The sequence below is a fragment of the Janibacter limosus genome, from assembly GCF_004295485.1.
GTDB lineage: Bacteria > Actinomycetota > Actinomycetes > Actinomycetales > Dermatophilaceae > Janibacter > Janibacter limosus_A.
The window spans coordinates 1075074-1190416 of record NZ_CP036164.1 but is presented as its reverse complement, the minus strand read 5'-3'; the positions used below and the strand labels follow the sequence as shown (position 1 = coordinate 1190416).

104 protein-coding genes, 3 rRNA genes and 1 riboswitch (1 of these 108 only partly in view) are annotated in these 115343 nt (G+C 70.2%); of the genes, 22 read left to right on the top strand and 85 right to left on the bottom strand.

What is annotated here, in order from left to right:
* Positions 1–68 precede the first annotated feature (68 nt).
* Positions 69–857 carry an imidazole glycerol phosphate synthase subunit HisF gene (gene hisF, locus EXU32_RS05745; RefSeq protein WP_130629032.1) on the bottom strand — a complete coding sequence of 263 codons (789 nt, stop codon included), beginning with the start codon at positions 855–857 and terminating at the stop codon, positions 69–71.
* Positions 858–897: 40 nt separating this feature from the next.
* On the opposite strand from hisF, the gene EXU32_RS05740 reads away from it, so the two are divergent.
* Positions 898–1461 (top strand): hypothetical protein, encoded by a 564-nt coding sequence (locus EXU32_RS05740; protein WP_242612899.1) that lies wholly within the window; start codon positions 898–900, stop codon positions 1459–1461.
* Here EXU32_RS05740 and EXU32_RS05735 read toward each other — a convergent pair.
* The 4 genes from EXU32_RS05735 to pnuC form a co-directional block, all read right to left on the bottom strand.
* Positions 1448–1882, bottom strand: coding sequence for a PH domain-containing protein (locus EXU32_RS05735; RefSeq protein ID WP_130629031.1), 435 nt, complete (start codon positions 1880–1882; stop codon positions 1448–1450). The genes EXU32_RS05740 and EXU32_RS05735 overlap by 14 nt on opposite strands.
* A complete protein-coding gene (gene hisG / locus EXU32_RS05730) occupies positions 1870–2658 on the bottom strand; it encodes an ATP phosphoribosyltransferase (protein ID WP_242612961.1) in 789 nt (262 codons plus the stop codon). Before hisG ends, EXU32_RS05735 begins: the two co-directional genes overlap by 13 nt.
* Before the next feature lie 61 nt (positions 2659–2719).
* Positions 2720–2983, bottom strand: a complete 264-nt coding sequence (locus tag EXU32_RS05725) for a phosphoribosyl-ATP diphosphatase (RefSeq protein WP_055995812.1) — start codon at positions 2981–2983, stop codon at positions 2720–2722.
* A gap of 11 nt (positions 2984–2994) precedes the next feature.
* Positions 2995–3708 (bottom strand): nicotinamide riboside transporter PnuC, encoded by a 714-nt coding sequence (pnuC, locus tag EXU32_RS05720; protein WP_130629029.1) that lies wholly within the window; start codon positions 3706–3708, stop codon positions 2995–2997.
* 16 nt (positions 3709–3724) lie between these two features.
* Positions 3725–3855: riboswitch (FMN riboswitch) on the bottom strand.
* Between the two features lie 500 nt (positions 3856–4355).
* Here pnuC and EXU32_RS05715 point away from each other — a divergent pair.
* Both EXU32_RS05715 and EXU32_RS05710 read left to right on the top strand, forming a co-directional pair.
* Positions 4356–5564, top strand: coding sequence for an IS110 family transposase (locus EXU32_RS05715; RefSeq protein WP_130629028.1), 1209 nt, complete (start codon positions 4356–4358; stop codon positions 5562–5564).
* 297 nt (positions 5565–5861) lie between these two features.
* The gene (locus EXU32_RS05710; protein ID WP_130629027.1) at positions 5862–6218 is read left to right on the top strand and encodes a cupin domain-containing protein; all 357 of its coding nucleotides are present in this window, start codon (positions 5862–5864) and stop codon (positions 6216–6218) included.
* A 21-nt stretch (positions 6219–6239) separates the two neighbouring features.
* On the opposite strand, the gene rpe is transcribed toward EXU32_RS05710, so the two are convergent.
* From rpe to EXU32_RS05615, 19 genes are all read right to left on the bottom strand, one after another.
* Positions 6240–6896, bottom strand: a complete 657-nt coding sequence (gene rpe / locus EXU32_RS05705) for a ribulose-phosphate 3-epimerase (protein ID WP_130629026.1) — start codon at positions 6894–6896, stop codon at positions 6240–6242.
* 25 nt (positions 6897–6921) lie between these two features.
* Positions 6922–7305: a VOC family protein gene (locus tag EXU32_RS05700; RefSeq protein ID WP_130629025.1), complete on the bottom strand. Its 384-nt coding sequence runs from the start codon at positions 7303–7305 to the stop codon at positions 6922–6924.
* Position 7306: 1 nt separating this feature from the next.
* The gene (locus tag EXU32_RS05695; RefSeq protein ID WP_130629024.1) at positions 7307–8791 is read right to left on the bottom strand and encodes an RsmB/NOP family class I SAM-dependent RNA methyltransferase; all 1485 of its coding nucleotides are present in this window, start codon (positions 8789–8791) and stop codon (positions 7307–7309) included.
* The gene (gene fmt / locus EXU32_RS05690) at positions 8788–9720 is read right to left on the bottom strand and encodes a methionyl-tRNA formyltransferase (protein WP_130629023.1); all 933 of its coding nucleotides are present in this window, start codon (positions 9718–9720) and stop codon (positions 8788–8790) included. The genes EXU32_RS05695 and fmt overlap by 4 nt, the downstream gene beginning before the upstream one ends.
* A gap of 115 nt (positions 9721–9835) precedes the next feature.
* Positions 9836–11827 carry a primosomal protein N' gene (locus EXU32_RS05685; protein WP_130629022.1) on the bottom strand — a complete coding sequence of 664 codons (1992 nt, stop codon included), beginning with the start codon at positions 11825–11827 and terminating at the stop codon, positions 9836–9838.
* A 59-nt stretch (positions 11828–11886) separates the two neighbouring features.
* Positions 11887–13110: a methionine adenosyltransferase gene (metK, locus tag EXU32_RS05680; protein ID WP_130629021.1), complete on the bottom strand. Its 1224-nt coding sequence runs from the start codon at positions 13108–13110 to the stop codon at positions 11887–11889.
* Between the two features lie 74 nt (positions 13111–13184).
* The gene (gene coaBC / locus EXU32_RS05675; protein ID WP_130629020.1) at positions 13185–14426 is read right to left on the bottom strand and encodes a bifunctional phosphopantothenoylcysteine decarboxylase/phosphopantothenate--cysteine ligase CoaBC; all 1242 of its coding nucleotides are present in this window, start codon (positions 14424–14426) and stop codon (positions 13185–13187) included.
* Positions 14427–14439: 13 nt separating this feature from the next.
* Entirely contained in the window at positions 14440–14751 is a 312-nt protein-coding gene (gene rpoZ, locus EXU32_RS05670) for a DNA-directed RNA polymerase subunit omega (RefSeq protein WP_130629019.1), read from the bottom strand.
* A gap of 25 nt (positions 14752–14776) precedes the next feature.
* Positions 14777–15334 carry a guanylate kinase gene (gmk, locus tag EXU32_RS05665; protein WP_130629018.1) on the bottom strand — a complete coding sequence of 186 codons (558 nt, stop codon included), beginning with the start codon at positions 15332–15334 and terminating at the stop codon, positions 14777–14779.
* Positions 15331–15654: an integration host factor, actinobacterial type gene (mihF, locus tag EXU32_RS05660; protein ID WP_242612898.1), complete on the bottom strand. Its 324-nt coding sequence runs from the start codon at positions 15652–15654 to the stop codon at positions 15331–15333. Before mihF ends, gmk begins: the two co-directional genes overlap by 4 nt.
* Positions 15655–15696: 42 nt before the next feature.
* Complete coding sequence (gene pyrF / locus EXU32_RS05655) at positions 15697–16563, bottom strand: orotidine-5'-phosphate decarboxylase (protein WP_130629017.1); 867 nt, start codon at positions 16561–16563, stop codon at positions 15697–15699.
* Entirely contained in the window at positions 16560–17540 is a 981-nt protein-coding gene (locus EXU32_RS05650) for a dihydroorotate dehydrogenase (RefSeq protein ID WP_130629016.1), read from the bottom strand. Before EXU32_RS05650 ends, pyrF begins: the two co-directional genes overlap by 4 nt.
* On the bottom strand, positions 17540–18439 hold the full coding sequence (locus EXU32_RS05645; protein WP_207233882.1) for a dihydroorotate dehydrogenase electron transfer subunit: 900 nt from the start codon (positions 18437–18439) through the stop codon (positions 17540–17542). The genes EXU32_RS05650 and EXU32_RS05645 overlap by 1 nt, the downstream gene beginning before the upstream one ends.
* Complete coding sequence (gene carB, locus EXU32_RS05640; RefSeq protein WP_130629015.1) at positions 18436–21786, bottom strand: carbamoyl-phosphate synthase large subunit; 3351 nt, start codon at positions 21784–21786, stop codon at positions 18436–18438. The genes EXU32_RS05645 and carB overlap by 4 nt, the downstream gene beginning before the upstream one ends.
* Entirely contained in the window at positions 21786–22958 is a 1173-nt protein-coding gene (gene carA / locus EXU32_RS05635) for a glutamine-hydrolyzing carbamoyl-phosphate synthase small subunit (RefSeq protein ID WP_130629014.1), read from the bottom strand. Before carA ends, carB begins: the two co-directional genes overlap by 1 nt.
* Positions 22955–24256: a dihydroorotase gene (locus EXU32_RS05630; RefSeq protein ID WP_130629013.1), complete on the bottom strand. Its 1302-nt coding sequence runs from the start codon at positions 24254–24256 to the stop codon at positions 22955–22957. Before EXU32_RS05630 ends, carA begins: the two co-directional genes overlap by 4 nt.
* A complete protein-coding gene (locus EXU32_RS05625) occupies positions 24253–25263 on the bottom strand; it encodes an aspartate carbamoyltransferase catalytic subunit (RefSeq protein WP_130629012.1) in 1011 nt (336 codons plus the stop codon). Before EXU32_RS05625 ends, EXU32_RS05630 begins: the two co-directional genes overlap by 4 nt.
* Positions 25260–25787 (bottom strand): bifunctional pyr operon transcriptional regulator/uracil phosphoribosyltransferase PyrR, encoded by a 528-nt coding sequence (pyrR, locus tag EXU32_RS05620; RefSeq protein ID WP_242612897.1) that lies wholly within the window; start codon positions 25785–25787, stop codon positions 25260–25262. The genes EXU32_RS05625 and pyrR overlap by 4 nt, the downstream gene beginning before the upstream one ends.
* 322 nt (positions 25788–26109) lie before the next feature.
* Complete coding sequence (locus EXU32_RS05615; protein WP_242612896.1) at positions 26110–27090, bottom strand: cytochrome c oxidase assembly protein; 981 nt, start codon at positions 27088–27090, stop codon at positions 26110–26112.
* A gap of 869 nt (positions 27091–27959) precedes the next feature.
* Here EXU32_RS05615 and EXU32_RS05610 point away from each other — a divergent pair.
* The 3 genes from EXU32_RS05610 (at position 27960) to EXU32_RS05600 (ending at position 30582) form a co-directional block, all read left to right on the top strand.
* Positions 27960–28973, top strand: coding sequence for a methionine ABC transporter ATP-binding protein (locus EXU32_RS05610; RefSeq protein ID WP_130629010.1), 1014 nt, complete (start codon positions 27960–27962; stop codon positions 28971–28973).
* The gene (locus EXU32_RS05605; RefSeq protein ID WP_130629009.1) at positions 28970–29665 is read left to right on the top strand and encodes a methionine ABC transporter permease; all 696 of its coding nucleotides are present in this window, start codon (positions 28970–28972) and stop codon (positions 29663–29665) included. The genes EXU32_RS05610 and EXU32_RS05605 overlap by 4 nt, the downstream gene beginning before the upstream one ends.
* A gap of 68 nt (positions 29666–29733) precedes the next feature.
* Positions 29734–30582, top strand: a complete 849-nt coding sequence (locus EXU32_RS05600) for a MetQ/NlpA family ABC transporter substrate-binding protein (RefSeq protein WP_130629008.1) — start codon at positions 29734–29736, stop codon at positions 30580–30582.
* 176 nt (positions 30583–30758) lie between these two features.
* Here EXU32_RS05600 and EXU32_RS05595 read toward each other — a convergent pair whose 3' ends face one another.
* From EXU32_RS05595 to EXU32_RS05575, 5 genes are all read right to left on the bottom strand, one after another.
* Complete coding sequence (locus tag EXU32_RS05595; RefSeq protein ID WP_165399587.1) at positions 30759–31403, bottom strand: NUDIX hydrolase; 645 nt, start codon at positions 31401–31403, stop codon at positions 30759–30761.
* The gene (locus EXU32_RS05590; protein WP_242612895.1) at positions 31400–32620 is read right to left on the bottom strand and encodes an AI-2E family transporter; all 1221 of its coding nucleotides are present in this window, start codon (positions 32618–32620) and stop codon (positions 31400–31402) included. Before EXU32_RS05590 ends, EXU32_RS05595 begins: the two co-directional genes overlap by 4 nt.
* 10 nt (positions 32621–32630) lie before the next feature.
* On the bottom strand, positions 32631–33044 hold the full coding sequence (nusB, locus tag EXU32_RS05585; protein WP_130629007.1) for a transcription antitermination factor NusB: 414 nt from the start codon (positions 33042–33044) through the stop codon (positions 32631–32633).
* Positions 33045–33605, bottom strand: a complete 561-nt coding sequence (efp, locus tag EXU32_RS05580; RefSeq protein WP_130629006.1) for an elongation factor P — start codon at positions 33603–33605, stop codon at positions 33045–33047.
* 86 nt (positions 33606–33691) lie between these two features.
* Positions 33692–34957: a lipase family protein gene (locus EXU32_RS05575; RefSeq protein WP_130629005.1), complete on the bottom strand. Its 1266-nt coding sequence runs from the start codon at positions 34955–34957 to the stop codon at positions 33692–33694.
* Positions 34958–35004: 47 nt separating this feature from the next.
* Between EXU32_RS05575 and EXU32_RS05570 the strand changes: the two genes are divergently transcribed.
* Positions 35005–36567: an FMN-binding glutamate synthase family protein gene (locus tag EXU32_RS05570; RefSeq protein ID WP_130629004.1), complete on the top strand. Its 1563-nt coding sequence runs from the start codon at positions 35005–35007 to the stop codon at positions 36565–36567.
* On the opposite strand, the gene EXU32_RS05565 is transcribed toward EXU32_RS05570, so the two are convergent.
* Both EXU32_RS05565 and EXU32_RS05560 read right to left on the bottom strand, forming a co-directional pair.
* The gene (locus EXU32_RS05565) at positions 36560–37363 is read right to left on the bottom strand and encodes an ABC transporter permease (protein ID WP_130629003.1); all 804 of its coding nucleotides are present in this window, start codon (positions 37361–37363) and stop codon (positions 36560–36562) included. The genes EXU32_RS05570 and EXU32_RS05565 overlap by 8 nt on opposite strands.
* A complete protein-coding gene (locus EXU32_RS05560) occupies positions 37360–38256 on the bottom strand; it encodes an ABC transporter ATP-binding protein (protein WP_130629002.1) in 897 nt (298 codons plus the stop codon). Before EXU32_RS05560 ends, EXU32_RS05565 begins: the two co-directional genes overlap by 4 nt.
* Before the next feature lie 143 nt (positions 38257–38399).
* Here EXU32_RS05560 and EXU32_RS05555 point away from each other — a divergent pair, with 143 nt between their 5' ends.
* Both EXU32_RS05555 and EXU32_RS05550 read left to right on the top strand, forming a co-directional pair.
* Positions 38400–39608, top strand: coding sequence for a sensor histidine kinase (locus tag EXU32_RS05555; RefSeq protein WP_130629001.1), 1209 nt, complete (start codon positions 38400–38402; stop codon positions 39606–39608).
* Complete coding sequence (locus EXU32_RS05550) at positions 39605–40294, top strand: response regulator (RefSeq protein ID WP_130629000.1); 690 nt, start codon at positions 39605–39607, stop codon at positions 40292–40294. Before EXU32_RS05555 ends, EXU32_RS05550 begins: the two co-directional genes overlap by 4 nt.
* 6 nt (positions 40295–40300) lie before the next feature.
* Here EXU32_RS05550 and aroB read toward each other — a convergent pair whose 3' ends face one another.
* The 8 genes from aroB to EXU32_RS05510 all read right to left on the bottom strand — a co-directional run bounded on the left by aroB (position 40301) and on the right by EXU32_RS05510 (position 49955).
* Positions 40301–41371, bottom strand: a complete 1071-nt coding sequence (gene aroB, locus EXU32_RS05545) for a 3-dehydroquinate synthase (RefSeq protein ID WP_130628999.1) — start codon at positions 41369–41371, stop codon at positions 40301–40303.
* The gene (locus EXU32_RS05540; RefSeq protein ID WP_130628998.1) at positions 41368–41880 is read right to left on the bottom strand and encodes a shikimate kinase; all 513 of its coding nucleotides are present in this window, start codon (positions 41878–41880) and stop codon (positions 41368–41370) included. The genes aroB and EXU32_RS05540 overlap by 4 nt, the downstream gene beginning before the upstream one ends.
* Entirely contained in the window at positions 41877–43106 is a 1230-nt protein-coding gene (aroC, locus tag EXU32_RS05535) for a chorismate synthase (RefSeq protein ID WP_130628997.1), read from the bottom strand. The genes EXU32_RS05540 and aroC overlap by 4 nt, the downstream gene beginning before the upstream one ends.
* A gap of 35 nt (positions 43107–43141) precedes the next feature.
* Positions 43142–43972, bottom strand: coding sequence for a shikimate dehydrogenase (locus EXU32_RS05530; RefSeq protein WP_130628996.1), 831 nt, complete (start codon positions 43970–43972; stop codon positions 43142–43144).
* Positions 43966–45117: an endolytic transglycosylase MltG gene (gene mltG / locus EXU32_RS05525; RefSeq protein WP_130628995.1), complete on the bottom strand. Its 1152-nt coding sequence runs from the start codon at positions 45115–45117 to the stop codon at positions 43966–43968. Before mltG ends, EXU32_RS05530 begins: the two co-directional genes overlap by 7 nt.
* On the bottom strand, positions 45114–45644 hold the full coding sequence (gene ruvX / locus EXU32_RS05520) for a Holliday junction resolvase RuvX (RefSeq protein WP_130628994.1): 531 nt from the start codon (positions 45642–45644) through the stop codon (positions 45114–45116). The genes mltG and ruvX overlap by 4 nt, the downstream gene beginning before the upstream one ends.
* Positions 45637–48318, bottom strand: a complete 2682-nt coding sequence (gene alaS, locus EXU32_RS05515) for an alanine--tRNA ligase (protein ID WP_130628993.1) — start codon at positions 48316–48318, stop codon at positions 45637–45639. Before alaS ends, ruvX begins: the two co-directional genes overlap by 8 nt.
* A gap of 221 nt (positions 48319–48539) precedes the next feature.
* Positions 48540–49955 carry a replication-associated recombination protein A gene (locus EXU32_RS05510; RefSeq protein ID WP_130628992.1) on the bottom strand — a complete coding sequence of 472 codons (1416 nt, stop codon included), beginning with the start codon at positions 49953–49955 and terminating at the stop codon, positions 48540–48542.
* Between the two features lie 18 nt (positions 49956–49973).
* Between EXU32_RS05510 and EXU32_RS05505 the strand changes: the two genes are divergently transcribed.
* From EXU32_RS05505 to EXU32_RS05490, 4 genes are read left to right on the top strand one after another with little or no spacing between them, the layout of a single operon-like run.
* The gene (locus tag EXU32_RS05505) at positions 49974–52187 is read left to right on the top strand and encodes an MMPL family transporter (protein WP_242612894.1); all 2214 of its coding nucleotides are present in this window, start codon (positions 49974–49976) and stop codon (positions 52185–52187) included.
* Positions 52188–52242: 55 nt separating this feature from the next.
* Entirely contained in the window at positions 52243–52941 is a 699-nt protein-coding gene (locus tag EXU32_RS05500) for a GNAT family N-acetyltransferase (protein ID WP_130628991.1), read from the top strand.
* Positions 52941–54650, top strand: coding sequence for an FUSC family protein (locus EXU32_RS05495; RefSeq protein ID WP_130628990.1), 1710 nt, complete (start codon positions 52941–52943; stop codon positions 54648–54650). Before EXU32_RS05500 ends, EXU32_RS05495 begins: the two co-directional genes overlap by 1 nt.
* 4 nt (positions 54651–54654) lie before the next feature.
* On the top strand, positions 54655–55116 hold the full coding sequence (locus EXU32_RS05490) for an NUDIX domain-containing protein (RefSeq protein ID WP_207233881.1): 462 nt from the start codon (positions 54655–54657) through the stop codon (positions 55114–55116).
* Positions 55117–55205: 89 nt separating this feature from the next.
* On the opposite strand, the gene EXU32_RS05485 is transcribed toward EXU32_RS05490, so the two are convergent.
* From EXU32_RS05485 to EXU32_RS05475, 3 genes are all read right to left on the bottom strand, one after another.
* The gene (locus EXU32_RS05485) at positions 55206–55844 is read right to left on the bottom strand and encodes an HAD family hydrolase (RefSeq protein WP_130628989.1); all 639 of its coding nucleotides are present in this window, start codon (positions 55842–55844) and stop codon (positions 55206–55208) included.
* Positions 55845–55848: 4 nt separating this feature from the next.
* The gene (gene aspS / locus EXU32_RS05480; RefSeq protein WP_130628988.1) at positions 55849–57666 is read right to left on the bottom strand and encodes an aspartate--tRNA ligase; all 1818 of its coding nucleotides are present in this window, start codon (positions 57664–57666) and stop codon (positions 55849–55851) included.
* Positions 57667–57807: 141 nt separating this feature from the next.
* Entirely contained in the window at positions 57808–58455 is a 648-nt protein-coding gene (locus EXU32_RS05475) for an NUDIX domain-containing protein (RefSeq protein ID WP_130628987.1), read from the bottom strand.
* Between the two features lie 107 nt (positions 58456–58562).
* On the opposite strand from EXU32_RS05475, the gene EXU32_RS05470 reads away from it, so the two are divergent.
* Positions 58563–60053: a hypothetical protein gene (locus EXU32_RS05470; protein ID WP_130628986.1), complete on the top strand. Its 1491-nt coding sequence runs from the start codon at positions 58563–58565 to the stop codon at positions 60051–60053.
* Between the two features lie 36 nt (positions 60054–60089).
* Here EXU32_RS05470 and EXU32_RS05465 read toward each other — a convergent pair whose 3' ends face one another.
* The 17 genes from EXU32_RS05465 to tyrS form a co-directional block, all read right to left on the bottom strand.
* Positions 60090–61811: a CTP synthase gene (locus EXU32_RS05465; protein ID WP_130628985.1), complete on the bottom strand. Its 1722-nt coding sequence runs from the start codon at positions 61809–61811 to the stop codon at positions 60090–60092.
* Between the two features lie 16 nt (positions 61812–61827).
* Positions 61828–62877 (bottom strand): glycosyltransferase family 4 protein, encoded by a 1050-nt coding sequence (locus EXU32_RS05460; RefSeq protein WP_130628984.1) that lies wholly within the window; start codon positions 62875–62877, stop codon positions 61828–61830.
* 4 nt (positions 62878–62881) lie between these two features.
* Complete coding sequence (gene murJ / locus EXU32_RS05455; protein ID WP_165399586.1) at positions 62882–64495, bottom strand: murein biosynthesis integral membrane protein MurJ; 1614 nt, start codon at positions 64493–64495, stop codon at positions 62882–62884.
* Entirely contained in the window at positions 64492–65313 is an 822-nt protein-coding gene (locus EXU32_RS05450; RefSeq protein ID WP_130628982.1) for a hypothetical protein, read from the bottom strand. Before EXU32_RS05450 ends, murJ begins: the two co-directional genes overlap by 4 nt.
* Positions 65314–65318: 5 nt before the next feature.
* The gene (locus EXU32_RS05445; RefSeq protein ID WP_165399585.1) at positions 65319–66299 is read right to left on the bottom strand and encodes a copper transporter; all 981 of its coding nucleotides are present in this window, start codon (positions 66297–66299) and stop codon (positions 65319–65321) included.
* On the bottom strand, positions 66296–67480 hold the full coding sequence (gene steA / locus EXU32_RS05440) for a putative cytokinetic ring protein SteA (RefSeq protein WP_130628980.1): 1185 nt from the start codon (positions 67478–67480) through the stop codon (positions 66296–66298). The genes EXU32_RS05445 and steA overlap by 4 nt, the downstream gene beginning before the upstream one ends.
* Positions 67481–67511: 31 nt before the next feature.
* Positions 67512–69245 carry a DNA repair protein RecN gene (gene recN / locus EXU32_RS05435; RefSeq protein WP_130628979.1) on the bottom strand — a complete coding sequence of 578 codons (1734 nt, stop codon included), beginning with the start codon at positions 69243–69245 and terminating at the stop codon, positions 67512–67514.
* Between the two features lies 1 nt (position 69246).
* Positions 69247–70161, bottom strand: a complete 915-nt coding sequence (locus tag EXU32_RS05430; protein WP_055995961.1) for an NAD kinase — start codon at positions 70159–70161, stop codon at positions 69247–69249.
* The gene (locus EXU32_RS05425) at positions 70158–70964 is read right to left on the bottom strand and encodes a TlyA family RNA methyltransferase (RefSeq protein WP_130628978.1); all 807 of its coding nucleotides are present in this window, start codon (positions 70962–70964) and stop codon (positions 70158–70160) included. The genes EXU32_RS05430 and EXU32_RS05425 overlap by 4 nt, the downstream gene beginning before the upstream one ends.
* Positions 70965–70968: 4 nt before the next feature.
* Positions 70969–71244, bottom strand: coding sequence for a hypothetical protein (locus EXU32_RS05420; protein WP_130628977.1), 276 nt, complete (start codon positions 71242–71244; stop codon positions 70969–70971).
* Positions 71237–71767, bottom strand: a complete 531-nt coding sequence (locus tag EXU32_RS17315) for a hypothetical protein (protein ID WP_207233880.1) — start codon at positions 71765–71767, stop codon at positions 71237–71239. Before EXU32_RS17315 ends, EXU32_RS05420 begins: the two co-directional genes overlap by 8 nt.
* Positions 71768–71796: 29 nt before the next feature.
* Positions 71797–72783: an HAD-IIA family hydrolase gene (locus EXU32_RS05410; protein WP_130628976.1), complete on the bottom strand. Its 987-nt coding sequence runs from the start codon at positions 72781–72783 to the stop codon at positions 71797–71799.
* Positions 72780–73532, bottom strand: coding sequence for a tetratricopeptide repeat protein (locus EXU32_RS05405; RefSeq protein ID WP_130628975.1), 753 nt, complete (start codon positions 73530–73532; stop codon positions 72780–72782). Before EXU32_RS05405 ends, EXU32_RS05410 begins: the two co-directional genes overlap by 4 nt.
* 410 nt (positions 73533–73942) lie before the next feature.
* Positions 73943–74059: ribosomal RNA gene (gene rrf / locus EXU32_RS05400) — 5S ribosomal RNA — on the bottom strand.
* 92 nt (positions 74060–74151) lie between these two features.
* Positions 74152–77266, bottom strand: a 23S ribosomal RNA gene (locus EXU32_RS05395).
* Positions 77267–77611: 345 nt separating this feature from the next.
* Positions 77612–79134, bottom strand: a 16S ribosomal RNA gene (locus tag EXU32_RS05390).
* Together the 16S, 23S and 5S rRNA genes form the textbook arrangement of a ribosomal RNA operon.
* Before the next feature lie 649 nt (positions 79135–79783).
* Complete coding sequence (gene tyrS, locus EXU32_RS05385) at positions 79784–81043, bottom strand: tyrosine--tRNA ligase (protein ID WP_130631064.1); 1260 nt, start codon at positions 81041–81043, stop codon at positions 79784–79786.
* A 168-nt stretch (positions 81044–81211) separates the two neighbouring features.
* On the opposite strand from tyrS, the gene EXU32_RS05380 reads away from it, so the two are divergent.
* Complete coding sequence (locus tag EXU32_RS05380; protein WP_347400291.1) at positions 81212–81448, top strand: (2Fe-2S)-binding protein; 237 nt, start codon at positions 81212–81214, stop codon at positions 81446–81448.
* A complete protein-coding gene (bfr, locus tag EXU32_RS05375; protein WP_055994348.1) occupies positions 81435–81923 on the top strand; it encodes a bacterioferritin in 489 nt (162 codons plus the stop codon). Before EXU32_RS05380 ends, bfr begins: the two co-directional genes overlap by 14 nt.
* Here the strand turns inward: bfr and EXU32_RS05370 are convergent.
* The 11 genes from EXU32_RS05370 to EXU32_RS05320 form a co-directional block, all read right to left on the bottom strand.
* Complete coding sequence (locus EXU32_RS05370; RefSeq protein ID WP_130628974.1) at positions 81910–82533, bottom strand: DNA-3-methyladenine glycosylase; 624 nt, start codon at positions 82531–82533, stop codon at positions 81910–81912. The two genes, bfr and EXU32_RS05370, sit on opposite strands and share 14 nt — an antisense overlap.
* Positions 82534–82535: 2 nt before the next feature.
* Complete coding sequence (argH, locus tag EXU32_RS05365; RefSeq protein WP_130628973.1) at positions 82536–83981, bottom strand: argininosuccinate lyase; 1446 nt, start codon at positions 83979–83981, stop codon at positions 82536–82538.
* Positions 83978–84490 carry an arginine repressor gene (locus tag EXU32_RS05360; protein WP_055994339.1) on the bottom strand — a complete coding sequence of 171 codons (513 nt, stop codon included), beginning with the start codon at positions 84488–84490 and terminating at the stop codon, positions 83978–83980. Before EXU32_RS05360 ends, argH begins: the two co-directional genes overlap by 4 nt.
* Positions 84487–85425 carry an ornithine carbamoyltransferase gene (argF, locus tag EXU32_RS05355; protein WP_130628972.1) on the bottom strand — a complete coding sequence of 313 codons (939 nt, stop codon included), beginning with the start codon at positions 85423–85425 and terminating at the stop codon, positions 84487–84489. The genes EXU32_RS05360 and argF overlap by 4 nt, the downstream gene beginning before the upstream one ends.
* Positions 85422–86630 carry an acetylornithine transaminase gene (locus EXU32_RS05350; protein ID WP_130628971.1) on the bottom strand — a complete coding sequence of 403 codons (1209 nt, stop codon included), beginning with the start codon at positions 86628–86630 and terminating at the stop codon, positions 85422–85424. The genes argF and EXU32_RS05350 overlap by 4 nt, the downstream gene beginning before the upstream one ends.
* Positions 86627–87586: an acetylglutamate kinase gene (gene argB / locus EXU32_RS05345; protein ID WP_130628970.1), complete on the bottom strand. Its 960-nt coding sequence runs from the start codon at positions 87584–87586 to the stop codon at positions 86627–86629. The genes EXU32_RS05350 and argB overlap by 4 nt, the downstream gene beginning before the upstream one ends.
* Before the next feature lie 9 nt (positions 87587–87595).
* Entirely contained in the window at positions 87596–88747 is a 1152-nt protein-coding gene (gene argJ, locus EXU32_RS05340) for a bifunctional glutamate N-acetyltransferase/amino-acid acetyltransferase ArgJ (protein WP_130628969.1), read from the bottom strand.
* A complete protein-coding gene (gene argC, locus EXU32_RS05335; RefSeq protein ID WP_207233879.1) occupies positions 88744–89787 on the bottom strand; it encodes an N-acetyl-gamma-glutamyl-phosphate reductase in 1044 nt (347 codons plus the stop codon). Before argC ends, argJ begins: the two co-directional genes overlap by 4 nt.
* 156 nt (positions 89788–89943) lie before the next feature.
* On the bottom strand, positions 89944–92463 hold the full coding sequence (gene pheT / locus EXU32_RS05330; protein ID WP_130628968.1) for a phenylalanine--tRNA ligase subunit beta: 2520 nt from the start codon (positions 92461–92463) through the stop codon (positions 89944–89946).
* A complete protein-coding gene (gene pheS / locus EXU32_RS05325; protein WP_130628967.1) occupies positions 92463–93557 on the bottom strand; it encodes a phenylalanine--tRNA ligase subunit alpha in 1095 nt (364 codons plus the stop codon). Before pheS ends, pheT begins: the two co-directional genes overlap by 1 nt.
* 52 nt (positions 93558–93609) lie before the next feature.
* Positions 93610–94926 carry a hypothetical protein gene (locus EXU32_RS05320; protein ID WP_130628966.1) on the bottom strand — a complete coding sequence of 439 codons (1317 nt, stop codon included), beginning with the start codon at positions 94924–94926 and terminating at the stop codon, positions 93610–93612.
* Between the two features lie 173 nt (positions 94927–95099).
* On the opposite strand from EXU32_RS05320, the gene EXU32_RS05315 reads away from it, so the two are divergent.
* Both EXU32_RS05315 and EXU32_RS05310 read left to right on the top strand, forming a co-directional pair.
* Positions 95100–95549, top strand: coding sequence for a Fur family transcriptional regulator (locus EXU32_RS05315; RefSeq protein ID WP_130628965.1), 450 nt, complete (start codon positions 95100–95102; stop codon positions 95547–95549).
* A 40-nt stretch (positions 95550–95589) separates the two neighbouring features.
* Entirely contained in the window at positions 95590–97149 is a 1560-nt protein-coding gene (locus EXU32_RS05310; protein ID WP_207233878.1) for a catalase, read from the top strand.
* A gap of 70 nt (positions 97150–97219) precedes the next feature.
* Here EXU32_RS05310 and EXU32_RS05305 read toward each other — a convergent pair whose 3' ends face one another.
* From EXU32_RS05305 to EXU32_RS05245, 14 genes are all read right to left on the bottom strand, one after another.
* Entirely contained in the window at positions 97220–97984 is a 765-nt protein-coding gene (locus EXU32_RS05305; protein WP_130628964.1) for a TrmH family RNA methyltransferase, read from the bottom strand.
* Positions 97985–98040: 56 nt separating this feature from the next.
* Positions 98041–98424: a 50S ribosomal protein L20 gene (gene rplT / locus EXU32_RS05300; protein ID WP_055994304.1), complete on the bottom strand. Its 384-nt coding sequence runs from the start codon at positions 98422–98424 to the stop codon at positions 98041–98043.
* Between the two features lie 40 nt (positions 98425–98464).
* Complete coding sequence (rpmI, locus tag EXU32_RS05295; RefSeq protein ID WP_068259459.1) at positions 98465–98659, bottom strand: 50S ribosomal protein L35; 195 nt, start codon at positions 98657–98659, stop codon at positions 98465–98467.
* 42 nt (positions 98660–98701) lie between these two features.
* Positions 98702–99346: a translation initiation factor IF-3 gene (infC, locus tag EXU32_RS05290; RefSeq protein WP_130631061.1), complete on the bottom strand. Its 645-nt coding sequence runs from the start codon at positions 99344–99346 to the stop codon at positions 98702–98704.
* Positions 99347–99625: 279 nt separating this feature from the next.
* Positions 99626–100348, bottom strand: a complete 723-nt coding sequence (locus EXU32_RS05285; RefSeq protein ID WP_130628963.1) for an SseB family protein — start codon at positions 100346–100348, stop codon at positions 99626–99628.
* On the bottom strand, positions 100345–101088 hold the full coding sequence (gene priA / locus EXU32_RS17430; RefSeq protein ID WP_242612893.1) for a bifunctional 1-(5-phosphoribosyl)-5-((5-phosphoribosylamino)methylideneamino)imidazole-4-carboxamide isomerase/phosphoribosylanthranilate isomerase PriA: 744 nt from the start codon (positions 101086–101088) through the stop codon (positions 100345–100347). Before priA ends, EXU32_RS05285 begins: the two co-directional genes overlap by 4 nt.
* Positions 101085–101735 (bottom strand): imidazole glycerol phosphate synthase subunit HisH, encoded by a 651-nt coding sequence (gene hisH, locus EXU32_RS17425; RefSeq protein ID WP_242612892.1) that lies wholly within the window; start codon positions 101733–101735, stop codon positions 101085–101087. The genes priA and hisH overlap by 4 nt, the downstream gene beginning before the upstream one ends.
* Positions 101732–102325, bottom strand: a complete 594-nt coding sequence (locus EXU32_RS05275; protein ID WP_130628962.1) for a hypothetical protein — start codon at positions 102323–102325, stop codon at positions 101732–101734. The genes hisH and EXU32_RS05275 overlap by 4 nt, the downstream gene beginning before the upstream one ends.
* Before the next feature lie 3 nt (positions 102326–102328).
* Complete coding sequence (gene hisB / locus EXU32_RS05270; protein WP_130628961.1) at positions 102329–102940, bottom strand: imidazoleglycerol-phosphate dehydratase HisB; 612 nt, start codon at positions 102938–102940, stop codon at positions 102329–102331.
* On the bottom strand, positions 102937–104055 hold the full coding sequence (locus tag EXU32_RS05265) for a histidinol-phosphate transaminase (protein WP_130628959.1): 1119 nt from the start codon (positions 104053–104055) through the stop codon (positions 102937–102939). The genes hisB and EXU32_RS05265 overlap by 4 nt, the downstream gene beginning before the upstream one ends.
* Positions 104052–105398 carry a histidinol dehydrogenase gene (gene hisD / locus EXU32_RS05260; protein ID WP_130628958.1) on the bottom strand — a complete coding sequence of 449 codons (1347 nt, stop codon included), beginning with the start codon at positions 105396–105398 and terminating at the stop codon, positions 104052–104054. The genes EXU32_RS05265 and hisD overlap by 4 nt, the downstream gene beginning before the upstream one ends.
* A gap of 61 nt (positions 105399–105459) precedes the next feature.
* Positions 105460–108423, bottom strand: a complete 2964-nt coding sequence (locus EXU32_RS05255) for a bifunctional [glutamine synthetase] adenylyltransferase/[glutamine synthetase]-adenylyl-L-tyrosine phosphorylase (RefSeq protein WP_130628957.1) — start codon at positions 108421–108423, stop codon at positions 105460–105462.
* Between the two features lie 7 nt (positions 108424–108430).
* Positions 108431–109768 (bottom strand): glutamine synthetase family protein, encoded by a 1338-nt coding sequence (locus EXU32_RS05250; RefSeq protein WP_130628955.1) that lies wholly within the window; start codon positions 109766–109768, stop codon positions 108431–108433.
* Between the two features lie 101 nt (positions 109769–109869).
* Complete coding sequence (locus EXU32_RS05245) at positions 109870–112128, bottom strand: immune inhibitor A domain-containing protein (protein ID WP_347400296.1); 2259 nt, start codon at positions 112126–112128, stop codon at positions 109870–109872.
* A 253-nt stretch (positions 112129–112381) separates the two neighbouring features.
* Here EXU32_RS05245 and panB point away from each other — a divergent pair, with 253 nt between their 5' ends.
* Together panB and EXU32_RS05235 are read left to right on the top strand one after the other, a co-directional pair.
* Entirely contained in the window at positions 112382–113284 is a 903-nt protein-coding gene (gene panB, locus EXU32_RS05240; protein WP_130628952.1) for a 3-methyl-2-oxobutanoate hydroxymethyltransferase, read from the top strand.
* A 5-nt stretch (positions 113285–113289) separates the two neighbouring features.
* Positions 113290–113916 (top strand): class I SAM-dependent methyltransferase, encoded by a 627-nt coding sequence (locus EXU32_RS05235; RefSeq protein ID WP_130628951.1) that lies wholly within the window; start codon positions 113290–113292, stop codon positions 113914–113916.
* A 5-nt stretch (positions 113917–113921) separates the two neighbouring features.
* On the opposite strand, the gene EXU32_RS05230 is transcribed toward EXU32_RS05235, so the two are convergent.
* Entirely contained in the window at positions 113922–114119 is a 198-nt protein-coding gene (locus EXU32_RS05230; RefSeq protein ID WP_130628950.1) for a methionine aminopeptidase, read from the bottom strand.
* An 80-nt stretch (positions 114120–114199) separates the two neighbouring features.
* On the opposite strand from EXU32_RS05230, the gene map reads away from it, so the two are divergent.
* On the top strand, positions 114200–115063 hold the full coding sequence (map, locus tag EXU32_RS05225; protein WP_130628949.1) for a type I methionyl aminopeptidase: 864 nt from the start codon (positions 114200–114202) through the stop codon (positions 115061–115063).
* A gap of 12 nt (positions 115064–115075) precedes the next feature.
* A protein-coding gene (gene ppgK, locus EXU32_RS05220) for a polyphosphate--glucose phosphotransferase (RefSeq protein ID WP_130628948.1) crosses the window boundary here: on the top strand, positions 115076–115343 show its 5' portion. 488 nt of this gene lie beyond the right edge of the window; the window shows 268 of its 756 coding nt (coding positions 1–268); its start codon is at positions 115076–115078; its stop codon lies off the right edge, out of view.

The following is a 115343-nucleotide window of genomic DNA, read 5'->3' as shown; positions in this document are numbered from 1 at the left end:
CGCACTCTCACGGCTCAGATCCGCATCTCCTTGAGGTCGTGCAGCTGGACGGCCGGATGAACGGGCGGTCAGGTGGCGCGGCCGCGGCGGACGGGGTGTCCCGCGACGCCGAGCGCGTCCTTGACCTCACCGATCGAGACCTCGCCGAAGTGGAAGATGCTCGCCGCGAGGACCGCGTCGGCGCCGGCCTCGACGGCCGGCGGCATGTGCGCGGCGGACCCTGCTCCCCCGCTGGCGATGACCGGGACGCTCACCTCTGCGCGCACGGCGCGGATGAGCTCGAGGTCGAAGCCTGCCTTGGTCCCGTCGGCGTCCATCGAGTTGAGCAGGATCTCCCCTGCACCGAGCTCCGCCGCCCGGGCGCACCACTCGATCGCGTCGATGCCCGTGCGCGTGCGGCCGCCGTGGGTGGTGACCTCGAACCCGCCTGCGAGAGAGCCGTCCTCGTGGGTACGACGGCGCACGTCGGCCGAGAGCACGAGGACCTGGGCACCGAAACGATCGGCGACCTCGCTGATCAGCTCGGGTCGGGTGATCGCGGCAGTGTTGACGCCGACCTTGTCCGCGCCGCAGCGCAGCAGCCGGTCGACGTCGTCGACGGTGCGCACGCCCCCACCCACCGTCAGGGGGATGAAGACCTCCTCGGCGGTGCGGGTGACGACGTCATAGGTCGTGGCCCGGTCCGAGCTGCTCGCGGTGACGTCGAGGAAGGTCAGCTCGTCGGCCCCCTCGCGCCCGTAGCGGCGGGCGAGCTCGACCGGGTCACCGGCATCGCGCAGATTTTCGAAGTTGACGCCCTTGACGACCCGTCCGGCGTCGACGTCGAGGCAGGGGATGACACGCACGGCGAGGGACACGGGGGCAGCCTACCGAGCGGGGCGGATACGCTTCGCCCCGATGTCGCCCCTCGAGCAGGTCCTGGCCCATGCCGCCACCGCACCCCCGTCGTGCGGGGACGTGCGTGTCATCGCGCTCGACGGACGCAGCGGCTCGGGCAAGACCTCGTTGGCCGGCGCGATCGCCCGGGAGTGGGACGCCCCCGTGGTGTCGATGGACTCGGTCTACCCGGGCTGGTCCGGTCTGGCCGCAGCGAGCCACATGCTCGTCGCGCACGTCCTGCGCCCGCTCGCCCGCGGCGAGCAGCCTGTGGTCCCCACCTGGGACTGGCTCGCTGACCGACCCGGTCCGCTGCTGCCGATCACGGTGGGCCACCGCCTCGTCGTCGAGGGGTGCGGGTCGAGCGTCGGAGAGGCGTCCCCCCTCGAGGGCACCCGTGTCTGGCTCGACGGCCCCGCCGACCTGCGTCGCCGACGCGCCATCGACCGCGACGGACCGCTCTTCGAGGAGTACTGGGAGATGTGGGCGCAGCAGGAGGCCACTCTCTTCGCCGCCGACCACACCCGGGATCGCGCCCACATCATCCTCGAGATGGACCCCGAGGCTGGCCCTACCGACCGATGAGATCGGCGAGGCGCTGTGCCTCCTCGACCGACCGCGGACCGTCGGAGCGCTGGATGGCCATGACGGCCATGTCCATGCCGTCCGCCAGGTCGAGCCGGGGCCAGGGCATGCCCTCGGAGAAGCGCAGGGTCGTGATCTCCTCCCACAGGACGAGCTCGCCCGGGCCAAGGTTGCGCACCCACAAGCCCTCCGCGGTGGGGCGGGCGTGGATCGTGGCGTAGCGCGACATGAAGCCGGCGACCCCGACCCCGATCAAGGCGCAGGTGAAGCGGTCCATGACCCCGAAGCGCTCGGGCAGCGCGATGGCCAGCGCGATCGAGCCCACGAGGATGGCCACTCCGAGCGAGGTCGAGACGACTCGACCCCGCGTGGGGCGGAAGGCGGGGGCGCTCGCCCTGTCCGGCAAGGTCACAGTCGGCACGCGGAGATCTCGGTGACGAGGATGGCCCGCGCGCCCAGGTCGTAGAGCTCGTCCATGATCCGGTTGGTCCGACCCCGCGGGACCATCGAGCGCACGGCACACCAGCGCTCGTCGTGCAGGGTGCTCACGGTCGGCGACTCGAGGCCCGGAGTCAGCTGCACGGCCCGCTCCACGAGCTCCGCGGGGCAGTCGTAGTCGAGGAGCACGTACTCGCGCGCGGTGACGACGCCCTTGATGCGACGGTGGAGTACGTCGATGCCGGCCTCGCTGGCGTCGCTGCGGCGGATGAGCACGGCCTCGCTCCGCAGGATCGGCTCGCCGAAGACCTCCAGGCCCTGCTGGCGAAGGGTGGTTCCCGTCTCGACGACATCCGCGATGGCGTCGGCGACGCCGAGCGTGATGGCGGTCTCGACGGCTCCGTCCAGACGCACGACCTCCGCGGTGACCCCCTTCGCCGCCAGGTGGTCACGTACGAGGCCGGAGTACGAGGTCGCCACCCGGCGCCCGTCGAGGTCGGCGGCACTGCTCGCCTCACCGGGACGGCCCGCGAAGCGGAAGGTCGATCCGCCGAAGCCCAGGCCCATGACCTCGGTGGCAGCGGACCCGGAGTCGAGCAGCAGGTCGCGGCCGGTGATGCCGGCGTCGACCTGGCCCTTGCCGACGTAGAGGGCGACGTCACGGGGACGCAGGTAGAAGAACTCGACGTCGTTGTCGGGGTCGGCGACGATCAGCTCCTTGCTGTCGCGGCGGACGCGGTACCCCGACTCGCGGAGCATCTCGACGGCGGGTTCGGACAGGGAGCCCTTGTTGGGCACAGCGATGCGCACGGCGGTCCTCTCAGAGGTGGGTGTAGACGTCTTCGACGGTGAGGCCACCGTCGATCATCAACACCTGCAGGTGGTAGAGCAGCTGACTGATCTCCTCGGCCAGCTCCTCCTTGCTCTCGTACTCCGCCGCCATCCAGACCTCGGCGGCCTCCTCGACGATCTTCTTGCCGATGGCATGGGTCCCGGCGTCCAGCTGCGCCACGGTGCCCGATCCCTCCGGCCGTTCGGCGGCCTTGCGGGAGAGTTCGTCGAAGAGGGTCTCGAAGGTCTTCACGGGAGTCCAGCCTAGTTCGCCGGTGACAGTGCGCCGGCCGCGGGTTCACCGTCCGGACGCTCGGTGCGTGAGGCGCGCAGCCAGACGAAGAAGCCGTAGAGCACGAAGCCGGCGTAGATCGCGTACAGGACGGCGGTGGGCAGGTAGTCGCTGTGCCACAGCAGGGGCACGCCGACGAGGTCGACCCCGATCCAGATGAGCCAGAACTCGTTCCAGCCCCGCGCCATCGCGTAGGTCGCCAGCAGCGAGCCCATGAAGATCCAGGCGTCGGCCCAGAAGTACCAGCGGGGCGCGGGCCAGCCGGCACCGAGCATGGCGAAGACCTGCTGCACGACCACGATCCCGATGACCATGGTCACCGCGAGCCCCGCCCGCTCCGCCCAGGTCGCCCAGCGCGGGGTGATCGCGTGCGCTTGGCCCGAGTGGTTGGCCTGCCTGACCTGTCGCCAGCGCCACCAGCCGTAGAGCGAGGTGATGATGAAGAAGATCTGCCGGGCGGACTGCCCGAAGAGCGGCGCCTTGTCGTCGACGCCCATCGTGACGCCGATGTAGACGAAGAAGAGGATCGCGTTGCCGACGATCCCGATGGGCCAGGCCCATACCTTGCGCAGCATCCCGCCGACTGCCGAGGCCAGGCCGAAGGAGATCCCGATGACCTCCATGAGCGAGAGGCGGTAGCCGGCGATGTCGACGCCGGCCGAGTAGATCCATTCGATGATGGACATGCGTCGTCCTAGTCCGCGCGTGCCGCTCTCATCCGGACTTTGACCGTCGGCCCCGGGGTTCTGGACCGGAGTTCACCGCCTGCCGCAGCAGCCGGGTCGCGGGCTCTCACCGCCGGTTCGGATTTTCACCGAGTCACGTGGCACGTGCAGAGACATTGTGCGCGAAGGGAGCAGCCGCTCGGCAATCGGATGGCCCCGTGAGATGCGACACGCGGGACGTGATCCGAGACGGTTCCCCCTCCGCAGGGGGCAAGACCGTTCGCCCCCTCCACAGGGGGCAAGGCCGTTCGTCCCCACCCACGGGGACCAAGCCAAGTTCGCCCCCTCTGAAGGGGGCAAGATCGTTCGTCCCCACCCACGGGGACCAAGCCAAGTTCGCCCCCGCTGAAGGGGACCAAGACAGGTTCGCCCCGTTACCTTCTTGGTGTCCCCGATGATGGGGATGCTGGTCGCTGGGCTCGGCATGACTGACTGCCCCTGTCGTTTGGATGATCCGGGGGGTGTTGTCACCGGGCTTGGTGGCGTTGGTTGACCGCTGATAGGGACACGGCCCCCGGATGGGTGGTCTCTTCGTAACGTGGCTGCCGGCTGCTGACGCTCGACCGCGACCGGCAGTCCAGATTCGCTGCGGGGCAGGGAGGCCCATCATGGAAGAGCCATCATCAGGTCGCGGGTACGCGGTGTTCTTGGGGTTGGACGTCGGCAAGGGCGAGCATCACGCCACCGCCTTGGACCCTCAGGGCGCACGACTGCATGACAAGCCCCTGCCGCAGGACGAGCGGGCGTTGCGGGCCCTGTTCGAGCAGTTGGCCACGCGGGGGCCAGTGCTGGTGGTCGTCGATCAGCCCGCGTCGATCGGCGCGCTCCCGGTGGCCGTTGCCCGCGATGTGGGCGTCGAGGTCGCTTACTTGCCTGGGCTGGCGATGCGACGGATTGCGGACCTGCACCCGGGCAACGCCAAGACCGACGCACGCGACGCGTACGTGATCGCCGAGGCCGCCCGGACCCTGCCGCACGCCCTACGACGGGTCGATACCGGCGAGGAGGCCCTGGCCGACCTCGAAGTCATCGTGGGCTTTGACGATGACCTGGCCGCCGAGGTCACCCGCGTAACCAACCGCATCCACGGGCTGCTGACCCAGATCCACCCCGCACTGGAGCGAGCGATCGGATCGAGGCTGCACCACAAGGCGATCCTGGAGCTGCTCCACCGCTTCGGTGGACCGGCCGGGCTACGCCAGGCCGGCAAACGACGCATCGCTGCTGTGGTGCGTCCCCGAGCGCCGCGCTCCCACCACGGGATCGTCGAAGCGATCATGACCGCGCTCGATCAGCAGAGCGTGAGCGTGCCCGGCACCAAGGCTGCCGAACTGGTCCTGCCGCAGCTGGCCGACCAGCTCAGCGCCCTGCTGGCCCAACGCGAGCAGGCCGCCGTGCAGGTCGAGGAGATGCTCGATGCGCACCCTCTTTCCGCGGTCCTGACCTCGATGCCGGGCATCGGAGTCAGGACCGGAGCCAGGATCCTGCTCGAGGTCGGCGACGGGTCGACATTCCCCACTCCCGGACACCTCGCCGCCTACGCCGGCCTGGCGCCCGTCACCCGCAGATCGGGATCCTCCATCCGCGGGGAACATCCTTCCCGCAGCGGCAATAAGAACCTCAAACGCGCGATGTTCCTCGCCGCCTTCGCCGCCCTGCACGACCCCGCTTCCCGGGCCTACTACGACCGCAAGAGAGCCCAAGGCAAGAAGCACAACGCCGCCCTGATCTGCCTGGCCCGACGACGCTGCGACGTCATCTACGCCATGCTCCGAGACGGCGCTCCCTACCAACCCCGCCCAGCAACAGCTGCTTGACGAAACCCATAGGGACACCCCCCTTTGAAGGGGGCAAGATCGTTCGTCCCCACCCACGGGGACCAAGACAGGTTCGCCCCCTTTGAAGGGGGCAAGATCGTTCGTCCCCACCCACGGGGACCAAGACAGGTTCGCCCCTCTGAAGGGGGCAAGGGCAGTCCTCCCTTCGGGAGGCTGCTGGTCCGGTTGTGAGGTCGGCCGGGTCGCAACGCCAGATCTCACATTTTCGATCTCTCGAGCGTCATCTCAGTCATGACTCGATCACCGCAGACGAACAGGGCCCAACCCTTCTCGACCATGTGTGACGACATCGTCTGGGAGCAGACGAACCCTGATGGGACGCGCTCGGCCACGCTGGCTGGCACGCGCCATCCAGGAGTCACGTTCACGTACGCCTTCTTCATCCCGGCTGGCGTCTGGGACCAGCCGCACTCGCACCTCGCGGATGCCCACCTCGTGGTCGCCAAGGGCGAACTCCGCTTGGGCTACGGCAACCGACTGGACCGTGACGCGGCGACCCACCACCCACAGGGCAGCTTCCTGCACGTGCCGGGTGGCGCACAGCACTTCGACGGGGCGGAGGTCGACACGATCCTGATCGGCACCGCTGTCGGGCCATGGTCGACTGACTACGCCCCCGGTGAGCCTGCGTGACGCGAGTCGAACCAACTCGGGTCAGTGCGCGTGACGCGTGGCCAGCTCGCGCAGCTCGTCGATCGCCGCAGCAGCCGACTCGGCGCCGTAGACGGCCGACCCGGCGACGAAGACATCGGCGCCGGCCTCGGCGCACTGCTCGATGGTCTTGGCCGACACCCCGCCGTCGACCTGGATCCAGATCTCGCCGCCGTGCTTCTTCACGGCCTCGCGCACCTGCTCGACCTTGGGCATCTGGTCGGCCATGAAGGACTGCCCGCCGAAGCCTGGCTCGACGGTCATGACGAGGACCATGTCGAGCTCTGGCAGCAGCTCCTCGTAGGGAGCGAAGGGAGTCCCTGGCTTGATCGCCATGCTCGCCCGGGCGCCCTGGGCGCGGATGTCCCGGGCCAGGGTGACGGGGTTCTTCGCGGCCTCGATGTGGAAGGTGACCGACTTCGCCCCGGCCTCGGCGTAAGGCGGTGCCCAGCGGTCGGGGTCCTCGATCATCAGGTGGCAGTCGATCGGGATCGGGCTGACCCTGAGCAGCGACTCGACGATGGGCAGGCCGAGGGTGAGATTCGGCACGAAGTGCGCGTCCATGACGTCGACGTGCGCCCAGTCGGCGTTGCTGATCGCGTCCAGCTCGGACTGCAGGTTGGCGAAGTCGGCGGACAGGATGCTCGGGGAGATCTGCACGGGGTTCCTAGCGTGGTGGTGGCGGTCAGGCGGTGTGGATGGACAGGATGTTGCCGACGGTGTCGTCGACCTGGAAGTGCAGGCCGAGGACGTCCTGGGTCAGCTCCTCGCGGAAGATGATGTCGCCGCGCTCCTTGAGACGGCGGTACTCGAGCTCCGCGTCGGGCACACCCATCATCAGCGCCGAGTTGCCTTCGCGGTGCTCGCGCTCGCAGTGCGCACGTGTCACCGGGTCCGAGACGGGCTCGAGGATCACCTGGCAGCCCTGCTCCCAGCCGGTGCTCGGTCCCAGGATGTACAGGTCCTGCTCGGGCACGGTGACGACATCGCGCAGCCCCAGCACCTGGGAGTAGAACGCGTACGCCCGGTGCACGTCGGTGACGTGCACCGCGGTGACGAGGACCCTCACGTCAGGCGGTCTTGCGCAGCAGGGCCAGGAACATGCCGTCGGTGCCGTGCAGGTGCGGCCACAGCTGTGCGTGCGGGCCGTCACCGAGGCCGGTGAGCGTGGCGACCGCTGCGGCAGAGAGGTGCTCACGGGCGTCGAGCACCTCGACGTCGTCGCGCTTCTTGAGCACGTCGCGCACGACGAAGGTCGTCTCCGACAGGTGCGGGCTGCACGTGGCGTAGGCGATGACTCCGCCGGGGCGGGTGGCCTCGATGCCGGCGGCAAGCAGCTCGCGCTGCAGGGGGCCGAGACCGACGAGGTCGCTCGGCTGCCGACGCCAGCGCGCCTCGGGGCGGCGGCGCAGCGCGCCGAGCCCGGTGCACGGTGCGTCGACCAGCACTCGGTCATAGGTCTGCGGCTCGTCCTCGCCCACCACACGGCCGTCGCCGGTCCGCACGACGAGCTCGCGGCCGTGGTCCTTGGCCTTCGCCATCGCGGGGCGCAGGCTCTGCCGGACGAGCTCGGTGCGGTGCTCGCTCACCTCGTTGGCGACGAGGTCGGCACCCTGACGCAGGGCGAGCGCGGCCAGCAGGCCGGCCTTGCCCCCGGGCCCCGCACACAGGTCCAGCCAGCGCTCGGGCGCACCGTCGGCCCGCTCCGGCACCGGCACGCGGGCCAGCGCGAGAGCCAGCAGCTGGCTCCCTTCGTCCTGGACCGCGGCGCGGCCCTCGCGGACAGCGTCGATGCTGCCGGGGTCACCGCTCTCGAGCTCTGCGGCGAAGGGGGACCACCTCCCGGGCTGCGCACCGGCAGCGAGCAGCTCGTCCACCTCGCACAGGCCGGGACGGGCGACGAGCGAGACCTCGGCAGGGACGTTGTGGGCAGCGAGCAGCTGCTCCAGGACGTCGTCCGCGTCGTCCTTGGTCGCGAGGCCGTGCCCGATCAGCGCCTGGCGCAGTGCCTTGACGATCCATCCGGGGTGCGAGAGGGAGACGGCGAGGCGCTCGGTGACCGGCTCGGCCGGGGTCACCAGCTCGAGCCACTCCTCACGGCTGCGCTCACCGATACGTCGCATCACGGCATTGACGAGACCGGCGGCTCCCTGGCCCGCGGCAGAGCGCGCGAGGGCGACGGACTGGTCGGCAGCCGCGTGCTCGGGGACCCGCATGCCGAGGACCTGGTGGGCCCCCATGCGCAGGACGTCGAGCACTCCCCCGTCGAGTCGGGCGACGGGGCGCTGCGCGGCGTGGGCGATGACGGCGTCGTAGAGACCCTGCATGCGTAGGGTGCCGTAGGTCAGCTCCGTGGCGAAGGCGGCGTCACGGCCACCCAGGTGGGCCCGGCGCAGCGCCTTGGGCAGCTCGAGGTTGGCATAGGCGCCGTCCTGCGAGACGGCCCGCAGCACCTGCTGGGCCGTCGAGCGCGGCACGTCCGCGCGGCGGGCACGCGCCGAGGGCGCGGTCCGCGACTTCTGCCGCGGACCCCGGTGCTGGTTCTCGGACGTCATGACGTCTCCTCTCCGAGGTGGTCCCCGGGCTCGATGCGCACCCCGCGGGCCCAGTCGGCGGCCGCCATCGGCTTCTTGCCCACGGGAGTCACCTCGCCCAGGCGCACGGCCCGGTCGGCCGTGCCGACGAGGACCTCACGTTTGCGCGCATCGATGGTCCCGACGGGCAGCTGCTCGTCGGTGATGGTGATGGGGCCGACCTTGAGGCGCTCCCCGCGGAAGATCGTCCACGCGCCCGGCTCGGGCGTGCACCCGCGGATGCGCCGGTCGACGGCCAGGGCGGGGTGGGTCAGGTCGATGTGCGCGTCCTCGACGCTCAGCTTGGCCGCGTGGCTGATGCCCTCACTCGGCTGCGCCTGGGCCTCGAGGCCGCCCGTGGCGATCCCGTCCATCGTCGCCAGGAGCAGCGGAGCTCCTGCGCCGGCAAGGCGATCGAGCAGGGTGCCCGAGGTGTCGTCAGGACGGATCCGCTCGGTCATCGTGCCGAAGACCGGGCCGGTGTCGAGCCCTGCCTCGATGAGGAAGGTGCTCGCCCCGGTGATCTCGTCTCCGGACATCAGCGCTCGCTGAGCAGGCGCGGCACCGCGCCAGGCCGGCAGCAGCGAGAAGTGCAGGTTGACCCAGCCGTGCCGCGGGATGTCGAGGACCTCGGGTGGCAGCAGGGCGCCGTAGGCGACCACCGGGCAGCAGTCGGGCGCCAGCTCACGAAGCCGCGAGAGGAACTCCGGGTCCTTGGGGGTGCCCGGCGTCAGGACCTCGAGACCGCGCTCCTGGGCGACGACCTTGACCGGTGACGGCTCCAGACGCCGGCCGCGTCCGACCCTGGCGTCGGGTCGGGTGACGACAGCGACGACCTCGTGGTCGGAGTCGAGGAGGGCCAGCAGAGAGGGGACGGCGACCTGTGGGGTCCCGGCAAAGATCAGTCGCACGGGGGCGAGTCTAGGTGGCCCACCATGACGTGCGCGCCCCTGAGCCGACTCGGGTGGTCGACTCGGGCTGCGTCCTCGCTGGGGTCCGCGCACGACGTGACCAGCTGGGTCGGACTCAGCCGGTGGTGAGGTGACCGACCTTGACCGACGTCAGGTCGGCCGCCTTGCGCGCGCTCTCCCCTGCCCGCACGTCCTTGAGCGCGGCGGCGACCAGTGGTCCGTCGGCGAAGGGAGCGGTGACGACCAGCCGGCGGCGCTGGTCGAAGCCGGGCACCGGCAGCGGTCCGAGCAGCTGGGCCGCGGGCGCCACGGCCCGCACGCCGTGCTCGATCGCCTCGATCCGCTTGCGGTCGGTCTGCACCTCGGCGCTCCACGTCGTCGGGGGCAGGGACAGCTCCGCACGCTCCGCGAGCTCGCGCGCCGCGAACCACTGCGGGTCCCACCGCACGAGTGCCTCCACCGCAGGGATCGTCACGTGCGACGGCGCCCCGCAGAGCACGACCACTCCCCCGTCGCTCCAGGGGCGGGCCAACCCGGACGCGGCGAACCAGCGACGCACCGCCTCCTCCGAGGCCCTCAGGTCGGGCCGGTCCAGGCTCGCCCAGGCGTCGAGGAGCAGGACGGCCGCGTACCCGCCCTCGGCGACCGGCTCGGCCCCCGGGGTGGACACGACGATCGCCGGCTCGGCGTCGACGCTGACCTGGACATCGCCCGCTCCCGAGGTGATGACCCGGGTCCCTGGGAAGGACCGACCGATCTCCTCCGCGGTCCGTCGGGCGCCGATGATCCCAGCCCTCAGCCGGTCGCCATCGCAGTGGGGGCAGAGGAACCCGTGCGGCGAGCGTCCGCACCAACCGCACTCAGGGGCCCGGTCGGGTGCCGGCAGGGCCAACGGCCCCTGGCAGTGCGGGCAGCGTGCCGGGGCACGGCAGGTGGCGCACGACATCGCGGGCAGGTACCCGCGTCGGGGCACCTGGATGAGCACCGGACCCGACGTGAGTGCCGCAGCGGCCGCTCGGTGCGCCGAGGACGGGATGTGCGCCCGGGCGCCGGGCCCATCCCGCTCCTCGTCGACCCCCTCGCCCGCGATGAGGACTCGCGGCGCCTCACGTCGCGGCGTCGACCCTCCGACGAGATGCACCCGGCCCGCATCGACGAGCGCCGCGACATCGGTCGACATCGCCAGGCCACCGACGAGCAGGGCGCACCCCGCGACGTCGGCGCGGGCGGTCAGGACATCACGCACGTGCGTGTAGGGCGCACGGGGCTCCTGGTGCAGGTCGTCGCCGTCGTCCCACCACGCGACGAGGCCGAGATCGTGCACGGGTGCGTAGGCGGCGGCGCGGGTCCCGACGACGATGCGCACGTGCCCGCGCAGCACCTTGAGCCAGGCGGTGTAGCGGGCCTGCGGCCCCTGGTCAGCGGTCAGGCGCACGTGCTGGCCCACCCCCAGCACCTCGGTCAGCGCTGCGTCCACGCGGTCGAGGTCGCGCTGGTCGGGGACGACGATGACGCTCCCCCGTCCCGAGTACAGGGCACCGCAAGCGGCTTCGGCCAAGGCCATCGGCCAGTCCGTCTCCGGCGGGCGCGAGGGCCCGGCGATCCACGCTGCCCGCGGCGACTCGCCACCCGCGACACGGGACCACCAGGCCGAGCCCGCCCGGTAGCCGGCCCACACCTCTGGCACCGTCAGCGACGAAGGGGGGACCCCCCCTTCGTCCTCCGAGCCACCCGGCGTCTGGTCGAGGGGTGGCGGCTCGAGCGGCAGAGCCTTCTCCGCACGCGCGTGACGGGGCGGGATGGCCAGCCGCAGCACGTCCATGACGGTCCCGGCCTGGTGCCGGGAGAGGCGACGGGCGACCTCGAGGATCGCAGGCGTGAGGACCTGCTCGGGCGAGACGACGGTGCGCAGCGGCGCCAGCCGACCCGTGTGCTCGGCGACATCACTGCGCTCGACGACGTATCCGGCCAGGTCACGGCCGGCGAAGCGCGCCTTGACCCGCACACCCGGCTGCGCAGCCTCGTCGAGCTCCTCGGGCACGAGGTACTCGAAGGGCCGGTCCAGATGGACCAGCCCCGAGTCGATGAGTACCTGGGCGACGCGCACGGGGACAAACGTAACCGGGCGGTGTGTCAACGACACCCGCCCGGTCAGCTGGCTGTGGATCAGGCGCCGGCAGCGGCCCGCAGCGCCTCGACCTTGTTGGTCTGCTCCCACGGGAAGGCGTTGTCGTACCCGGCCGCCTCGGTGCGTCCGAAGTGGCCGTACGCGGCGGTCGGGGCGTAGATCGGACGGAGCAGGTCCAGCTCCTCGACGATGGCCAGGGGCCGCAGGTCGAAGACGCTGTCGACGGCGCCCTGGATCTTGTCGACCGCGACCTTCTCGGTGCCGAAGGTCTCGATGTACAGGCCCACGGGCTGCGCGGCGCCGATCGCGTACGCGACCTGGACCTCGCAGCGACCGGCGAGGCCGGCGGCGACGACGTTCTTGGCGACCCAGCGCATGGCGTAGGCAGCGGAGCGGTCGACCTTGGACGGGTCCTTGCCGGAGAAGGCACCGCCACCGTGACGGGCCATGCCGCCGTAGGTGTCGACGATGATCTTGCGGCCGGTCAGCCCGGCGTCGCCCATGGGCCCACCGATGACGAACTTGCCGGTGGGGTTGATCAGGCTGCGGTAGTCCGACGTGTCGAGCTCGACGCCCGAGTCCTTGAGCGCGGCCATGACCGGCTCGAAGACGTGCTTCTGGATGTCCTGGGGCAGCTGGCGCTCGTGGTCGATCTCGGCGGAGTGCTGGGTGGACAGCACGACGGTGTCGAGGCGCACGGCCCGGTCACCGTCGTAGTCGATCGTCACCTGCGTCTTGCCGTCGGGCCGCAGGTAGTCCAGCTCGCCGGACTTGCGGACCTCGGTCAGCCGCTGGGAGAGCCGGTGCGCCAGGAAGATCGGCAGCGGCATCAGCTCGGGGGTGTCCTCGCAGGCGTAGCCGAACATCAGGCCCTGGTCGCCCGCACCCTGCTTGTCCTTGGGGTCGACGCCACCCGTGCGGTTCTCGTAGGCGGTGTCGACGCCCTGGGCGATGTCGGGGCTCTGCTGGCCGATGGAGATCGAGACGCCGCAGGTGCGGCCGTCGAAGCCCTTGTCGGAGGAGTCGTAGCCGACGCCGTCGGCGATGACCTTGCGCACGAGCTTGGGGATCTCGACGTAGGACTCGGTCGTGACCTCGCCGGCGACGTGCACCAGACCGGTCGTCACCATGGTCTCGACGGCGACCCGGCTGCGCGGGTCCTGCTCGAGCATGGCGTCGAGGATCGAGTCGGAGATCTGATCGCAGATCTTGTCAGGGTGACCCTCGGTCACCGACTCGGAGGTGAAGAGACGTCCGGACACGCAGAGCTCCCAAGATCGTGGATGGACGATCCTGTGACCGTCCGGTAGGGCGGGCCCAGTCTAAGCACCCGTGGTCAGTCGACGGTGAGCGATCTCGCGACGACGTCCCAGATGCCGTGCGAGACCTCGGACTTGCTGGCCGGGCCGAGGTCGGTCACCGCCTCGCTGCCGCGGGTGAGCACGTGCACGGAGGTCTCGTCCAGGCCGAAGGTCTTGTCGACGCCCACCTCGTTGACCACGAGCAGGTCGCAGCCCTTGCGGGCCAGCTTGGCCCGGGCCAGGTCGAGGACCGACCCCGTCGCGTCGCCCGTCTCTGCCGCGAAGCCGACGATCAAGGGCGTCGTGGCCGCACCGCGGTCGGCGACGATGCCGGCGAGGATGTCCGGGTTGCGCACCAGCGTGATGGTGGGCGCGGCATCGGGGTCCCCCGGGTCGTGCGTCTTCTTGATCTTGCTGTCGGCGTACTCCGCGGGGCGGAAGTCGGCGACCGCGGCGACCATGACGACGACGTCGTGCTCGGCCGTCCGGGAGGTGATCTCCTGCTGCAGCTCGCGCGCGGTCCCGACGCGGACGACGTCGACGCCCTCGGGCATCGGCAGGTCGACATTGGCCGCGACGAGGGTCACGTGCGCGCCGCGCGCGACCGCGGTCTCGGCCAGGGCCACGCCCTGCTTGCCCGACGATCGGTTGCCCAGGTAGCGCACCGGGTCGAGCGGCTCGCGGGTGCCACCGGTGCTGATCAGCACGCGACGTCCGGCGAGGTCGGCAGGGACCTGCGCGACACCCGTGCTCGCCTCCAGCGCAGCCATGGCCGCGGCGTGGATCGCCTCGGGGTCGGGCAGGCGCCCCGGCCCGGTGTCGGCGCCGGTGAGGCGACCGGACTCGGGCTCGACGACGCTCACGCCTCGCCCGCGCAGCGTCGCGACATTGGCGACGGTGGCGGGGTGGTCCCACATCTCGGTGTGCATCGCCGGCGCCAGCACGACCGGGCAGCGTGCGGTCAGCAGCACATTGGTCAGCAGGTCGCCGGCCAGCCCGTGGGCCGCCTTGGCCAGCAGGTCAGCAGTCGTCGGCGCGACGACGACGAGATCTGCTTGCTGGCCGATGCGCACGTGCGGCACATCGGTGATGTTGCTCCAGACGTCGGTCTGGACGGGGTGGCCGGACAGGGCCTCCCACGTCGGGGCACCGACGAACTTCAGCGCGGCCTCGGTCGGGACGACCGTGACCTGGTGCCCGCCCTCGGTGAAGAGGCGCAGCAGGAGGGCTGCCTTGTAGGCGGCGATGCCGCCGCCGACACCGAGGACGATGCGCACGAAGGGAGCTCCGTCAGACCTCGTCGGCGGGGGCCGGTGCCGCGGGGGCAGCGGTGCCGTCGTCGGAGGCGCTGGCCTCCTTGGTCAGCAGACCCTCGTTGATCTCGCGAAGGGCGATCGACAGCGGCTTGTCGTGGACCTGGGCGTCGACCAGCGGGCCGATGTACTCGAGGAGGCCCTCCTGCAGCTGCGAGTAGTACGCGTTGATCTGACGGGCACGCTTGGCGCCGTAGATGACCAACGCGTACTTGCTGTCGGCCTTGGTCAGGAGGTCGTCGATCGGCGGGTTGGTGATGCCGATGGGGTTTGCCTTGGTGCCGGACACGTCGAGGTGGTCCTTGTCGTCGAGGTCAGTGGGATTTCATCAATGATACGAGTTCTTCGGCCGCACGACGAATGTCGTCGTTGACGACCACCCGGTCGAACTCGTTCTGGGCGGCCAGCTCGACCTTGGCGGTCTCGAGGCGCACGGCGCGCTCCTCCGCCGTCTCGGTGCCACGGCCCACCAGTCGGTCGACCAGCTCGTCCCACGAGGGAGGCGCCAGGAAGACGAAGCAGGCCTGCGGCATCGACGCGCGCACCTGACGGGCTCCCTGCAGGTCGATCTCGAGCAGGGGCAGCTTGCCGGCCGCCAGCGCCTCCTCGACCGGGCGGCGCGGGGTGCCGTAGGACGCGCGGCCGTGGACGACCGCCCACTCGAGCATCTCCCCCGAGGCGACCTTGTCGGCGAACTCGTCCCCGGACATGAAGTGGTAGTGGACTCCGTCCTCCTCGCCCGGGCGCGGCGGGCGCGTCGTCGCGGAGACGGAGAGCCAGACCTCCGGGTGGTTGTGGCGGATCCACGCGGCCACGGTGCCCTTGCCCACGGCGGTGGGACCGGCCAGCACGGTCAGTCGGGGTGAGCTCATACCCGGGTGAACCTCTCGAGGAGTGCGGTGCGTTGGTGCGGACCCAGTCCACGGATGCGACGCGATGCCGCGATCCCCAACTCTTGCATGATGCTTACTGCGGTCGCGGGGCCCACACCCGGCATCGACTCGAGCACCGTCACCACGCGCATCCGCGCGACGACGGGATCGGTGCGGCCGGCCTCCAGGACCTCCGGAAGTCCAAGGGCCCGACTCTTCAGTCGCTGCCGCAGGTCCGCCCGGACCGCTCGTGCCTGCGAGGCCCGGGTCAGCGCTGCCGCCCGCTGCTGCGGGCTGAGCGTCGGCACGGGCGTTGGCACGGGTCCTCCGGAGGAAAGCGCGGTGGGTATCCGCTCACCTTCTCACGAGGCCGTGATGGCAGCGACCTGCGTCGCCACCGCGCGCGCACGATCACGCAGGGCGGCGACGTCCGGCCCGGCCCGCAGGACGTCGCGGCTGCTGCTCGCCAGCACCTGCGGCAGCGCCCCGGCGAAGACCGAGCGCACGTCGTCAGCGGTCGCGCCCTGCGCACCCAGGCCCGGTGCGAGCACCGGACCGGCCATGCCGGGCAGGTCCACACCGAGGTCCCGGACCGCCGAGCCCACGGTCGCGCCGACGACGAGGCCGATGCTCCCGAGCTCACCGCGGCCGCGTGCCTCCGCGTTGTCCTCGCCTGCCTCGTCGGCGATCGCACCGGCGACGGAGCGGCCGTCGGCCAGCCGGGCGTGCTGGACCTGGGCACCCTCGGGGTTGGAGGTCAGGGCGAGGACGAAGGCGCCACGGCCGGTCGCGTGCGCGAGGTCGATGGCTGGGCGCAGCGAGCCGTAGCCCAGATACGGGCTGAGCGTGATCGCGTCGGCCGCAGCCGGCGCGTCCTTGCCGAGGAAGGCCTCGCCGTAGGCGTCGACCGTCGTCCCGATGTCACCGCGCTTGACGTCGAGGACCGTGAGGGTGCCCGCGTCACGCAGGTCGGTCAGGACCCGCTCTAGGAGGGCCACCCCCTTCGCCCCGAAGACCTCGAAGAAGGCCGACTGGGGCTTGACCGCGGCCACGCTCCCGCCGAAGGCCTCGACGCAGGTCATCGCGAAGCGCTCGACACCGGCCAGGTCGTAGGTCAGTCCCCACGACTCGACGAGCCCGCGGTGCGGGTCGATACCGGCACACAGCGGACCGTGCTGCGCCATGGCCGCCTGCAGCCGGGTGCCGAAGGGAGCGGTGTCGGTGCTCATGGGGTGAACCTCTCGTGGGCGATGCCGGTGACCTCGGACAGCCGGGTGAAGCCCCGCTCGGCGATGAGCGCCTCGAGCTCACGCCCGACCCGCTCGGGCGCCGTCGGGTCGTTGAAGGCGGCCGTCCCGACCTGGATCGCGCTGGCACCGGCGGCGACGAGCTCGAGGGCGTCCCGACCGGTGCGCACTCCCCCGGCGCCCACGATCGGCGCGGTCCTGATCCGCCCGGCGCGCATCGCGCCCGCGACCTGCCACACGGCCCGCACCGCTATGGGGCGGATCGCCGGGCCGGACAGGCCGCCCGTCGCGGCGATGAGGTGCGGCCGCAACCGGTCGACGTCGATGGCCACGCCCAGCGTCGTGTTGATCATCGTCAACCCGTGGGCACCGGCCTTGAGGACCGTGTCGGCGATCTCGACGATGTCGGTGACGTCGGGGCTGAGCTTGGCGAGCATCGGCAGTCCCCGCGGGACCTCCTCGCGCACCAGCGTCATGACCTTGTGCGAGCTGGCCGGGTCGCAGGCGAAGACGAGCCCGCGGTTGGCGACGTTGGGGCAGGAGATGTTGACCTCGATCGCCGCCACGGCGCTGGCATACCGGCTGCGCACGACCGCCCGCGCGACCCCGGCGAACTCCGAGGCGGTGCTGCCCGCGATGGACACGACGACGCGGGCACCGATCGAGTGCAGCCAGGCCAGGTCCTCCTCGACGAAGGCCTGCACCCCCGGGCCCTGCAGGCCGATGGAGTTGAGCATCCCGGAGGGCGTCTCGGCCATGCGGGGCGTGCCCCGGCCCGAGACCGGCTGGGCCTTGACCGACTTGGTGACGAAGGCCCCGAGCTGCGCGACGTCGATGAAGCGGTGCATCTCACGACCGTTGGCCGCGCACCCGCTCGCCGTCATCATCGGGTTGGGCAGGCGGACGCCGGCCAGGTCGACCGACATGTCCACGGACGAAGGGGGAGTCGCGGCCGTCATCAGCGCGCCTCCTTGGGGGCACCGACGGCGTCGGCGGGGACCCGGCACAGGCCGTCGTCGAAGGCCTCCCAGCGCACCCGGTCGCCCCGGAAGACCGGGCCCTCCAGGCAGCTGCGGACCATCTTGGTCGTGCCGTGCTGGTCAGCGACCGGCATGACGCAGGTCATGCAGATGCCGACACCGCAGGCCATGGCCTCCTCGACCGCGACCTGCGCGACGATGCCGTGGTCGGAGGCGATCGCGCTCATGGAGCGCAGCATGCCCATGGGGCCGCAGCCGTAGAGCACGCCGGCGCCGGTGCGCGCGATGAGGTCCGGCAGGACGTCGGAGACCCAGCCCCGGGTCCCCGCGGACCCGTCATCGGTGGTCACGGTGACCCCGTCGGCGACCCGTCGGGCCTCGACGACGCCGAAGAGCCGGTCGGCCGTGGCCGCGCCGAGCACGATCTCGACGGGGCAGCCACGCTCACGCAGCTGCTCGGCGAGCCAGAAGAGCGGCGCAGAGCCGTAGCCGCCGCCGACGAGGATGCACGGGACCGGCTGCGACGGGAGGGGGAAGCCCTTGCCGAGCGGCCCGATGACGCTGACGCTCGCACCCGCCTCGAGCCGGGTGAGCTCCTCGGTGCCCGGACCGGCGGCCGCCACGACGATCTCGGTCGTGGCGCCGTAGGTCCCGGCAGGGCTGACCCGGTGGATCGAGAAGCTGCGTCGCAGCAGCATCGAGCTCGTGCCGTCACCGACGGCGAGCGCGACGAACTGCCCGGGGCGGGCGATCTCGGCCAGGCCCGGGGTGACGAGGGTCAGGTGCCGGTAGGCGCCCACGGCGGAGTTGCCGAGCACCTCGGCATCGACCTGGACGACTCCAGCCCCCTCACGAGCTGCGATGGTGCGGGCGCTCACGCCTGGATCCCGTAGAGGTCGAGGTCACGGGCGTGCTCCTGGAGCGGCTTGACCCGCAGCTCGCCGTTGATGCGTGCCTCGATCGACTGCACGGCCGCACCGAGCTGCTGCACGGTCGTGACGATCGGCTTGTCCATGGCGGTCGTGGCCGCCCGGATGGCGTAGCCGTCGGCACGGGCGTGCTGCCCGGACGGGGTGTTGAAGACGACGTCGATCTCGCCGGCGAGGATCCGGTCGACGACGCTCGTCTCCCCTTCGCCCCGCTCGGAGTGCTTGATGGCGACGTCGCACTCGATCGCGTTGCGGCGCAGGACGTCTGCGGTCCCCTGGGTCGCGAGGATCGTGAAGCCCAGGTCGGCCAGGCGCTTGATCGGGAAGATCATCGCGCGCTTGTCCCGGTTGGCGACGGAGACGAAGACCGTGCCGGTCGTCGGCAGACCGCTGGAGAGCGACCCGAGCTGGCTCTTGGCGAAGGCCGCGCCGAAGTCGGCGTCGATCCCCATGACCTCACCCGTGGAGCGCATCTCGGGACCGAGCAGCGAGTCGACGACATCGCCCTCCTTGGTGCGGAAGCGCTTGAAGGGGAGCACCGCCTCCTTGACGGACATGGGTGCGTGTGCCGGCATCGAACCACCGTCGGCGTGACGCGGCAGCATGCCCTCGTCCTTGAGCTCGGCGATGCTCGTGCCGAGCATGACGCGGGCCGCGGCCTTGGCCAGCGGGACTCCTGTGGCCTTGGCGACGAAGGGGACGGTGCGCGAGGCACGCGGGTTGGCCTCGAGGACGTAGAGCACGTCCTGGGCGAGGGCGAACTGGACATTCATCAGGCCACGCACCCCGATGCCCTCGGCGAGGGCGAGCGTCGCCTCGCGCACCCGCTGCAGCTCGGAGGTGCCCAGGGTCGCCGGCGGCAGGGTGCAGCTCGAGTCGCCGGAGTGGATCCCGGCCTCCTCGATGTGCTCCATGATCCCGCCGAGGTACATCTCCGTGCCGTCGTACAGCGCGTCGACGTCGATCTCGATGGCGTCGTCGAGGAAGCGGTCGACGAGGATCGGGTGCTCCGGGCTGGCGATGGCCGCCCGGGTGACGTACTCGGAGAGGGTCGCGTCGTCGTAGACGATCTCCATGCCGCGTCCACCCAGGACGTAGGACGGACGCACGAGCACGGGGTAGCCGATCTCGCGGGCGATCTCGACGGCCTCCTCGGCGCTGAAGGCGGTGCCGTGCTTGGGGGCGTTGAGGCCCGCCTCGTGGAGCACCCGACCGAAGTGGCCCCGGTCCTCGGCGAGGTCGATGGCCTCGGGCGAGGTACCGACGATCGGCACCCCGGCTGCCTTGAGCGCAGCAGCGAGGCCGAGCGGGGTCTGCCCGCCGAGCTGGACGATGACGCCCGCGATGGGGCCGGCCAGCGTCTCGGCGTGGATGACCTCGAGGGTGTCCTCGAGGGTCAGCGGCTCGAAGTAGAGCCGGCTGCTCGTGTCGTAGTCCGTCGAGACCGTCTCGGGGTTGCAGTTGACCATCACGGTGTCGTAGCCCGCGTCGCGCAGGGCGAAGCTGGCGTGGACGCACGAGTAGTCGAACTCGACGCCCTGGCCGATCCGGTTGGGCCCCGAGCCGAGGATGATCACGGCCGGACGCTCGCGCGGCGCGACCTCGGTCTCCTCGTCGTAGGAGCTGTAGTGGTACGGCGTGCGGGCCGCGAACTCCGCTGCACAGGTGTCGACCGTCTTGTAGACCGGGCGCACCCCGAGGGCGTGGCGCACGCCGCGCACGACGGCCTCGTCCATCCGGCGCAGCCGGGCGATCTGGGCGTCGGAGAAGCCGTGCCGCTTGGCCAGGCGCAGCACCTGCGGGTTGAGCTCGTCGGCGTCGTGCACCTCCTGGGCGATGGAGTTGATGAGCGCCATCTGGTCGAGGTACCACGGGTCGATCTTGGTGGCCTCGAAGACCTCCTCGACCGTGACGCCGGCCCGCATGGCCTGCTGCACCTGCACGATGCGGCCGTCGGTGGGCGTGCGCGCTGCCTCGAGGAGCTGGCGGCCCTCCTCGAGCGTGGGCTGGTCGCCGTCCCAGTGGAAGGTCGCGTCCTTGCGCTCGGCGGAGCGCAGCGCCTTCTGCAGGGCCTCGGTGAAGTTGCGGCCGATGGCCATCGCCTCGCCGACGGACTTCATGGTCGTCGTGAGGGTCGGGTCGGCGGCGGGGAACTTCTCGAAGGCGAACCGGGGCACCTTGACGACGACGTAGTCCAGGCTCGGCTCGAAGGCGGCCGGCGTCTCCTGGGTGATGTCGTTGGGCACCTCGTCGAGGGTGTAGCCGATGGCCATCTTGGCGGCGATCTTGGCGATCGGGAAGCCGGTGGCCTTCGACGCCAGCGCCGAGGAGCGAGAGACGCGCGGGTTCATCTCGATGACGATCATCCGGCCGTCGGCGGGGTCGATGGCGAACTGGATGTTGCAGCCACCGGTCTCGACGCCGACCTCGCGGATGACGGCGATCCCGACGTCACGCATGCGCTGGTACTCGCGGTCGGTGAGGGTCAGCGCGGGCGCGACGGTGATCGAGTCACCGGTGTGCACGCCGACGGGGTCGAAGTTCTCGATCGAGCAGACGACCACGACGTTGTCGGCCGTGTCACGCATGACCTCGAGCTCGTACTCCTTCCACCCCAGGATCGACTCCTCGAGGAGCACCTCGGTCGTCGGGCTGGCCTGGAGGCCGGCGCCGGCCATGCGGCGCAGGTCGCTCTCGTCGTAGGCGAAGCCGGAGCCGAGACCACCCATGGTGAAGGAGGGGCGCACGACGACCGGGTAGCCGAGCTCCTGCGCCGCGGCGAGCGTCTTGTCCAGCGCGAAGCGGACCTGCTCGCCCGGCGTCGAGCCGGCGGGGGCGTCGTTGGCGTTGCAGATGATCGAGCGGGCCGACTCCGCGCCGCAGCGCTCGACGACGCCCTTGAAGCGCTGGCGGTCCTCACCGAGCTCGATCGCCTCGACGCTGGCGCCGATGAGCGGGCAGTTGTACTTCTCGAGGATCCCGGCCTCGTGCAGCGCGATGGCCGCGTTGAGCGCGGTCTGCCCACCGAGGGTGGCCAGCACCGCGTCGGGGCGCTCGCGCTCGATGATCTTCTCGATCACCTCGGGGGTGATCGGCTCGATGTAGGTGGCGTCGGCGAACTCGGGGTCGGTCATGATCGTCGCGGGGTTGGAGTTGACCAGGATGACCCGGATCCCCTCCTCGCGCAGGACGCGGCAGGCCTGGGTGCCGGAGTAGTCGAACTCGCAGGCCTGTCCGATGACGATCGGCCCGGAGCCGATGACGAGGACGCTGGTGATGTCGTCGCGCTTGGGCATCAGGCCTGGGTCTCGCTCTCGTTGGTGGCGGAGGTGCCGGCAGCTGCCAGCAGGTCGACGAATCGGTCGAAGAGGTAGGCGGCGTCGTGCGGACCGGCCGCCGCCTCCGGGTGGTACTGGACGGAGAAGGCCCGCAGGCGCCCTCCGTCGTCGTGGAGCTCCAGCCCCTCGACGACGTCGTCGTTGAGGCAGACGTGGCTCACGCTCGCGGTGCCGAAGGGGGTCTGCGTCGCCTCGTCGAGGGGGGCGTCCACGGCGAAGCCGTGGTTGTGCGCGGTGACCTCGACCTTGTCGGTCGTCCGGTCGAAGACCGGCTGGTTGATGCCGCGGTGGCCGTACTTCAGCTTGTAGGTGCCGAAGCCGAGCGCCCGGCCGAAGAGCTGGTTGCCGAAGCAGATGCCGAAGTAGGGCAGACCTGCCCGCAGGGCCTCCTGCAGGAGGGCCACCTGGTCGCCGGCGGTCGCCGGGTCGCCGGGTCCGTTGGAGAAGAAGAGACCGTCGGGCGAGACCGCCTGCACGTCGGCGAAGCTGGCGGTCGCGGGCAGGACGTGCACCTCGATGCCGCGCTCGGCGAGCCGGGTCGGCGTCATCGTCTTGATCCCGAGGTCGAGCGCGGCGACGGTGAAGCGCTTGGCCCCCTTCGCCTCGACGACGTAGGGCTCGGTGGTGCTCACCTGCGCGGCGAGGGCGGAACCGGCCATCTCGGGCGCGGCCTGCACCCGCTGCAGGAGCGTCGCCTCGTCGGCGACGGAGTCCCCGGAGAAGATCCCCACGCGCATCGCCCCGCGCTCACGCAGGTGGCGGGTGAGGGCGCGGGTGTCGACGCCGGCGATGCTGACGACGCCCTGCGCGGTCAGCTCCTCCTCGAGCGAGCGACGCGATCGCCAGTTGCTCGGGCGGATCGCGGGGTCACGCAGCACGTACCCGGCGACGTGGATGCGGCCGGACTCGTCGTCCTCGTCGTTCCACCCGGTGTTGCCGACGTGCGGGGCGGTCATGACGACGACCTGGCCACGGTAGCTGGGGTCGGTGAGCGTCTCCTGGTACCCGGTCATGCCGGTGGAGAAGACGGCCTCGCCGACGGTCTCGCCGACGGCGCCGTAGGCGGTGCCGGCGAAGGTCCGACCGTCCTCCAGGACGAGGACCGCTGGGGTGGTGCTGAGCTGGCTCAATTGATGACCTCTCCATCGGTGGCCGTGACGCGGCCGCGCAGGATCGTCGTCCGGACGGACCCGGTGAGGGTGTGCCCGGCGAAGGGGGTGTTGCGGGACAGGGACTGCGAGGCGGACGGGTCGACGGTGACCCGGGCGCTGGTGTCGACGAGCACGAGGTTGGCGGGAGCGCCGACCTCGATCGCCCGTCCGTGGTCGGCGAGCCCGGCAATGCGGGCCGGTGCGTGGGACATCCGCTCGGCGAGCGTTGCCAGGTCGATGCGTCCGGAGGTGACCATGACGTCGTGGACGACGGAGAAGGCGGTCTCCAGGCCGAGCATGCCGAAGGCCGCGTCGGGGAAGGCGTGCTCCTTGTCGTGCCGCGCGTGCGGCGCGTGGTCGGTCGCCACGGCGTCGATCGTGCCGTCGGCCAGGGCTGCCCGCAGCGCCTCGACGTCCTCGGCGGGACGCAGCGGTGGGTTGACCTTGTAGACCGGGTCGTAGCCGCTCAGCAGGTCGGTCGTCAGCACGAGGTGGTGCGGCGTGACCTCTGCGGTGACGCGGGCGCCGCGTCGCTTGGCCCACCGCACGGCCTCGACGCCCTCGGCGGTCGAGACGTGCGCGACGTGCACGCGTGACCCGGTGTGCAGGGCCAGCTCGGCGTCGCGGGCGATGATGCTCGACTCGGCGACCGCGGGCCAGCCGGTGAGCCCGAGACGGCCGCTCAGCTCACCCTCGTGGCAGCAGGCCGACGGTCCGGCGAGCGCCGGGTCCTGGCTGTGCTGGGAGATGACCCCGTCGAAGGCCCGCACGTACTCCAGTGCCCGGCGCATGACGCGCGCGTCGTGGACGCAGCGCCCGTCGTCGGAGAAGACATGCACCCGGGCCCGGGAGCGGTGCATCAGACCGAGCTCGGCGAGCTCGGCGCCCTCGAGCGACTTGGTCACCGAACCGATCGGCTGCACGTCGCAGTGGCCCGCTGCGACCCCGAGGTCGAGGACGCGCTCGGCGGCCTCAGCGGTGTCGGTGACCGGGCTGGTGTTGGCCATGGCCAAGACGGCGGTGAAGCCGCCGGCCGCTGCTGCGGCCGACCCGGTGCGCACCGTCTCGGCGTCCTCACGGCCCGGCTCACGCAGGTGCGTGTGCAGGTCGACCAGGCCCGGCAGCAGGACGAGCCCGTCGGCCGCGAGGCGCTCGACGTCCGCGCGGGCGTCGGTGGCTGCGTCGGGGCCGAGCGCGGCGATGACACCGTCGCGCACGAGCAGGTCGGTGGTCGCTCCACCCAGCGGCGAGGCGCCGGTGATCAGCAGGTCGCTCATGCGGCGCCCTCCTTCGTGGTTCGTTCCTCACGCCTCAGGACGGCGCCTTCGTCGGTCAGGCCGCTGGCCAGCAGGTGGTACAGGACACTCATCCGCACGGCGACACCGGCGCTCACCTGGTCCAGGACAAGGCTGCCGGCGGCATCGGCCGCGTCCGCGGCGATCTCCAGGCCGCGGTTCATCGGGCCGGGGTGGGCGATGACCGCCTCTGGGTTGGCCGCGGTGAGGGCGGCCAGACGGTCGCGGGTCAGCCCGTAGCCGACCGTGTACTCGCGGGCCGTGGGGAAGAAGCCCCCGGCCATCCGCTCGTGCTGGACCCGCAGCATCATCAGCGCGTCGACTCCCGAGTCGATGACCTCGTCGAGGTCGTTGCTCAGGGCGAAGCCGTCGGTCTCGGCCCAGTGCGCGGCACCGCTCGGCATGAGGGTCGGCGGCGCGACGACGGTGACCTCTGCGCCCAGGCGGGGCAGCGACAGGACATTGGAGCGGAAGACCCGGCTGTGCGTGACGTCCCCGACGATGGCGATCCGCTTGCCCTCGAGGGTGCCCAGGCGCCGCTGCAGCGTGTAGGCGTCCAGGAGTGCCTGCGTGGGGTGCTCGTGCGTGCCGTCACCCGCATTGATCACACTGGCGCGCACGCCCGACTCGTCGAACCACCGGGCGACCTGGTGGGCCGCCCCTGACGCCTGGTGGCGCATGACGATGGCGTCCACGCCCATGGCCGCGATGGTGCGCACGGTGTCACGGAGCGACTCTCCCTTCGACGTCGAGGAGCCCTTGCCGGTGATGTTGATCGTGTCCGCGCTCATCCACTTGCCCGCGATCTCGAAGGAGCTGCGGGTGCGGGTCGAGTCCTCGAAGAAGAGGTTGATGATCGTGCGGCCGCGCAGGGTCGGCAGCTTTTTGACCTCGCGGTGCTGCACGTCGTGCATCTCGGCAGCGGTGTCGAGGACGGCCCGCAGGTCGGCGTCGCCGAGGTCGGCGACGGAGAGCAGGTGGCGGTTCATCGGGGGTCACCACCCGAGATGGTCACGGAGTCGTCGACGCCGTCGTGACCCGTCAGGCGCACGGTGACCCGCTCGGCCTGGGAGGTCGGGAGGTTCTTGCCGACGTGGTCGGCGCGGATCGGCAGCTCGCGGTGGCCACGGTCGACGAGGACCGCCAGCCGCACGGCCCGGGGGCGGCCGTAGTCGGCCAGGGCGTCGAGGGCGGCTCGCACCGTGCGGCCGGAGTAGAGGACGTCGTCGACGAGGACGACGACCCGGTCGTCGACCCCCGAGGGCGGGAAGTGGGTCTGCTGCGGCGCGCGCATCGGGCGGTCGCGCAGGTCGTCGCGGTACATGGTCACGTCGAGGGACCCGACGGGCACCGACGCGCCCTCGATCTCGGTGACCAGGGTGGCGAGGCGCTGGGCGAGCTCGACGCCGCGACTGGGGATGCCGAGCAGGACGACGTCCTGGGCCCCCTTGTTGCGCTCGACGATCTCGTGGGCGATGCGGCGCAGGCCGCGCGCGACGTCAGAGGCGCTCATGACCTCGCGGGCGGGGGGTGGCTGGGGCGTTGCCGCAGCGGATGTCTCCGGACACATGAGTGTCTCAAGACCTCCTTCTCTGCCTCACAGGACAGCGGTTAAAGGATGTCGATCGGGTCGACTCTATCGTCCGGAGGGAGGGGGCCGCACTCCGGTCCGGGTCGCAAGGACCTCACAGTCCTGACCGTGCAGCCCAGGACCTCGGCAGGTGCCCACCCAGCACTGGTCGAGGACTGCCGTCACACCGGATGGTCATCGGTCGGCGTTCGGTCGGTGATCGTTTCGCGACAGACATCCCGCATGGGTTCCCCGACGGGCAGGCTCATGGGCGCTGGTACTTCTCCTCGTGCTGGCGCAGCCGCTCCAGATAGGCGTTGTAGGCGTCCAGTTGTGGGGTCGCCTGCTCGGCGTCGGTCAGGGCTGATTGCCGCGCCTCAGCACGCTGCCATCCCGCCATGATGAACAACAGGATCAGCAGGGACGGCAATTCTCCGTATGCCCAGGCCAAGCCCCCGGCGAGGTACTGGTCCCTGATCGGATCGATGTTCCAGCTGTCCGGTGCAGTCGCGAACAAATCCACCATCGGTGCCGGAGACATCATCACGATGACCCCGAAGAAGGCGTGCAACGGCATCTCGGAGAAGGCATCGATCACTCGCCAGCCGTGACTCTTCTTCACCGGCAGAGGGTCGGCCGAGATCAGTGGGACAGTGAAGAGGAGCCCCGAGACCAGGAACAGCAATTCCAAGCTCACGTGGCCGTACCAGTTCGGTAGCAGCAGATCACCGATGTCGCTGAAGTAGATCCCGTAGAAATTGAACAGAAACAGCGGAACCGTGAAGGCAGGATGGATCAAAAACCGTCCCAGCCGAGACCGCAAACCAAAGAATGCCAACCGCAACACCAGGCGGCCCGGTCCCCGATGTGGCGTAGCCCGTAGCAGCAGCGTCCCCGGACTGCCCAGAGCCAAGAATGCAGGGATGCCCAGCATCAAGGTGAGTTGCTGAAACATGAAGACGGAGAACATCCGTAACCCGTAGCCCTCGATCCCGGCGCCCATGATCACCATGATCGCGCCACACCCGAGGAGGAAGGACAGACACCGCCATACCGGCCACCGCCGGCCCGATGTCCAGAGCCGGACCGCCCCAGCCACGTAGAGCATGCCCATCAGCAGAGCTATGGCCGGAATGAGTGGCACAGGCTGCAGCGTGGGGGAGAGAAGAGTGTCCAAGCTCGGCGGGGCGGTCGGTACCCACGCCGGTCCGGTGATCACCGATTCATCGATCGAAGCGAGCAGCATGATCTCAGGCTGCGCTCTTGGCCGGTGCAGCCGCTTCGACGAGCGCCGGCTGTTCGGTGGGCGTGGCTGGGCCGACCGCCACCGTCGAGGAGGCCGGTGTCGTCGCGCCCTTGTCACCGCTCGATGGATGACCTCGAGTGACCTCCACCGCACCCACGGTGGTTCTCTCGGCCTTCGACGTCCTGTTGGGCGTGACTGTGTTGCACACGTTCGGTTGGTCCTGTCCTTCGTCAGTGGTGACGGATGGGTCTCGGCACTGCGGTGAGCAGCCGGTGCAGAAGTGGGAACATTCGATGGGCACAGAATGTCGAAGGCACACACCATTGCTGCATGTCGGTCGACCTGTACCACTGTATCGACCGCCCAGGAGCAGGTGGCCCTCCCACCAGCCCCAGCGCCGCACATGCTCCTCCAGCACGTGCCGGAGGAAGTGGGATCGCCGCCCTGCAGGCACGTCCCGGGGGTTGCACCGGCCACCGGGGAGGACCGCGCCTCGACCGGTGCCGCACCCACCAGCGTGCGGCCGACTCGCGCACATCCGGTTCGAGCGGACCGAGCAGGAACCCGGGTCCGGTCGCCGAGGGACTCGTCTTCTGCTGACCGGCAGCGGCTCGCGTCGCCAGGTACGACCGCTCGGCCCGCTCGGCCGCCCGTCGCCCCTCGTCGGTGTCCGTGTGCACGTCCTGCGGACGCACGGAGCCGGAGCGCAGGTTGGCCTTCTCGCTCAGGTAGCGCAGGACCACGGCGGTGACGGCTGCGACGGGGACGGCGAGGAAGGCACCGACGATCGGGATGAACCCACCCTCCCATCCGTGGGAGACGCAATAGACATATCAACGTTTTGCTTATGGGAGATATAACTTCCTATTATTCAACTCGTGACCGAGACACCACCACTTCTGCGCCTGAGCGGCCTGCGCAAGGAGTTCCCCTCCGCGCGCGGCCCCGTGGTCGCGCTCGAGGACATCACCCTGTCCATCGCGCGCGGCTCGATCCACGGCATCGTCGGTCGCTCCGGCGCCGGCAAGTCGACCCTGATCCGCTGCCTCACCGGCCTCGAGCAGCCGACCTCCGGGACGGTCGACCTCGACGGGACCAACATCCCGGCACTCACCGGCGACGAGCTGCGCGCGGTCCGCCGCCGCTTCGGCATGGTCTTCCAGCACGCCAACCTGCTCGACTCGCGGTCGGCAGCGGACAACATCGGCCTCCCGCTGGAGATCGCCGGCTGGTCGGCCGCCGAGCGACGCGCCCGGGTCGCGGAGCTGCTCGACCTCGTCGGCCTCACCGACCGCGCGGACAACCACCCCGGCCAGCTCTCCGGTGGCCAGCAGCAGCGCGTCGGCATCGCCCGCGCCCTCGCCACCCGCCCCGACATCCTGCTGTGCGACGAGCCGACCTCCGCGCTGGACGCCGGCACCACCCGCCAGATCCTGGGCCTCCTGCGCGACCTGCGCGAGCGCCTCGGGATCACCGTCGTCATCATCACGCACGAGCCGTCGGTCGTCCGCGAGGTGTGCGACACCGTCACCCTGCTGGCTGACGGGAGGGTCCTGGAGTCCGGCGCCATCGGCGACGTCGTCGCCGACGCGGCCGGCCAGCTCCACCGGGACCTCGTCCCCCTTCCTCCTCTGCCGCTGGAGCACGACGGCGGCTACATCGAGGTCGCCCTCGGCGATACCCGCTCGGGCACGACGAGCGTCGACGCGGTCCTGGCCCTCCTGCGCGAAGGGGGCGTGCCCGCCGAGGTCGCCGCGGCCACCCTCGAGACGATCGGCGGACGCCGGGTCGGACGCATCCAGCTCGAGGTCGACCCGGCTCGCACCGGGGACGCGGTCCGCCTCCTCGAGGCCGCCCACCTCGCCCCGGAGGTCGCCGCATGATCGCGCTCACCACCCTGGCGGCCGAGGGCCGTTGGCTCGACAACCCGATCATCCAGCAGGCCGTGCCGACCGCCATCTGGGAGACCCTCGCGATGACGGTCGTCGCCGGCCTCCTCACCGCGCTCCTGGGGATCCCGCTCGGCGTGCTGCTCTTCACCACCTCCCCCGGCGGGACCGCTCCCAGCACCTTCCTCAACCGGGTGGTGGGGGCCGTCGTCAACATCGGACGGTCGCTGCCCTTCCTCATCCTGATGATCTCGATCATCCCCTTCACGCGGCTGGTCGTCGGGACCTCGATCGGCTGGCAGGCTGCCGTCGTGCCGCTGACCGTCGGGGCCATCCCCTTCTACGCGCGGCTCGTCGAGACGTCGCTGCGGGAGGTCTCGGCGGGCAAGGTCGAGGCCGTGACGATGATGGGCGCCAGCCGCGGCGAGCTCACCCGCAAGGTGCTGCTCCCCGAGGCCCGCTCGGGCCTCGTCGCCGGTCTCACCACGACCGTCATCGCGCTCATCGGCTACACGGCCATGGCCGGGGCCGTCGGGGGCGGCGGGCTCGGCGCCGTCGCCATGAGCTACGGCTACAACCGCTTCGAGTCCGACGTGATGATCGTCTGCGTCGTGCTCCTCGTCGTCATCGTGACGATCGTCCAGGTCGTCGGCGACATCGTCGCCCGCCGCCTCGACCGCCGCTGACCCGCACCCCGCTGACCCGCACCACTCCACCACACCCATGCCACCCCACCCACGTCGAAAGGACACCCATGTCCCCCTTCCGCTCCACCACCCGCGCCGCCGCGGTCATCGTCGTCACCTCCCTCGGCCTCTCGGCCTGCGGCCTGGCGGAGGGTGACTCCGAGGGCCCGACTGCCGACGACAAGGGCGTCACCACGATCACCGTCGGCGCCTCCCCGACCCCGCACGCCAAGATCCTCGAGTACGTCGACACGGAGCTGGCGCCGGCGGCCAAGATCGACCTCGACATCAAGACCTTCGACGACTACATCCAGCCCAATGTCCAGCTCTCCGAGGGCACGCTCGACGCGAACTACTACCAGCACCTCCCCTACTACGAGGAGCAGGTCGAGGACCGCGGGTACGACTTCGCGCACTACAAGGGCATCCACATCGAGCCCTTCGCGCTCTACTCGGACAAGGTCAAGGACGTCAAGGACCTGAAGTCCGGCGCCCAGATCGGCATCAACAACGACCCGTCCAACCAGGGTCGGGCCCTCCAGCTGCTCGCGGACAACGACGTCATCACCCTCAAGGAGGGCAAGGACGCGACCAACGCGACGATCTTCGACGTCGCGGACAACCCGAAGAAGCTGACCTTCAAGGAGACCGACCCGGCCCAGCTGGCTCGCTCCCTGCAGGACCTGGACGCCGCCGTCATCAACGGCAACTACGCCATCGAGGCGGACCTGTCGACCACGGACGCGCTCGTCGTCGAGGACGGCAAGGACAGCCCCTACGCCAACTTCCTCGCCGTGCAGAAGGCCAACGAGGACAACCCGGGCCTGAAGAAGCTCGACGAGCTGCTCCACTCCCCCGAGGTCAAGGCCTACATCGAGAAGACCTGGCCGAACGGCGAGGTCCTGCCCGCCTTCTGATCCTCCCCGGGTGCGGGTACTTCCCGTCGACGAGCTACCTGCGGGTACGACGGGCACCTCCCGACGGATGCGCCAGGAGAACCCCGGAAATTCGGGGTTCTCCTGGCGGTCGTCACCACAGCAGCCCGTCGTACCCGCAGGTAGGTCGAGCGAGGTGATCCGTCACGGCCGCCGGCTCACTGACGGAGGCGGGGACGCACCCCGGCTCGGTCGTCGCGCACCCCGGTGATGACCGGCTGCAGGGCCAGGACGCTCGCCAACGTGCCCAGGTCCCGCAGCTCCTCCAGCAGGACCCGCGTCGGCGTCATCAGCCGGACGTCCCCGGCGGCATGGTCGGCCAGCAGCGAGGTGATGGCCTCCCAGCAGGAGTCGACGGCCTCGCTCGTCAGGTGCACCGGCTGCGGCCCCTCGCGTTCGACCGGCAGCACGAAGAAGGCCACGTCGAAGCGCTTGGGCGCTCCCTCGGGGGTGACCCAGCAGTCCCACGGGAGCAGGTCGGTGGGGTCCGCGACGTACCCGGTCTCCTCGGCGAGCTCCCGGACCCCGGTGGCCAGCCGGGTGCGCACGAGCAGCTCGGCGTCGTCGGTCGTCCCGTCGAGACCGGACCAGCGACGCACGTGCTCGGCCACGACCGAATCGGGCAGCGGCAGCGCGGCTCCCACCACCTGATCGCTCGGGTCGCACCGACCGCCGGGGAAGACGACGACACCGGCGGCGAAGTCCATCGTCAGCTGGCGGTGCTGGACGAAGGCCTCCAGACCCTCCGGTCCGTCACGAAGGGGGATGACGCTCACCGCGGGCCGCGCGGGGACCGGGGTCACTCGACGACCGTGACCTCGTCCTCGGTGGCCTCGTCCTCCACCTGCTCGGCAGCGTCCTCGCCCTCGGCGGACTCGGCCTCGACCTCGTCCGCGGTCACGATGCCCGCCTTGAGGTTGGCCTGCTCGCTCAGGTACCGCAGGACCACGGCGGTGACGGCTGCGACGGGGACGGCGAGGAAGGCACCGACGATGCCGAAGATCGTGCTGCCGACCGCGACGGACAGCAGGATGATGCCCGCGTGCAGCTGCATCGAGCGGCCCTGGAGGAAGGGCTGGAGCACATTGCCCTCGATCTGCTGCACCGCGATGATCAGGATCAGGACGAAGAGCGCGGTCATCGGGCCCTGCGCGACGAGCGCCACGAGCACGGACAGGAAGCCGACCGCGAAGGCACCGACGATCGGGATGAACCCACCGAAGAAGGTGAGGATGGCCAGCGCGAAGGCCAGCGGGACACCGAGGACGAACAACCCGGTCCCGATGAGCACCGCGTCGACCGCGGAGACGAGCGCCTGGGTGCGGATGAACCCGCCGAGCGTGTTCCACGAGCGCGTGGCGACCTCGGTCAGGTGCGCACCGGTCCGCTCCCCCGCGACCCGCCGGACGAAGGGGAGGAACTGCGGCCCGTCCTTGATGAAGAAGAAGACGAGCACCAGCACGAGCACGAGGGTCACGACGGCCGAGCCGACCGCGGAGGCACCGGCGAGTGCACCGGAGGCGATCTGGCCGCTCTGGTCCTGCAGCCACGTGGTGGCGGACTTCACCGCGTCGTCGATCGTCGAGCTGTCGATGTTGAAGGGAGCCTGGGCCGCGCGGTCCTGCAGCTCGGTCAGCCCCTTGCTCGCCTGGCTGGCCAGGTCACCCGACTGGCTGACCAGGGACGGGGTGATCGCGCCGAGCACCCCGAAGAAGACGACGAGCGCCCCGAGGATGACCAGCGCCGCGGCGAGCGCCGCGGGTACGCCCTTGCTGCGCAGCCACCGGGTCGGGGGCCACAGGACGGTCGCGACGATGAGCGCCAGCATGACGGGGAAGACCCCGACCCAGAGCTTCGCGAGCAGCCACCACACGATGAAGGCCCCCGCTGCGACGAGCAGCAGTCGCAGCGACCAGCGCGCGAGCCAGGCGATCCCGTCGCCGATGACGGCGCCACGCTCGGGCGTGGTCGGGGTGGGTCGTGCATCGGGCATGGGTCGTGCATCAGGCGTCGTGCTCACGTGCAACTCCTCAGACGAGAGTGGGCTTGACCTCGACGATGCGGCCCAGCAGGCCGTTGACGAACTTCGGGGACTCGTCCGTGCTCAGCTCGGTGGCCAGGACGACGGCCTCGCTGACGGCGACCTGATCGGGGACGTCGTCGCTGAAGAGGATCTCCCAGGTGCCCAGCCGCAGGATGGCCCGGTCGACGTCGGGCATCCGGTCGAGGGTCCAGCCCTGGCTGTAGGTGGTCAGGGCGTCGTTGATGTCGTTCCAGTGCGCGACCACGCCGGTCACCGCGGTGACGGTGTACTCGTTGAGCGGCGCCGGGGTCACCGGCGTGACGACGCGATCGCGCGCGAGGTCACCGGCGTTGAGCCCGCGCGACTCCGCCTCGAAGAGCAGGTCGACGGCCCGACGCCGTGCCTTGGTGCGTGCTCCCACTCAGCTCACTCGACCGAGGTAGGAACCGTCGCGGGTGTCGACCTTGACCTTGGTGCCCTGCTCGAGGAAGAGGGGCACGGCGATCTCGGCGCCGGTCTCGAGCGTGGCCGGCTTGGTGCCGCCGGTCGAGCGGTCGCCCTGCAGGCCCGGCTCGGTGTAGGTGATCTCCAGGACCACGGACGCGGGCAGCTCGACGTAGAGGACGGTGCCCTCGTGACGGGCGATGACTGCTTCCTGGTTCTCCAGCATGTACTTCGCGGCATCGCCGACGACCTCGGGCGGGACCGGGATCTGGTCGTAGGTGTCGCCGTCCATGAAGACGAAGTCGGTGCCGTCGTTGTACAGGTACTGCATGTTGCGCTTGTCGACATTCGACGTCTCGACCTTGGTGCCGGCGTTGAAGGTCTTGTCGATCGTCTTGCCGCTGGTGACGTTCTTCAGCTTGGTGCGGACGAAGGCCGGGCCCTTGCCGGGCTTGACGTGCTGGAACTCCACGACGCTCCAGAGCTGGCCGTCGAGGTTGAGGACCATGCCGTTCTTGAGGTCATTCGTCGTTGCCACGTGTGTGCTCGCCTTCGCATTGTCAGGTCATCTGGTCTGTCGGCTCCCGCTGCTGCGCCGTGGGCGTGCGCGGGCCGCCCAGTATCCTAACCGGCCAGCGCCCCGGTCACCCACGCGCGGACCCGGGGGGCCGACTCCTCAAGTACCGAGATGTGGTCGGCGCCGGGGACGCGCACGTACTCCACGTCGGTGCCGCGCTCCCGCAGCTGCCTGGTGAGGGTGTCGCTGAGCAGCATCGGGACCGTGGAGTCCCGCGTGCCGTGGACGACGAGCACCGGCACGTGCGGGTGCAGCTCCGCGGCGTCGTTGGTGCCCACCGTGCGCCTGATCTTGCGCAGGTCGGCGTCCTCGGCGAGGAAGGTGCGCAGGTCCATGCCCCCGAAGGAGTCCTGCCCGAAGAGCTCGGCGATGCACCGGCTCTCCAGGTCGGGCAGGAGGGCCCGACCTCGGGGACTGACGACCTGCTCCAGCGGTACGTCCGACACGCGCGCCGCGGCGACCACCAGTGGCCCGAGGAAGGCCGAGCCCGACCCGGCGTCGGCGGCGGCCGCCTCCTCCTGCGGCGTCGCCCCTGCCGTCCCTGCGTCGTCGGTCATCTCGATGACCGCCCCCAGCTGGCTCGGGGGCGCCAGCGCGACGATCCCGGCGAGGTCCAGACCGGGCGAGTAGGCGTCGGTGAAGCGACTGGTGAAGAGGGCGGCCTGCCCGCCCTGCGAGTGCCCCATGGCCACCCAGCGGGGGGACAGGTCCGGGCTCAGCTCGTGGGCCGCGAGGACGATGTCGGTCAAGGCGGCTCCCGCGGACTGACCCATGAGGTAGGGGTGCGGCCCGGGCGTCCCGAGCCCCTCGTAATCGGTCCGCACGACGGCGTAGCCCTCCCCCACGAGGTCGGCCGTCGTCTGGTCCATCGCGGCCGTGTAGATGCCGGTCTGCTGGTCCACGAGGGAGCGAGACGGGGCGCAGTCATCGGCCATCCCCGTCGTGCCGTGGCCCCAGCTGATGACCGGCCACCCACCGTCGGGCGGCGTGCCCGAAGGGAGCGAGACCACCCCGGAGACCGCCACCGGCTCCCCCTTCGCGCTGGTCGAGCGGTACAGGACCAGGTGGGTGCTGCCACCGATCGTCGGCCCGTCGACGACGTGCCGTGACCAGATGAGCGTGCCGTGGCGTCCGGCGGCGAGCTGCTCGGCGCTCGCCTCGTAGAAGGCGGTGCCTGCCGGCCCGGTCGCGACCTCGGGCCCTGTCGGTGCCGAGTGGACCCGCCACACGAGCACCGCGACGACGAGGGCGATGACGAGCAGGACCGCGACCAGGACCCGGCGGCGCGGACGAGGGAGCGCGGAAGGGTTCACCCGGCGGATCCTCCCAGACGCGCATTGCAGGAGGCAGGATGGCGGGCATGAAGTCCACGTCCGCCCTCGCCCTGCTCGCCGCCGGAACCGCCGGCCTCGCCGCCCGAGACCTCCTGCAGAAGCAGCACTCGCTCAAGCGCAACTTCCCCGTGGTCGCCAACCTGCGCTACGTCCTGGAGAAGATCGGGCCCGAGCTGCGGCAGTACATCGTGACGAGCAACGACCAGGAGCGTCCGTTCAGCAGGGACCAGCGCTCGTGGGTCTACGCGTCGTCCAAGATGGAGAACAACTACGTCGGCTTCGGCACGGACAACGACATCGAGCAGGTCGAGGGCTACCCGATCTTCAAGCACCGCACCTTCTCCGACGTCTCGGCCTCGACCCCGACCCACCACGGCGAGGACACCCCGCTCCCCTGCGCCAAGGTGCTCGGCGCGGCCCGCGGCCGGCGCCACGCCTTCCGACCCCAGTCGGTCGTCAACATCTCCTCGATGAGCTTCGGCTCGCTCTCGGGCAACGCGGTCCACGCCCTCAACGAGGGCGCTCGGCTGGCCGGGTGCATGCAGCTGACGGGCGAGGGGTCCCTCTCCCCCTACCACCGGCAGGGCGGGGACCTGATCTTCCAGATCGGCACGGCCTACTTCGGCTGCCGCGACGAGGAGGGGCGCTTCGACCTCGACATGCTGAAGTCGGTCGTCGAGTCCGCCCCGGTCAAGGCGATCGAGATCAAGCTCAGCCAGGGCGCCAAGCCCGGCCTCGGGGGCATGCTCCCCGCGGCGAAGATCTCGCCCGAGATCGCCGAGACCCGCGGCATCAAGCAGGGCGAGGACTGCGCCAGCCCCTCCCGCCACACGGAGTTCGACGACATCGACTCCATGCTCGACTTCGTCGAGCGGCTCGCCGACGAGACCGGGCTGCCGATCGGGATCAAGTCCGCGGTCGGCGACCTGAACTTCTGGGAGGAGCTGGCCGACGCCATGGCCGACGGCTCACGCGGCGTCGACTACATCGCCATCGACGGCGGCGAAGGGGGGACCGGCGCGGCTCCCCTCGTCTTCAGCGACGCGGTGGCCCTGCCCTTCAGGCTGGCCTTCACCCGGGTCTACGCGATCTTCGCCCGCGCCGGCCTGACCGACCGCGTGGTGTGGGTCGGCTCCGGCAAGCTGGGCCTGCCGGAGAATGCACTGATCGCCTTCGCCATGGGGGTCGACATGGTGCACGTCGCCCGCGAGGCGATGCTGGCCATCGGGTGCATCCAGGCGCAGAAGTGCCACACCGACCACTGCCCCACGGGGGTCGCCACGCAGAACCAGTGGCTCGCCCGCGGCCTCGACCCGACGCTGAAGGCGCAGCGGGTCAACAACTACATCCGCACCGTGCGCCGCGACCTGCTCAAGGTGTCGGAGGCCTGCGGTGTCTGGCACCCGGGCCTGCTGACGGTCGACGACGTCGACCTGCTCCTGGGCAACCGCAAGGCCACCCCGCTCGGCGAGGTCTACGGCTACGACCCCGGCTGGGGCCGGCTCGGCGACGAGGACGCGGCCGCGATCATCGACCTGATGAAGGGGACCGCGCCCTCGGGCGAGGACGAGGAGATCCCGACTACTTGATCTCGCGGGTGAGGATCCGGTAGCTGCCGATCACGAGCGGCAGGCCGACCCACATCGCGGAGCCCGTGGCCAGCTGCGCCCAGTTCTCCCCGGTCATCGTCCCCTCCGTGAGCGGGCCGGTGACGAGGTTGAGGTCGAGCCAGGTCGCGACCTGCGCCATCCGCTCGATCATCGCGGTGAGGATCGTCCAGACGGTCGGCAGCGCGAGACTGGCGACGATGGCGATCGGGGTGTTGAGGAAGGCCGCCCCGAAGGCGACGCCCTGCAGGGTGAAGACCAGTGCGGTGAGGACGACGCCGGCGAGCGAGATGCCGGTCAGGGTGAACTCCCCACCGGAGACGAGGGTCGCCAGCGCGGCGGCGCCGGCGCCGGCAGCCAGCAGGACGAGGCACAGGACGAGGGCGGCCACGACCTTCGCCGCGATGATCCGACCCCGCCGGGGCACGAGGGTGAAGGTGGCCAGGCCGGTCCGCTGGCTCCACTCCTGGGTCGCGGACATGATGCCCATGATCGGCAGGAGCAACATCAGGGGCATCGTGATGAAGCCGAGGAAGGTCGGGTACCGGTGGTCCTGCTCCTGCCCCCAGATGACCAGGCCGCCTGCGACGAGGAACCCGATCCCGGCCATGGTGATGAGCATCCACAGCCCGGCACGGGTGTCGACCATCTTGCGGACCTCGATGGCGGCCAGGCGGGCGAAGGGGACCCGGTCGCCGGAGACGTCGACCGGTGGTCGCGCGGCGCTCGCCCCGGTGGGCTGGGGTGCGGACTCGGTGGGTGCGGTGGTGGTGCTCATGCGGCAGTCCCCTCTCGGGACTCGGTGGCGGTCAGGGTGAGGAAGAGCTCCTCGAGGCCACCGGCGGAGCCGGAGGCGAGGTCGGTGAGGACGATGCGGGCGTCGAGCGCGATGCGGCCGACGGCCTCGCTGCTCGTCTGCGCGAGCAGCCCGGCGGCGCTCGAGGTGACCTCGACGCCCGCTCGGGTCAGTGCGTCGGCGAGCGCGGCATCATCGATGGAGCGCACGCGGGTGCCCTGCTGCTGGAGCAGCTCCTCGACCGTGCCCTCGGCGACGATGCGGCCGTTGCCGATGATGACCAGCTCGTCGGCGACGATCTGCACCTCGGAGAGCAGGTGCGAGGAGAGCAGCACGGTGCCGCCGCGGTCGGCGAAGCCGCGCAGCAGCCCGCGCATCCAGTGGATGCCCTGCGGGTCCAGCCCGTTGGCGGGCTCGTCGAGGATCAGCACCTCGGGATCGCCGATGAGGGCTGCGGCCAGGCCGAGACGCTGGCGCATCCCGAGGGAGTAGTTGCGCACCCGACGGCCGGCCTCCTTGTCGGTGAGGCCGACGGTGGCCAGACCGTGGGCCACGGCGGTCGGCCCGACACCGATGGTCCTGGCGGCGAGCGTCAGGACCTCCCTGCCGGTGCGTCCCGGGTGCTGCGCGGAGGCGTCCAGCATGACGCCGACGTGGCGACCTGGGTTGGGCAGCTCCCGGTAGCGGCGGCCGAGGACGAGCGCCTCGCCGGAGGTCGGCGGCGTGAGACCGGTCATCATCCGCATGGCGGTGGACTTGCCGGCTCCGTTGGGACCGAGGAACCCGGTGACGCTGCCCGGGCGGGCGGTGAAGGAGATGTCGTGGACGGCGGTGAAGTCGCCGTACCGCTTGGTGAGGTTGGTGGCCTTGATCATGTCCCCAACGATGCGTCCCCGAGGGCGAAGGGGGCATCGCCCCCAGGTCTCGACCGCACCCACGACTTTGGGAGGGGGGTCAGGAGCCGGTGCGCGACCTGAGGCGGATGCCGGGCGGCTCCCACGCCGCCTACGGTGGGGTCGTGACCTCCGCACCTGCCCTCGACGAGCGGCTCCCCGACCGCCTGACGTGGTGGGACACCACGTGGCGCGTCGGCCTCGCGCTGCTGCTGGGGCTGGTCTTCTGGGCCTTCACCGCCGCGCTCGTCTTCCCCGACCCCGACCAGGAGCCGGAGACCTGGCGAGGACTGTGGCTCGTCCTCGTCGACCCCCTGCTCGGTCTGGTCGCCGCGGGGTGCCTGCTGCTCCGCCGGCGCTGGCCCGTCGCCATCGCGACCATCACCACGCTGCTGACCGGAGCGTCGACGGTGGCCGCCGGCGCGCAGACCATCGCCCTGGCGTCCCTGGCCACCCGTCAGCGGTGGCGCGAGATCCTCCCTGTGGGCGCGCTCACCGTGGCCGCCGGCCTCTTCTCCGCGCGCATCATCTATCCCGAGCCCGGAACCGACTCGCTCCCGCTGTGGGCCGAGGCCCTCGTCAACGTGCTCGTCGTGGGCATCATCATCGCGGTCGGGTACTCCATCGGGTCGCGACGCGCCCTCGTGCGCTCCTGGGTGGAGCGGGCCCAGACCGCCGAGTCCGAGCAGCGCGCCCGGGTCGCCCAGGCACAGACCGCCGAGCGCAGCCGCATCGCCCGGGAGATGCACGACGTGCTTGCCCACCGGATCTCGCTGGTGACCATGCACTCCGGTCTCCTCAGCTATCGGCAGGACCTCCCCGAGGACGAGCGCCGCGCAGCCGTCACGGCCATCGACAGCAACGCCCGAGCCGCCCTGACCGACCTGCGTGCGGTCCTCGGGGTCCTGAGGGAGGACGACGAGGGCTCCCCCCTTCGCCCGCAGCGCACCCTCGCCGACCTGCCCGAGCTGCTCGACGACGTCCGGTCCGCCGGCACCCGGGTCAGCCTCGGTGAGGGTGGCCCGGACCTGACGACCCTTCCGGAGACGACGAGCCGGACCGCCTACCGCGTGATCCAGGAGGGGCTGACCAATGCCCGCAAGCACGCACCAGCCGCCACGGTGACCGTGCACCTCGCCGGTCGTCCCGGCAGCGAGCTGGAGGTGACGATCTCCAACCCGCGCTCCCTGAACCGCGATGCGGACCCGGTACCCGGTGCGGGGGTCGGGCTGCTCGGGCTGTCCGAGCGGGTGACCCTGGCGGGGGGACGGCTGTCGCACGGGTGGCACGGCGACGAGCACCGGCTGGCGGTGTGGCTACCGTGGGCCTCGTGAGCAGCCCGAGCAGCGACCCGATCTCCGTCGTCCTCGTCGACGACGACCCGATGGTGCGCACCGCCCTGTCGATGATCCTCGGGGGCGCGCCGGAGATCACGGTCGTCGCGCAGGCCCAGGATGGTCGCCAGGGCCTGTCGGTCATCGCCGAGCACTCCCCGGACGTCGTCCTCATGGACATCCGGATGCCGCGGCTCGACGGGTTGAGCGCCACCGACGAGCTGGTCCGCAGCGGCTCGCCGAGCAAGGTCATCATCCTCACCACCTTCGACGCGGACGACGACGTGATGCGCGCCCTGCAGCACGGCGCGGACGGGTTCCTGCTCAAGGACACTCCCCCGGACCGGCTGGTCGAGGCGGTGCGGCTCGTGGCGGCCGGGCAGTCGATCCTCTCCCCCAGCGTCACCACCTCGGTGCTGAACTCCGTGCGCACGGCCCGCGAGACCGCGACGAGCAGCACCCGTGAGGAGGCGCGCACCCGGCTGGCGCGACTGACCGACCGGGAGCTGGACGTGGCGCGAGCCGTCGGGTCGGGCCTGTCCAACGCCGAGATCTCGGGCCGGCTCTTCCTCAGCGTGGCGACGGTCAAGGCGCACGTCGGCCGGATCCTCGACAAGCTGGACGCCGACAACCGCGTGCAGGTGGCGATCACCGTGCACGAGGCCGAGCTCGACGCCCCTGCCTGAGCCCGCTCAGGCCAGGGCGGCGTAGGCCTCGCGCAGCAGCGACTCGTCGGGGCCCTCGAGGCGGCCCGGCTCGGCGAGGCCGTCGAGGACGACGAGGCGCAGGGTCGCCCCGCGGGTCTTCTTGTCCCGCCGCAGCGCGGCCAGCAGCTCGTCGAAGCCGGCCCTCGAGTAGGTCGTCGGCAACCCGAGCAGACCCAGGACGTAGCGGTGGCGCTCGAGCAGGGCGGCGTCGATGCGCCCGGTCCGGTGGGCGACCTCCGCGGCGTAGACCATGCCGATCGCCACCGCCTCGCCGTGCCGCATCCGGTAGCTCTCGTGGTGCTCGATGGCGTGGCCGAGAGTGTGTCCGTAGTTGAGGATCTCGCGCAGGTGCGACTCGCGCAGGTCGGCAGCCACGACCTTGGCCTTGACGGCGATCTTGCGCTCGATGACCTCGCGCAGCGCAGCCGACCCGGGGTCCTGGACGGCCGACTGGTCCGCCTCGACGATCTCGAGGATGCGCGGGTCGGCGATGAAACCACCCTTGACGACCTCGGCGAGCCCGGCGGACAGGTCCGCGGGCGGCAGCGTGGCCAGGTGGCCCAGGTCGCACAGGACGGCGGCAGGGGTGTGGAAGGCCCCGACGAGGTTCTTGCCCTCGGCCGTGTTGACCCCCGTCTTGCCGCCCACCGCGGCATCGACCATGCCGAGCACGGTCGTCGGCACGTGCACGACGGGGACACCCCGCAACCACGCGGCGGCGGCCCAGCCGCCGAGATCGGTGACGCTGCCGCCGCCCACCGCGACGACCGCGTCGCTGCGGGTGAAGCCGGCCTGGCCCATCGTCGCCCACAGCCCGGCGGCGACGGTGACGGTCTTGGCCGCCTCCGCGTCGGGGACCGCTGCGACGTGGACCTCGAGGCCGGCCGCACGCAGTGCGGTGATCACCGGCGCCGCGAGCGAGGCGAGTGGCTCGCCGTGGACGACGAGCACCCTGGCCACGCCCTGCGGGAGCACCTCGGCCACCCGGGCGGAGACGCCGTGGCCGACGAGGACGTCGTAGTCCTCCCCCACCGGGATGGTCGTGACCTCACTCATGCGTCCTCCAGCCGGGCCAGTGCCTCGGTGACGACGTCGTCGACCCCACGGCCCGCCGTGTCCACCCGGAGGGTGGCCAGCGACTCGTAGGTCGGGCGACGGGCGTCCATCGTCCTGATCCAGCTCTGCCTCGGGTTGACCGACAGCAGCGGCCGGCTCTTGTCGAAGCCGATCCGCTTGGCGGCGTCGGCGATGCCGACGTCGAGGAAGAGCACCGTGTGACCCTGCAGCGCGTCGGTCACCGCGGGGATCATCGGAGCCCCACCACCGAGCGCGAGGACGATGCCGTCCTCACGCAGGGCATCGAGCACGGCGCGCTCCTCCGCCGCCCGGAAGTAGTCCTCGCCGGACTCGACGAAGAGGTCGGAGACGCTGCGCCCCTCACGCTCCTCGACGAGCGCGTCGGTGTCGACGAGCCGTCGGTCCAGACGCTGCGCGATCCCTCGGGCGATCGTCGACTTGCCGACCCCGGGAGGACCGATGACGACGACGAAGGGAGCCCCGCTCACGCCTCCCACGTCCGCATCAGCTCGGGGATCGACTCGAGGTAGGAGCGGTGGTTGCGGGCCGTCTCGGCGACCGAGTCACCGCCGAACTTCTCGACGCAGGCCTCGGCGAGGACCAGCGCGACCATCGCCTGGGCGACGACCCCTGCCGCCGGGACCGCACACACGTCGGAGCGCTGGTGGATCGCGGTCGCCGGGTCGGTCCCGGCCACGTCGACGGTCTCCAGGGCGCGCGGGACGGTGCTGATCGGCTTCATCGCGGCGCGCACCCGCAGCACGTCACCGGTGCTCATCCCCCCTTCGGTCCCTCCGGCACGACCCGTGCGCCGGTGGATGACACCGTCGGCGTCACGCTCCATCTCGTCGTGGGCCGCCGACCCGCGGCGGCGTGCGGTGGTGAAGCCGTCACCGACCTCGACCCCCTTGATGGCCTGGATGCCCATGAGCGCCCCGGCCAGGCGGGCATCGAGCCGCCGGTCCCAGTGGACGTGGCTGCCCAGCCCTGGCGGCAGGTCGTAGGCCAGCACCTCGACGACGCCGCCGAGGGTGTCGCCGTCCTTCTTGGCCGCCTCGATCTGCGCGACCATCGCGTCGGTGCCCGCGCGGGTCATCGCCCGCACGGGGTTGGCGTCGAGCGCGTCGACATCGTCGGGTGTGGGCAGCGGCCCGTCGGCGGGCGCCTCACCCTCACCGATCGCGACGGTGTGCGCGACGAGGCGGATGCCGTAGGCCTGCTCGAGGAAGCGCTCGGCGATCTCACCGAGGGCGACCCTCGCCGCGGTCTCGCGGGCGGAGGCGCGCTCGAGGATCGGTCGGGCCTCGTCGAAGCCGTACTTCTGCATGCCCACGAGGTCGGCGTGCCCGGGCCGCGGGCGAGTCAGCGGACGGTTGCGGGCGATCTCCTTCTCGGCACCGATGTCGTCGGCGGCGGCCAGGGCTTCGCTCTCGACGGGGTCGGCGCCCATGACCGTCTCCCACTTGGGCCACTCGGTGTTGCCGATCATCACGGCCAGCGGCGAGCCGAGGGTGCTCCCGTGCCGCACCCCGCCGAGGAAGGTCACCGTGTCCTGCTCGAACTTCATCCGGGCGCCACGGCCGTACCCGAGGCGCCGCCTGGCGAGGGCAGCAGCCACGTCCGAGGTCCTCACCTCGACCCCGGCGGGCAGCCCTTCGAGGGTCGCCACGAGGGCTTGGCCGTGCGACTCACCAGCGGTCAACCAACGCAACATGGGCGCAATCCTCGCACTTCGGTCGTGGGGCCCCGTCAGGCGTCCGGGGTGTGGCCCAGCGCCGCTCGCCCTGCCGACTGCATCGCCTCGACCGGCGCGGGCGTCCCGGTGAAGAGCTCGAACTGCCGCGCTGCCTGGTGGACGAGCATCTCGAGCCCGGAGACGATCGTCGCGCCGTGCTCGCGGGCCGCTCGCGCGAGCGGCGTCGGCCAGTCCGCGTAGACGACGTCGAGGAGGGTCACCCCGTGGAGGTCGGAACCCAGGTGCGCGGCGGCCGCGGTGTTGGCCGGTCCTGCGGGCACGGTGGAGACGATCGCGGCGTCGCCCGTGCGGGACCAGTCGGCCAGCGGCACGACCAGCAGCTCGACGTCCGCGACCCGCCGCAGCTCCTCGGCCCGCTCGGGCGTCCGGGCCGCGACCGTGATGCGGGTGGCGCCGAGGGCGACGAGGCCGAGCAGGGCGGAGCGGGCCGTGGCCCCCGACCCCACGACCGTCGCCGACGTGATGCCTCGGGCGCCCGCCTCCGCCAGCGACCGGGCCACCCCGTGCACGTCGGTGTTGTCGCCGGCCCAGCCGGCGTCGGTGCGCACGAGCGTGTTGATCGCTCCCGCCCGGAGTGCGAGGTCGCTCACCTCGTCCGCGATGTCGAAGGCCGCCACCTTGAGCGGCATCGTCAGGCTGAGCCCGCGCCAGGACTCGTCCAGCCCGGCGACGAAGGGGGCCAGTCCCCCTTCGTCGACCTCGTGGGCGGTGTAGTCCCACGCCGGCAGCGCCGCCGCCGCGTAGCCCGCACGGTGCAGCGTCGGCGACAGCGAGTGGGCGATCGGTGAGCCGAGGACGCCCGCGTGCCGGGTCCCGCTCAGCACCGGTCCTGGTTGTCGGCGCACCACTGGTCGAACTCCTTGGCGTTGTTGTCGTGCTCACGCTGGGTGGAGGCGAACTTGGTCTCGCCCGTGTCGGGGTTGACCGTGACGAAGAAGAGCCAGTTGCCCGGATCCGGGTTGCCGGCTGCCTTGATGGCCTCGCCGCCCGGGTTGTTGATCGGTCCCGGGGGCAGCCCGACCTGCTTGTAGGTGTTGTACGGGCTGTCGCTGGCACGCATCTCGTCCGTCGTGCCGGCCTTGCCGCGTCCCTGGAAGATGTAGTGGACGGTGCTGTCCATGTTGAGCATGCCGACCGTCGGCCCGTTGACGTCCTTGAGGCGGTTCTCGATGACCCGGGCCACCTTGCCCCGGTCGGCCGCACCGGACTCCCCCTCGACGATGGACGCGACGATGAGCGTGCGCTCCCACTTGTCCTTGGCGACGCCGGCCTCGGTGAGGTGGTCACTCGTCATGGCGATCATCGTGTTCAGCTGGGCGACGGCAGTCGTGCCCTTCTCGAACTCGTAGGTCGACGGGAAGAGCCATCCCTCGACGTCGCCGCCTGCCTCCTCGGGCAGCTTGAGCTTGGGGGACTTCTCCGCCTTCTCGTACTCGGAGACCGGGGTGCCGGTGCCCTTGGAGAGCTTGGCGTAGATCTCCGAGCGCCACAGACCCTCGGGGATGGTGATGCCCTTGGCGACCCGGTTGGCGGGGTCGAGGAGGCGCTCGAAGGCGTCCGCCGCCGGCATCTCCTTGAGCATCTCGTAGGTGCCGGGCTGGATCGAGGCCGCCTTGTCCGGCTGGGCCATCGCAACCTCGGTGAAGCTGCTCGTCGACTTCACGACCCCCGCCTCGACCAGCGTCTCACCGATCGCGGAGCCAGCCATGCCCGAGGTGATGTCGACCTCGACCGACCCGCGTCCCGGCCCCTCGAAGTCCTTGGGCCCGGAGCCACCCGGGACGAGTGACCGCAGCGAGCCGAAGGCGAAGAAGATCGCGACCAGCACGACGGCCGCGGCGAGGATCATCGCCAGACAGCCCGCGCCTCCGCGCCGAGACGACCGCGCCTCACTGGCCCGCCGATGACGACGGCTGTGCCGTGCGTCTGCCGACTCCTCGTCGAAGATGTCCTCGTGCAGGTCGCTCATACGTCCTTGCCCTTCAGCGGTGTGCGTCGGCGCGGCCGACCGACCCGTTCCCCGGGGGGTCTACCGGTTGCGCGCTCCGTGTCCAGCGCAGTCTGCAGGATCAGCACGGCTGCTGCCTGATCAACGACCTCGCGGTGACGTCGACCATCCAGTCCGCTCTCTCGCAGGCCTCGATGAGCATCCACCGTGGTGAGCCTCTCGTCCACCAGGCGGATCGGCGTGTTGCCGATCGGTGCCTCGGCGAGGACCGACCGCAGGCGTCTGGCCCACGATCTCGCCTTGTCCGCGGCCGGTCCCTCGCTCCCGTCGAGGGAGCGAGGCAGACCGACGACGAACTCCATGGCGCCCAGGTCCGTGGCGATCTGCACCACCCGGTCGACGTCGCTGTCGTGCTCGAGATCACGCGGCACGGTCTCGACAGGTGTCGCGAGGAGTCCGGAGGGGTCGCTCGCGGCGACCCCGACGCGGGCCTGCCCCACGTCGATGCCGATCCGCACACCGCGGCGTGCGCCGCCTGCGTCAGGCACCGAGCTCTCGCTCGACGGCCGACAGCGCGTCCTCGACCTTGGCGGCGTCCTGGCCGCCGCCCTGGGCCAGGTCGTCCTTGCCACCGCCGCCGCCTCCGAGGACCTGGGCCGCGACCCGCACGAGAGCGCCGGCCTTGACCCCCTTCGCCCTCGCGGCCTCGTTGGTGGCGACGACGATCACGGGCTTGCCCGGACCGTCACCGGTGAGGGCCACCACGCTGGGCCGTTCCTCGCCCAGGCGGGCACGCGTGTCGGTGACCATCTGACGCAGGTCGTCGGGCGCGCCACCGGCGATGTGCCGGCCGACGAAGGTCACGCCAGCGACCTCACGCGCCGCGTCGGTGAGAGAGCCGGCCGAGGCCACGACCTGCTCACGACGCACCTTGTCCAGCTCCTTCTCCACCTCGCGCAGGCGGGCCACGAGCTCACCCACCCGCTCGGGCAGGTCGGCGGCAGGGGCCTTGATGATCGAGGACAGCTCGGCGACCAGCGCCCGCTCGGTCGCCAGGTGGGCCAGGGCGTTCATGCCGACGAAGGCCTCCAGCCGGCGCACGCCGGACCCGACCGAGGACTCGCCCGTGAGGGTGAGGGCCCCGATCTGGCTGGAGTGACGCACGTGGGTGCCGCCACACAGCTCGCGGGACCACTCGCCACCGATCTCGACGACCCGGACCTGCTCGCCGTAGGTCTCACCGAAGAGGGCGAGGGCACCGCGGTCGCGGGCCTCGGGCAGGGTCATCCAGTCGGCGGCGACCGGCAGGTCGTCACGGACGGCGAGGTTGGCGACGTGCTCGATCTCGGCACGCGTGTCGGCGGACAGGCCCTGGTTCCACGCGAAGTCGAGACGCAGGTAGCCCGGCTTGTTGTAGGAGCCGGACTGCAGCGCGGACGGGCCGAGCACCTGCCGCAGCGCCGCGTGGACCACGTGGGTGCCCGAGTGCGCCTGGCAGGCGTCGATGCGCCACTGCGGGTCGACCTCGGCGGATGCCTCGTCACCGACGCGGACGGGACCGTCGGCGACCTCGACGGAGTGGACGACGAGGCCCTTGACCGGACGCTGGACGTCGCGCACGACCAGGCGCGCGCCGTCGACGACGATGACACCGCCGTCGGCGACCTGACCGCCGGACTCGGCGTAGAAGCTCGTGCGGTCGAGCACGACCTCACCGGTCTGACCGGGCTCGAGCTCCTCCACGCGTGCGCCGTCGCGGACCAGACCGACGATCGAGCCCGTCGTCGTGAGCTCCTCGTAGGCGCGCCAGTCGGTGGCGCCGAGCGAGCGCAGGTCCTTCCACACCTCGGTGTTGGCGTGGCCGCCCTTCTTGGCCCTGGCGTCGGCCTTGGCCCGCTGGCGCTGCTCGTCCATGAGCCGCACGAAGCCGTCACGGTCGACCTTGAGCCCGTGCTCGGCCGCCATCTCCAGCGTGAGGTCGATCGGGAAGCCGTAGGTGTCGTGCAGCGCGAAGGCCTGCGCGCCGGCGAGGGTGTCGCCGCCGGCCTGCTTGGTCTTGCTCACGGCGGTGTCGAGGATGGTCGTGCCCGACACGAGGGTGCGCCGGAAGGCCTGCTCCTCGGCGTAGGCGATCTGGGCGATCCGGTCGAAGCCGGTGCGCAGCTCGGGGTAGGAGGCGCTCATCCGCTCCATCGAGACGGGCATCAGGTGAGGCAGCGCCGGCTCGTCGTAGCCCAGCAGCCGCATCGCCCGCACGGCGCGCCGCAGCATCCGGCGCAGGACGTAGCCGCGTCCCTCGTTGCCCGGGGTGACACCGTCGCCGATGAGCATCAGGGAGGAGCGCACGTGGTCCGCGACGACCCGCAGGTGCACGTCGTCGGGATGGGAGTCGCCCGCCGTCTGCCCCGACTGCGTGCCGTAGTCGCGGCCGGTCATCTCCGCGGCCTTCTCCAGCACGGGGTAGACCTCGTCGATCTCGTACATGTTGTCGACGCCCTGCAGGATGCTGGCCATGCGCTCCAGGCCCATGCCGGTGTCGACGCTCTGCGCGGGCAGCGGCCCGGCGACGTCGAAGTCCGTCTTGGACCGGACGGCGGAGAGCTCGTACTGCATGAAGACGAGGTTCCAGATCTCCATGAAGCGGTCCTCGTCGACCGCGGGGCCGCCGTCGACGCCGTACTCCTCGCCGCGGTCGTAGAAGATCTCGCTGCAGGGCCCGCCCGGTCCGGGGACGCCCATGTGCCAGTAGTTGTCCGCCTTGCCGCGGCGCACGATCCGCCCGGCCGGGATCGAGGTGATCTCCAGCCACAGCTGCTCGGCCTCGTCGTCGTCCTCGTAGACCGTGGCCCACAGGCGCTCGGGGTCCAGGCCGTAGCCCCCTTCGGGCTGGGAGGTCGTCAGCAGCTGCCAGGCGAAGGTGATCGCCTCGCGCTTGAAGTAGTCGCCGAAGGAGAAGTTGCCGTTCATCTGGAAGAAGGTGCCGTGGCGCGAGGTCTTGCCGACCTCGTCGATGTCGCCGGTGCGCACGCACTTCTGCACGCTCGTGGCGCGGTCGTAGGGTGCGGTCTCCTGCCCGGAGAAGTAGGGCTTGAAGGGCACCATGCCGGCGTTGACGAAGAGGAGGGTGGGGTCCTCGTGGATCAGCGGGGCCGAGGGGACGACGGTGTGTCCCTTGGCCTCGAAGAAGGTGAGCCAGCGGCGCCGGATCTCGGCAGTTTCCATGGGTGTCTCGTGTCCAATCGGTGCGTGTGCACGGGCAGGTGCGGGGATGACTCGGGCAGGAGCGAAGGGGGCGACCGGCGCGTCAGGCGCGGGCCGACCCCGAGATAGCTCGCCGCGCGGTGATCCGCCGCGGCCGTCCGAGGGGCGCAGTCATGGCCTCCACCTTACCCACCGGTCGTCGTCGCCTCCTCAGCACAAGCCGGTGTCCCTCTTCTGCGCCGTCACCGACCGCGCAGACGCTCCCGCAGCCAGGCCCACCGCTCCTGCAGGCGGGCCTCGAAGCCCCGATCCGTCGGTCGGTAGTAGGACCGGTCCGCCAGCTCGGCGTGCAGGTCGTCCGGCAGGTACTGCTGTGCCGCCACGGCGTCGGGCTGGTCGTGGGCGTAGACGTAGCCCGCCACCTTCGCTCCCCCGCTCGCGCCGGCGGCGCGCTCGGACGCCTGGGTGTAGCCGCTGCCGCGCAGGTGCGGCGGCACCGCCTGCACCTTGCCGGCCCGCACATCGGCGATCGCCTCGTTGATGCCCGTGTAGGCGGCATTGGACTTGGGCGCCAGGGCGTTGTGCACCACCGCCTGCGCGAGGATGATCCGCGCCTCGGGCATGCCGATCTGGGCGACCGCGTGCATTGCGGCGACCGCTGTCTGCAGGGCCGTGGGGTCCCCGAGGCCGACGTCCTCCGAGGCGGAGATGACGATGCGGCGGGCGATGAAGCGTGGGTCCTCCCCCGCCTCGAGCTGTCGCGCCAGGTAGTGCAGGGCGGCGTCGACGTCGGAGCCACGCATCGACTTGATGAAGGCCGAGGCCACGTCGTAGTGCTGGTCGCCGGTGCGGTCGTAGCGCACCGCCGCACGCGCGACCGCCTGCTCGACGTGGGCCAGCGTGAGCGGCACCCCGGCCTCCGGGATCTCACGACCGAAGGGGTGGTCGTCGTCGGCGACGCCCGCGGACGCCTCGAGCGAGGTCAGGGCACGTCGCGCGTCGCCCCCGGCGATGTCGACCAGGTGCTCGCGTGCCTCGGGCGCCAGGTCGTAGCCCCCGGCGAGCCCGCGGTCATCGCCGAGCGCCGCGTCGATGACCTCCCCGACCTCCTCACGGGTGAGCGACTCCAGGGTGACGAGGATCGAGCGCGACAGCAGCGGGGAGATGACCGCGAAGGAGGGGTTCTCCGTGGTCGCGGCCACGAGCACGACCTCCCGATTTTCGACCCCCGGCAGCAGGGCATCCTGCTGCGCCTTGCTGAAGCGATGGATCTCGTCGAGGAAGAGCACGGTCTGGCGCCCGTACATCGAGCGGCTCGTCGCGGCCCGCTCCAGGACGGCCCGCACGTCCTTGACCCCGGCCGTCACCGCCGACAGCTGTACGAACTCGCGGTCGGCCGCGGTCGCCACGAGGTGCGCCAGCGTCGTCTTGCCGGTGCCGGGCGGGCCCCAGAGGATCGCTGACATCGGGCCGGCGACCGCGTTGACGCTGCCCTCGACGAGGCGGCGCAGGGGCGAGCCGGGCCGCAGGACATCGCTCTGCCCGCGGACCTCGTCGAGCGTGCGCGGTCGCATCCGCACCGCGAGGGGAGCATTGAGGTCCGCCCCGGCGTGGGCTGGGTCACCGGCGGCGGACGCGAAGAGGTCGTCCGATTGCACAAGTGGCACGCTATCCCGGTGAGCAGACACCGCGCCCCGAGGCTGCCGCTGCTGCACCGCCTCGGCACTCTGATGGGTCGCCGTCCGCGCACAGTCGTGGCCACCTGGCTCGCACTGGTCGCGGCCTTCTTCGCCCTCGCTCTCGGTGGGGTCACGGGCAGCGGTCTCTTCGACCAGCTGAGCAGCGGGGACATGACCACCCCGGGCGAGGCCCAGGACGCGCGACAGCTCTTGGTCGACGCCGGTGGTGGTGATCTCGACTCGGACACCCTGATGGTGTCGGGGTCCCCCGCGACCGACCCCTTCGTACGCCAAGGCGTCGCCACGGCGATCAAGCGCATCCACGACCTGCCCGCCGTCGAGAGCGTCGCCAACCCCCTCGTCCTCGAGGACGGCGTCAAGGACCCGAAGGGAGCCCCGCTCGTCCTCGAGCAGGGCACCGACCGTTACGGCTTCCTCACCGTCGTCGAGTTCAAGCACGGGCTGAGCGACGGGGAGCTGGAGGACGCCCGCCGGGACGTCGGCATCCAGTTCGACCAGATCGTCACCGCCTCCCGGGCCACCGACAGCCAGCGCGGCAGCCTGAAGATGCTCGTCGACGAGGTCGTCGGTCAGGTGGCCAGCGACATGAAGGTCGGCGAGGGCCTGGCCCTGCCGGTCTCCTTCATCGTCATGGTCGTCGTCTTCGGAGGGTTCCTCGCAGCGGGCATCCCGATCGTGGGGGCCATCGCCGCCATCGGCGGTGCGCTCGCGTCGTTGTGGGGCTTCTCCCACGTCATCGACCTCGACGCGACGGTCGTCAACATCGTCAGCGTGCTCGGCCTCGGCCTGTGCATCGACTACGGGCTGCTCGTCGTCTCGCGGTTCCGGGAGGAGATGCGCGAGCTCCTCGACGGCGCCCCCCTGGGCGAGGACTCCCGGGCCCTGGTCATCGAGGCCACCGGCCGCACCGTCGACCGGGCGGGGCGCACCGTCGTCTTCTCCGCCGTCACGGTCGCCATCGCCCTGTCCGGCCTGCTCTTCTTCCCCTCCGTCTTCATGCAGGCCGCGGGCGCTGCCGGGGTCTCCGTCGTCGTCCTGTGCCTCGTGGTGGCCACGACGCTCATCCCCGCCCTGTGCGCCCTCTCGGCACGGCGACTCCTGCGCGGGCGCACCGAGCGCACCCCAGACACCGGGGTCTTCGCGGCCCTGGCCAAGGCGGTGCAGCGGGCTCCGTGGGCCGTCATGGCGCTCGTCCTCACGGCTCTCGTGGTGATGGCCCTCCCGGCGACCCGGATGGAGGTCACCTCCTCGGGCGTCGAGCTCCTGCCCACCGACAGCGTGCAACGCCAGTTCTTCGAGGACCTCGCCCAGGACTACCCGCTGCTCAGCTCCCCCGACGTCCGGGTCGTGACGAGCGCCGACCCGTCCGAGGTCCGTGACTGGGCGAAGGGAGCCGCGCGCCTGCCCGGAGTCGAGTCCGCCGAGGTCACCACCGTCGGCTCCCTCGACGGCGAGACCGTCCGCAGCGTCGACCTGCGCACGTCCGACGGGCCGCTCGGGCCGCAGACCAAGGACGTCGTCGCGCAGCTACGGGCCGATCGTCCTCCCTTCGACGCCAAGGTCGGCGGACAGGCCGCTGACCTCGCCGACTTCACCCGGTCGATCGCCGACAACGCGGCGTTGGCCGTCGGGACCGTCATCCTGGCCACCTTCGTGCTCCTCTTCCTCATGACCGGCTCGGTCATCGTGCCGATCAAGGCCCTGCTGATGAATGTCGTCTCGCTCGGGGCATCGCTCGGTGTCCTCGTGTGGGTCTTCCAGGACGGGCACCTCCAGGGGCTGCTGGGGTACTCCTCCGTCGGCGCCGTCGAGGTCTCGATCCCCGTGCTCGTGCTCGCCTTCGGCTTCGGCCTGTCGATGGACTACGAGGTCTTCCTGCTCTCGCGCATCGTCGAGCTGCACGAGCGCGGCTACTCGACCAATGACGCTGTCCGGCTGGGCCTTCAGCGCTCCGGCAAGATCATCACGAGCGCAGCCCTGCTGATGATCATCGTCTTCACGGGCTTCGTCCTGGCCAAGGTGCTCGCGGTCAAGGAGACCGGCGTCGCCCTCGTGCTCGCCATCGCGATCGACGCGACGCTCGTGCGGATGCTGCTCGTCCCCGCGACCATGTCGGTCCTCGGCGAGTGGAACTGGTGGGCGCCGCGGTGGATGAAGCGGCTGCACGCCCGGTTCGGGATCACCGAATGAGCATCGAGCAGGTCCCGATGACCGAGCTGCTCGCCTGGAGCGGCGAGGACCCGGCGTGCGGGCCGAGGCCTCCCCCGCCACCGATCTGCCGGCCCTGGGGCTGCGGCGCGGCGACACCCGAGCGTTCGTCTTCCTGCGCCCGACGCTCATCCACGGCATCTCGCTCATGTTCCGGGGCGAGGACGCCCTCCTCCACGAGCTGGTGGGGTCCTCCCCCTTCGGCCCGTGGGTGGCTCAGGCGAGGGCGAAGGGAGCCGACGGCGTCACCCTGCCCCGCTCCGTCGAGCGCCTGGCCGGGCTGCTGCCACAGGTGCGGGGGCGCTGGGAGTTCATGACCACGACCACGGCGCCTGCGGTGACCGCCACGGAGGGACTCGTCGAGCTCGACGAGTCCCGGCAGGCCGAGATCCAAGCCCTCCTCGACGAGCACAACCCGGGGACCGACGGCTCCCCCTTCGGGCGGCCCGGTCAGCGTTGGGTCGGCGTCCGCGACACCTCCGGCGTGCTGCTGGCCGTCGGGTGCTGCGAGCTCGAGGCCTCCGGCGCGCCCGTCCTGTCCGGCATCACCGTGGTGCCGCGAGCGCGTGGCCTGGCGCTGGGTCGCGGCGTCACCGCCGAGCTGACCCGGCAGGCCGTCTCCGAGCACGGCTGGTGCACCCTGGGCCTCTACTCCCACAACGACCGGGCCCGAGAGGTCTACCGTTCAGTGGGATACGTCGTCCGGGCCGAGTGGAGCAGCGGGAGGTTGGGCTGATGATCGGTCGCCTCCAGGAGTACCTGCGTCCGCTGGTCCGGTGGAACCCCGGTCCCATCCGACGCTGGATCGCCCTTCGTGCCGCCGCGGCCGTCGCGCTGCCGCTCGTGGGCTTCACGCTGTCCGGCCACGGGCAGCAAGGATTCCTCGCGGGCATGGGGGTCTTCGCCGTGCTCTACGGTGCGGCGGCGCCCGTGCGACGCCGCTTCGTCGTCACCCCGCTCGCCGGGGTCGGCCTGCTGGCATCGATGACGCTGGGCATCGCGCTCGCGGGGCACCCCTTCCTGGCGGTCCTGGGCATGGGGCTGGCCGCGACCATCGCTGCCGTGCTCTCCTACGCCCTGCAGGTCGGGCCTCCCGGAGCCTTCTTCTTCGCCCTCGTCACCGGTATCGCCAACATCGCGGCCAGCCACGGGGCCGAACCGCAGACGATCCTCGGCTTCGCCGCCGTCGGTGTCCTCTCCGCGGTCCTCGTGGGCACGTCCGACGTCTGGTTCCGTGGGCACGGCATCGAGGACGCAGCCGTCGGCCACGCCGAGGTGGAGGTGGAGCGCTACCTGTCGGAGACCGACCGGGACCAGGTCCCCGCCCTGAGGCGCACGGCCGCGCAGGCACTCAACACTGCCTGGACCGCCGTGACCGACGGCGGCTCCGACCGCTTCGACGGGCGCCTCCAGCGCATCCACAGCCGCTACGCCAGTGCCGTCTCCCGTGCCATCGGTGGCCCCGACGAGGAGGTCACCGCCGAGCTCGCCCTGCACGAGGCCGCGCGGGTGCGCCAGGTCTCTCTCGGTCGCCCCCGCCCCGGCTGGTCCCTGCGTCAGGCCCTGCGGTGGCCCAGCGAGGACCTGCTCGTCGGGGTCCGGGTCGCTGCTGCTGCGATCATCGCCGGATCGGTGGCGCTGCTGCTCGACAACGCCCATGCCTACTGGGCCGCAGCCTTCGCAGTGCTCATCGTCCACGTGGGCGGCACGCGCGGCTCGCAGCTGCACCGGGCCTTCCAGCGGACGGTAGGCACGGCACTCGGGCTGGTCGCCTTCACCCTGCTGCTGCGTCTCGACCTGTCCCACTGGTGGACGGTCGCGGTGGTCATCACCCTGCAGTTCGTCGTCGAGCTGCTCATCACGCGCAACTACGCCCTCGCCGTCGTCTTCCTCACGCCCCTGGCCCTCGTGATCTCCGAGGCGGTCACCGGCATGGACACGACGATGATCCTCCTCGACCGGGGCGTCGACACCGTCATCGGCGTCGGCGCCGCAGTGCTCGTGCTCGTCACCTCCAGCCACCTGGGCCGGCCCGAGCTGCTGCTGCGGGCCCACGCGCGGCGCGTGGTCCTGGCCCTCGACGACGTCCTGGCCGACCTCGCCGAGCGACGGACCCGGACCGACGAAGGGATGGCCGCCCACCTCGAGCACTGCAAGCAGCTGTACGTCGAGCTCCTCGCCTCCGACCAGGTCGCCCGGCGCACCCTCGCCGACGCCCCCGAGGCCGTGGGTCCCTACCGCCACATGGAGGAGCTGCTCGCCTCGATCGGCTATCTGGTCCTCGGCGCGACGTGGAACCCTCGGGTGCGCGGCCAGAGCGAGCTGATGGCGCGGGCCCGAGAGGCCCTCTCGGAGCTGACCGACCACCCCGTCACCCGACGGCGCCCGGCCGAGGACATCACCGACGACCTGCGTCGGGTCCGCACGATCCTCACCGAGGCCTGAGGCCGTGGCGCGCACCAGTGCAGGACTCCTCCCCTTCGCCCTGCTCGACGGGAGTGCACAGGTCTTCCTCGGCCACATGGGCGGTCCCCTGTGGACCCGGCGTCCGCGCGGCTGGACGCTGATCAAGGGTGAGGTCGATCCCGACGAGGGGCTCCTCGCAGCGGCCGAGCGGGAGTTCGCCGAGGAGACGGGCGCGCCACCACCGCCCGGTCCACGCATCCCCCTGGGCGAGATCCGTCAGTCCGGGGGCAAGGTCGTGCACGCATGGGCGGTCCGCGTGAGCGACGCGGACAGCGTGCGCCTCGTGCGCAGCGGCACCTTCGAGATGGAGTGGCCGCCGCGCTCGGGACGTCGCGAGAGCTTCCCCGAGCTGGACCGGGCGCAGTGGCACGACCTCGAGGCGGCCCGCGACCTCGTCGTGGCCGCCCAGACGACCTTCCTCGACCGCCTCTCCGCACGTCCTTGAGGTCGTGCCCCCACTCACCGCACAACCTTAAGGTCGTGCCCCCACTCACCGCACAACCTCAAGGTCGTGCCCCCACTCACCGCACAACCTTAAGGTCGTGCGGTGACAGGGGCCAGACCGGGCACGAGCGGGGTCAGGACCTCGACCAGCCCCGAGGCGCCGGCCTGCGGGTCGTGGCACACCGCCCGGATGCCCACGGACCGCGCGGCGGCGACATTGCTCGCGAGGTCGTCGACGAACCCGATGCGCTCGGCAGGCAGATCGAGGTCGTCGAGGATGTGCTCGAAGAACGCCGGGTCGGGCTTCATCGCCCCCATCTCGCTGGAGTAGTACGAGCCGTCGACGAGGTCGTCGTAGCCACGCACCCCACGCATGTGCTGCACCCGGTGGTCCTGCTGGTTGGTCGCCAGCATGCAGCGAACCCCGAGCTCGCGCACCGCCGTGAGCACTGCCACCGCCTCCGGGTCGAGGTCGAACTGCTCCCAGATGATGAGCAGGTCCTCGACGGTGACGGGCACGTGGCCACCGTGCTCCCCCTCCACGTGCAGCAGCTCCTCGAGCACCGTGCGCAGCGGCCGCTCCCCACGCAGGGCGGGCAGCTCGGCCTCGAAGACCCGCCGCGCAAAACCCGGCCGGACCGAGCCGTCGAGACGAGCACGCCAGTCGAAGCGTCCATGCTGCAGGACGCCGTCGCAGTCCCACAGCAGCACCTCGACCGGCGTGCTCATCGGCTCAGGCTCCTGTCTGCTCCGCGTCGGCGGCCGCGTCCTCGTCCTTGCGCGGCTTCGCGTCGATGCCGGCCTCCTTGCGCTGCTCCGGGGTGATCGCGGCGGGCGCGTCGGTCAGCGGGTCGTACCCGCCGCCGGACTTGGGGAAGGCGATGACGTCGCGGATCGAGTCGGCGCCGAGCAGGAGCATGCAGATCCGGTCCCAGCCGAAGGCGATGCCGCCGTGCGGCGGGGCGCCGAACTTGAAGGCCTCGAGGAGGAAGCCGAACTTCTCCTGCGCAGAGGCCTCGTCGAGCCCCATGACCGCGAAGACCCGCTCCTGCACGTCCTTGCGGTGGATACGGATCGACCCGCCACTGATCTCGTTGCCGTTGCAGACGAGGTCGTAGGCGTAGGCCAGCGCGGGGCCGGGGTCGGTGTCGAAGGTGTCGATGAACTCCGGCTTGGGGCTGGTGAAGGCGTGGTGGACCGCAGTCCACGCACCGCCACCGACCGCGACGTCACCCGCGGCGACGGCGTCACCGGTCGGCTCGAAGAGCGGCGCGTCGACGACCCAGAGGAAGGACCAGGCACTCTCGTCGATGAGCTCGCACTTCTTGGCGATCTCCTGACGGGCTGCGCCGAGGAGGGCACGCGCGGCCTTGGGCTTGTCCGCGGCGAAGAAGATGCAGTCGCCCGGCTGGGCACCGACGTGAGCGGCCAGGCCGGCCTTCTCCTCGTCCGAGATGTTCTTGGCGACCGGGCCGCCGAGCTCGCCGTCCTCACCGACCGTGACATAGGCCAGGCCCTTGGCGCCACGCTGCTTGGCCCACTCCTGCCAGGCGTCGAACTGGCGGCGCGGCTGGCTGGCGCCACCGGGCATGACGACGGCGCCGACGTAGTCGTTCTTGAAGACGCGGAAGGGGGTGTCGGCGAAGTACTCGGTGCAGTCGACCAGCTCGACGCCGAAGCGCAGGTCCGGCTTGTCGGAGCCGAAGCGCTCCATCGCCTCCGCGTAGGTCATCCGCTGGAAGGGAGCGTCCAGCTCGACACCGATGGTGCCCCAGACGGCCTTGGCGATCGCCTCGCCGAGCTCGATGACGTCGTCCTGCTCGACGAAGGACATCTCGATGTCGAGCTGGGTGAACTCCGGCTGCCGGTCGGCGCGGAAGTCCTCGTCGCGGTAGCAGCGCGCGATCTGGTAGTAGCGCTCCATGCCGGCGACCATGAGCAGCTGCTTGAAGAGCTGCGGGCTCTGCGGCAGCGCGTACCACTCGCCCGGCGCCAGGCGCGCTGGCACGAGGAAGTCGCGCGCGCCTTCGGGGGTGGAGCGGGTGAGGGTCGGGGTCTCGATCTCGACGAAGTCACGGTCCGCCAGCACGCTGCGGGCGGCGGCGTTGACCTTGCTGCGCAGCCGCAGGCCGGCGCCGGCGCTGGTGGCGCCCGGGCGGCGCAGGTCGAGGTAGCGGTGCTTCAGGCGCGCCTCCTCGCCGACGCTGACGCGCTCGTCGATCTGGAAGGGCAGCGGGTCGGCCGTGCTCAGCACCTCGATGGTGGACGCGACGACGTCGATCTCACCGGTCGGCAGGTCGGGGTTGACGTCCTTGGGGTCACGCGCCGTGACCTCACCGACGACCTTGACGACGTACTCGTTGCGCAGGTCGTGCGCCGCACCGGTCAGGACCTCGTCACGCGCGACGACCTGGGCCACCCCGGAGGCATCGCGCAGGTCGAGGAAGGCCACGCCACCGTGATCACGTCGGCGTCCCACCCAGCCGGTGAGGGTGACGGTCTGGCCGGAGTGCTCGGCACGCAGGGTGCCGGCTTCGTGGGTGCGGAGCACGGGGTGATCTTCCTTGTCCTTCGACAGCGCCCGGCGGGTCGCGCGGGCGCCCCCATCCTACGAAGACCCGGCGGTCTCCCGCGAACGGGTTGTGGCGCGAGCGCGGACCGCTCCCGTCTCACGGCAGGCTCGGGCCCGGCGTCAGGCCGTGGACCGACGACCCGGGTGCGCCGGCCACGGGCTGTCGGCCGGACGAAGGGAGGACCACTCACCCTCGCGTGCCGATCGCGCCGCCAGGGCGGCGATGATCAGGGTCGAGTTGTGCAGGTCGCCGGACAGGACGGCCTCGGCGATCTCGTCGAGGGGCACCGTGCGGTGGACGATGAGCGCCTCCTCGCCGTCGCGCTCGTGCCGCTCCGACTCCGCGACCGGGTGCAGCCCACGGGCCAGGTAGACCCGGATGGCCTCGTCCAGGCCGCCCGGCGAGGTGAAGTAGTCGACGAGCACGGCCCAGTCGTCCGCGGTGACGTCGGCCTCCTCCAGGAGCTCGCGCTGCGCGGCCACGAGCGGGTCCTCTCCCGCGATGTCGAGCAGACCGGCGGGGATCTCCCACTCGTGGGCGGCGACGGGGTGCCGGTACTGGCGGATGAGCAGCGCGTCACCGTCCTCGTCGAGAGCGAGGACGGCCACGGCACCGGGGTGGTCGACGACCTCACGGACCAGGGTCTGGCCCTCGAGGTCGAACGTGTCGCGTCGCACGTCCCAGACCGCGCCGTCGAAGACCACCTCGCTCGAGATGACCGACGGGGTGGCGAGCTCGTCGCGCAGCGGATCGGGTGCGGACGTCATCCTGCGATCCTACGGGCGGACACGCGGAGGGCCCCGCGGTGGTCCTGCCGGACGTGACGCAGCAGGCGACCTATGGTCGGAGCATGGCTGGATCAGGGGAGTCCGGGATGTCAGCAGCAACCCAAGGCGCACCAGGTCGGCGCGTGGTCCTCGTCGGGGGTGTCGTCGCCCTGGGCGTCGCTGCGGGAGCGACCTGGTTGGTGGGCACGACCGGGGACAGCGGCTCCGACGGCGTGCGGGTCTCCCCACCGACAGGGCCGGTCATCGCTGCGGGCGACCCGGCCGCGAGCGCGCTCGCGGCCTCCAAGGCGCTCTTCGTCTCGGCCCCTGCCGTCGTGGTCGTGGCGCCGGGCACCACGGGCGATGACCTCGAGGCAGCGACCCTCCTCGCGACGCAAGCGGGTGTGCCGTGTCTCCTCGACGGCGAGGGGCTGGGCGCGGAGCTCGACCGTCTCGGCTGCGAGCGACTGGTCCGGCGGGGCCCCGACGGTGATGGGCGCTGGAGCGAGGCGGTGTCGAGCCGGGACGAGGTCGACACGCTGCCTGCGCTCACGGTCGCGACACACCCGGTGGTCGTGGTCACCCCCGACCCGGTCGCGCACGCTGCGGCGATCGCGACGGTCCGCTCGGCGCTAGGCGCGGGCGACGTGGTCCAGGTGCTGCGATCCGACGACCCTCGCGCCGACCCCGTCGTGGCAGCCGTCCGCGCCGACCCGCCGCTGCCCCTCGTGGTGGTCGGCGACGCCCCCGGACTGGCGACCACGGCACTGGCCGGGGCCGCCCGGATGGCCACGATGGCCCCTGAGCTGCCCGGCGGAGGTGTCCTGCCCTTCCCCGGGCGGCGGATGATCGCTCTCTACGGGCACCCCGGAGTCCCCGGCCTGGGTCTCCTCGGCGAGCAGGATCTCGACGCCGCGGTCGAGCGCGCCCAGGACCTCGCCCAGGAGTACCAGGACCTCGTCCGGGAGCGCGTGGTGCCCGCCTTCGAGATCATCGCGACGATCGCGGACTCCGCAGCCGGTGCCGATGGCGACTACTCCAGCGAGGCCGACCCCGAGATGCTGCGGCCATGGGTCGACGCAGCGGGCGAGGCCGGCGTCTACGTCGTGCTCGACCTCCAGCCCGGACGAGCCGACTTCCTCTCCCAGGCCAAGCGCTACACGAGCCTGCTCACCGAGCCGCACGTCGGTCTCGCGCTCGACCCCGAGTGGCGCATCGGTCCGGACGAGAGGCCGCTGCAGCGGATCGGTCATGTCGAGGCGGACGAGGTCAACGAGGTCGCGACCTGGCTGGCGAAGCTCACCCGCGACCACGACCTGCCGCAGAAGGTCTTCACCCTCCACCAGTTCCAGCTGCAGATGCTGCGCGACCGGGACCGGATCCGCACCGACCTGCCGGAGCTGGCCGTCGTCGTCCACGTCGACGGGCACGGCACCCCCGAGCTGAAGCAGGAGACCTGGGCGGCGATCCAGACGGACCTGCCCGAGGAGGTGCATCTCGGGTGGAAGAACTTCATCGACGAGGACACGCCGACCTTCACACCGGAGGAGACCGTGCGGGACGTCTCCCCCGTGCCGTGGTTCGTGTCCTACCAGTGAGCCTGCGCGACCCCCGTCAGGGGGTCGCGCCGGCGGTCACGGGGTCGCGTCTGCCGCGACCTCGACCGTCTCAGCCCCCGTGGGCTCGACCTCGACCAGGCGCGAGTCGATCTGGGCCTGCACCGCCGCACCGATGAGGCCGGCGAAGAGCGGGTGCGCCTTGTCCGGGCGGGACTTGAACTCCGGGTGGGCCTGCGTCGAGACGTAGTACGGGTGCACCTCGCGCGGTAGCTCGACGAACTCGACCAGCCCGAGCTGGGGGTGGGTGCCACTCACGACGAGACCGGCCTCCTCGAGCTGGGCGCGGTAGGCGTTGTTGACCTCGTAGCGGTGACGGTGGCGCTCGGTGACCTTGGTGGCGCCGTACGCCTCCGCGGTGACAGAGCCCTCGCGCAGGTCGGCCGGGTAGGACCCCAGACGCATCGTGCCGCCGAGGTCACCGGCACCGTCGACGAAGGACTTCTGCTCCTCCATCGTCGCGATGACGGGAGCCGACGAGCTCGGGTCGAACTCCGTGGAGCTCGCCCCGTCGATGCCGGCGACGTTGCGGGCGTACTCGATGACCATGCACTGCAGACCCAGGCAGATGCCCAGGGTCGGGACCTGCCGCTCGCGGGCCCAGCGCAGGGCGCCCAGCTTGCCCTCGATGCCCCGGACGCCGAAGCCTCCGGGGACGAGCACGGCGTCGACCCCGCCGAGGGCCTTGGTCGCACCGGCCTCGGTCGAGCAGTCGTCGGAGGGCACCCAGCGGATGCGTACCTTGGCGTCGTTGTGGAAGCCACCGGCACGCAGGGCCTCGGTCACCGACAGGTAGGCGTCGGGCAGGTCGATGTACTTGCCGACGAGCGCGACCTCGACCTCGTGGCGCGGCTGGTGGACGCGGCGCAGCAGGGTGTCCCAGCTGCCCCAGTCCACGTCGGTGAAGTTCAGCCCGAGGCGTCGGATGACGAAGGTGTCCAGGTGCTCGCGGTGCAGCACCTTGGGGATGTCGTAGATGCTCGGCGCGTCGACGCAGGCGGCGACGCCGTCCTGCTCGACATCGCAGGACATCGAGATCTTGCGCTTGATGTCGTCACTGATGTCGCGGTCCGCCCGCAGCACGAGCGCGTCGGGCTGGATGCCCACCTGACGCAGCGCGGCGACGGAGTGCTGGGTCGGCTTGGTCTTCATCTCCCCGCTCGGGGCGATGTACGGCACGAGCGACACGTGCAGGAAGAAGCAGTTGTCGCGACCGAGCTCGTGCCGCACCTGGCGGGCGGCCTCGAGGAAGGGGAGGGACTCGATGTCGCCGACGGTCCCACCGATCTCGGTGATGATGACGTCGGGGGCCTCGGCGTCCTTGATGCCGGGGCTGCCGGCGGCGGGCGCGCGCATCCGCGAGGTGATCTCGTTGGTGATGTGCGGGATGACCTGGACGGTGTCGCCGAGGTACTCGCCCTTGCGCTCGCGGGCGATGACCCGGCTGTAGACCTGACCGGTCGTCACATTGGCGGAGCCGTTGTGGTTGGTGTCGAGGAAGCGCTCGTAGTGACCGATGTCGAGATCGGTCTCCGCCCCGTCCTCCGTCACGAAGACCTCACCGTGCTGGAAGGGGTTCATCGTCCCCGGGTCCACGTTGAGGTAGGGATCCAGCTTTTGCATCGTGACCGCAAGGCCACGCGCTCGAAGCAGGTGCCCGAGGCTCGAAGCCGTCAGTCCCTTGCCGAGTGAGGAGACAACTCCTCCGGTCACGAAGATGTGTTTCGTCAGTGCCACCACGGGGTTCCAATCTACGTCACGTTTGCACGGCTGAGTACCGCAGGGTCCAGCGAGTCGCGCTCTGGTCGAGACCGTCCCAGCCGCGAGCCCGCTCCCTGGCGGCGAAAGCCAGGGCCGACGCACGACCGGGGGCGTCCAGGAGGTCGTCGACAGCGGCGGCGAGACGGTGCGCGAAGGTGCCCCGAGGATGCGGCCGCACGAGGACACCGACGTCGGTGAGCAGGTCGGGCAGCCCGCCGACATCGGTCGCGACGACAGGCACACCGGCCGCCATGGCCTCCTGCACGACCAGTGCCCGGGCTTCCCACTCGCTCGGCACGAGCAGCACGTCCGCGGCCAGCAACCAGGGAGACACGTCGCGTGCAGCACCAGCCAGGTGCACGCCCAGCTCGGGGACGTCGGAGGAGATGGTGTCCTGCCCCGGCCCCACGAGCACCCACTGCGCGCTCCCTTCGCTGCTGTCGCACGCACCGGCAAGGTCCGGCAGGCCCTTCTGCGGAGCCACGCGGGCGAGGGTGAGGACGACGGCGAGAGCGGGCTCGAGCCCCTGCGCCGCGAGGAAGCCATCGCGCTGCGCGGCGCGCCACCCGTCGCGGTCGGCCTTGAGCAGTCCCGGCACCCGCGGCGAGGGGACCTCCGCCAGCTCGGCCCGGCGGGCTCCGAGCGCGCGAGCGTCCCGCACGAGGTCACGGCTGGCACCCGTCACGAGATCGGCTCTGCGCATGACGGCCCGCGCGGCCAGCTCGCCCACGATCCGACGTGGGGAGAGCCCGGATCCGCGCACCGGGTTGTGCAGGCTGATGACGAAGGGAGTCGGCCCCACCACGGTCGCTGCGACGAGCCCGGCCCGGAAGCCATGCGCATGCACGACATCGGCGCTCCGGGCGAGGTCCCTGAGTCCCCGGGCGGTGAGCAGCGCCCTCCCGGGCAGGTCGAACCGCGCCCGCGTGTCGGGGTCGGTCGCCACCTGTACCTCGTGGCCGGCTCGAGCCAGGGACGCGGCGAGGTCGGCCACATGGGTGCCGATCCCCCCGGCCGCGCTGGCCACGCAGAGCAAGATCCTCATGCGGTCATCCTCTCGTCCTGCCAGCGCGACGCAGCCCGGGGACACGGCCTCGCAGTGCCGGGTCGAGCCGGAGGCCGATGAGCAGCACGAGCGCCGCGACGCCGAGCGCCACGACGGCCCCGAGGAGCGTGGCGGCTGCGGCCGCGTCCGGCCAGTGCCCCCGGGCGAGGGCGTGCACGAGCAGGCCGAGGGCGACGGCGGCTGCCGCGAGGACCGCGGCGCGGGCCAGCCCGCTCAGCGCACCGGGCCCCCAGTCGGCGCGGACCCGGCTGAGCAGCCCGACGGCGGCCACTCCCATGCCGATCGTGGAGGCGAGGCCGAGGGTGACGAGCGTGCGGCGCGCCCCCGAGTCGTCACCCAGGGTGAGGACCGGGATGACTGCCGCGACGAGCCACCCGGCCGCCATGTGCGCGCCGGCTCGCAGCGGTCGGCCCCGGGCATAGAGCGCCCGCAGCGCGACAGCGGTCACGCCGAAGGCCACCAGCCCCGGAGCCATGGCGATGAGCGCCGACGGCATTGCTTGGAGCGCATGGGCCCCCTCGCTCCCCCGGTCGATCTCGGCGAAGACATCGCCGATGGGGCTGGCTGCGGCGATCAGGCCGGCGACGGCCGCCGCGCCGAGGACGATCACGGCACGCAGCGAGGCGGCCAGGGTCGAGGCGGCCGAGGCCTGCACCTCGGGGCTGCCGGTCGCGCTGCTGGCCAGGAGGGGGAAGACCGCCGTGGCCACCGGGACCGCGAGCACGGCGTAGGGCAGCAGGTAGAGCGCCTGCACGTAGTTCTGCACGACCAGGGCGCCGTCGCCACCCGAGCGGTTGGCGACGGCGAGGGTGACGAGCACGGTGACCTGCTGGGCCACCAGCGCGAGCACCCCTGCGCCCGCGAGTGAGCGCGCCCGCGCGCCGATCTCCTGCGACAGGCGCCATCGTGGCCGTAGCCGGATCCCGGCGGCGGTCGCGACGACGAGGAGCGGCACCGACATGGCCACGACGCCGAGGGTGGTGCCGCCACCGAGCAGCAGCCACTCGCGTGTGCCCACCTCCTCGGGGCCGGTGCCGGCGGGCACCATCAGGGCCCACGCCACGTAGGTGGCGATGACCACGAGGCTGGACAGCAACGGCGCGAGCGCGGCGGCGACGAAGCGCCGGTGGGCCTGCAGGACGCCCGAGACGACGATGCCGACGCCGTAGAGCACCACCTGCGGGCTGAAGAGCACCAGCAGTCGGGTGCCCAGGGCCACGGCGCCGTCGACGCGGTCCTCGAGGTCACCCAGGAGCGCCCGGCTGATGAGCGGGGCCGCGAGGACGAGCACGAGGGCCAGCGGGACGAGGACGGCGAGGGTCCGCGTCAGCAGTGCCGACGCCACGTCGTCGGCGCTCTCCCCCACGCTCTGGGCAGTGATCCGGCCGGCGACGAGCGGGACGACGACCGCGGCGAGGATCCCGCCGGCCGCGATCTCGTAGACGATGTTGGGCACGGTGTTGACGCTCTGGTAGACCGTGCCGACGCCCTGGGCACCGACGGCCCAGGCGAAGACGACCCAGCGCAGGAACCCGATCACGCGGGCGCCCACGGTGATGGCCGCGACCGTCCCGGCGTCCCGGGCGACCCGGCTCACCGGTCTCGGCCCCAGGCGTCGATCTCGCGCAGCACGGGGGTGGACTCGATGACCCGGGTGAAGCTGACGCGCTCCGACGCGAGCGTGAGGCCGGTGACGACCGCGGCTGCCACCAGTCGGCCACGCGGAGGCAGGCCACGCACGAGCGCGAGGCCGAGCAGCGACCCCAACGCGTTGGCGCCGCAGTCGCCGAGCATCGACTCCCCGGCGAGGTCCTCGGGCAGGAGCGCGGCCACGCCCACGACCGCTCCGGCGGTCGTCCTCGAGCCGGCAGGCAGCATCAGGACGAGTCCGGCCGCGGTCGTGACCTTCACGGCCCGGCCCGGTCTCAGGTCCAGCAGGTTGACGAGGTTGGCGCTCCCCGCGATGACGACGGAGTCCACCGCTGCATGACGAAGGGGGGATCCCCCTCCCTTCGTCGTGGGTGGCGTCTCCTGCGATGTCAGCTCCATCAGGGCCGCCACGACGGCGACCCCGCCGAGACCGCCGATCTTGACGGCCCCCGTGGTGACGCGACCGGAGCGCAGCGCGCCGAGGTGACCGCGCAGGCCCTTGGTCGTGGAGTCCCCGACGAGGTCGTCGAGGCCGCCCAGGACCCCGGGCACGAGGACCGAGAGGGCAGCAGCACCGCGGGGCGCAGGTCCGGCGAGCACGCCGGTGAGGGCCGCCGCCACGGCGACGGGGCCCTCCAGCAGCGTGACGGGCCGGCCGGCGTGGTTGGTGCGCTCCCAGGGGCGACGCAGCGCGGTCGGCAGCGACCGGGTCAGCGCCGTGAGGGCCCGCGCCGTGGCCAGGGTGCAGGCGAGGGTCCGGGCCACGTCTCTCACTTCAGGGTCGGCACCGGGCCGTCGGCGCTCTGGCCCAGCCCGTAGTCGCCCGACCCACCGTCGGACTGCTCGACGAGTGCCAGCACGACGGCCGCTCGGCCCATCGGGATCGAGGGGACGTCGACGGTCGAGACCCTGTCGGCGAGGCTGCCGGGGGTCCGGGCCATCGTCAGCGGGGACGCATCGCTCGTGCCGGTGTCGGCCTCTGCGGCGGCGAGCACCGTGCCGTCGGCGTGGGTCTGGACGAGATGCGTCAGGGCCACCCAGGACCCGGCGATGCGCTCGGCCTCGCGGTCGACGGCATCGGTGCTGTCGGCAGTCGTCGCGGGCACCGGGCCCCCCACCAGCACGACGAGCTCAGCGGCCGCTGGGGGCGTGTCCGACCCCTTGACCAGCCCGGCGTCGCGCAGCTCGGACCACGCGGCCTCCCGGTCCGACGGGGGGGCCTTGTCAGGGCTGCCGGCCTTGGTGCGTCCGGTGAGGATCACGGCGAGCGCCTGGTCGACGCGCTGCGCGCCGTCGGGGACGGCCGGCCCCACCTGGAGGAGTTGCAGCGCGGCCTGACCGGCCGTGCTGCGCGTGCTGGTGAGCTGGTCGTCTGTGCTGGCCCAGGCCGACGTCACCTCGACGGTCTCCCCCACGCTCGCACCTGCCTGCTCGAGGGTGTCGCGGATGGCCGTGACGTCCTCGTCGGCGGCCTGCGGCAGTGCCACGACGTTGACCTGGCGGTCCGTGAGCCGTCCCTGCACGACGGTGTCCAGGGTGGCCTCGTCGTAGGCGTCACGGCCGTCGATCTGCCGGCGCTGGTCGTTGCCCTGGGCACGCAGGGCGTCCTTCTCCTGGCGCAGCTTGGTCACCTCGCCCGACAGGGTGCTGCCGATGTTGTCGTTGAGGGGCCCCGCGCCGAGCACGATCCCGATCGACAGGGCGATGAGCACCGCTGCGAGGGAGACGAGGTGGTACCTGAAGTCGATCACGTGAGGAGTCCTTCGACGAGTGCCCACAGGTCGTCCCAGCGGGCACCGAGCAGTTGGAGGGTGGCCTGTCCGGTCGGCGTCGCCCAGAGCGCGACGAAGAGCGAGAGCAGGCAGACGATGGCCAGACCGACGAGCGACCACGACGATATCCGCGTCCGGTAGAGCCGGCTGACGCCCTTCGCGTCGATGAGCTTGCTGCCGACCCGTAGCCGGGTGAGGAAGGTGCTCGACATCCCGGCCCGGCCCTTGTCGAGGAACTCGACGAGCGTCGCATGCGTACCGACCGCCACGATCAGGGTTGCGCCCTTGTCGTCGGCGAGGAGCATCGCGATGTCCTCGCTCGTGCCCATCGCGGGGAAGACCACCGGGGTGCCTCCGAGAGCCTCGACTCGCGCGACCCCTGGGGCGCGCCCGTCCCGGTAGGCGTGCACGACGACCTCGGCCCCCATGGTGAGCACGGAGTCGGAGACGGAGTCCATGTCGCCGACGATGATGTCCGGCCGGTGCCCGGCCTCGACGAGTGCATCCGCGCCGCCGTCCACCCCGATGAGGACGGGCTTGTACTCGCGGATGTAGTGGCGAAGGGCGGCGAGGTCCTCCTTGTAGTGGTACCCGCGGACGACGATGAGGACGTGCCGGTCGAGCATGTTGGTGGAGATCTCGGGGACCCCGACACCGTCGAAGAGGAGGTCGCGCTCCTCGTTGATGTAGGCCATCGTGTTGGCGGCGAAGGCCTCGAGCTGCTGACTCAGACTAGCCCGTGCCTCATCCATCGTCTCCGCGAGCATCGCCGTGTCCCACAGCTGCCCCGCGACCGTCTCGCCGGAGGCGAGACGGAGCACGGCGCCGTCGACGCTCGCCCTGGCACCGTCCTTGAGGCGGTCCATCAGCGTGTCGTCGTCCACATCGATGAGCGGGATGCCGGCGTCCAGCAGGATCTGAGGACCCACATTGGGGTATCGGCCGCTGACGGACCGACCGGCGTTGACCACGGCCGCGGGCCGGCGGTCAACCAGGGCCTCACCGCTCACGCGGTCGATGTCGGTGTGGTCGATGACCGCGATGTCACCCGGCCGCAGGCGCTTGGTGAGGTCCTTGGTCCGTCGGTCGACCCGCACGGGACCGTTGAGGCCCGGCAGGGCCGGCTCACGGGACGTGTCGCGGGTCAGTCGAATGGCCATCCGGTGCATCGTCCCATGAAGCCGTGCGGATTCAGCGACGACACTGCTGAAGCAGCTCGTGGGCGTGCTCGAGACCCACGCTCGTGTCGTCCCCACCCATCATCCGGGAGAGCTCGGCGAGACGCTCGTCACCGTCGACGGCCCGGACCCCGCTGGAGGTGACCTGGTCGCCGTGGGTCTTGTGCACCACGAGGTGCCGGTCCGCGTGTGCGGCCACCTGTGCCAGGTGGGTCACGACGATGACCTGGCTGGTCCGGGCGAGCGCGGCCAGACGGGCGCCGACGTCCAGCGCTGCCCGACCACCCACCCCGGCATCGACCTCGTCGAAGACGAAGGTGGGTACCTGGCTGGCGGTGGACCCCGCGGTGGCGACCTCGATGGCCAGCATGATCCTGCTGAGCTCACCACCCGAGGCTGCCTTGGCGACCGAGCGTGGCGGTGTGCCGTGGTTGGCGGCGACCCGGACCTCGACGGTGTCCGCACCGTCGGCCGAGACACGCAGCGGCTCCCCTGCTCCCGCATCCAGCTCGGCGGCGGCGTCGTCGGTCCGCGGCTCGACCACGACCTCGACCCGGGCCTTGGGCATGCCGAGGTGAGCGAGCTCCCCCTCCACCGCGGTGGAGAGTCGGGCTGCGGCACTGGTGCGGGTTGCGGTCAGCACACCGGCGGCCCTCGTCAGCCGCTGCGCGGCGTCGGCCACCTGCCCGGTGAGCTCGTCGATGCGCTCGTCCGCCCCCTGCAGGCCGAGGAGCCGCTCGCGTGCCTCGTCGCGGTGCCGCAGCACGGCCTCGACGTCCTCGCCGTACCTGCGGGTGAGCTCTCGCAGGGCAGCGATCCGGGACTGGGTGGTGCTCAGCCGGGTCGGGTCGACCTCGATGTCGGCGGCGTAGGCCGACAGATCGGTCGCCAGCTCTGAGGTCAGGACGCCCACCTCTGCCAGACGGCGCTGCAGGTCCTCGAGCTGGTCGTCGTGCTCGACCAGCCGGGTCATCTCCTCACCGGCTCTGGCGATGCGCCCGACGACATCGTCGCCGGTGAAGCTGTCGGGGTCGGAGAGCAGGCGGTGGGCGGTGTCGGCCCCGCTCCGCAGCTCCTCGGCATGGCCGAGCCGCTCGGCCTCGCGGGCCAGCTCGACGTCCTCACCGGCCACGGGGTCGACCTCGTCGATCTGCTCGAGCTGGTGGGTGAGCAGCTCGATCTCCTGCAAGCGGGTTCGCTCGCCGTCGACGAGCCGGGCCAGATCCCCCTTCGCCTGCTGCCACTCGCGGAAGGCCGCGGAGACCTCGGTGGCGGCCACGCTCACCTCGGCACCGCCGAAGTCGTCGAGCAGGGCACGGTGCTGGGCCGGACGCTTCAAGCGCCACTGGTCGGCCTGGCCGTGGACGGCGACGAGGCCCTCCCCGAGGTCGGTCAGGACGCCGATCGGCGCGCGCCGGCCACCCACGTGGGCCCGGCTGCGACCCGCGGCGGACACCGTCCGGCTCAGCAGGAGCTCCGGCTCGTCGGCGATGCCACCGACCTCGGCGATCGTCTGCCGCGCACGGTGGTCCTCGGCGAGCTCCAGCTCGGCCTCGACGACGGCCTCGTCGCTGCCGGTGCGCACCAGTGCGGCGTCGGCCCGGCCACCGAGGACCAGGCCGAGGCCGGTGACGACCATCGTCTTGCCGGCGCCGGTCTCCCCCGTGACGACGGTCAGGCCCGGGTGCAGGGTGAGGGTCGCGTCCTCGATGACGCCGAGATCGCGGATGTGCAGCTCGCGCAGCATGTCAGTCCCCGGAGCGGGAGCGGCCCCGCCAGCCGTGCACGGACAGATCGAACTTCGCGACGAGGCGGTCGGTGAAGGGGGAGCTGCTCAGGCGCGCCAGCCGGACCGGCTGCGCGGAGCGGCTCACCTCGATACGGGCACCGGGAGGCAGGTCGACCGCGCGACGTCCGTCGCACCACAGGACGCCGTGGCCCTCCGTGCCGGGCACCAGGTCGACGGCCAGGTCTGACGTCGGCGCCACGACGAGCGGCCGGGCGAAGAGGGCGTGCGCGCTGATCGGCACGACGAGCATCGCCTCGACACCGGGCCACACGACCGGCCCGCCCGCTGAGAAGGCATAGGCGGTCGAGCCCGTCGGGGTGGCCATGACGACGCCGTCGCAGCCCCAGGTGGACAGGGGGCGGCCGTCGATCTCGACGGTCAGGACCAGCATCCGCTCGCGCGAGGCCTTCTCGACGGTGACCTCGTTGAGCGCCCAGCTACGGGCGATCTCGCGGCCCTGGAGAGTGGCCACGACGTCGAGCGCCATCCGCTCCTCGACCTCGTAGGCCCGTCCGACGATGTGGTCGACGGTCGCGTCGATGTCCTCGCGCTCCGCCTCGGCGAGGAAGCCGACGTGCCCGAGGTTGACTCCCAGGACGGGGACATTGGCCCCGCGCGCCATCTCGGCGCCTCGCAGGATCGTGCCGTCACCGCCGAGGACGACGACGAGCTCGACATCGCGGGCCGGGTCGTCGCCGTCGTGCACGGCGACCGCGGGGTGGTGGGCGAGAATGGTGTCACCGAGGTCGCCTGCGGGCAGCCGGACCTCGATACCGGCCTCGGCGAGACGGTCGGCGACGCCCAGAGCGACCTCGAGCGCCTCGGCTCGTCCCGGGTGTGCGAGCAGCAGCACCCGTCGAGGGGTCGAGGTCATCGGCCCTCCTCCTGCGTCAGCTCGTGCGCGATCACCTGCTGAGCCTGCCATGTCAGCCCCTCACGGGTGCGCCGGGTCAGGTGCACGAGGTACTCGTGATTTCCCTCTCCCCCACGCACGGGGCTGTGGGTCACCCCCAGCACGGCGAAGCCGACCTCCCCGGCGCTCGCGAGGACTGCCTCGACGGCCGCCCTGCGTGCCGACGGGTCCGTGACGACGCCCTTGCGCCCCAGCCCGTGCCGGCCGACCTCGAACTGCGGCTTGATGAGCAGCACCGCGTCGCCCTGCGGTGTGAGCAGTGCGTGGATCTCGGCCAGCACGAGGCGAAGGGAGATGAAGCTCAGGTCCCCCACGGCGAGCTCGACAGCACCTCCGATGTCCTCGGGGGTCAGGCCACGGATCGTCGTGCCGCTGCGCTCGCTGACCCGAGGGTCGGCGGCGATCTCGGGTGCGAGCTGGTCGTGGCCCACGTCGAGAGCGATGACGTGCGCGGCGCCGTGCTCGAGCAGTACCTGGGTGAAGCCACCCGTGCAGGCACCGATGTCGATGCAGCGCCGGCCGCTGACCGGGATGTCGAAGTCGGTCAGGGCGCCGACCAGCTTGCCCGCGGCACGCCCGACCCACCGGTCCCGGTCCGACCGGACCTCGAGGTCCTCGTCCGGCCCCACCCGCAGCGAGGTCTTGCTCGCCACGACACCGCCCACGGCGACCTCGCCGGCCTCGATGAGGGCCCGTGCACGGGTACGGCTACGGGCAAGCCCCCGCGCCACGAGAGCGACATCGAGTCTGGAGCTGTCGGGCACCGGGTCAGGACCCGAGGTCGGACAGGCGTGCGGTCAAGGTGGCGTGCACCGACTCGCCCGCAGTCAGGACCGCATCGAGGTCCGTGGGGTCCACCGCGGCGAGGTCGCGCAGCGTGGCGTCGACGACGAGGTCACCGGTCTGGGGCGTCGACCCCCCGTCGTCGGGGACGGACGGCATCTCGACCGACGCAGGGGTGGGAGCAGGCGTGGCAGCCGGCGGCGAAGGGAGGGGCTGCGGCGGACCGGGCCGGGGGGCAGACGGCACGGGGAAATCAGCCATCCGCACGCACGTCCGGGCTGGGGGGAGGCGTCTTCGGGGCGATCGTGCTCGGAGTCCTCTTCGCCGTCTTCTTCGCGGCCGCCTTGGTGGTCTTCTTGGCGGTCGTCTTGGCGGTCGTCTTGGCAGGACTGGTGGTGTCTGCCGCCGCTGAAGCCTTCTTGGCCGGACGCTTCTTCGCCGGTGTCTTCTTCGCCGTGCTCTTCTTCGCCGTGCTCTTGACCGGAGACGCGGTGGCCGTCGTCCTCTTCACGGGCCTCGTGACCGGACGAGCCGCACTCGTCGTCACGGGCTCGCCGCGAAGGGAGGGTCCTCCCCCTCGCGCACGAAGCGTCGCACTCAGCGCGTCGAGATCGGCCTGCTCCTCGTCGGGCCACGCCGCGGCGTCGGTGTCGCGCTCACGCAGTGGCTGCTCCGCCGTGGCGGCCAGCAGCGTGTCGGCCAGTCGGACGACGTCGAGCGCCCGGTCCAGGGTCGTCTCGGTCACCTTCAGGCCCAGATGGATCATTGCGCGTACAGGGTCCACGTCACTCCTCCAGTTGGCTGCAGGCCACGCTACCCGTTGGTCAGGAGCCGGCCGGTGTCCTCTCTGCGAAGTTGCCCGCCATCAGCTGCAGCCCACACGGCGTCCAGAGATGCCCTGATGGCGTCCATGCCGTCGCCGTCGACCGACAGCCGGCCTTCTGCGACACGGGCACGAGCGCCACCTCGCACACACCAGTCTCCCTCACGTTGTGCCTCGGGGTAGTGCTCGTGAAGTCCTCTGAGGTCCTCCACGACATAGTCGGGCCGGCGGTCGACGGGGGCAGCCGCGGCATCGGCCGGACCATGGACACCTGTCAGCACGAGCACTCCCGCCATCCCGGTCGCGACGGCCCCACGGATGTCCGTACCCAGCCGGTCGCCGACCGCGATGACCCTGGCCGGGTGTGCACCGAGCACCTCGGCCGCCATCTCGTACATGGGGGGATGTGGCTTGCCGACGACCTCGGGGTCTACGTCGACGGCCAGACGCACCGCTGCGACCAGCGCGCCGTTGCCGGGCGCGGGGCCCGACTCTGTCGGCAACGTGGGGTCGTCGTTGGTGGCCACCCACCGAGCACCGGCACGAATCGCGTGAGCAGCCTCACCGAGCTCAGCGGCCGTCACCTCAGCGCCATATCCCTGAAGCACCGCCGCCGGCGCGCCGTCGGCACCGGGCGTAAGGGGGTGCAGTCCGACCGCACGCAGTGCCTCGGCGACACCGGGCCCCCCGACCGCCATGACCTGGCTGCCCGATGGCAGGTCGCGGGCAAGGATTCTGGCCGCAGCCAGAGAGGACGTCAGCACGGCCCCGTCGCAAGCCCGCAGACCGAGCCGCCGGAGGTGCTCACCGACATCGTGCGGACTGCGCGAGGCATTGTTTGTCGCGAAGACGACAGGGATCGTCAACGCATTGAGCGCATCGGCTGCGTGCTCGATGGCCCCGGGCCCCGCGTAGACGACACCGTCGAGGTCACAGACCACTCCGTCGAACCGTGCGGCCAGCCCGACGCCCGTCACGACTCCCGGCGTCCCTGCCCGTCATCGTGACCGGGCTCATCGGTCAGCTCGACCTCGGCCAGCTGCACTCCGTCGAGCTCTTCGACGCGTTCGATCGCATCCGTCTCACCGTCTTGGTCAGCCACTGCAGCCTTCGCAAACCAGGCACGGGCATCGTCGCGGCGGCCGACATCGAGCAGTGCATCAGCGTAGGCGTACCAGACACGCGCGGCCCACGGCTTCGTGGCCACCTTGTCGACCTGGCCCTGGAGCGCGAGCACCGCGGCCTGGGGTTGGCCCATGTCACGTCGGATACCCGAGCCCACGATGAGCAGCTCGACCTGGTCCTCTTGTCCCAGGTGCCGTGCCTCGGGAGAGCCCAGCAGCTCAAGAGCCCGGGCCGGACGACCCAGACCACGCTCGCAGTCGACCATGAGAGGCAGCAGGTGGGAGGAGCCACTCAGCCGGCGCACGGTACGGAATTCTGTCAGGGCGCGGGCGAAGTCACCCATGCGGTAGGCGACAAAGCCAAGCGCCTCACGAGCAGCGGGCACACGCCCGGCACGACGTACGGCAGTCTCCGCGTGCGCCAGAGCTCCGTCGAGGTCTTCGGCCTCGAGCAGGGCGGCAACCATCACGAGGTGCTGAGCCACGCCGTCGGCGTTCTCCTTGCTCAGCGTGCGCAGCTGCTGTCGCACACTGCGGTCCAGCTCGGCGCCCGTGACATCCGGTGAGATCGCTGGCTCGGGCCGGCGCCCTTGCTTCGGCACCAGGCGCGACCCACCGCGGTTCTCCTCGTCCTCGCGATTGGAACCTCCGCGCTCAGGACGCGAACCGCCACGCGATCCACCGCGATCGTCGCGACGGTCATCGCGCCGCTCCCAGCCACCGCCGCGGCCTCCGCGGTCTTCTCGGCTGCCTCCACGGGAGGGGCCTCCTGGGCGGCCTCCTCCGCTGGGACGTCCGTTACCGCTCCGCTCGGGGCGTCCACCGGACGCACCTCGCCCACGGTCCGGCCTGCTTGACCCTTCGTCCACGTCCAACAACCTCTCTCGACCTGGTGCCCCTGTCAGGGCAACACTCCCCCGACGGGGGACTCAATGCAACACAGTGCGACACTTTTGTCGTGGAACGCGCGAGAGCCCCCAACGACTCGTTGGGGGCTCTCGGCTCAATGGTTGTCCGGCTGCGTCCTACTCTCCCACACCGTTCCCAGTGCAGTACCATCGGCGCTGAGGGGCTTAGCTTCCGGGTTCGAAATGGGACCGGGCGTTTCCCCCTCGCTATGACAGCCGAAACTCTATGGAGTTACGTGGGTGTTCCCGACCGTATCTCGGGAACTGCACAGTGGACGCGAGTCATTCTTTTGTTACGCAACAAAGTTGTGTGTGTATCAAGTTGTCGGCTTATTAGTACCAGTCAGCTCCATGCATTACTGCACTTCCACATCCGGCCTATCAACCCAGTAGTCTACTGGGAGCCTCTCGGAGCAAAGCTCCATGGAAACCTCATCTTGAGACATGCTTCCCGCTTAGATGCTTTCAGCGGTTATCACTTCCGAACGTAGCTAATGAGCGGTGCCCTTGGCAGAACAACTCACACACCAGAGGTTCGTCCAACCCGGTCCTCTCGTACTAGGGTCAGCCTCTCTCAAGTTTCCTACGCGCACAGCGGATAGGGACCGAACTGTCTCACGACGTTCTAAACCCAGCTCGCGTGCCGCTTTAATGGGCGAACAGCCCAACCCTTGGGAGATACTCCACCCCCAGGATGCGACGAGCCGACATCGAGGTGCCAAACCATCCCGTCGATATGGACTCTTGGGGAAGATCAGCCTGTTATCCCCGGGGTACCTTTTATCCGTTGAGCGACGGCGCTTCCACAAGCCACCGTCGGGTCACTAGTTCCGACTTTCGTCCCTGCTCGACGTGTCAGTCTCGCAGTCAAGCTCCCTTGTACACTTGCACTCGCCACCTGATTGCCAACCAGGCTGAGGGAACCTTTGAGCGCCTCCGTTACATTTTAGGAGGCAACCGCCCCAGTTAAACTACCCACCAGGCAATGTCCCTGATCCGGATCACGGACCGAGGTTAGATAACCAGAACGACCAGAGTGGTATTTCAACGTTGACTCCACACACACTGGCGTGCATGCTTCACAGTCTCCCACCTATCCTACACAAGCCGTCCCGATCACCACTACCAAGCTATAGTGAAGGTCCCGGGGTCTTTCCGTCCTGCTGCGCGTAACGAGCATCTTTACTCGTAATGCAATTTCGCCGAGTTCGCGGTTGAGACAGTGGAGAAGTCGTTACGCCATTCGTGCAGGTCGGAACTTACCCGACAAGGAATTTCGCTACCTTAGGATGGTTATAGTTACCACCGCCGTTTACTGGGGCTTAAATTCTCAGCTTCGCTCAAAGAGCTAACCGGTCCTCTTAACCTTCCAGCACCGGGCAGGCGTCAGTCCGTATACATCGTCTTGCGACTTCGCACGGACCTGTGTTTTTAGTAAACAGTCGCTTCTCCCTGGTCTCTGCGGCCCATCTTCCTATCCCGTAAAGGGCTTCAGAATCCGGGCCCCCCTTCTCCCGAAGTTACGGGGGCATTTTGCCGAGTTCCTTAACCACGATTCACTCGATCGCCTTAGTATTCTCTACTTATCCACCTGAGTCGGTTTGGGGTACGGGCGGCTAGAACCTCGCTAGAGGATTTTCTCGGCAGCATAGGATCACCCTGCTTCCCGCTAAAAGCGGTCACTATCAGGTCTCAGGATATGTGCCAGGCGGATTTGCCTACCTGACTCCCTACACCCTTGGACGTGGACAACCATCGCCACGCGGAGGCTACCTTCCTGCGTCTCCCCATTGCTTGACTACTACCAGATCGGGTCACGCGTTCCACTCACCAGCGAAACCCCGAAGGGCTTCTACGGCAAGATTCAGGCGTTTAGCATCACTGGATTCATCATGGGCGGTTCTTCGCCGGTTCCGGAATATCAACCGGATGTCCATCGACTACGCCTGTCGGCCTCGCCTTAGGTCCCGACTTACCCAGGGCAGATTAGCTTGACCCTGGAACCCTTGGATATTCGGCGGACGGGTTTCTCACCCGTCTTTCGCTACTCATGCCTGCATTCTCACTCGTGTGGCATCCACGGCTGGATCACTCCGCCGCTTCACTCGCCACACGACGCTCCCCTACCCATCAACACGCCTGGACACCCACAAGGGATGCCGAGCAGTGTGTCAATGCCATAGCTTCGGTGGTGTGCTTGAGCCCCGCTACATTGTCGGCGCGGAATCACTTGACCAGTGAGCTATTACGCACTCTTTAAAGGGTGGCTGCTTCTAAGCCAACCTCCTGGTTGTCACGGCAACTCCACATCCTTTTCCACTTAGCACACGCTTAGGGACCTTAGCTGATGATCTGGGCTGTTTCCCTCTCGACTACGGAGCTTATCCCCCGCAGTCTCACTGCCACGCTCTCACTTACCGGCATTCGGAGTTTGGCTAACGTCAGTAACCTGGTGAGGCCCATTAGCTATCCAGTAGCTCTACCTCCGGTAAGAAACACGTGACGCTGCACCTAAATGCATTTCGGGGAGAACCAGCTATCACGGAGTTTGATTGGCCTTTCACCCCTACCCACAGCTCATCCCCTCAGTTTTCAACCTAAGTGGGTTCGGTCCTCCACGACGTCTTACCGTCGCTTCAACCTGGCCATGGGTAGATCACTCCGCTTCGGGTCTAGACCCAGCGACTCATTCGCCCTGTTCGGACTCGCTTTCGCTACGGCTTCCCCACACGGGTTAACCTTGCCACTGAGCACTAACTCGCAGGCTCATTCTTCAAAAGGCACGCCGTCACCCCACAAGGAGGCTCCGACGGATTGTAAGCGCACGGTTTCAGGATCTATTTCACTCCCCTCTCGGGGTACTTTTCACCTTTCCCTCACGGTACTTGTCCGCTATCGGTCACCAGGGAATATTTAGGCTTAGCGGGTGGTCCCGCCAGATTCACACGGGATTTCTCGAGCCCCGTGCTACTTGGGAAATCTTCCATGGAGTCCACACCATTTCGTCTACGGGGGTTCCACCCTCTGTGCCGGGCCATTCAAGACCCTTCGACTATGACATGAATTTCTTACTCCACCACGAAATGTCAGTCTCGTGAAAAAGCTCCCACAACCCCGAACATGCAACGCCTGACAGCTATCACACACATCCGGTTTGGCCTCATCCGCTTTCTCTCGCCAATACTCACGGAATCACTGTTGTTTTCTCTTCCTGCGGGTACTGAGATGTTTCACTTCCCCGCGTTCCCTCTACCTGCCCTATATATTCAGGCAGGAGTGACTGGACTTGCCTCCAGCCGGGTTTCCCCATTCGGAAATCCACGGATCACAGTCTGGTTATCGACTCCCCGTGGCTTATCGCAGATTCCTACGTCCTTCTTCGGTTCCTGGTGCCAAGGCATCCACCGTGCGCCCTTAAAAACTTGAGCCACAAAGATGCTCGCGTCCACTGTGTAGTTCTCAAAATACGGGAGGTACCTCACCCAACGACCACGCCAACACCACAAAGCAGTGCGGTACGTGATCAGGCAAGGCCCACAACCAACCCTTAAACAGGTCGATCTTGAAGCTTCACTCGCGTGAACCCTCAGGACCCAACAACGTGTCACAACCCCCACACCCACCCGCAACGCTTTCCACCACACAAAAGTGCAGGTACTCGCCTCACAGACAGACATGAGCGTCAAATAATCGATGTTCCACCCGAGCACCTGGTGTCCCACATTCGAGGACAAACCAGGCTCTGGACCACAAAAGTGGCCAGTGCTCCTTAGAAAGGAGGTGATCCAGCCGCACCTTCCGGTACGGCTACCTTGTTACGACTTAGTCCCAATCGCCAGTCCCACCTTCGACGGCTCCCCCCACAAGGGTTGGGCCACCGGCTTCGGGTGTTACCGACTTTCGTGACTTGACGGGCGGTGTGTACAAGGCCCGGGAACGTATTCACCGCAGCGTTGCTGATCTGCGATTACTAGCGACTCCGACTTCATGGGGTCGAGTTGCAGACCCCAATCCGAACTGAGACCGGTTTTTTGGGATTCGCTCCACCTTGCGGTATCGCAGCCCTTTGTACCGGCCATTGTAGCATGCGTGAAGCCCAAGACATAAGGGGCATGATGATTTGACGTCATCCCCACCTTCCTCCGAGTTGACCCCGGCAGTCTTCCATGAGTCCCCACCATTACGTGCTGGCAACATAGAACGAGGGTTGCGCTCGTTGCGGGACTTAACCCAACATCTCACGACACGAGCTGACGACAACCATGCACCACCTGTATACCGACCCAAAGGGGGCAACCATCTCTGGAAGTTTCCGGTATATGTCAAGCCTTGGTAAGGTTCTTCGCGTTGCATCGAATTAATCCGCATGCTCCGCCGCTTGTGCGGGCCCCCGTCAATTCCTTTGAGTTTTAGCCTTGCGGCCGTACTCCCCAGGCGGGGAACTTAATGCGTTAGCTGCGGCACGGATCTCGTGGAATGAGACCCACACCTAGTTCCCAACGTTTACGGCATGGACTACCAGGGTATCTAATCCTGTTCGCTCCCCATGCTTTCGCTTCTCAGCGTCAGTAGTGGCCCAGAGACCTGCCTTCGCCATCGGTGTTCCTCCTGATATCTGCGCATTTCACCGCTACACCAGGAATTCCAGTCTCCCCTACCACACTCTAGTCTGCCCGTACCCACTGCAAGTCCGGGGTTGAGCCCCGGATTTTCACAGCAGACGCGACAAACCGCCTACAAGCTCTTTACGCCCAATAATTCCGGACAACGCTCGCACCCTACGTATTACCGCGGCTGCTGGCACGTAGTTAGCCGGTGCTTCTTCTGCAGGTACCGTCACTTTCGCTTCTTCCCTGCTGAAAGAGGTTTACAACCCGAAGGCCGTCATCCCTCACGCGGCGTCGCTGCATCAGGCTTTCGCCCATTGTGCAATATTCCCCACTGCTGCCTCCCGTAGGAGTCTGGGCCGTGTCTCAGTCCCAGTGTGGCCGGTCGCCCTCTCAGGCCGGCTACCCGTCGTCGCCTTGGTGAGCCATTACCTCACCAACAAGCTGATAGGCCGCGAGCCCATCCCAAACCGAAAAACTTTCCAAACCATACCCATGCAGGTTGGTCTCGTATCCAGTATTAGACACCGTTTCCAGTGCTTATTCCAGAGTTTGGGGCAGGTTGCTCACGTGTTACTCACCCGTTCGCCACTGATCCACTCCAGCAAGCTGGAGCTTCACCGTTCGACTTGCATGTGTTAAGCACGCCGCCAGCGTTCGTCCTGAGCCAGGATCAAACTCTCCGTTGATGATGTACACCCCCAAGACCACAAAGGACCTCGAAGGGGCAATCCATAACCCAACAAAGGGCTGTATCCATGACCGAGTAAGAACAACCAGCAAAAACTGCTGTTTGTATCTCGTTCAACCAAAGGAAAAAATATTCACTCTTGGACCAACCACACCCAACCCGAACGGGTAGGACACAATCAGCCAAGAACGAGGTATTGGCATCGATTTTTGACACGCTGTTGAGTTCTCAAGATTCACACGCACACCCACCACAACCACCGTCAAGCTCTTCGGCGACCTGCTTCAGGGGCAACTTCTCCAACTTACTACCGTGATCGCTACAGAGTCAAACTCGCTTCCCAACCTGGCGAGGCCAAGAAACGCGATGAACACCCTGCGGCGATCTCCCACACTAGCAGCCGAACCGCAGTGCCTCCAAGCCAGCCTCCCCAGCGCCAAAACGCCAGACAAACCACTCAAAAAGGGAATCAACCCCGCGGGACCGGCCTACTTGGTGCAACCCAGCAAGGGCTGCCACTTGGTGTCCGTTCCTCCCTCTCGGGCTGACATCGAGAACACTAGGTCACCGCCACCCCATGCGCCAAATCGGGGGCGGATCCCCCGGATTTTCGGGGGTCCGCCCCCGATGGGAGGTCTGGTACGTGGTCAGGACTGGCGTGCTGCGGCCAAGTTCTTGCGGCCGCGACGCAACACGGCCACCCGTCCGTGGAGGTACTCCCCGGGGCTCAGCACGTGCGCCTCGTCGGAGATCTTGTCCCCGTTGATCGAGACCGCACCGTCGCCGATGGCGCGGCGAGCGGCCTTCTTCGAGTCCACGAGGCCCGTGGCCACGAGCGCGTCGAGCACTCCCGTGCCAGCGGGGACATCAGCGCCCGGCAGCTCCGCAGTGGCGTCGACGAGGGTCCCGAGGTCGAGCGCACCGAGGTCCCCCTTGCCGAAGAGCGCCTCGGACGCCGCTTGGACCGAGGCGGTGGCTTCCTCCCCGTGCACGAGAGTCGTCATGTCGACAGCCAGAGCCTTCTGGGCGGCACGTCGGAAGGGCTCGTCGGCCACGAGCCGCTCGAGCTCGGCGATCTCCTCCGGGCCGCGGTCGGTGAAGACCTTGAGCAGCGTGATCACGGACGCGTCCTCGACGTTGAGCCAGTACTGGTAGAAGGCGTACGGGCTGGTCATCTCTGCGTCGAGCCAGACGGCATTGCCCTCCGACTTGCCGAACTTGTTGCCGTTGGCGTCGGTGATCAGGGGCGTCGTCAGCAGGTGGACCGACTTCCCCTCGGCGCGATGGATGAGGTCCGACCCGGCCGTGAGATTGCCCCACTGGTCCTGGCCGCCGGTCTGCAACGTGCAGCCGTACTCGCGGAAGAGCTGGAGGAAGTCGAGGCCTTGGAGGATCTGGTAGCTGAACTCCGTGTAGGAGATCCCCTCGTCACTCTTCAGACGTGCAGCGACCGCGTCCTTGCGGACCATCTGGTTGACCCGGAAGTGCTTGCCGATGTCGCGCAGGAAGTCCAGCGCGGACATCGGCGCGGTCCAGTCGAGGTTGTTGACGGTGATCGCCGGGTTGTCCCCCTCGAAGTCGAGGAAGGGCCGCACCTGTTCCTGGATGCGTCCGACCCACTCGGCGGTCTGCTCCTTGGTCTTCAGCACACGCTCAGCGCTCGGACGCGGGTCTCCGATGAGTCCGGTCGACCCACCGACGAGACAGATCACGCGGTGACCGGCCCGCTGCAGGTGACGCAGGACGATCAGCTGGACGAGGTTGCCGAAGTGCAGCGAGGGAGCCGTGGGGTCGAATCCGCAATAGAGCGTGATCGGTCCGTCGGCGAAGGCCTGTCGCAGGGCGGTCTCGTCGGTGGTCTGGGCCACCAGTCCACGCCACTGCAGCTCGTCGAGGATGTCGGTCACGGTCTTCATCGGTCCTTCCGGGATGTGCCGGCGCGCGGCCGCGAGCCGCTCCCCAGCCTGCCATGGCAGGGACGAGCGACCGTGAGGCGCACCGGTCCGCCATGTGGAACACCCGGTGACAGGCACTCCCTTCGTCCCGCTAAGGTGTGCCTCACCTCAGTAAACGTGATGGGAGAGAAGCTCGTGATCGTGTGCCACTGCGCCGTCGTCAGCGATCGGGAGATCGCCGCCGCCGCGATGGCCGGCGCGAGGACCCTCTCCCAGGCATGTACGAGCACCGGCGCGGGCCGTGATTGCGGGGCCTGTGTCTTCTCAGTGCGCCGCATTCTCTGCGAGAGTGTGGAGAGTGAGGCCGATCACGGGCTCGCCACCACTCCCGCGGAGGTAGATCGTGAAGCCAGCTGACCCTCGAGTCGTCACACTCCTCAACGAGGCCCTCACCCTCGAGCTGACCGTCGTCAATGCCTACTTCCTCCACGCGAGGATGCTCGACAACTGGGGCCTCCCCCGACTGGGCAAGGTCTTCTACGACCTGTCGATCGGCGAGATGAAGGACGCGGACGAGCTGATCGAGCGCATCCTCATGTTCGACGGGCACCCCAACGTGCAGAAGCTCAACAACATCCAGATCGGCGAGAACGCCGTGGAGATGCTCGAGCTCGCGCTCGCCAGCGAGATCGTCGCGGTCAAGCAGTTCAACGCTGCTGCAGCCGAGTGCCACGAGCTCGGGGACCACGCCACGGCGTCCGTCTTCGAGGAGATGGCGCGTGACGAGGAGCGTCACGCCGACTGGTTCGAGGCCCAGCTCGACGCGTGCGCGCGCGTCGGGATGGAGAACTACCTGGCCCAGCAGGTCGACGTGGGCGTCAACCCCGCCTGACCTTGCCCGGGCGATAGACCGACACGCTCGGCTCGCCGTCGATCCACATGCGCCAGGGATAGGTCTCGCCGTCACCCCCGGGGCCGGAGACCCCCACCCGGGGACCGGTCCTCACGATCGTGTCCGGGACGGGCTCCGGCGGCCCGTACAGGGCGAAGGGGGCACCCCGCCCGACCAGCGAGGCTCCGTCGTCCTCCCCCACGAGCCCAAGGGTCTTCGTCAGCCGCCCGGGGCCGCGCGCCAGGTCCCGCACGGGCACACCGGGACGGCGCTCGGCCACGACGTCGTGCCCGGCGACGACCTCGCCGGCCCGCAGCAGGACGGCAGCACACTCCCCCGCGGTGCCGCACACGATGTTCGCGCACCAGTGGATGCCGTAGGAGCGATAGACGTAGAGGTGCCCGGGCGGACCGAACATCACCTCGGTGCGCGGCGTCATCCCTCGATAGCCGTGAGAGCCCGGATCCTTGCTCCCCCAGTAGGCCTCCACCTCGGTCAGACGCAGCCTCACGGGTCCTGCGACGACGTACGCCCCGAGCAGTGCCCTGGCGACGAGGAGGGGGTCACCGGTCAGGTCGGCCCTGCCCCACCGGCGTCCCCGCGCACGCACTGTCAGCGAGCCTCGATCCGGCTGGCAGCGAAGGCGCTCAGCTCGCCCAAGAGGGCCGCAGCGTCCGCCAGCTGCTCGGTGACCCGGGCAGGTGCCGTACCGCCCTTCGCGTCGCGTGAACCGAGGGAGCCCTCGACCGAGAGCACCTCCCGGACGCCGGGGGTCAGGTGCTCGCTGATGCCCGCGAGGTCCTCGTCGCTCAGGTCCCACAGCTCGATGTCGCGCTCCTCGCAGACTCGCACGCAGGCACCGGCGACCTCGTGGGCGATGCGGAAGGGGACGCCCTCACGTACGAGCCACTCAGCGATGTCCGTGGCGAGCGAGAAACCCTGGGGCGCCAGGGATGCCATGCGCTCACCGTGGTAGGTCATCGTCGCCATCATCCCGGAGAACGCCGGCAGCAGGACCTCGAGGGTGTCGACCGCGTCGAAGACCGGCTCCTTGTCCTCCTGCAGGTCGCGGTTGTAGGCCAGCGGCAGAGCCTTGAGGGTCGTCATCAGGCCGGCCAGGTCGCCGACCAGACGACCGGCCTTGCCGCGTGCGAGCTCGGCAACATCGGGGTTCTTCTTCTGCGGCATGATGCTGGACCCGGTCGAGAAGGCGTCGTCGAGCGTGACGAAGGAGAACTCCTTGGTCGCCCAGAGGATGACCTCCTCCGCCAGACGAGAGATGTCGACCGCGGTCATCGCCGCGACGAAGCAGAACTCCGCCACGAAGTCGCGCGAGGCCGTGCCGTCGATCGAGTTGTCGATCGAGCCGGCGAAACCGAGGTCCGCAGCCACGGCCTCGGGGTCCAGCCCCAGGGAGGAGCCCGCCAGCGCACCCGAGCCGTACGGGCTCAAGGAGGTGCGGGCGTCCCAGTCGACCAACCTCTGGACATCGCGCAGCAGCGGCCACGCGTGAGCAAGCAGGTGGTGGCTCAGCAGGACCGGCTGGGCGTGCTGCAGGTGGGTACGTCCGGGCATCGCCACGTCGATGTGGGCCCGGGCCTGGTCGACGAGCGCCTGCACGACGTCGAGGATGAGCCCCGAGACGATGCGCGCGTGGTCGCGCAGGTACATGCGAAAGAGCGTGGCCACCTGGTCGTTGCGCGAGCGTCCCGCGCGCAAGCGGCCGCCCACGTCGGCTCCGGCACGCTCGATGAGGCCGCGCTCGAGGGCCGTGTGCACGTCCTCGTCGTCCTCGGCCGGGGCGAAGGCCCCTGACTCGACATCGGTCGCCAGGACGGCCAAGGCGTCGAGCATCGCCTCGAGGGTCGGGTCGTCGAGCAGACCCGCGCCGTGGAGCACGCGTGCGTGAGCCCGCGAGCCAGCGATGTCGTAGGGGGCCAGACGCCAGTCGAAGTGCGTCGACTTGCTGAGCGCCGCGAGAGCCTCGCTCGGGCCGCCGGCGAAGCGACCGCCCCACAGGCTCACCCGCTCGGACGTCGCGTTCTGGTCCTGGCTCACGGTGTCTCCTGGCTGTCGATGGTCTGGGCGAGGCCCAGCAGTCGTGTGGTGAGGGCGGCACCCTGGTCGGGGCCGCCGGTGATGATCATGATCGTGTCATCCCCTGCGATCGTTCCGAGCACCTCCGGCAGGCGCGCGTGGTCGATCGCCGACGCGAGGTAGTTGGCCGCACCGGGGGGTGTGCGCACGACGACGAGCTGGGCGCTCGCCCGTGCCGTGACGAGCAACTCCTCGCACAGCCGGCGCAGCCGACCGTCCAGCTCTGCAGGGTCGACGGCCGCACGAGGGGTGCGATCACCCCCTTCGCCGGGGATGGCATAGACGAGGTCGCGGCCGACCCGCACCTTTTCCGCGCGCAGCTCGAGCAGGTCCCGGGAGAGGGTCGCTTGGGTGACCTCGATCCCGTCGTCGGCGAGCAGCGCGAGCAGCTCGGGCTGGCTGCGCACGGCGTGCTCACGCAGCAGCTCGGTGATCCGGGCCTGCCGGCCCGGCCTGGTCGCGGCGATCACGACGAGGCGCGCAGCAGGAAGGTGAGGAGGGCCTTCTGGGCGTGCAGCCGGTTTTCGGCCTCGTCCCAGACGACCGACTGCTCGCCGTCGATGACCTCGGCCGCGATCTCGAGACCGCGGTAGGCGGGCAGGCAGTGCAAGACGATGGCGTCATCGGCGGCCTGCGCCATGAGCTCGCGCGTGACGGCGAAGGGAGCGAAGGGCGAGGACTGGCCGGTGCGGTCCCCCTTCTCCCCCTCCATGCCCATCGATACCCAGGTGTCGGTGGCGACGACATCCGCATCGATCACCGCAGCGACCGGGTCGTCGGTGACGAGCACGGAGCCGCCCTGCTCTGCGGCGATGCGTTCGGCACGGGCGAGGACGTCCGCGGACGGCTGGTGCGTGCTCGGCGTCCCGATCCGCACGTGCATCCCGGCGAGGGCGCACGCGAGCAGGTAGGAGTGGGACATGTTGTTGGCCCCGTCACCGACGTAGGCGATGGTGCGCCCGGCCGTGGCGCCCTTGTGCTCCCGGATCGTCAGCAGGTCGGCCAGCAGCTGGCAGGGGTGGTAGTCGTCGGTCAGGGCATTGACGACCGGCACGTCGACATGGGCGGCCATCTCCTCCAACCGGTCCTGACCGTGCGTGCGCCACACGATCGCGCTGACCTGGCGCCCGACGACACGGGCGACGTCGGCGATCGACTCACGGGTACCGATCTGGGCCAGGTTGCCGTCGACCGCCATCGGGTACCCGCCGAGCTCGGCGACCCCCGTCGCGAAGGAGAGCTGGGTGCGCAGCGTCGGCTTGTCGAAGATGATCGCGACGGCACGCGGGCCGGCGAGCGGCTGCTCGGCGTGCCGGTCCGCCTTGAGGGCGGCAGCCAGGTCGAGGACCTCGCTCTGCTCCTGCGCGGTCAGGTCGTCGTCGGCGAGCAGGTGGCGGGCGGTCATGCGGACTCCTTGACGGCCTCGTCGAGGATCGCCGGGAGGGCGTCGACGAAGGTGGCGAGCTGGTCGGTGGTGATGACGAGCGGCGGTGCGAGGCGCAGCGCATCGGCGGCCACCGGGTTGACGATGAAGCCGTGGCTGCGGGCGAGTCGGGCGACGGCGGGTGCGATCGGCTGGGCGAGGGTGATGGCGCGCAGCAGCCCGGCGCCGCGCACCCCGGTGACGAGCGGGTGCGCCAGGGCCTCGACGCGGTCGACGAGGAAGTCGCCGGCGGCGACAGCGTGCTCGAGGAGGCCCTCGGACTCGATGGTCGCCAGGACGGCCAGTGCGGCGCTGCAGGCCAGCGGGTTGCCGCCGAAGGTCGAGCCGTGCTGACCCGCCGTGAGCAGACCGGTCACCTCGGGGCCGAAGGTGACGAGCCCCCCGATGGGCACTCCCCCGCCGAGCCCCTTGGCGATGGTGATCGCGTCGGGGACGACGCCCTCGAGCTGGTGGGCGAACCAGGCCCCCGTGCGGCCGATACCGGTCTGGATCTCGTCCAGCACGAGCAGGGCGCCGGCGTCACGGGTGATCTCACGTGCGGCAGCGAGGTACCCCACCGGCGGTGCCACGACACCGGCCTCACCCTGGATCGGCTCGAGCAGGACCATCGCCGTGTCGGGACCGACAGCCGCTCGCAGTGCCTCGACATCGCCCGGCGCGACGTGCAACACCCCGGGCAGCAAGGGCTCGAAGGGGGCCCGGTAGGCCTCCTTGTGGGTCAGGCTCACGGCTCCGGTGGTCCGGCCGTGGAAGGCGCCGCCGACCGCGACGATGCCGGTGCGCCCGGTGCGCCGCGACAGCTTGATGGCCGTCTCGACCGCCTCGGACCCGCTGTTGCAGAAGAAGACTCCCGAACCCTGTGGTGCCTGCGCGATGCGCAGCACGGCCTCGGCGGCCTCGATCTGGGCAGGCGTTGTGAAGAAGTTGCTGACGTGCACCAGCTCGGCGGCCTGCTTGGAGATGGCCCCCACGAGCTCGGGGTGCCCGTGGCCGAGGGCATTGACGGCGATGCCGCCGAGCAGGTCGAGGTATCGGTTGCCGTCGACGTCCCAGACGTAGGCGCCGTCGCCTCGCGCGAGGACGAGCCCGGGCAGCCCGAAGACGCCGATGTGGCTGGCGCGGTAACGCTCCAGCAACACCTGGTGCGAGGCGGAGATCTCAGTCATGACGGGCTCCCTTCGCCCTGGTCGTCGTCGTCCTGCGGGTCGGGCAGGATCATCGTGCCGAAGCCCTCGGAGGTGAACAGCTCCAGAAGCATCGAGTGGGGTTGGCGTCCGTCGACGACGTGCGCCTGCGGGACACCTTCGGTGACGGCGCGGATGCATGCTTCGAGCTTGGGGATCATGCCCGAGTCGACGCGCGTCAGCAGATCGCGGGCACCCGAGGCGGTCAGGTGCGACAGGAGTGAGTCGCGGTCGGGCCAGTCGGCGTAGACACCGTCGACATCGGTGAGGACGACCAGCTTGTGAGCGCGCAGTGCTACCGCGAGTGCTGAGGCGGCGGTGTCTGCGTTGACGTTGAGCACCTGGCCCTCGCCGTCGAGGTCGGGCGCGATGGTCGAGACGACGGGGATGCGGCCGGCGTCGAGGATGTCCAGGACCGCTGCCGGGTTCACCGTCTCGACGTCACCGACAAGGCCGATGTCGACGAGCTCGCCGTCGATGGTCACGCTCTTGCGGCGACCGCCGAAGAGACCGGCGTCCTCGCCGGAGAGACCCACGGCCACGGGTCCGTGCTGGTTGAGCAGGCCGACGAGCTCGCGACCGACCTGACCGGTCAGGACCATCCGCACGACGTCCATGACCTCGGGGGTCGTGACGCGCAGGCCGCCCTTGAACTCGCTCTCGAGACCGAGCCGGTCGAGCATCGCCTGGATCTGCGGGCCTCCACCGTGGACGACGACGGGACGCAGCCCGGCCAACCGCAGGAAGACGATGTCCTCGGCAAAGGCCGCCTTGAGGGCGTCGTCGGTCATCGCGTTGCCGCCGTACTTGATGACGACGAGCGCGCCGCGGAAGCGCTCGAGCCACGGCAGTGCCTCGACGAGGGTCATCGCCTTGGACTGGGCGACCCGCAGGGCCGCGGCGTCGATGGCGCCGCGCAGGGTGGAGTTGTCAGGCATCGCTCGTCCTCAGGTGGAGTAGGCGGAGTTTTCGTGGACGTAGTCGTGCGTGAGGTCGTTGGTCCAGACCGTCACCTCGTGGGAGCCGGCGTGCAGGTCCACCTCGACCCGCACCTCCCGCTGCTCGAGGTCGACGAGGGCACGGTCCTCGCCGACGCCGCATGCGCGACACACCTGGACGCCGTTCATCGACACGTCCAGCTGCGCGGGCTCGAAGGCCGCCGTGGTCGTCCCGACCGCCGCGAGGACGCGACCCCAGTTGGGGTCCTTGCCGAAGATGGCGCACTTGAAGAGGTTGTTGCGGGCGATGCTCCGGGCGACCTCGAGCCCGTCCTCCTCGCTGGCCGCGTTGCGCACGACGATCTCGATGTCGTGGGCCGCACCCTCGGCATCGCCGATGAGCTGGCGGGCCAGGTCTGCACTGACCTCACGGATGGCCTCGGTGAGGTCAGCCCGGTCGACCGGTCGACCGGAGGCTCCGGACGCCATGACGACGACGGTGTCGTTGGTCGACATGCACCCGTCGGAGTCGATCCGGTCGAAGGTGGTCCGGGTCGCCTCGCGCAGCGCGGCATCGAGGTCCTCGGCGCTCGTCACGGCATCGGTCGTGATGACGACGAGCATCGTGGCCAGCGCCGGGGCGAGCATGCCCGCCCCCTTGGCCATGCCGCCGACGCTCCACCCGTCACGGGCGGCGGCAGCCGTCTTGGACACCGTGTCCGTGGTCATGATCGCCTCGGCGGCGGCAGCTCCCCCTTCGGCGTCGAGGCAGGTGGCGGCAGCAGTCACGCCGGCGCTCAGCTTGTCCATCGGGAGCAGCTCGCCGATGAGGCCGGTGCTGCACACGACGACATCGCCTGCGGCGACTCCCAGGGTGTGCGCCGTGTGCTCGGCGGTGGTGTGAGTGTCCTGGAAGCCTTGGCCACCGGTGATCGCGTTGGCACCTCCGGAGTTGAGGATGACAGCGTCCGCGCGGCCGTCGGCCACGACCTGCCGTGACCACGTGACCGGTGCGGCCTCGACCCGGTTGGTCGTGAAGACCGCAGCGACGTGGTGGTCAGGACCGTCGTTGACGACCAGGGCCACGTCGGAGCGACCGCTCGCCTTGAGGCCGGCGGTCACACCGCTGGCGCGGAATCCTGCGGGAGTCGTCGTGCTCACGGTGCCACTCCTGTCATCGGCAGCCCGGTGGTCTCGGGTAGACCGAGGGCGAGGTTCATGGACTGCACGGCGGCGCCGGCGGTCCCCTTCGTCAGGTTGTCCTCGGCGGCGATCGCGATGACGCGCCCGCTGCGCTCGTCGAGGGTGACCTGGATGTGGACGAGGTTGGAGCCGAGCACACTGCCGGTGTGGGGCCACTGGCCCTCCGGCAGCAGGTGGACGCACGGCTCGTCGGCGTAGGCGCTCTCCCAGGCAGCGCGCACGGTCGCGGCGTCCGTGCCGGGGACGACCCGAGCGGTCGTCGTGGCGAGGATGCCACGGGGCATCGGCGCCAGGGTCGGGGTGAAGGAAACGCTCGCGTACGCACCGGCAGCCACGCTGAGGTTGCGCCGGATCTCCGGAGTGTGGCGGTGGCCGCCACCCACGCCGTAGGGGCTCATCGCGCCCATGACCTCGGCCCCGATGAGGTGCGGCTTGGCGGAGCGGCCGGCGCCCGAGGTGCCCGACGCGGCGACGACGACGATGTCCTGCGGCTCGATGACGCCGGCGGCCAGCCCCGGCGCGAGGGCCAGGCTGACGGCCGTCGGGTAGCAGCCGGGGACGGAGACGTGCCGGGCGCCGACGAGGTCGTCGCGGTGCTTGCCGCCCCCGGCCTTGACCAGCTCTGGCAGGCCGTAGGGCCACGTGCCGGCGAAGGGGGTGTCGTAGTAGTCGGTCCAGTCCTGCTCGTCATCGAGGCGGAAGTCCGCGCCGCAGTCGATGATCGTCACGTCGTCCGGCAGCTGCTGCGCGATGGCCGCAGAGTGGCCGTGCGGCAGCGCGAGGAAGACGACGTCGTGACCGGCGAGGGTCTGCGCGTCGGTCGGCTGCAGGATGCGGTCGGCCAGGGGTTGCAGGTGGGGGGCGAGATCGCCCATGCGCACTCCCGCGTTGCCCGACGCGGTCAGGGCCCCGATCTCGACCTCTGGGTGGGCCAGGAGGAGCCGAGCGATCTCGGCTCCTGCGTAGCCGCTGGCTCCGGCGATGGCTGCTGTGATCACAATGCATGACCATACGCAGTTGCGATGTTCTATGCAACGTCGGAGTGCCGTTAATTCTCGGGTGACCCGGAAAACCACTGCTTGGCAAGAGTTGGAGACCCTTGCGAAGCGGAGGTTTCTCGGGTCACCCGAGAATCTTGTGACGTCCGGAGCGCCTCAGCGCTGCTGGGCCCCGGTGGCGCTCGTGGCGGCCGCGACCGCCCGGTCGCGCAGCCCGCTCACCTCGTCGGTCTTCAGCGTCCGACCGGCGCGGAAGGTCAAGCGGTAGGCCAAGGACTTGCGGCCCTCGCCGACCTGGTCCCCGCGGTAGACGTCGAAGAGGGTGATGGACTCCAGGTCCTCCCCCGCTCCCGAGCCCAGCGCAGCGGCGACGGCCGCGGCCGGGACGCCCTCGTCGACGACGAGGGCGACATCGGTGTTGGCCACCGGCTGCGTCGACAGCTGGGCGGGGCGCACCGGCTCGCCCGACGCGGCGACGATCGCGTCGAGGTCGAGCTCGGCCGCGACGGTCCGCTCGGGCAGCTCCAGGCGCGAGCACACCTTGGGGTGCAGCTCGCCGGCATGGCCGACGACGGCCCCGCCCGGGAGCGTGACCGCGACGCACCGGCCGGGGTGGAAGGGGGTGCGCTGCGCCGCCTCGACGCCGAGCTCCACACCGATGGCCGCCCCGAGGGCGCGCGTCCACCCCACGACATCCGTCGGATCGACGGCTCGGGCAGGCCCGTGGGGTCCGGCGGGCAGGGCCGCACCGGCCGCGGCGATCGCGACGTGGCGCGGCTGCGCCGGGACCCCGCCGGTGATCCGCGCGAGCGTCTCGGCGTCGGGCCTGACCCCACCGGGAGGCACGGGAAGGGGGGTGACCCCACCTGCCGTGACCAGCCCGATCTCGTAGAGGCCGACATCGCGCTGACCGCGAGAGACGTTGCGACGCAACGTGTCCAGCAGCGTGTCGAGGATCGACGTGCGCATCAGCGGCGCCTCGTCCTGCAGCGGGTTGGCCAACCGCACGCTCTCGCGACGCGCGTCGTCCGCGGCGTAGCCGAGGTCGTCGTGGCGCTGCGACGAGGTGAAGGGGTAGGACAGCACCTCGACGAGGCCGGTCGCCGCGAGGGTGCGGGCGACGACGCGACGGGCGCGCTGCTCGTGGGTCAGGCCGCGGCCCGCAGAGGCCCTCGGCACGACGGAGGGGATCTGGTCGTAGCCGCGCACCCGCGCGACCTCCTCGACCAGGTCGGGGCCGTCGACCAGGTCAGGACGCCAGGTGGGCGGGGTGACGAGGAGGGACTCCCCTTCGTCGCTCACGGCGCAGCCGATCGCGGTGAGGCTGGCGACGACCTCGTCGCGTGGGTAGTCCAGCCCGATGTACTGCGTCGGCAGCTGCGGGTCGAGGGTGATCGACGACGATGCGGCAGGGGTGCCCACATCGGTGGCGGTCGCATCAGCCGTGCCACCGCCGTGCTCCATCAGCAGGTCGACGGCCATCTGGGCCGCGGCCGCGGTGACGGCCGGGTCGACGCCGCGCTCGAAGCGCTTGGACGCCTCGGTCGCGAGCCGGTGGCGACGCGCTGAGCGGGCGACGGACACCGGGTCGAAGTGCGCGGCCTCGACGAGCACGTCGACGGTCGACTCGGTGACCTCGCTCGTCTCGCCGCCCATCACACCGGCGATGGCCAGCGGTGTGGTGCCGCCGTCGGTGATGAGCAGGTCGGTCGGGTCGAGGGTGCGCTCGACGTCGTCGAGGGTCTTGAGGGTCTCACCGGCACGTGCTCGACGCACCTCGATCGCGCCCGACAGGGTGTCGAGGTCGAAGGCGTGCAGTGGCTGACCGAGCAGCATCATCACGTAGTTGGTGACGTCGACGGCCAGCGAGATCGGACGCATGCCGACCTCGGTGAGCCGGCGTTGCATCCACTCCGGGGACGACGCCGTGGCGTCGATCCCCCGGACGATGCGCGCGACATAGCGATCGCAGCCCGGCACGCCGTCGACGGGAGCGTCGTCGGAGAGACGGACCTCGTAGCCGGCCCCGGTTGCCTCGGCGACGGTCAGGTCCGCCGGGTCGACGAAGGGAGTCCCCTGCGACAGTGCGTACTCGCGCGCGATCCCCCGCATGGAGAAGCAGTAGCCGCGGTCCGGGGTGACGTTGACCTCGACGGTCTCGGCGTCCAGGCCGAAGACGGGGATGAGGTCGTCCCCGGGGGTCAGGTCCGTCAGCGTCTCGGAACGGTCGGCGAAGTACTCGGTGAGCACGATGATGCCGTCGTGGTCCTCGCCGAGGCCGAGCTCCATCGCGGAGCAGATCATCCCGGCGCTGACGTGGCCGTAGGTCTTGCGCGCGGAGATCTCGAAGTTCCCGGGGAGGACTCCGCCGGGCAGGATCACCGCGACGAGGTCGCCGACGTCGAAGTTGTGCGCGCCGCAGACGATGCCCTGCGGCTCGCCCGTGCCGTTGGCGGCACCGACGTCCACCTGGCACCAGTTGATGGTCTTGCCGTTCTTCTGCTCCTCGGGCGTGCGCTCGAGGACCTTGCCGACGACGAGAGGACCGGTGATCTCGCCACCGAAGATGTCCTCCTCCTCCAGCCCGACCCGCACGAGGGAGGCGGCGACGTCCGCTCCCTTCGCCCGGGGGTCGACCTCGGCCAGCTCACGCAGCCACTCGATGGGGGCCCGCATCAGATCTCCATCCCGAACGCGGCCGAGAAGCGCACGTCTCCCTCGATGATGTCGCGCATGTCGGCGACGCCGTGGCGGAGCATGAGCGAGCGCTCGATGCCCAGGCCGAAGGCGAAGCCGGTGTACTCGTCCGGGTCGATCCCGCTGGCCGTGAGGACCTTGCGGTTGACCATGCCGGAGCCACCCAGCTCGATCCAGCCGGTGCCGCCGCAGGTGCGGCAGGCGGAGTCCTCACCCCGGCAGACCCAGCACTGGCAGTCGATCTCGGCGCTCGGCTCGGTGAAGGGGAAGTAGTTGGGGCGCAGGCGCGTGACGATGCCCTCGCCGAAGAGGCCCTGGACGAAGGCGTCGAGCGCCCCGCGCAGGTGGGCCATCGTGATGCCCTTGTCGACGACCAGACCCTCGAACTGGTGGAAGACGGGGGTGTGCGTCGCGTCGAGGTCGTCGGTGCGGAAGACCTTGCCCGGGCACAGCACGTAGATGGGCGGCTCGCGGTCGAGCATCGTGCGGATCTGCACGGGCGAGGTGTGCGTGCGCAGCACGACCCCGGCGTCGGCCGGCTCGACGAAGAAGGTGTCCTGCTCGCCGCGCGCCGGGTGGTCCGGACCGATGTTGAGCGCGTCGAAGGTGAGCCACTCGGACTCGATCTCGGGGCCCTCGGCGATCTCCCAGCCCATGCCGACGAAGATGTCCTCGACCCGCTCGGTGACCAGGCTGATCGGGTGCCGGGCACCGAGCCGCTGGTAGGGGCTCGGCACGGTCAGGTCGAGGGTCTCCTCGACGAGGATCCGCTCGTCACGCTCGGCCTCGAGCTCGGCCTGACGGGCCGTGAAGGCCTGCCCCACCCGGCCGCGGGCCTGGCCGACGCGCTTGCCGGCCTCGGCCTTGGCGCTCGGCGGGAGCGCACCGATCTCGCGGTTGGCGAGCGCCAAGGGGCTCTTGTCCCCCTGGTGCGCACCGCGGATCCGCTTGAGCTCGTCGAGGGACGCGGCGCCCGCAGCGGCGGCGAGGGCGGCCTCGACGGCCTCCTCGATCAGCTGCGGGTCGAGCGCGGCGACCTCGACCGGGTCGTAGTTGGTGTTGGGTCCTGACACGAGGCCCGAGTCTACGTGGACGGACTGCCCGGACGAGTCCGGGTTCGTCGGGTCAGCCGACGTCGTGGACGGTGAGGCGCTCGCGAGGATCAGTGGCGCCGGTGACGTCCCCGAGGACGTCGGGACCGTGTGCCCCATAGGCGCTGGATCCGGACTCGTAGAGCTGGTAGAGCTTGCCGTCGATGATGACCGATCCCTCCGCCATCTTCGGCAGGTCGGATCCGTGGTGGTCGTCCTCGTCCCAACCCCCTGCATTCATGTCCTCGGCAGGCACAACGACCATCTCGGAGTCGGCATACCGTCCGTAGCTCGTCGAGAAGTACGCGTTGCCATCCTCATCGAAGGAGACTCCTTGGGTCTTGGGCGGCACGTCGTAGGAGTCACCGGTGGGAATCGGACGCCCATCAGGCCCGATCTCGTAGCGATACATCTTGCTGGGATTGTGCTTGTCGAAGTCCGTCACGAAGAGGCTGTCCTTGTACGACGTCACGGTCGAGCTGGCGTCCACGGGAACACCGTCGGCCAGTGCCGTGATCTCCGCGTCTGTCGTCCCATAGTTGATGGGCCTTGCTCCGTTGGTCACGAGAAAGGGCTCGTCGATGAGCATCCAGTCCCACTCCGGCGTATTCGGGTCGATCAGTGTCATGTCCGGGTTGCGCAGCTTGGCCGTCTCGTACACCTGGAGTTTGCCCCCACCGGAGACATACGTGTAGTCCCCAACCACAGTGACTCCCCCATAGTGGTCGATCCCCTCCAGGGGAACCCGAGAGGTGACCTCTCCCGTCTCGCGATCCGTGAAGACGATCTCACCGTCGTGGGTGTCACCCTTGCCACAGAACGTGTAGACGAGTTCGTCCACCGGATCGCCATTTTCGTCGAGCCCCTGGAAATGACTCAGTCCTTGGGGCACCGAGTTGTTCCCGGACTCGAAGGGGATCCTGGGGCCGTCCTCGAAACTGGTGTCGAACAGGACTCGGAACTCCTCGGGAATCGCGTCCTCCGCCGTCGGCTCCCGAGGACCATCAGGGCCAAAGCTGAAGTCGCCGTCCCCACCCCCGCCTGGCGGAGTGTCGTACTTGATGGGAGTCACCAGCGCCGGGTCACCCGGCGAGGGCAGGGTGATGTCGACACCTGGGGTTCTCGACAGCCACGGCACGCCCCGGCCGCCACCCCCTTCGCCACTGCCCTCACGCTGCTGCTGCGCCTGCTCCTTGGCTCGCTTGCCGACAACCCGCAGCAGTTGCGCCACTGCGGCCAGCTGCTGCTGCGCCCCACGCCAGTCCGCGTCGAAGGCCTCCAGATCAGGCCCGGCCCACGACTCCACGAGCATTGCCATCCCCGAGGTCCCCGTCCCCGCGATGCCGTCCACGCGGTCGGCCTCGACGTGCAGGGCCTCACCGATGCGGTCGAGGATCTCGGGGTCGTTGCCGTGGCTCACGCTCATGACGCCCCACGATAGGGAGACAGACGCGCTCTCGCGATGGGGACGACTCCCTACCCTTCTCTTGACTGATTCAAGTTCTGGTGGGACTCTGGGTGACGATGAGCACCATGATCGAGACCCAGACTGCCGCGGACCTGCTCCGCAGCCACTCCCTGCGCGTCACCGCCCCGCGGGTGGCCGTGCTGCGGGAGCTGTCGGCGATCCCGCACGCCGACGTCGACTCGATCGCCCGGGCGACCCGTGAGCGACTGGGCTCCGTGAGCACGCAGGCCATCTACGACATCCTCGCCGTCCTGTCCGCCAACGGCCTCGTGCGCAAGTTCGAGCCGGCCGGCCACCCGGCCCGCTTCGAGCTCGAGCTCGGCGACAACCACCACCATCTCGTCTGCCGCACCTGCGGCACGATGATCGATGTCGAGTGCGCACCGGGCAAGGCGCCCTGCCTCGACGCCGCTGACGACCACGGCTTCGCGATCGACGAGGCAGAGGTCATCTACTGGGGCATCTGCCCCACCTGCACGGCAACGGCGGTCGCCGCCACCACCTGAGCAGTACTGCGCCCCACCCCACAGAGAAAGAGGAGCAGCAATGGTTACCACGCCCCCCACCCCACAACCCCGATCGGACGCCCGCGGGACCCTGGACGTTTCCGGTCCGTCGACGCAGGTCAACGGCACGCCCGCGGTGAGCGACCGCAACAGCCTGTCCGTCGGCAGCAACGGCCCACTCCTGCTGCACGACACCCATCTCGTCGACATGCTCGCGCACTTCAACCGCGAGAACGTTCCCGAGCGCAAGCCGCACGCCAAGGGAGCCGGCGCCTTCGGGCACTTCGAGACGACAGCCGACGTCTCGCAGTACACCAAGGCCGCGGTCTTCCAGCAGGGCGCCACGACGCGCATGCTCACGCGCTTCTCGACGGTGGCGGGCGAGCTCGGCTCCCCCGACACCTGGCGGGACGTGCGCGGCTTCGCGATGCGCTTCTACACCTCCGAGGGCAACTTCGACCTCGTCGGCAACAACACCCCGGTCTTCTTCCTGCGTGACCCGCTGAAGTTCCCCAACTTCATCCGCAGCCAGAAGCGACTCGCCGACAACGGCCTGCGCGACAACACGATGCAGTGGGACTTCTGGTCCAACAACCCGGAGTCGGCCCACCAGGTCACCTACCTGATGGGTGATCGTGGCCTGCCCCGCTCCTGGCGCCACATGAACGGCTACGGCAGCCACACCTACATGTGGGTCAACGCCTCCGGCGAGAAGTTCTGGGTCAAGTACCACTTCCACAGCCAGCAGGGCGTGCAGGGCATCACCAACGAGGCGGCCGACCGGATCGCCGGCCAGGACGCCGAGTTCCACCGTCGCGACCTCTTCGAGGCGATCGAGCGTGGTGACGCCCCGCAGTGGAAGCTGTCCGTCCAGGTCATGCCCTACGACGACGCCAAGACCTACCGCTTCAACCCCTTCGACCTGACCAAGACCTGGCCGCACGCGGACTACCCGCTCATCGAGGTCGGGACCATGACCCTCGACGAGAACCCGGTCAACTTCTTCGCCCAGATCGACCAGGCCGCGTTCGCCCCGAGCAACACCGTGCCGGGCATCGGCTTCTCGCCCGACAAGATGCTGCTGGGTCGCGTCTTCGCCTACGCCGACGCCCACCGGGCCCGCATCGGTGCCAACTTCCACCAGCTGCCGGTCAACCGGCCCGCCGTCGAGCAGGAGAACCACTACTCCTTCGACGGCCCGATGCGCTACGAGCACTCCGGCTCGGCGCCGACCTACCAGACCAACAGCTTCGGTCGACCGACCGCCGACACCCAGGGTCCTGTCGACGACGGCTGGGAGGCCGACGGCCAGATGGTCCGCTCCGCCTACGAGCTGCACGCCGAGGACGACGACTTCGGTCAGCCCGGCACGCTCGTGCGTGAGGTCTTCGACGACGCCATGCGCGACCGGCTCGTCGACACCGTCATCGGCTCGCTCGGCGGGGTCCAGGACCCGGTCCTCTCCCGCGTCTTCGAGTACTGGACCAATGTGGACGCGACGATCGGTCAGCGCATCCGCGACGGCAAGGCCGCCGCGGACGACGCCCCCGTCGACCCGGGCGAGGTCCTGGGCGGGCAGGAGACCTACGCCGCGAGCTGACCGCCACGGCATGACGAAGGGGGATGGGTCCAGCCGATGCTGGACCCATCCCCCTTCGTCGTGCGTCGGCTCAGGCGCGCTGCTGCCGGGCCGACGCGTAGAGGCAGATCGTGGTCGCCATCGCGAGGTTGAGCGACTCGGCGTGGCCGTGGATGGGCACGCGCACGACCTCGTCGCACGCTGCCCGGGTCTGCGGCTCGAGGCCCCAGGCCTCGTTGCCCATGACCCAGACGTGCGGCCCGGTGAGGTCGCTGTCGTCGATGCTCGACTCCCCCGCCCCGTCGGCGGCCAGCCGGCGGATGCCGGCGGCCGCGAGGGCAGCGAGGGTCTCGTCGATGTCGAGGCCGGTGACGACCGGCAGGTGGAAGAGCGAGCCGGCCGTCGAGCGCACGACCTTGGGCGAGGTGACGTCGACGGAGGCCTCGCTGACGAGCACCGCATCGGCACCGGCGGCATCCGCACCGCGGATGACCGTGCCGAGGTTGCCGGGGTCGCGCACGTTGGTCAGCAGGACGAGCAGCCGCGGCCCGGTGTCGAGCACAGAGCCCAGCCCGGCCGGCGACCAGTCGACGACGGCAGCCGTGCCCTGCGGGGTGTCCGCGTCGCACATGGCTGCGAGCACCTCGTCGCTCGTCTCGTGGACGAGGACGCCGGCCTCGCGGGCCGGGTCGACGAACTCCGCGTAGCGGTGCGCCGCCTCGGTGGTGACATAGAGGTCGACGATGTGCTCCGGCGCGAACCGCACGGCCTCACGCACGCCCTGAGGACCCTCGACGAGGACCCGCCCGGTGCGCCGACGCACAGAACGCCGGGAGAGCCCGCGCACCGACTTCACCCGCTCCGAGGAGGGGTTGGTCAGCGGTGGGCGCTCCCGGCGTCCGAGGTGGTCGCTCAGGCCTCGACCTTGGCGTTGACCTGTGCCGGCACGTTGGCCTTGGCGATCTCGACGAGCGCGACGAAGGCCGCCTCGTCGTTGACGGCCAGCTCGGCGAGCATGCGACGGTCGACCTCGATCTCAGCGGCGCGCAGGCCCTGGATGAAGCGGTTGTAGGTCATGCCGTTGGCGCGGGCGCCAGCGTTGATCCGCTGGATCCACAGGCGACGGAAGTCGCCCTTGCGGGCCCGACGGTCACGGTAGCTGTACCCGAGACTGTGGGTGACCTGCTCCTTGGCCTTGCGGTAGAGGCGGGACCGCTGGCCCCGGTATCCGCTGGCGCGCTCGAGAACAACCCGGCGCTTCTTGTGGGCGTTGACCGCCCGCTTCACGCGTGCCACGTGAGTACTCCTTTAAGTTCGAATGGACAAGAGGCTCAGGTCAGCGACCGAGCAGCTTCTTGATCTTCTTGGTGTCGGCCTTGGAGACCAGGACGTCGTTCGCGAGACGACGCGCGTGCTGCGGGCTCTTCTCGTGGAACTTGTGGACGTGGTTGGCGCGCTCGCGCATGATCTTGCCCGAGCCGGTGACCCGGAAGCGCTTCTTCGCACCGGAGTGCGTCTTGTTCTTCGGCATGGCGCCGATCTCCTTGTCGTTGCTGTGCTGGTCTGGGTCGGCTCAGGACTCTGCCGGAGCCTCAGCGGTCTCGTCCGCCGGGGCCGGGGCCTCGGTGGACTCGGTCGCCGGGGCGGTTGCCTCGGAGGCAGCCTTCTGCTCGTCCTTCTTGCGGCGGGCCTCGGCGCGAGCCTCGGACTTCCGCTTGGTCGGACCGAGCACCATGATCATGTTGCGCCCGTCCTGCTTGGGCGCGGACTCGACCGTGCCGAGCTCCACGACGTCCTCGGCCAGACGCTGCAGCAGACGGAAGCCCAGCTCGGGGCGGGACTGCTCGCGGCCGCGGAACATGATCGTCACCTTGACCTTGTCGCCGGCGCTCAGGAAGCGCTCGACGTGGCCCTTCTTGGTGCCGTAGTCGTGGCTGTCGATCTTCGGTCGGAGCTTGATCTCCTTGATGACCGTGTTGACCTGGTTCTTGCGGGCCTCACGGGCCTTCATGGCGGCTTCGTACTTGTACTTGCCGAAGTCCATGAGCTTGGCGACGGGAGGCTTGGCCATCGGCGCGACCTCGACGAGGTCGAGGTCAGCCTCTGCGGCGAGACGGAGGGCATCCTCCACGCGCACGATGCCGACCTGCTCCCCGTTGGGGCCGACCAACCGCACCTCAGGGACGCGGATTCGGTCATTGATGCGAGGCTCGCTGATGTGTGGCTCCTTAGCTCGGTGTGTCACTCCTGGCGACCGACGAAGAAAGGCTCCTCGCTGATCGCGAGGAGCCTCCACCAGAGCACGACGTCCACGGCGGGAAGAGATGTCGAGGACATCTCGCGACCCGTGTCGCGTCGAGACCTGTGACCCGGCAACCTGTGTCCGAGGACGATGGTCGACGCGGGTGGAAGCGAGGCTCCTCTTGCGTCATCGCCACGAGGACGATGACCGGTCACCGAGAGACATTACCAGTGACCGACCCTCAGCCGAAATCGGTCAGACGATGGCGAAGGAGAGCCCGTCGACCCGGGCCCGCAGCTCCCCGTCCGTGGCCAGCTTCTCGGCCACCTCGGTGACGAGGGCGCGCACGGCCGGCTCGTCCAGGCCCGCGACGAGAGTGAGGCGGACCTGGAGGATCCCTTGACCGTCGGGCACGCCCTCGGTCAGGTCGTGACCGGTGACCTCCGCGTGGTCCGCCACGACCCGCGCCACGGACTGCGCGACGAAGGGGTCCTCGTGCGCCGGCAGCCACGGGCGCTGCTGCGCCAGCGCCCAGACCATCGACGAGCGGATCTCGAAGGCCTGCTCGCTGGCGCAGTCGAGGACCATCAGGTCGGCCCGCTCGCTCACCGCTGCCTGGGCGGCACGAGCAGCCTCGACCGGCACGGGACGCACGGAGTCGTCGAAGGCCGCCAACGATGCCATCGAGGAGAAGACGGGCAGGGCGGTCCGGCCGTCCGGGTGCTCGAGGAGGACCACCGCCATGTCGGCCTCCTTGTCGGCGAGCCCGTGCTCGCCCTCGACCGTCTCGGCGGCGATCGCCTTGACCGGCACCATCAGCCGCGCGGTGGCCAGTCGGTCCAGGACGTCCTGCTCGCCCCCGGTGGTGAGGGCCTGCACCAGCGCCTGGTCGGCCTGGCCGTCGTCACCCGCGAAGTCTCCGGTCGGGAGCTCCCGACCGCCCCACGGGACGCCCGCGGAGTCGGCCGGCCCCGTCACGGGCGACCTGCGGCGTCGAGCGCCTCCGCCAGCGTGACGGTGCCCTTGTAGAGCGCCGAGCCGATGATGGCTCCCTCCACCCCGACCGGCACGAGCTCGCGCAGGGCGACGACGTCCTCGCGGGTGGTCACTCCTCCGCTGGCGACGACCTTGGCCGGCGAGGTGGCGGCGACGTCCTTGAGCAGCTGGAGGTTGGGTCCGGCGAGCATCCCGTCCTTGGCTACGTCGGTCACGACATAGCGGGTGCATCCCTCGGAGTCGAGGCGGGCCAAGGTCTCCCAGAGGTCGCCGCCCTCCTTGGTCCATCCCCGGGCGGCGAGGGTGGTGCCACGCACGTCGAGGCCGACGGCGATCCGGTCGCCGTACTCGGCTATCGCGGCTGCGGTCCACTTGGGGTTCTCCAGGGCCGCGGTGCCGAGGTTGACCCGGGCGCATCCGGAGTCGAGTGCGGCGACGAGCGACTCCTGGTCCCGGATCCCACCGCTGAGCTCGACCTTGACGTCGAGCTGGCCCACGATCCCGGCGAGCAGGTCGCGGTTGCTCCCTTCGCCGAAGGCCGCGTCGAGGTCGACGAGGTGGATCCACTCGGCTCCTTGGTCCTGCCAGGCGCGCGCGGCCTGCAGGGGGTCACCGAAGTCCCAGCCGGAGTCGGCCACGCCCTGCTGCAGCTGGACGGCGCGCCCTCCTCGCACGTCGACGGCGGGCAGGAGCTCCAGTCGGGGGCTCTCGATAGTGGTCACAGTGACATCACCCAGTTCTTCAGCAGGTGCAGCCCAGCGTCCCCGGACTTCTCGGGGTGGAACTGCGTGGCGGACAGCGGGCCGTTCTCGACGGCCGCGACGAAGGGGGACCCGTGCTCGCTCCACGTGACCCGGGGGCTGGCTGCGGCCAGCGCACCGGGGGCGGTCGGCAGGTCCCAGGAACCGACGCCGTAGGAGTGGACGAAGTAGAAGCGCTCGGCCTCGACTCCGGCGAAGAGTGCGCTGCCCTCGGCAGCGGTGACCTCGGACCACCCCATGTGGGGCACGACGGGAGCGATCAACCGCTCGACCGTGCCCGGCCACTGGGACAGGCCCTCCTGCTCGGGCTGGGTGCCGAAGGGCTCGCGCGACCCGTCGAACATCACCTGCATCCCGACGCACACGCCGAGGACGGGGCGACCGCCCGCCAGCCGGGTGTCGATGAGGGAGGGGCCGTCGGCGGCTCGCAGCCCGGTCATGCACGCGTGGAAGTTGCCGACCCCGGGCACGAGCAGGCCGTCCGCCTCGAGGACTGCGCGACGGTCGGCAGTGAGCTCGACCTGCGCCCCGACGTGGGAGAGCGCGCGGACGGCGGAGTGGACATTGCCGGAGCCGTAGTCGAGGACGACGACGCGGGGGCTGGTCATTGGTGCACATCCTTGACGGCGGACTCGAAGTCCTGGACGGAGCGGGGATTGGGCGCGATGACCGGTCCGAGGGCGGTGTCGGACCCGTCGAGCACGCGCCCGCCGGGCAGGCCGAGCACGGCGGTGGCCTCGACCAGCCACTCGAGGTGAGTGAGGTCGGCGCGGGTCCACAGGTCGCGGACCTCGCGGATCGGCACCTCACGGGTCCCGGAGCCGGCCGCGAGGGTGCGGTGCAGGCTCTCGGGCGTGAGCGGAGGCAGCTGCGGGCCGCGGACGACCTCACGGTCCGCCCCGCGCAACGCCCACCGGATCGGTGACCGACCCGGCGCCCGGGCGGTGATGACGGCTGCGTCGCCGATCTCGAGGAGTCCGATGGACGGCGCGATGGCCGTCGGGACATGGCGCGCGGCCAGGACGGTCAACGCGTCGTCGTAGGGCGCCGCGGCAGCACTCGACGACGTGGCCGGGACGACGATCGACCACGTGCTGTGCTCGAGCACGTGGCACGGCACGACCCCACGCCGCACCCACTCCACGGCCCTCGCGGACGACGCGGAGAGCAGCACCACTCCCCTGCCCTGCTGGGTCATGCTCTACAGGGCGCCCTTGGCACTGGGGATGCCGGTGACACGAGGGTCGACGGCGACTGCGGCACGCAGTGCCCGGGCGAGCGCCTTGAACTGCGCCTCGACGATGTGGTGCGGGTCGCGCCCCGAGAGCACCCGCACGTGCAGGGCGATGCCGGCGTTGTAGGCGAAGGACTCCATGACGTGACGGGTGAGCGAGCCGACGAAGTTGCCGCCGATGATGACGTACTCCTGGCCCTCGGGCTCACCGGTGTGGACGACATAGGGGCGGCCGGCGACGTCGACGACCGCGTGGACGAGCGCCTCGTCGAGGGGCACGGTGGCGTCGCCGAAGCGGCTGATGCCGCTCTTGTCGCCCAGCGCCTCCTTGACGGCCTGGCCCAGGACGATCGCGACGTCCTCGACCGTGTGGTGCGCGTCGACGTCGACGTCACCGTCGGCCCGGACGGTCAGGTCGATGAGGCTGTGCTTGGCCAGCGACAGGAGCATGTGGTCGTAGAAGCGCACGCCCGTCGACACGTCGCCGGCGCCGGTGCCGTCGAGGTCGACACTCACCTCGACGCGGCTCTCCGAGGTGCCACGGCTCACCGTCGCGGTCCGGGGGGCGGTGCTGCTCACGGGGTCTCCTTGGTCGAGGCGTGGGTGGGGACGAGTCGTGCCATGGCCTCGAGGAACCGTCCGGTCTCCTCGGGTGTACCGGCGGTGACCCGCAGGTGGTGCGGGATGCCGACGTCGCGGACGAGCACGCCGTCCTCGAGCAGAGCCTGCCATGTCGTCGGTGCATCGGCGAGTCCCCCGAAGAGGACGAAGTTGGCATCGCTCGGCACGGGCGCCAGGCCCATCGCGGTGAGCTCGGTGACCAGCCGGTCGCGCTGTGCCTTGATCGCATCGACGCTCTCGAGGAGTCGGTCGGCGTGCTCGAGCGAGACCCGCGCGATCGTCTGGGTCTGGACCGAGAGGTGGTACGGCAGGCGGACCAGCCGCAGCGCATCGATGATCTCGGGGTCGGCGGCGAGGTAGCCCAGGCGACCGCCGGCCAGCGCGAAGGCCTTGCTCATCGTGCGGGTGACGATGAGTCGCGGGTGACGCTCGAGCAGCGACAGCGCCGTGGGTGTACCGGGTCGGGCGAACTCCGCGTAGGCCTCGTCGACGACGACGATCGCCCGCGGCGCGGCCTCGAGCATGGCCTCGATGACGTCGAAGGGCAGCGCGGTCCCGGTCGGGTTGTTGGGCGAGCAGAGGAAGACCAGGTGCGGGTCGGCCCCCTTCGCCTGCTCGACCGCGGACTCGAGCGTCAGGTCGAAGGTGCCTGCGTCGCGCTGCCCGTCGACCCAGGTCGTGCCGAGCGTCTCGTTGATGATCGGGTGCATCGAGTAGGCCGGCGTGAAGCCGAGCGCCGTGCGGCCGGGACCGCCGAAGGCCTGGACGACGTGCGAGAGGACCTCGTTGGACCCGTTGCCGGCCCAGACCTGCTCGGGGCGAAGGGAGACCCCGCTGCGGTCCTCGAGATAGCCGACGAGCGCCTTGCGCAGGTCGGTGAACTCGCGGTCCGGGTACCGGTTGAGCCCGCTGAGGCCCTCGCGCAGCTCACCGACGATGGCCTCGACGACCTCCGGTGGCACGGCGTAGGACGACTCGTTGGTGTTGAGCTGGACGGCGACGTCCAGCTGGGGCGCACCGTAGGCGGTGCGGCCGCGCAGCTCGGGACGCAGCAGGGCCTCGACCTCGCTCACTGGACGACCTCGCCGGTGCGCGCCGTGACGGCCTCGCCGTGGGCGGGCAGGTCCTCGGCCTCGGACAGGGCGAGCACGTGCGGGGCGACCTCTGCCAGGGCCTGCGCCGAGTACTCGACGACGTGGATGCCGCGGAGGAAGGACTGCACCGACAGACCGCTGCTGTGCGCGGCGCTGCCGCCCGTGGGCAGCACGTGGTTGGACCCGGCGACGTAGTCACCCAGGCTCACCGGCGAGTGGGCGCCGACGAAGATCGCCCCCGCGTTGCGCACCCGCGCCGCGACCGCCGGGGCGTCCTCGGTGATGACCTCGAGGTGCTCGGCGGCGTAGGCGTCGGCGACGCGCAGCCCGGCGTCGAGGTCGTCGACGAGGACGATCGCGGACTGGCGGCCGCTCAGCGCCTCGACGACCCGCTCGCTGTGCTTGGTGGCGGCGGCCCGACGCTCGACGGCCCGGGCCACCTCGTCGGCGAGCTGCGTCGAGTCGGTGATGAGGACCGAGCCGGCCAGGGGGTCGTGCTCGGCCTGGCTGATCAGGTCCGCTGCGACGTGGTCGGGGTCGGCGGTGGCGTCCGCCAGGACGGCGATCTCGGTGGGGCCGGCCTCTGCGTCGATGCCGACGAGGCCCTTGAGCAGCCGCTTGGCTGCGGCCACGTAGATGTTGCCCGGCCCGGTCACGAGGCTCACGGGCTCGCACTCGCCGCCGTCACCGGAGGCGTCGTCGACGAACCCGTGGGCGAAGCCGGCGATGGCCTGGGCCCCACCCATCGCCCACACCTCGTCGACCCCCAGCAGCGCACAGGCGGCGAGGATGGTCGGGTGCGGGTAGCCGGCGAAGACGCCGACGTTCTCCTTCTGCGGGGGGCTGGCGACCGCGAGCGAGCCGACGCCGGCGAGCTGGGCCGGGACGACATTCATCACGACGGAGCTCGGGTAGACCGCGCGCCCGCCCGGCACGTAGAGACCGACTCGGTCCACCGGGACCCATCGCTCGGTGACGGTGCCGCTCTCGTGCAGGCGGGTCGTCGTGTCGGTGCGTCGCTGGTCCGCGTGCACGGCCCGAGCGCGCTCGATCGAGACCTCGAGCGCGGCCCGGACGTCGGCGTCGAGCACGTCGACGGCGGCAGTGAGGACCTCGGCGGGGACGCGAAGGGAGCTCGGCCGCACCCCGTCGAACCGCTCGCCGTACTCGTAGAGCGCCTCTGCACCCCGGTCATGGACGTCGTCGCAGATCGGTCGGACCGCCGAGAGGGCAGCCTCGACGTCGTACTCCGCACGGGGCAGGGCCGCGCGGAGCTGCCGGGCCCCGAGGGGCTGGGAACGCAGATCGATCGTGGCGAGCATGGTGCCCAGTCTAGGTTCGTCGCCATGGGCGCCCGACCGGCGTCTCACCGGTGCTCGTCGCTCACGGCTCGCCGTAGAAGATCCGATCGACGACGTGGCGTGCGTGCCGAGCCGTACGCCGGTAGGACTCCGCCAGCGCCAGGCCGGACAGCGGCTCCATCCCGACGATGCGGCCGACGCCGTCGGCCTCGCGCAAGTTGGAGGGCACCGAGTCGACCGGGCGCCCCCTGAAGAGCATGCCGGCGTTGCGCAGCAAGGAGGCCATCGACCACGCCTCGCGCAGCACGGCCGCGTCCTCGACGTCGACCAGGCCGACCTCCACGGCCGCCGCGAGCGCCGGCAACGTGCGCGTCGTGCGCAGGCCCTCGTGCTCGTGGGCGTGCTCCAGCTGCAGCAGCTGGATGGTCCACTCGACGTCCGAGAGGCCCCCCATGCCGAGCTTGAAGTGGGCCTTGCGATCGGCGCCGCGTGGGAGTCGCTCGGACTCCATGCGGGCCTTGAGCCGACGGACCTCGCGCACCTGCTGGGCGTCGAGACCGGCGGTGGACCACCTGATCGGGTCGATGAGCGCGATGAAGCGCTCCGCGAGGCCGGGATCCCCGGCGACCGGACGCGCCCGCAGGAGCGCCTGGGCCTCCCACGTCTGCGACCACCGGGCGTAGTAGGTCGCATAGCTCGCGAGCGAGCGCACCATCGGACCGCTCTTGCCCTCCGGGCGCAGGTCTGCGTCGAGCCCCAGCGGCGGGTCCGAGCCGGCGGCGCCGATGAGTCGCCGCAGCTCACCGACGACGGCCAGTGCGCCCTCCTGGGCGGTCTGGTCGTCGGCTCCCTCGTGCGGCTCGTGGACGTAGAGCACGTCGGCGTCCGAGGAGTAGCCGACCTCGCGGCCTCCCAGGCGGCCCATGCCGACGACGAGCATGGAGGTGCCGAGTGGCGCGCCACGCTCGGCCTCGACCTTGCGGACCACGACCTCCAGCGCCGCCTCGATCGTCGCGTCGCTCACCTCGGTGAGCGCCTCACCGACCTCGTCGAGGGTGAGCTTGTCCTCGAGGTCGGCGACCGCGACGCGGAAGATCTCGGCCCGTCGGATCGCCCGGATGGCCGCGACGGCAGCCTCGGGGTCGTCACGCCGTCCGGCGGCGGAGCGCATCCGCCGCAGCAGCTCCTCACGGGTGCGAGGACGCAGGCCGTCGGCGTCGCCGAGCATCTGCACCGCCTCGGGGCTGGCGAGCAGCAGCTCTCCGGCGAACCGGCTGGCGCCGAGGGTGTGCGCGAGGGTCTGGGCCGCCTCCCCCTCGTCACGCAGGAGTCGGAGGTACCAGTGCGTGGCACCCAGGGCCTCGCTGACCTTGCGGAAGGCCAGCAGCCCGGCATCGGGGTCGGCCATCTCGGCGAACCACTCGAGCATGACCGGCAGCAGCTGCTTCTGGATCGCCGCGGCCCGGCTGACTCCCCCCATGAGGGCCTCGAGGTGCCGCAGCGCGCCGGCCGGGTCCCGGTAGCCGAGTGCGCTGAGCCGCTCGCGGGCCGCACCGGGTGTCAGGGAGGCCTCGTCCGGGCTCAGTCGGGCGACGGCCGACAGGAGCGGACGGTAGAAGAGACGCTGGTGCAGTCGTCGCACCTCGCGCGAGTGGCCGGTGCGCAGCGCGACGACCTGCTTGTCGGGCTGGTCCCACAGGCGCATCGCCCGGCCCAGCCGTCGCAGGTCGTCCTCGGTGACCGGCATGAGGTGGGTGCGCCGCAGCCGGTGCAGCTGGATCCGGTGCTCGAGGGTCCGCAGGATCCGGTACGCCTCCTCGAGGACCGCCGCGTCGGCGCGACCGATGTAGCCGCCCTTGGACAGCGCCGCCAGGGCGTCCAGTGTCGTGCCCGAGCGGAGGGTGTCGTCGGTGCGACCGTGGACCAGCTGCAGCAGCTGGACGGAGAACTCGACGTCGCGCAGGCCCCCGGGACCGAGCTTGAGCTGTCGAGCCGCCTCTGCAGGAGGGATGTGGTCCTCGACCCGTCGGCGCATCGCCTGCACGTCGTCGACGAAGTCCTCGCGGGAGGCGGCCTCCCAGACCAGCGGCTGGACCGCCCCGAGGTACTCGGCGCCGAGGCTCGCGTCCCCGGCGAGGTGCCGGCCCTTGAGCAGCGCCTGGAACTCCCAGGTCTTGGCCCATCGGTCGTAGTAGGCGCGGTGGCTGGCCACCGTGCGCACGAGCGGCCCCTGCTTGCCCTCGGGACGCAGGGCTGCGTCCACCGGCCACAGGCTGCCGTGCGCCGTGACGTCGGAGCAGGCGTGCATCGTCCGGGTGGCGATCTTGGTCGCGACCTCGAGCGCGCCCTCCTCGTCGGCGCCCGGCACCGGCTCGGCCACGAAGATCACGTCGACGTCGGAGATGTAGTTGAGCTCGCGCCCACCCGCCTTGCCCATGCCGATCACGGCGAAGCGACAGCTCTGGCCCGCCTCGCCGAGCTCGTCGATCGCGATCCGGACGGCCCCCTCGAGCGCGGACCCGGCCAGGTCGGCCAGCGCCCTGGCGATCTCGGGGAGCACGACGACGGGGTCCTGCGAGGTGACGTCGCGGGCGGCGATGCCCAGCAGCTGGCGGCGGTAGGCCACCCGCAACGCGTCCTGCGGCTCGAGGTCCCCGTGGTCGGCGATCTCGGCGAGGAGCGCCTCGGTGCGCTCCTCGGGTGTCATCTCCTGTGCCGTGACCGCGTCGCGCCACTGCTCGGGGTGCGCGACGAGATGGTCGACGAGCGACGACGAGATCCCCAGCGCGCCGATCACCCGCCCACGCGCCAGCTCGTCGGTCCGCAGTGCCGTCACGAGGTCGTCGCTGCCGCCCGCCTCCATCAGGCGCACCAGTCCCAGGAGGGCCTGGTCGGGGTCCGCGGACCGGGCGAGGGCAGCGAGCAGCTCCGCCCTCGCATCGGCGAGCGGGGCCAGCGCAGGGTCGTCCAGGAGCGACTCGGCTCGACGGGTGTCGCTGAAGCCGCGACGCGCCAGGGTCGGGAGGGGACGTGCGGGAGGGGTCACGAGGTCCTCACAGGCGGGGCAGCAGACGTTCCAGCTCGAAGGGGGTGACCTGGTTGCGGTAGTCGGCCCACTCCTGGCGCTTGTTGCGCAGGAAGAAGTCGAAGACGTGCTCGCCCAGGGTCTCGGCGACCAGCTCGCTCTCCTCCATCGCCTCGATGGCCTCGGAGAGGCTCGCGGGCAGCGGCTTGATCCCCATCGCACGTCGCTCGCGGTCGGTCAGGCCCCACACGTCGTCCTCGGTCTCGGGGGGCAGCTCGTACCCCTCCTCGATGCCCTTCAGCCCCGCGGTGAGCATGACGGCGAAGGCGAGGTAGGGGTTGCACGAGGCGTCGAGGCTGCGCAGCTCCACCCGGCTCGAGTTGCCCTTGTTGGGCTTGTACATCGGCACCCGCACCATCGCGGAGCGGTTGTTGTGCCCCCACGTGAGGTGCGCCGGGGCCTCGCCGCCGCCCCAGAGCCGCTTGTAGCTGTTGACCCACTGGTTGGTCACGGCGGCGTACTCGCGCCCGTGGTGGAGCAGGCCCGCGATGAACTGACGCCCGACCTTGCTCAGCTGGTAGGGCGCGCCCGGCTCGTGGAAGGCATTGGTGTCGCCCTCGAAGAGGGACATGTGCGTGTGCATGCCGCTGCCGGGGTACTCGGCGAAGACCTTGGGCATGAAGGTGGCGTAGACCCCCTGCTCGAGGGCCACCTCCTTGATGACCGTGCGGAAGGTCATGATGTTGTCCGCGGTGGACAGGGCGTCGGCGTAGCGCAGATCGATCTCGTTCTGCCCCGGCGCACCCTCGTGGTGGCTGAACTCCACCGAGATGCCCACGGACTCGAGCATCGTGATGGCCGCCCGCCGGAAGTCGTGGGCCTCCCCCTTCGGCACGTGGTCGAAGTAGCCGCCGTCGTCGACGGGGACCGGACGCTCGCCGGGCGGGGTGCCCTGCTTGAGCAGGAAGAACTCGATCTCGGGGTGCGTGTAGAAGCTGAAGCCCATGTCGGCGGCCTTGTCGAGCGCGCGACGCAGGACGTAGCGGGCATCGGCGAGGGCCGGGCTGCCGTCGGGCAGCTGGATGTCGCAGAACATGCGCGCGGTGCCGGGGTGCTCGCCACGCCAGGGCAGCACCTGGAAGGTCGAGGGATCGGGCCGGGCGAGCATGTCCGCCTCGTAGACCCGGGTGAACCCCTCGATGGCCGAGCCGTCGAAGCCGATGCCCTCGGTGAAGGCACCCTCGAGCTCGGCCGGGGCGATGGCCACCGACTTCAAGGTGCCGAGGACATCGGTGAACCACAACCGGACGAACCGGATGTCGCGTTCCTCGATGGTGCGGAGGACGAACTCCTGCTGACGATCCATGTCGCCCATCCTGCCCTAGGGGGAACGCGAAACTGAGCGGACCCGCCCCGTCCGATGGACGAGGCGGGCCCGATGGCGCCGTGCTCAGCAGGTGGACGCGATCAGCGTGCCGCCTCGATGCGCAGCTTCATGCCGTCCTGCTTCTCGTTCAGGACCTTGATCGTGGTGCCGGAACCGGCCACCTTGGTCGAGCTCCACGGGTTCTCCGCGGACCAGTAGCGGTCGGTGTCGGAGTCGTCGAAGGTCGTGATGCCCTTGCTCGACGGCACCGTCTGCGGGACCCCGGCGTTGTGGAAGGTCACCGTGTCGGTGGCCTGCTTGCCGAAGGTGGCGTCGAAGGGCTGTCGGCGGTTGCCGAGCAGCTTGCCGTTGGAGAACTTCACCGGAGCCGGACGGGCGTCCACGGGCAGGACCTGGCCGTAGCCGGGGTGCATGCTCGTGTTGTTCTCCGTGTAGGCGTTGTTGATGTACCAGACGAGCAGGCCGTCCTGGTACGGGAAGCGCTCCACCCAGTCGGGACGATCCGCGAAACCGAAGTTGTACGGACCCGTCTTGAGATTCTTGTCGTAGCCCGAGTAGACGCGGTTCTCGGCAAGGTAGTAGCTCTGAACGGTGTCCGAGGTGGATCCGCTCATCCGGGTGAACCCGTCAGCCGTCCACCCGTTGTCACCGGACTCGACGTCGTCGGCGAGGACCGTGGTCCCGTCGACGGTGATGTTGACGTCGTCGACGAAGGCGCCGGGCTCGGAGACCCCGCCGTCCGACTGGTAGCGCCAGCGGAACTGGACCGTCTTGCCCGCGTAGGCGCTCAGGTCGTGGGTCACCTGGTTCCAGGAGAGGTCGCCGCCGTCGGTTGCCGCGATCTCGGTCCAGGTCGAGCCGCCGTCGGTGCTGACCTCCGTGTACAGGAAGTCGTAGCCCTCCTCGGTGTCCGTGGCCAGCTGAGCCGATATCGATGCCGAGGTGGCAGTGGTGAGGTCGATCTCACGGGTCAGCGTGTTGTTGAGGTTGTCGGCCGAGCCGGACCACCACTCGTAGCTGCCCGAGCGCGGGGTGTTGTAGTCGTTCGTGACGGTCTGCTCCGGGAGGAGCACCGCAGCCGCCTGCGGCTTCGACTCGGCATCCCGGTCGGCTGGACCGAGGTCGACGTTGGTCGCCTCGCCCTGCTTGACGGTCTGGACGTCCAACCAGCCCAGCTGCAGCTTTTCCCAGGCACCCATGAAGCCGGGGCTGGAGCCGATGTCGTCCGTCCCGTCGTTGAGCCAGGAGCCCCCGGACATGAGGGTCCAGAAGCCGGTGCCGTTGTCGCCGCCGGCGGTGTCGTAGAGGTCCGGCAGACCGAGGTCGTGGCCGAACTCGTGGGTGAAGACACCCAGGCCACCGTTCTCGGGCTCGGTGGTGTAGTCACCGATCCACATGCCCGAGTCACCCAGCGGGACGCCGCCGAGCTTGTTCTGCTCCGGTCCGGCCTTGCCCATGTTGTTGGAGTAGGCGTACCAACGGTGGCTCCAGATGGCGTCCTCGCCCTGGGCTCCCCCGCCGGCCTCCTCGCCCTCACCGGCGTGGATCGCCTGGAAGTGGTCGATGTAGCCATCGGGCTCGTCGAAGTTGCCGTCACCGTCGAAGTCGTAGCGGTCCCACACGTCGAACTGGGCCAGGTACTCCTTGATCTCGGCGTCGCTCTTGCCCTGGGCCTTCTGGTCCTCGTACCAAGCCGTGGCGGTGTCCTTGATGTAGCTCCAGTAGCCGTCGGCCTCGCTGGTGCCATCACCCTTGACCGGGTTGTGGCCGTAGCGGGACTCGTTGAAGGGCACCGTGACCCAGTCGCTGACGTCGCCCTTGGTGTTGAAGCGACCGTTGGACTGCTTGAGGTAGAAGTCCTTGAAGGACTCCTGGCCGTCGGCGAACATCAGCTCCTTGTAGTACTCGCGGCTGAAGTCGGAGTTCCAGATGGTCGAGTTGTTCTGCGCGCGGTCCGGCTCGGGGATCTCGTTGCGGGCCGGGCCGGCCTCGCCGCCCGTGGCGGGGAGCGTCTTGTCGCCGAAGTCGGTGAGGATCGTGAAGACGGATGCCTCGCGGTTGACGTCGTACTGGACGTACTTGGTGCGCGGCGGCTTCTTCGCCTTGGCCTTGCCCTTGGCATTGCGCTCGGCAGGGTCCTCGCTCGTGACCGCGATGACCTGCTTGCCGTTCTTGGTCACGAGCTTCGCCTCGCCCTTCATGAGCTTGTCGACCGCGTCCTTGCGCAGCTCACGCTGGGCATCGCCCAGAGGGTTGGGCAGGTCGTCGAGCCGGGCCGTCGAGGCGGCCGAGTCATCGGGGGCCACGGCCGTCGTCCCAGCGGTCGCCGACAACGGCACCAGAGTGAGAACGAGGGCGGACGCGGCGAGAGCGGACACGACATGGGTGTGGCGTCTCTTCACAGATCCTCCAATTGGTGGTGTGGCTCTCGCCACAGGGGGTGAGCGCACTCAACCAAGATTTGACGGCCCTCGGGAGGGCTGACGAAATTTCCTGAAGCAATCCTTACCCTTCTGGGTGGTGCCGTCCGGGTTTTCCCTCTATCCCCTCCCCGAGGGCCCCCTTCGACCGCCTCGCCATAGGCTGATCCCCATGAGCTCGTCCTCCACGCCCACCGCCCCCACCCCCGCTGAGGGCCCCGCACCCGAGAACACCGCCCCGTACGGCAATGGGGCGGCGCCGGCCGCGGCGCCGCCCAGGCGAGTGCGCATCCACCACCTGCAGGCGATGAAGGAGCGCGGCGAGCGCTGGGCGATGCTCACCGCCTACGACATGTATGCCGCCCAGGTCTTCGACGGTGCCGGCATCCCCGTGCTCCTCGTCGGCGACTCCGCCGGCAACAACGTCTACGGGTACGAGACGACGGTGCCCGTCACCCTCGAGGAGATGATCCCGCTGACGCGCGCGGTGGCCGGTGCGGCCGCCAGCGCGCTCGTCGTGGCGGACCTCCCCTTCGGCACCTACCAGGCCTCCCCCGAGCAGGCCTATCTCTCCGGTGCACGCCTGATGAAGGAAGGCCTGGCCCACGCGGTCAAGCTCGAGGGCGGGGTCGAGATGGCTCCGGCGATCCAGCGCCTGACCCGGGGCGGCATCCCCGTCATGGCACACATCGGCTTCACCCCCCAGAGCGAGCACACCCTCGGCGGGTACCGCGTGCAAGGGCGTGGCGAGGCGCAGGACAAGCTGCTCGAGGACGCCCGCGCCGTCCAGGAGGCCGGCGCCTTCGCGGTGGTCATGGAGATGGTCCCCGCGCCCGCAGCTGCGGCCGTGACCCGAGAGCTGCGCATCCCGACGGTCGGCATCGGCGCCGGACCGGACTGCGACGCACAGGTGCTCGTCTGGCAGGACATGGCCGGCCTGCGCACGGGCAAGGCCCCGCGCTTCGTCAAGCGGTACGCCGACCTGAGCACGGTCCTCGGTGACGCGGCCCGCGCCTACGCCGCTGACGTGGCGTCGGGCAGCTTCCCCGCGGCCGAGCACTCCTTCGAGAGCTGACGACAATGCCCGACGAGCTCCCGCAGATCCGCACCCGCTGGTCCGAGGTGTCAGGCGGCATCGACGCCGCGCATGCCTACCAGCGTCGCTTCGACGAGCTCGCCCGTCAGGGCACGGACCTCGACGGCGAGGCCCGCTTCCTCCACGGCCTGCGCGAGGCACCGGCGCGGATCCTCGACGCGGGGTGCGGCACCGGCCGGGTGGCGACGACCCTCACCCGGCTGGGCCACGACGTCGTCGGCGTGGACGCCGACCCCGCGATGATCGAGGTCGCCCGGCAGCGTGATGACGTCACCCGCTTCGTCCACGCCGACCTGTCCACGCTCTCGCTCACCGCGCAGACCTTCGACATCGTGGCCCTCGCGGGCAATGTCGTGCCCTTCCTCGCGGACGGCACCCTCGTCGAGGTCCTGCGTCGCATGCGAGCACACCTGAGCGCCGACGGGATCCTCGTGTGCGGCTGGGCCCTGCCCGGGCACCAGCCGCAGGGCGCGGCCGCCGTGAGCCCGGAGGACTTCGAGCGGGCGGCCTTCGCCGCCCGCCTGTCCCTCGTGACCCGTCACTCCTCGTGGGACGGGGCACCCTGGCCGGGCGACGGGAGCTGGGCGCTCACGCTGCACCGGCCACGCTGACCGGCTCAGGCTCCGGCGTCGCCGCTCTCCCACTCCCGGTCCTTGCGGTCCTGCTCGTCCCACGCCTCGGTGTTGGCGCGGGCGGTCGCCAGGGCGGCGGCCGCCTCCGCCTCGGTCTCGTAGGGACCCATGACCTCCGCGTTCTGCGAGCGGGTGTCGTCGCTCTCGACCTGCTTGGTGTCGACGTTGTACCAGTACGCCATCGTGTGCCGTCCTTCCTCACGGACCGGAGATCCGCTGACCCGAGCGCTCGTTCACGCTGCTGTTGCCTAGACTCCACAGCATGCTCGCCTCCGCCGCAACCGTGACACCCGGCGTGGTCTCGCCGAGACGCGAGGTCCCCGGTCGGATCGCCCGTCCCGAGTACGTCGACAAGGCGGCTCCCACCCCCTTCGTCGGCTCCGAGGTCAAGGACGCCGAGTCGATCGAGCGGATGCGCCACGCGTCCCGGGTCGCCGCTGGCGCGCTCGCCGCGGCAGGTGCGGCCGTCGCACCCGGGGTGACCACCGACGAGATCGACCGCGTCGGCCACGAGTACCTGCTCGACCACGACGCCTATCCCTCGACCCTGGGCTACCGCGGGTTCCCCAAGTCGCTGTGCACCTCGGTCAACGAGGTCGTCTGCCACGGCATACCCGACAACCGACGGCTCGCGGACGGGGACCTGGTCAACATCGACATCACCGCCTTCGTCGGCGGGGTGCACGGCGACACCAACGCCACCTTCTTCGCCGGTGAGCCCGACGAGGAGTCCCGTCTGCTCGTGGAGCGCACGCACGAGGCGATGATGCGGGGCATCAAGGCGGCCATGCCGGGCCGGCAGGTCAACATCATCGGCCGCGTCATCGAGAAGTACGCGGCCCGCTTCGGGTACGGGGTCGTGCGCGACTACACGGGTCACGGCATCGGCACGAGCTTCCACTCGGGTCTGGTCATCCCCCACTACGACGCCGCCCCCGGGTACGACACCGTCATCGAGCCCGGTATGACCTTCACCATCGAGCCCATGCTCAACCTCGGCGTGCCCGAGTGGGACCTGTGGGACGACGGCTGGACCGTCGTCACCAGGGACCTGCGTCGCTCGGCGCAGTTCGAGCACACGATCCTCATCACCGATGAGGGCAACGAGATCCTCACCCTCAGCTGACAGGTGACCACGATGAGCACGAAGTACGACGCCCTCGGGATCGACATCGGGGGGTCCGGCATCAAGGGCGCCCCCGTCGACCTCGGCAAGGGAGCGTTCGCCGAGGACCGGCTGCGGATCGCCACGCCTGATCTCTCCACACCGGAGGCGGTCTGCGCCGTCGTCGAGCAGGTGATCGACCACTTCTCCCCCAAGAAGCAGGTCCCCATCGGCATCACCCTCCCCGCCGTCGTGACGCACGGGGTGGTCCGGACCGCCGCCAACATCGACAGCTCGTGGA

Coding starts and splice junctions, on each gene's coding strand:
- EXU32_RS05630 (WP_130629013.1), bottom strand. CDS start 24,256: ATGAGCGACCTGCTGATCACCGGCGCCTCGCCGCTGGGTGGAGCGACC.
- EXU32_RS05430 (WP_055995961.1), bottom strand. CDS start 70,161: ATGACCTCGACCCCTCGACGGGTGCTGCTGCTCGCACACCCGGGACGA.
- EXU32_RS05485 (WP_130628989.1), bottom strand. CDS start 55,844: ATGAGCACGCCGGTCGAGGTGCTGCTGTGGGACTGCGACGGCGTCCTG.
- gmk (WP_130629018.1), bottom strand. CDS start 15,334: ATGAGCTCACCCCGACTGACCGTGCTGGCCGGTCCCACCGCCGTGGGC.
- panB (WP_130628952.1), top strand. CDS start 112,382: ATGAGCTCGTCCTCCACGCCCACCGCCCCCACCCCCGCTGAGGGCCCC.
- pheT (WP_130628968.1), bottom strand. CDS start 92,463: ATGCGGGCCCCCATCGAGTGGCTGCGTGAGCTGGCCGAGGTCGACCCC.
- argB (WP_130628970.1), bottom strand. CDS start 87,586: ATGCCTGACAACTCCACCCTGCGCGGCGCCATCGACGCCGCGGCCCTG.
- pnuC (WP_130629029.1), bottom strand. CDS start 3,708: ATGTCCATCATCGAATGGATCTACTCGGCCGGCGTCGACATCGCCGGC.
- EXU32_RS05650 (WP_130629016.1), bottom strand. CDS start 17,540: ATGACGGCCGCGACTCCCCCTTCGTCCGTGGACATGTCGGTCGACCTG.
- EXU32_RS05565 (WP_130629003.1), bottom strand. CDS start 37,363: ATGAGCACCACCACCGCACCCACCGAGTCCGCACCCCAGCCCACCGGG.
- EXU32_RS05275 (WP_130628962.1), bottom strand. CDS start 102,325: ATGACCCAGCAGGGCAGGGGAGTGGTGCTGCTCTCCGCGTCGTCCGCG.
- carB (WP_130629015.1), bottom strand. CDS start 21,786: ATGCCCAAGCGCGACGACATCACCAGCGTCCTCGTCATCGGCTCCGGG.
- map (WP_130628949.1), top strand. CDS start 114,200: ATGCTCGCCTCCGCCGCAACCGTGACACCCGGCGTGGTCTCGCCGAGA.
- EXU32_RS05470 (WP_130628986.1), top strand. CDS start 58,563: ATGTCAGCAGCAACCCAAGGCGCACCAGGTCGGCGCGTGGTCCTCGTC.
- recN (WP_130628979.1), bottom strand. CDS start 69,245: ATGCTGCGCGAGCTGCACATCCGCGATCTCGGCGTCATCGAGGACGCG.
- EXU32_RS05615 (WP_242612896.1), bottom strand. CDS start 27,090: ATGCTGCTCGCTTCGATCGATGAATCGGTGATCACCGGACCGGCGTGG.
- mltG (WP_130628995.1), bottom strand. CDS start 45,117: ATGAGCGACCTGCACGAGGACATCTTCGACGAGGAGTCGGCAGACGCA.
- hisD (WP_130628958.1), bottom strand. CDS start 105,398: ATGCTCGCCACGATCGATCTGCGTTCCCAGCCCCTCGGGGCCCGGCAG.
- EXU32_RS05460 (WP_130628984.1), bottom strand. CDS start 62,877: ATGAGGATCTTGCTCTGCGTGGCCAGCGCGGCCGGGGGGATCGGCACC.
- EXU32_RS05230 (WP_130628950.1), bottom strand. CDS start 114,119: ATGGCGTACTGGTACAACGTCGACACCAAGCAGGTCGAGAGCGACGAC.
- aroB (WP_130628999.1), bottom strand. CDS start 41,371: ATGAGTGAGGTCACGACCATCCCGGTGGGGGAGGACTACGACGTCCTC.
- hisG (WP_242612961.1), bottom strand. CDS start 2,658: ATGCTCCGCGAGTCGGGGTACCGCGTCCGCCGCGACAGCAAGGAGCTG.
- EXU32_RS05605 (WP_130629009.1), top strand. CDS start 28,970: ATGATCGCGCTCACCACCCTGGCGGCCGAGGGCCGTTGGCTCGACAAC.
- pyrF (WP_130629017.1), bottom strand. CDS start 16,563: ATGAGCACCGACACCGCTCCCTTCGGCACCCGGCTGCAGGCGGCCATG.
- alaS (WP_130628993.1), bottom strand. CDS start 48,318: ATGGAAACTGCCGAGATCCGGCGCCGCTGGCTCACCTTCTTCGAGGCC.
- EXU32_RS05695 (WP_130629024.1), bottom strand. CDS start 8,791: ATGACGTCCGAGAACCAGCACCGGGGTCCGCGGCAGAAGTCGCGGACC.
- EXU32_RS05560 (WP_130629002.1), bottom strand. CDS start 38,256: ATGATCAAGGCCACCAACCTCACCAAGCGGTACGGCGACTTCACCGCC.
- steA (WP_130628980.1), bottom strand. CDS start 67,480: ATGGCCATTCGACTGACCCGCGACACGTCCCGTGAGCCGGCCCTGCCG.
- EXU32_RS05350 (WP_130628971.1), bottom strand. CDS start 86,630: ATGACTGAGATCTCCGCCTCGCACCAGGTGTTGCTGGAGCGTTACCGC.
- EXU32_RS05420 (WP_130628977.1), bottom strand. CDS start 71,244: ATGGCTGATTTCCCCGTGCCGTCTGCCCCCCGGCCCGGTCCGCCGCAG.
- aroC (WP_130628997.1), bottom strand. CDS start 43,106: ATGTTGCGTTGGTTGACCGCTGGTGAGTCGCACGGCCAAGCCCTCGTG.
- EXU32_RS05740 (WP_242612899.1), top strand. CDS start 898: ATGTCGCCCCTCGAGCAGGTCCTGGCCCATGCCGCCACCGCACCCCCG.
- EXU32_RS05235 (WP_130628951.1), top strand. CDS start 113,290: ATGCCCGACGAGCTCCCGCAGATCCGCACCCGCTGGTCCGAGGTGTCA.
- EXU32_RS05315 (WP_130628965.1), top strand. CDS start 95,100: ATGAGCACCATGATCGAGACCCAGACTGCCGCGGACCTGCTCCGCAGC.
- argF (WP_130628972.1), bottom strand. CDS start 85,425: ATGACCGCCCGCCACCTGCTCGCCGACGACGACCTGACCGCGCAGGAG.
- EXU32_RS05625 (WP_130629012.1), bottom strand. CDS start 25,263: ATGAACCGCCACCTGCTCTCCGTCGCCGACCTCGGCGACGCCGACCTG.
- EXU32_RS05570 (WP_130629004.1), top strand. CDS start 35,005: ATGAAGTCCACGTCCGCCCTCGCCCTGCTCGCCGCCGGAACCGCCGGC.
- rpmI (WP_068259459.1), bottom strand. CDS start 98,659: ATGCCGAAGAACAAGACGCACTCCGGTGCGAAGAAGCGCTTCCGGGTC.
- EXU32_RS05710 (WP_130629027.1), top strand. CDS start 5,862: ATGTGTGACGACATCGTCTGGGAGCAGACGAACCCTGATGGGACGCGC.
- pyrR (WP_242612897.1), bottom strand. CDS start 25,787: ATGAGCGCCTCTGACGTCGCGCGCGGCCTGCGCCGCATCGCCCACGAG.
- EXU32_RS05495 (WP_130628990.1), top strand. CDS start 52,941: ATGATCGGTCGCCTCCAGGAGTACCTGCGTCCGCTGGTCCGGTGGAAC.
- EXU32_RS05715 (WP_130629028.1), top strand. CDS start 4,356: ATGGAAGAGCCATCATCAGGTCGCGGGTACGCGGTGTTCTTGGGGTTG.
- EXU32_RS05310 (WP_207233878.1), top strand. CDS start 95,590: ATGGTTACCACGCCCCCCACCCCACAACCCCGATCGGACGCCCGCGGG.
- hisH (WP_242612892.1), bottom strand. CDS start 101,735: ATGACCAGCCCCCGCGTCGTCGTCCTCGACTACGGCTCCGGCAATGTC.
- EXU32_RS05600 (WP_130629008.1), top strand. CDS start 29,734: ATGTCCCCCTTCCGCTCCACCACCCGCGCCGCCGCGGTCATCGTCGTC.
- EXU32_RS05250 (WP_130628955.1), bottom strand. CDS start 109,768: ATGGATCGTCAGCAGGAGTTCGTCCTCCGCACCATCGAGGAACGCGAC.
- EXU32_RS05475 (WP_130628987.1), bottom strand. CDS start 58,455: ATGACGTCCGCACCCGATCCGCTGCGCGACGAGCTCGCCACCCCGTCG.
- EXU32_RS05380 (WP_347400291.1), top strand. CDS start 81,212: ATGGGAGAGAAGCTCGTGATCGTGTGCCACTGCGCCGTCGTCAGCGAT.